This window comes from Adlercreutzia equolifaciens DSM 19450 (assembly GCF_000478885.1).
Classification (GTDB): domain Bacteria; phylum Actinomycetota; class Coriobacteriia; order Coriobacteriales; family Eggerthellaceae; genus Adlercreutzia; species Adlercreutzia equolifaciens.
Map to the genome: position 1 here is coordinate 690130 of NC_022567.1, position 115343 is coordinate 805472.

A 115343-nucleotide genomic window follows, 5' to 3' on the forward strand; every position below is an offset into this window, starting at 1 on the left:
GGAAAGGTCACTGCGGGTGCCGCTTCTCCGAGCTGCGTTCCCGCTTGCGATGCGACGGCCGGACGGGAGGTGTCGCCCCGCGATGATGGCCTCGCGAATCCCGCACGCAGCGAGTGAGAAAGGAGAGGTGCAATGAGGGAAAAGGCAAAGCGCACGTTCCAGGTGCCGCATACCTACACGATCATCTTTATCTTGATGATCATCGTGGCGGTCATGACGTGGGTTGTTCCGTCAGGAACGTTCGCGACGACGGAGATCGACGGGCGCGAGGTGACGGTGGCGGGTACCTACGAGCAGATGGACAAGACGTTCGTCGATGGCGAGACGGGCAAGCAGGTCGATCTGCGCCAGGGTCCCGGAGCGGTGCTGGAGGCGCCCATCGCGGGCATCATGGCCGCGGCCGAGGTGGTGGCCTTCGTGTTCATCGTCGGTGGCGCGTTCCAGATCATCACGGCTACCGGCGCCATCGACGCCGGCATGCGCCGGGTAGTGAGGAGGTTCAAGAGCAAGGACATTCTGGTTATCCCCATCGCCATGCTCCTGTTCGCCCTCGGCGGCTCCACCTTCGGCATGGCCGAGGAGACCCTGCCGTTCTTCGCCATATTCCTGCCCATCATGATCGCCATGGGCTTCGATTCGCTCACGGCGTTCATGATCGTGTTCATCGGCGCGAAGGCAGGCTACATCGCCTCGACGGTAAACCCCTTCAGCGTGCTCATCGCCCAGGGCGTCATCGGCATCACGGGCAACCCGCAGCTGTGGCTGCGCGCCATCATGTTCGTGGTGATCGTGGGTCTGTCCATCGGGTGGGTGGTGCTCTATGCCCGCAAGGTGCGCAAGAATCCCGAGTTGTCGCTCACCTTCCACGATGACAAGCAGAAGCGCCTCGATATGGGCGCGGTGGACGACGATGTGCCGTTCACGACCGCCCAGAAGTGGATCCTCGTGGTGTTTCTCGCGGGCATGGCCCTCATCGTGTGGGGGCTCGTGTCCCAGGGCTGGTACATGAGCGAGCTGTCGGCGGTGTTTCTGGCCATGGGCCTTCTGGCCGGCATTATCGCGCGGTTCTCGCAGCAGAAGATTGCCCAGGAGTTCGTGGTGGGCCTGAAGGACTTCGCGTTCTCGGCCATCGTCATCGGCCTGGCCCGCGGCGTGCTCGTCATTGCCGATAACGGCATGATCATCGATACCATTCTGAACGCCATGGCCATGGGGCTCGCCGATGTGGCGCCTGCGGTGTACACCACCATTCTGTACGTGGTGGAGAACCTGCTGACCATCCTGGTGCCGAGCTCTTCCAGCCTGGCGGCGCTCACCATGCCCATCTTCGGGCCCCTGACCGAGTTGGTGGGACTGAATCCCGAGGGTGCTGTCACGGCCCTGTGCCTGGCCGAGCCCATGATGACTATCATCGCGCCCACGAGTGCCATCCTTGTCGCGGGTCTGGCCGTGTGCAAGATCAGCCTAGAACAGTGGTGGAAGACCTGCTGGAAGTGGTGGCTGCTCATGAGCGCGGTCTGCATCGGCTTCACGGCGATATCGGCCATGCTGCCCGTCGCTTAGCTTATACTGAACGAGAAAGGAGAGGTCATGGCGAAAAAACCCATTCACGTGACCAGCGAGATCGGCGATTTGCAGCGCGTGGTGCTGCATCGTCCCGGGCGCGAGCTCGCGAACATGAAGGCCGCGGAGTTCGAGAAGTGCTGGATCCACGACGCCTTCTACCTGGAGTACGCCCAAAAGGAGCACGACGCCTTCGCGAACATTCTGCGCGAGGCCGGCTCCGAGGTGCTCTACATGGAGGAGCTTCTGGCCGAGGCCATGGACGCGAACCCGGTCGCTCGGGCCGCTTTCCTGGACGAATACATGGCCCAGGCTCCCATTCCCGATCCGGCGCTCGTGCCGCTCGTGCGCGAGAAGCTGGACGCCATTGAGGGCAACCGGGAGCTGGTGGCCAAGGCCCTGGCCGGCATGCGCCTGCACGAGCTCGATCTGGCGAGCGGCCCGCGTACGCTGTCGCGCTTGGAGGGCGACGGTCTCGCCCCCGACGACTTCGTGGTGTACTCCATGCCGTCGAGCTACTTCTCTCGCGACCCCATCGCCTCCATCGGTACGGGTGTGGCGCTGCACCGCATGTACTACAACCAGCGCAACCGCGAGGTGCCCTTCTACAAGACCTTCCTCACCTATCATCCCGATTTCGCGGGAACGCCGTTCTGGTACGACAACCATAGCGCGGCTCACATCGAGGGCGGAGACGTGCTCAACATCAACGAGACCACGCTGGCGGTGGGCATTTCCGAGCGCACCGAGGCGGCGGCCATCGACACGCTGGCGCACAACCTGTTCTGGGGCGAGGAGCCCTCGGCCATTGATACGGTGTACGCCATAAGGATTCCCTTCGGCTACGAGACCATGCACCTGGACACGGTGTGCACCCAGATCGACTACGACAAGTTCACGGTGTACCCGGGCATGTACGACGAGCTGCACGCCTACCGCCTGCGCAAGGGCGACAACCCCGGAGAGATCGCCGTGGACGAGCTGGACGGCTCGCTCAAGGAGATCCTGGAGATGGCCACGGGCGTCGATGAAGTCACGCTCATCGAGTGCGGCGGGGGAGACCCGGTAGAAGCGTCTCGCGAGCAATGGAACGACGGCTCCAATACGCTGGCCATCGCACCCGGCAAGGTGTGCGTCTACGAGCGTAACGTCGTGACCAACGACGTGCTCGACCGGGCGGGCATCGAGCTGTGTGTCGTGCCCTCCGAGGAGCTCTCCCGCGGCCGCGGCGGCCCGCGCTGCATGTCCATGCCCTTCGCCCGCGCCGACATCTAGGCGCCCGCTTCGGGACGGTGTGGCCCTGGCCGGCCTCTGTGCCGGTGCTGGTCGGGGCCGTGTTGCGCCCGATTCCCGCGTCGTTACCGGCCAGGCCGCTGGCCGTTTCGGCGACTGTCCCTCACTTCCCCCACTTGAGAAAAAGGTGATCCCATGCCGCTCAATCTTTCTGGAAAGCACTTCCTAACCCTGCTCGATTTCAGTCCCGAAGAGATCCGCTACCTGCTCGATCTGTCCCGCGACTTCAAGAACATGAAGCGCGCCGGTGTGCCCCACCGCTACCTCGAGGGCAAGAACATCGTGCTCCTGTTTGAGAAGACCTCCACGCGCACCCGCTGCGCCTTCGAGGTCGGCGCCATGGATCTCGGCATGGGTGTGACCTACCTCGACCCGGGCAGCTCGCAGATGGGCAAGAAGGAATCCATCGAGGACACCGCCCGCGTGCTCGGTCGCATGTACGACGGCATCGAGTACCGCGGCTTCGAGCAGTCGGTGGTGGAGGATTTGGCCGCCAATGCGGGCGTGCCGGTGTGGAACGGTCTCACGGCCCAGTTCCACCCCACCCAGGCGCTTGCCGATGTCCTCACCATGCAGGAGGAGTTCGGCCCCGACTTGCGCGGCCGCAAGCTGGCGTTCTTCGGCCAGGTGGGCAACACCGCCTCGTCGCTGCTCGTCATCTGCGCCAAGCTCGGCATCGATTTTGTGCAGGTGGGGCCCCAGGCCGACGTGCCCGGGAACCGCACCTATCGTCCGGAGCTGTGGGAGGCCTGCCAGAAGCTCGCGGCCATAAGCGGGGCGACGCTCTCGGTGACCGATGACATCGACGAGGGCATCCGCGGCGTGGATGCGGTGTACACCGACGTGTGGGTCGGCATGGGCCAGCCCGCCGATCTGTGGCGCGATCGCATTGCGCTGCTCGAGCCCTACCGCGTGACCGAGGCCGTGATGGCCAAGGCGAACCCGGATGCCATCTTCATGCACTGCCTGCCCTCGTTCCACGACACGAACACCACCATCGGCGCCGAGATCGCTGAGCAGTTCGGCGTGACCGAGATGGAGGTGGAGGACGTCGTGTTCGAGTCGGACGCCTCCCGCGTGTTCCAAGAGGCCGAGAATCGCATGCACACCATCAAGGCCGTCATGTACGCTACGCTGAGGTAGCGGTCTTTCGACGGCGAACTTTCCTGCGGTGCGGCGGCCTTAACCATGCCGCACCGTTTTCCGTGACGCCGCCCGCCGATCCCCTTGCAGTCGGCGGGCGGTCGGCGCGTCTGGTCTCATATGGGATTGGTGTCTACAAGAGGGCGGCCATGTAGATGGGGAGGTATGTTATGGGGCCTTCTTGCTCCAGGTTTCCTCTATGCAGCACTATCGCCCCTTCCAGTTTGTAGTTCTTTACGCCGAGCAACGCATCAAGCGCCGCGTGGCGCTTCGAGCTCTTGCCCGACTTGACCTCGATGGGCACAACGTATGGGACGCCGGCTGCGTCGATCATGAAATCGACCTCTCCGACCCCTCGCTTGTTGAAGTAGTAAAGCCGCTCATGGCCGTGAGCGCGCAGCTCTTGAGCGACGGCGTTTTCGAACACGGCGCCCAGGTTCATATCCTCCGAGCGAGCCAGCAGCTGCTCGACCGCTGTCGATGGGAAGGTGGCAAACAGCAGCCCAACGTCCGACTGATAGAGCTTGAAGTAGCTTCGTTCCTCGGAGAGCCCCAGAGGAAACGTCGCCTCAGTGGCTCGATGCACGGGAATCACGACGCCGGCGTCGGCAAGCCAATCGAAATCGGAGGCGATTCTGGAGAACCGCTTGCCGTCGGTGGCGCCGCTGATGATAAAGCGCTTACTTTCCTTGTTCAGCTGCGACGGCACAGCATCGAATATGGTCTTGATCTGGCGGGCGCGCACGCGATCCTTCACGTAGCGCGTAATGTCGGCACGATATGTGTCGAGAATACCCCGCTGCCGGGCGCGCATGAGCTGGGTATCGTGAGTGTCTGCGAATACCTGCACGGCCTCGGGCATGCCCCCGATGAGGACGTAGCGCAGCCAAAGGTCGAGGAACATCTCATGCAAGAAGTCCGGCACGGGCTCTCTTGCGGCAAAGCACCCTTTTACGGCATCCCAGAGCGTTGGGTCGGTTCCCTGGGACCAGCAGAACTCTTCGAAGTCGAGCGGGAACATTTCCTCGATGTCGATGGTCCCGACGGGCAGGGATCGGAAGTCGTAGGCCTCGACGCCGAGCATCGAGCCAGAGTAGATGACGTCGAAACGGTCGTCCTCGGCCAGATAGCGCATCCAGGTAATGGCGTCAGCGCACCGTTGGACCTCGTCGAAGAACAGCAGAGTGCTCTCGGGGGCGAGAGGCCGTTCGGCAAGCGCGGTGATGCGCATGATGAGATCGCTGAGGTTCTGGGCTTCGCTGATGACCTCGACCGCTCTCGGCTGCTCGACGAAGTCGATCTTCACCATGGCTTCATAGCGTTCGCGCCCGAACGCCTCGATGCTGCTTGTTTTACCCGTCTGGCGAGCGCCAGTGATGAGAAGGCCTTGATTGGTCTTTGTCGCCTTCCAAGACTCGATCCGTTTTTCGATTTTCCGCTTGAGCATATATGCCTTTCTTGTCGATATACAGGTAGTTTACGACTTAGGTGGCAAAAATGCAAAGTTGAAAAGTTTCGAAATGTCAAAAATGCAAAGTTAGAAAGCCGCGAAATGGCAAAAATGCAGAGTTCTGAAGCCGCAATGGGTGCAGCTGTCTCCAGTTTTTACAAAGAAAAAGTCCCCGTGCTGCGCAACGGGGACTTTGAGGTATGTGAGAGAGGCTGCTAATTCTTCAGCGAGTTCAAAGGTGCGGGCATGCGGCCGCCGCGGTGGGCGAAGACGGTGCCGGCGTAGGGGTTCACGGGCATGACCGGGGCGTAGCCGAGAAGGCCGCCGAAGTCCAGCTGATCGCCCACTTGGCAGCCGATGGCGGGGATGAGGCGCACGGCGGTGGTCTTGTTGTTGATCATGCCGATGGCGCACTCGTCGGCGATGATGCCGAAGATGGCCTCCTGGGTGGTGTCGCCCGGCACGGCGATCATGTCGAGCCCCACGGAGCATACGCAGGTCATGGCCTCCAGCTTCTCGATGGAAAGCGCCCCGTCCTCGGCCGCGCGGATCATGCCGGCGTCCTCGGAGACGGGAATGAAGGCGCCGGACAGGCCACCCACGGACGACGACGCCATGACGCCGCCCTTCTTCACGGCGTCGTTCAGCATGGCGAGCGCCGCCGTGGTGCCGGGGCCGCCGCACTGGCCCACGCCGATGGCTTCCAGGATCTCGGCCACAGAGTCGCCCTCGGCCGGGGTGGGGGCCAGCGACAAATCCAGGATGCCCTGCTGCACGCCGAGGCGGCGCGAGGCCTCCCGGGCCATGAGCTCGCCGGCGCGAGTGATCTTGAAGGCGGTGGCCTTGATGGCCTCGGCCACGGTGGTGATATCGGCCTCCTTGGGCAGGTCGGCGAGCACCGCACGTACCACACCGGGGCCCGACACGCCCACGTTCACCACTTCGTCGGCCTCGCCGGAGCCATGGAAGGCGCCGGCCATGAAGGGGTTGTCCTCCACGGCGTTGCAGAACACGACGAGTTTGCCGGCACCGATGCACTGCTTATCGGCGGTGAGCTCGGCGGCGCGCTTGATGATGCCGGCCATCTTGAAGGCGGCGTCCATGTTGATGCCGGCCCGCGTGCTGCCCACGTTCACCGAGGCGCAGACGCGGTCGGTGGCGGCGAGCGCCGTGGGGATGGAGTCCATGAGCTTGTGGTCGGCCCGGGTGGCGCCTTTGTGCACGAGCGCCGAGAAGCCGCCGACGAAGTCGACGCCCACCTCCTTGCCGGCGCGGTCCATGGCCACGGCCACGGGCGTGAGGTCGTCGGCGGTCACCGCGGCGCAGATCTCCGCGATGGGCGTGACCGAGATGCGCTTGTTCACGATGGGGATGCCGAACTCGCGCTCGAGCTGCTCGGCGGTGGGCACGAGCTTCTCGGCGGCCGAGGTCATGCGGTCGTAAACCTTCGAGGCCAGCTTGTCCACGTCGGCATCGACGCAGCCGCGCAGGTTGATGCCCAACGTGATAGTGCGGATGTCCAAGTTCTGCTTGGACACCATGGCCAAGGTCTCGGCAACTTCGGCAGGGGTGATCTGCATGGCGGCTCCTCGCTCGCGACGGTCGGCAGGGCGCGGGTTCGCGCTCCGGTAATTGTTCCGGCTCAGTCTACCAAATCATGGTCGCCCCCGCCGCTGTATGGGTGCGGACGGGCCAGATTGTCTGTGACCATTCGCAATGTCAGGTTCGAGGGGACTGGCATCGGCTTTTTGCCGCCAGGGCATCCCTGTTACACCGATTCGCACCAAGGGCAACCTATAAGTGCGCAATAGTTGCTGGTGCTCTGCCGCCTCCGTGCTAGGATGAATTCATCAAGGTGATTCTGAGAAGGCGAAAGGCGAGAAAGCGAGGCGAAAATGGTGGTCATGGGGTTAGGGCTTCCCGAAGTTGTTATGGTGCTGGCGGTAATCGCCATCAAGGTGATTCCCTATATCCTTTTCGCCGTTCTGGTTGCGCTGGTTGTGAGATACCTGAACGCACGACCTCGGCGAGATCGCGAAAAGAAGACCGCGCATTCTTTGGGCGAGGTACTGGCGGAGGAGCGCCGACGCTGTGGCATGACGCAGGAGTTCGTGGCCCACGAACTCGGCGTGAGCCGCCAGGCGGTTTCGAAATGGGAGAAGGGAACGAGCGATCCGTCCACCCACAACCTCATCGCCCTTGCCGAGCTGTACGGCGTCGACGCGGCCACCCTCATCAAGTCGGTCGAGCGCGACGGCAGCAGAGCGGCCAGCGCTTCCTCGGAGGGCTAGGCATCGGCGGCTAGTCGATTGCGCAGGTCGCGGTGCTGATCGCAGACGCAGAGGGCAGTCTTTGTCGCGATCGCGATAATCGTGGAGGAATTTCTGCAGATTATCGCGATCGCGATATTTTTCTTTTCTGCCTGTGCTATTATCGCGATCGCGATAATGATTGAAGGCAGGTGAGGACATGGCCATTCGGAGCGCGCGGGACTTCGGAGCAGCGATTCGCGATCGTCGCAAGCAACTTGGATACACGCAAGGAGAGCTCGCCGAGATGTGCGACGTGGGAACAATGTTCGTCTCTCAATTGGAGAACGGAAAGCCGACGGCCCAGCTGGACAAGGCGATTCGCGTGGCGAATATGGTCGGACTCAACATCGTTTTGCAAGAGAGGAGGTAGACCATGCGCATGAAGGTGTGGAGCGAAATATCGGGCGAACGCCATCTCGTCGGGACGCTGGAGACGATTCCCGGACGGGAAGAGCAGTTCTCTTATGCTGAGTCCTATCTTGAAAGCGAGGTCGCCCAGCCTCTCTCTGTGCGGCTGCCTCTTCGGGAAGAGCCCTTTCCGGTTCGCCAAACCCGAGCGTTCTTCCGCAATCTCCTTCCGGAAGGGGGCGCGCTTGCCGCTGTGGCGAAAACGCTGGAGGTGAAGAGCTCATCGTACCTCAAAGTGCTGGACGCTCTCGGCAGCGAGTGCATCGGCGCCCTTATTTTGGAAAGCGACAACGGTTCGGACGACGCCCTCTATGGCTATGATCCGCTTTCGCGGGAAGAGCTGGGCCGTGCGTTCGAGGCGGGTGCGGAGGGCGTTGCCAAGCTGCAAGAGGAAGCCAAGCTCTCATTGGCGGGTGCCCAGTCGAAGATGGGTCTGTACGTGGATCGGTCATCGGGGTCTCTTTCGCAGTATTTTCTACCGCAGGGAACTGCCGCCTCGACGCACATCGTGAAGGCGGCGAATCGGCGGTTCGAGCAGTTGAGCGAGAACGAGTACTACTGCCTGCGTCTGGCCGAGGCCGCGGGACTTTCTGTGCCCGAGTGCTACCTCGACACCATCGGAGATCAACCGCTCTTCGTCATTGAGCGTTTCGATCGCATGGTGCTTCCCGAAGATGATCGGCGAGCTGGTGGCGGAGTGCGGCGGGTTCAACGGCTTCACCAGGAGGATTTTTGCCAAGTGCTCAGCCTCCTGCCGGAGCGCAAGTACGAGAAGGGGGGCGTGCGCTATGCGAAGAAGGTGCGGGATGTGCTTTACGAGTGCTCTTCGGATCCGGTGCGCGATATCGAGGCGTTCGTGCGCCTGCTGGTGGTGAACGCCGTTCTCGGAAATTGCGACGGGCACCTCAAGAACCTCACCGTGCTTCGGGGCGTCGACTGGTCGTCGTTTGCATTGGCGCCTGTATACGACATCGTCTCGACGGTGGTGTACGGGGGCCTCGATCGCCATATGGCCATGCGCATCGGGTCGACCAGCAAGATCGATGAGGTTGGCCGGGACGATTTTCTCGCTTTGGCGAAGGAGCTAGACGTTTCGCCGCGCATGGTGAACCGGCTCATTGAGGGGGTCTGCGAAGGTGTCGGCGGGGCAGCGTCCGATGTGCTGCGCGATACGGAAGACGCTCTGGGAGCCCCCCTTTCGAAGTTGCGAGATATCGAGGTGTTCGCACGGGCGCAGATTGATCGGCTGGGCATAAAGGGCGCGTAACGAGGGCGAATCTCCTAAGACTCCTTTTCGCTCTGCTCGGCCTCCGCTTGCTCGGCTTCTGCGGCTTCGATGGCCGCTTCTTGGGCCGCGAGCTTCTCCAGTTCGGCGAGGAACTGGTCGGCTTCGGGGGCGTAGCTCAGGTGCTCGGGGCGGGGGAGCGACCCGGCGGCGAAATCGCCCAGAGGGCCGCCGAAGCAGTCGTCCCAGTAGGCCTCGCCGAGCAGGTCGGCGGGAACGTCGGGCTCCAGTTCGATGAACGAGCACACCCAGCCCGGCACCGGTGTGAGGTTGAGCAGCAGCACAAGTGCCACGAGGGCGGCGAGGGTGGCGAGGATCTGCAGGTTCTGGCGACGGCGCACCAGGGCGGCCAGGGAAGCGGCAGAGCTTACGTCGGAGGTTTCGGTGGGTTCGGGGGTGTCGTTGCTCATGGGGCGCTCCTAGCGGCGGAAAAGGGAGAAGATGAAGTATAGGACGACGATGAAGATGCCGATGGTGCCTGCGAATAGGACGAGGAAGGGGATGACGCAGGCGATGGTCAGAAGCGTCAGCGTGACCATGGTGGGATGCTCGCGCCGCGCGATGGCGATGGCGGCGAAGGAGAGGGCGGCCAGGCCGCAGTAGGCGATGCCCCAGATGAGCTGGTCCTGCAGGAAGTCCCAACCGGTCTCGCTGGCGAGATCCGCCCAAGCATCATAACCCAGCCCCGAGGCGGTGACGATGGTGACACCGGCCGCCGCGATGAGCGCCCCGCCCCAGAAAAGCCCCTTGGAAAGGATCGTGGCGGTGGCCTCGGGGTGCCGGCGCGCCCGGGTCTTCGCGATGAAGGCGCTCGTGTCGCGGGCCACCGGTATCGGGCCTTCTTCGCTGCTGGTGATCCAGCAGGCGGCCTCGCCGCCGCCCTGCGCAATGCGGGCCGCCTCCTTGCGCAGGGCCGTGGCGCGCCGGCGCGTCTGCCCGCGGGTGCGCACGCCGCGGATGGCGAAGGCGGCGCTGGCGAACTTGGGGGCGAGCACCGTGGCGGTCGCCGCCAGAAAACCGAGGAGCGCCGCTCCGGTGAAGGTGGCCGTGGGCACTGCCGAGATGTCCCAGAGCGCGTCCGGGTACACCGAGCCTTCCCCCATGCCGGTGGGGGAGACGAGCACTGTGGCCGCCGTGGCGAGTGGCTCGCCGGCGTTCACGACGCCGTTCCGCCAGCTTCCGAAGGTGAAGCGGGGCGTGACAAAGCACACCAGAAGGACGAAGGCGACCGCGAGGACGAGCCGCCCGAAGAAGGCGGGCTTGGAAAGGCCGTCCACGGGGGCGTGCTTGCCCTCGGCATCGGCCAGCGCATCTATCTGGGAGGCGGCCTCTTCCAGGGCCGCGGCGGCATCCTCGGCAAGGGCATCGCGGCGGGCACCGCACAGATGCTTGCGGGCCTCGGCCACGGCGGCCTTATCGGCAGCGGAGGCTTCCATGAGCTCGGTGATGAAGCCGCGGGGCACCGGGCGATCGAACAGCTCGGCAGTGAAGTAGCCGGCAGCGGTGGCGGGCACCACCGTCTCACTTTCGCGGACGATGCCGAAGTGGTGGATGTGCGGGCTCGCCTCGGTGTGTGCGGCCATATCGTCGGCGTGCTGAACCAGACGCGTGCGTGCCTCCACGGTTTTAGCCAGGGGCGCCGAGTTGTCCACGGTCGCGGCGCCCACGGCCCGGATGAGTCTGTCTCCGGCGCCGGTACGCCCGTGGTAGGCCTTCAGGTTCCGCTGCACCCAGAACGCCCAGCCGTCGCTTCCGTAGCGGACGGCGAAGGCGCGCATGGTCCTTTTGTCGGCCGCCGTGGCCTCGAGCACTGCCAGCACGCGGTCCACCTTCTCGCCCAGATTCGCGTCCTCGTGTTCGCGCAGCCATTGCAGCCCGGCGCGGGCCGGCCCCGGAAAGCCGGCCACGGCCACGATGCCCAGAAGGTCGCGCACTGCCTCCTCGTTGGCGATAAGGTGGTAGAAGCCAAGCGGCGTGGCGGCGGCCCGCGCGAAGAGGGCGTCCACGGCCTCGGCCCCGGGCACGACGGCTTCCCCCTTCCAGAAGACTGCGCTACGGGTCGGGTCGATGAGCGAGAGCGCGCGGGAGAGCCCCAGATCCTCGTCGCCGTCCTCGTCGTCGGGCAGCGTGTCCGGGTCGCGGTCGGTGATGTCGTTCAAGGCCACGGCCAGGTCGGTCTCGCCGAGTTTGCGGAAATAGTCCTCCAGCCCGTGGGTGTACAGGTGGCGCTTCGCCTTCTCCCAATTGCTTGCGAGCGCCGTGACCAGGGTGGCACGGCTCTCGTATACTTCGCCTTCGAACTGGTAGCCCGCCGGCCCCGCCATGGCGGCGGCGTCCAGCGGGTCGCGGTAGCGGAACGCATCCGGGTCGGCCAGCCAGCGCTGGATGTCGTCGTAGCCGAGGCGCCCTTGTGAATGGGCGTAGGTGAGCCCGTAGATAAGTTGCCCCAAGGTCTCGTGCTCGGGCGCGCGGGCCTCGAAGGGCACGGGGCGCCCTCCGGCGAGCACCGCCGACAAGTCGTCGCCGTCGATGAGCGTCTGGTGGGGGTGGCGGCCGCCGTTGTACAGCGTCCAAATGGTGTAGCCGAGCGCGTACCAGTCGTTCTCGCGCTGCACCACCGAGGAATGGGGCGAGTAGCCCGGCGTGCGGCGGTCCACCTTGGTGGCGCCGGTGTCGCGGCCGGCCTCTAGCACCGAGGAGATGCCGAAGTCGCCGAGCACCACTTCGCCTTCCAAAAGGTAGAGGTTCTTCGGCTTCACATCGCGGTGCACGATGCCCTCGTCGTGCAGAAGGTGCAGCGCGCGGGCGGCCTGCGGAATGACGGTGTCGCGCAGCTCTTCGAAGGAGGCGCCGGCGCGGGCGAAGGCATCGTCGCAAAGGGGCATGACGGCCACGTCGTAGGTGGACTCGCCGAGCCCCGGCACGCTATCGTTGATCTGGCCCGTGGCGTACATCGGCATGAGGTGCGTCTCATGGAAATGCTTCTCGCCCAGGGGATGGTCGGCCATGAGGCGGCGCAGGTAGGCGAGCACCGTCCGGCGCGCCAGTCGGTCGCGCACGGCATGGGGCTGGTAGGCGATCTTCGCGGCGAAGAGGCGGCCCTCCTCGTCGGTGGCGGCAACGACGGTGCCCTGGCCGCCCGCGCCGATGACGTCGGCGGTGTGCAGGGTGAAGGGGCGGTCGCCGTCGCCCTGGAAGGGCAGGTCGGCGCCGGAGAGGACGGGGGCCGTGGAGTCGATGTCCACCAGGGTGGGGGCGCTGTCCACGATGGTGGGCGCCACGTCTCGCCGCGGCTCTCGCGAGATGTTCGCGCTCGCGGCCATCAGCGGCTCCAGGGGTTGCGGGGCGCGGCGTCGGCCCCCTCGTCGGCCCGGCGGAACGCGACACCTTCGGTGCCGGCGACGGCCTCCACGACTTCGCCCGCTTCCACGTTCTCGTCGAAGATGAAGGTAGAAAGTGGGTTGAGGTACGCATCCTCCACCAAGTTGCCGATGCCGCGGCCACCGTTCTCGCGCACCTCGGGGGCCAGTGCGCGCTCGGCCAGAAGATCGAGCACGGCTTGGGCGGCGGCGACGCTAATGCCGCAGCGGTTCCGCACGTTCCCGTTGATCTTCCGGATCTGCGATTCCAGAATGAGGCGCGAGGCCTCCGGCGAGATGTAGTCGAACACGACGATGTTGTCGCCGATGCGGTTTAAGACCTCGGGCTTGAAGTGCGTGGCCATGGCTTGCTGGACTCGGGCGCAAATGACGTCGTAGGGCTCGTCGGGTTGCACGATGTTGCGGCGGCCGATGGTGCGTCCGTGCTCGTCGAGTAGCTCTTCGGAGATGCCGACGTTGCTCGTGAAGAAGATGAGAGTCTCGCCGAAGTACACCGTCTGGCCCTGGCCGTCGGTCATGCGGCCGTCCTCCAAGATTTGCAGGAACTTGTCCATGATGGAGGGGTGGGCCTTCTCTACCTCGTCGAACAGAAGCACCGAGAAGGGGTTGGCGCGCACGGCGTTGGTGAGCTGGCCGCCGGCCTCGTAGCCCACGTACCCCGGCGGGGCGCCGAAGAGCTTCTGGTCGGAGGCGTCGGCGGCGTACTCGGACATGTCGAAGCGCAGGTAGCTGCGCTCGTCGCCGAACAGAAGCTCGGTGACCGCCTTCACGATCTCCGTCTTGCCCGTGCCCGTGGGGCCGGCCAGGAAGAGCACGCCTTTGGGCTTGGTGCCCGAGGAATGCTGCATGCCGGAAAAGCCCAGCACCGAGCGCTTGAGTACTGAGACGATCTTGGCGATGGCGGGCTCCTGGCCCTTCACGCGGCGGCGCAGGACGGCCGCGGGGTCGTCGCGCAGCTTGTCCATCATGGCGCTCCAGCGGTTCTCGCGGATGCCGTACTTGTAGAGATCCACCAGTTCCGTGACGTTTTCCGGCGCGGTGCCGCCGCGGGCGTAGAGGCGCCGCAGCTCGTCAAGCTCCGTGAGCAGCATACGGTCGGTGGTGTCGACGAGCTTCTCGCGGGGACGGGCGAGCTCGGGCGCGGCCAGGTCGGGGAAAGCGAGGCTCAGGTAGGCCTCGCGTGCCGGCCGATCGGGGTTGGGCAGGGTGATGACGCGCACGTCCGGGTTGCCGCGCAGAAGCCAGGAGGGCAGGTCGGTGGCCTTGTTGGCGATAAGCACGAGGGTGTTCGCATGCTCGCCGTCGCTGCGGATGGCGTCCTTCGCACCGAGGAGCAGGTTCATGAACACGGCGTTCTCCTCGGGGGTGAGGTCCTCCGGCGAGGAGGCGAGCCGGCTCGCGAAGTCGAACACGCAGGCGACCGAATGGGGGCGAGCGCTTTCGGGAGCGGCGGTCTTTTCCGTATCGCCTTGGGCGCAGCGTTTCGGGTGTGGGGCCGAAGGATCTTCCGTAAGCCGCCGCGAGAGGGCGGCGCGCACGAGCAGGGAGTCGTGGACGAGGCGATTGGCGGCGAAGGGCTGCTGGCGGCTCGCCGGGTCGGCGCCGGGGTTCAAGGCGTCGGCCTCGGCGGTGAGGCGTTCCGCCTCGCGCTGGGCCGCCTGGGCGAGCGCGCGCACCTCGCCGGTGCCGAGGGGGTCGTGCACGCCCCGCAGCGGATCCACGTAGAGGAACCGGTAGGGACGTGCGCCGTCCGGTGCGGCGAACAGCTCCGGCAGGATATGGGCGAGGGGCAGGAACTGGGTCGCGCCTTCCGCTTCCCACGGGTAAAGGTCGGCCACGTTGCCCTCCAGGACGAAGAGCGGCTTGATGCCGATGAAGTTCTCCAGCTCGCGCTGCCAGGTGGGTGTGCTCACAGGACTACTCCTTCTCGTGGGTCTCGAGGGGCCGGCCGTGGATGCCGATGGATAGCGCCCGGCCGTCGAACACCGCGTTCTGCACCGAGCGCGGTTTCTGCATTTCCTCATGATACAGGGTTTCCAGGGCCGGGTTCAGCACGATGATCCGCTGGTTGGCTGAACCGCGCAGTCCGCAGACGCCGTCATTTTCCGCCTCGAGGTAGGGTCCGTCGACGAGCACGTCGATTTCCCGAGGGAGGGGCGGCAGCTCCTCGAAGAGGTAGCCGGTGTAGACGAGGATGTCGTCGAAGGCAGGGCGGATGGCCGCGAGCACCGAGGCGAGGTCGTCGGCCTGTTCCAGCGGGTCGCCGCCAGTGAAGGTGATACGGTGGGTGCCCGTGCGGGCGGCCAGTTCGTTCAGGATTGTGGCGAGGCGCGCGGGCGAGATGGCGGCGTCGGCGCGCGCCTCCCACAGCTCGGGGTTGGCGCAGCCGGGGCAGCGCTTCGTGCAGCCGCAGGTCCACACGACGACGCGTTCGCCGGGACCCAAGGTGGTGACAGGGAAGTAGAGGCGGTCGACGAGCATGGCGGCCTACCGGTCGGGCACGGCCCGCGCCGCGACGCGCGCGATCTGACGGGCGTCCAGCGGATCCTTGCAGAACGCGCAGGTGGTAATGTGGCTTTTGGGGCCTTCCACGGCATACTCGGTTCCGCATACGGGGCAGCGAACGGACCAGGCGGTTTCGGCGGGAGCGTCCTGCGCGTCCGATTCCGCCGTGGCCCCCTCTGCCACAGCCTCCTGGGTGCCCACCCGCACGCGGAACACCATGTCGGCCAGCTTCAGCGTCTCGCCGCCGAACAGCGGTTGGGGCGCGCCGCAGCGCAGATCCGACCAGATGCCCCCGCGCTCCACGGCTGACGCGTTGCGGCCCGTGTGCTCGATGGTCCAATGGCCCTCGGCGTTTGTGGCTACCACGGCGTGGACGCCGGATACCCGCGGCGAGAAGAGGTCGGGCGAGAAGTCGCCGGCGCGTCCGAGGATGCCGCCGGGGGCCGTGACGCGCACGACCTGGCCGCTCCGCACCTCCTCCAGAAGCAGAACGCCGCCTGCGCTTTCGTGCGTCAAGGCGCTTCCGCAGGCCGCGCAGTGTGTCGCATCGTCGGGGTTGGCGAAGCCGCAGGAGCACAGACGCATGCTAGCTCATCTCCCTTGCCGCGTTGCCGCTGTGCCTGCGCTTCCTCTGCCCCGTCTGATTTGTCGCGATTGCGGTTGCGGTTTCGGCCTCGACATCTGCGACGGTTCGCATCTCGCGGCAGAAGACGGCACCGGGGGCGGCTTTGTAACGCACGGCGTTGGTGATGCCGAAGGCAGCCAAGTCATCGGCTATCTCGTCGTACACGGCGCAGAAGTCGTGCTGGTCGGCGAGAAGTCGCTCGGTGCGCGTTCCGGCCGGAGCGGGTTCCATGGCCATGATCTCGCCGTCTGCCACGGCCTCGATGCCCTCGGGCAGCCCCGCCACCTGCAGCATGAGGTCTCCCGCATCCGAAACGAAGGCGTGCAGCCCCTCGGTGGCGTCTGCACGGCCGAAGAGCCGATGGGTGCCCGCCAGATCGCGCCCCATGGTGACCGAGCGGGCGATGGCGTAGCCGTGGTGTGCCATGACGGCGTCGATGCAAGCCTTCAGGTATGTGTTGCGATCGGCCTGAAGCTGGAAGGCCCGCAGCGCCTCTAGGCGCCCTGCAGCCTCTTCCAAAGTGGCAAAGGTGCCCGGCGCAGCCGCAAAGGGAATGCCTTGGGCGCCCAGGTCGGCTTCGGCGTCTTCGATGAGGGCCACAAGATCCGCCATGGCCGCGGCATTCGATTCCATGGTTGGGAGCAGAAGTGCCAGTTGCGCGGCGGCCTCAGGCCCCAGCTCGCGCGTCGTTTCCAGAAGAAGGACGCGGTCGGCCGGCAGAGTGCAAGGGGAAGCGATGAGCGCGAGTGCCCGACGGGAGACTTCTTGCGCCTGGTCGTGGGCGATTGACGCGTCGCTATCGTCTGCGATTTTGCAATGTTCGTCGGCCATGAAAGAACGAGCGGCCTTTACGGCGGCTGTTGTGGCGCTCTCCTTGGCGGCTTCGGCTAGCAAGGCGGCGAAGTCGCGGGCATCGGAGGCGGCTGTGGCTTGGGTGCGGGCCCGTCGGATGCGCTCGGCCAAGGGGCGTGCCTCGCGCTCGAACGCGTCGGCGATGGCCGCGGCCCGCGTCGTGCAGCGCTCGGCGCGGGCTGTGGATTCCGCCATGGCCGCCGCCGGCATGAAGGCGCATTCCGCCGTCAGTTGCGCGAGGGCCGCCGCGGCGAGTTGCCGCAGGGAGGCGGCGGCCTCATCGGCTTCGGCGCATCCTTCGGCCTCGTCCAAAAGCTCGTTCAAAAGCGCCGTGATGCGCCGCCGCGCCCGGGCGCGTCCGTGATCCACGTCGGATCGCAGCGCCTCGAGCTGCGCCCGGATCATCCGCTCGATTTCCAACTGACTCGTCTTCGGCCCGCTCATGGATATGCCCCTTTGCCTAAATTCTCTCTTCGGATCATTATAGAGCTACCAGGAAGGATGACGCGGCGAGATGGAGGCGGTATGAGCGAGGATGGGATCGAGACATTGACGGGCGCCGGGTACACCGCCGACGATTACGATGGGGACGCCCATGTGCCGGCGGATGCGGCGCTGCGGCGTCTTGTCGAGGGCAACCGCATCTACGTGGAGGCGCTCGACCATGAGCGCGACTTGTCGCCCGAGCGCATCGCCGACTTGTTCGAGAACGGCCAGCGTCCCTTCGCCTGCGTCATCACGTGCGCCGATTCGCGGGTGGTGCCCGAGCACATCTTCATGACCGGGTTGGGAGAGCTGTTCGTCATCCGCGTGGCGGGCAATGTCGTGGGCCCCATCGAGCTGGCGAGCGCGGTGTACGCCTGCGAGCACTTGCACACGCGGCTTCTGCTGGTGCTGGGGCACACCCACTGCGGCGCCATCAAGGCGGCTCTCGACGGGGAAGCGGGGCCGGTGGCCGCTATCACCGAGCGCATCGCTGCGGCCCTCGGCGACGTGCGCGACCCCTACGAGGCCAGCGTGGCGAATGCCCGCGCCGCCGCGGCCGAACTGTCGGCGTCTCCCGAATTGGCACGCCTCGCCGCCGAGCACGACCCGGACATCAGAGTCGCCATCTACCACACCCACTGCGGCGTCGTCGATTTTTTGTGATTGAACCTGAGCCGAAGTCCCTCAGAAAAGTATGAGATTGGGGTCTGGACATTGCACGGGAATGCATAAAACTAGAGGGTTTCCCTTTCGAGAAACCCTCGTACAAAACGATCGCTCGTTTTTCGATGCTGGCTTATCATAGCAGAAATGCGGTAGAGCTTTCCGAGGATTTGGGGTTGTGCGCATATTGTTATCGCGAAGGAGCATACTGTGTCGCGTGCTATGCGCTTGTTATGACTGTGCTTGTGTTTGCGTGTCGTTCTGCGCTGTCGGATACCAAGATTCAATGAGGCTGCCGATAAAACGAAATCCCGATTTGATCTGGTTGTTTCCGTCGTAATAGTCGATATTCTTTTTCATACGCTCGGCAAACTTTCCAAGGTCTTCTGTGCGGTGCTCTAGGACTCCGGATGAGGCTCTTTCCTTATGGAGGTAGAGCGTCGCGACAATCTGACGCAAGCGCTCATTGCTCAATTTGGAGCGGCGCTGACCGGAACCGATTGACGCAACGGAAGAAACCGCTTGAGATATGGTGTCATTGGGTCGCTTGCCGCCTGGCTTTGCTCCCATATCGTTGATGATGCAATTGTTGTGGGCGCAGGCATTGCGCAGGGAGCGAACATCTTGCAAAAGGTAGAAGTCGTTCGCCAGTGTTTTGTCCTCGAAACGCTCGCTGCAGAATTTCGTGAAGTAGTTAAAGCTGCCAAAGGAAATGACTTCCTGAAAGGCCCAGACGGGGAAACGAAAATCAGGAAAGGATGCGATAAGATCTCTGGTATAAGGGCTATTTTTGCCACGCTCGATTTCTTGCTTCAGTCGATTGGGCGTTTTGCTGCCGTTTGGGTGATCGTAACTTGCCAGGAAATCTTGGATGATCTCGTATCCGTCCTCGTGGCACTTTTCAATATGCGTGAGCAGCATGACCTTGGAGAAATGCTCGACATCCAGCGTCAATCGCAGCATCTCATAACGAAGGAGCATATCGATGACGGAAAGGTCGACGAGCATCTTGAAGTCAAGATTCGCAAATTGCCCTTTGCGCTTGCCCTCTTCGACTCTGGCAAATCCTTGGCGATAGGATCTCAAGCGGAAGAAGTTGTTGTTCTTGGCTAGATAGGAGATCGCGCCCTTTTCGCTCATGAGGTCGAATCGGACCCCTTGGCTTCGCAGGTGCTTCACTTGTTCGTCGGGTGTCAGCCAAGGCTTGCTTTTGGGGTTCGTGCCAGCTGCGATGTGGCTGCTGCCCGACTGATGCGCTCTCGACTCACTCATGGATATGCCCCTTTGCATAGATTCACATTCAAATTCATTATATAGCTATCGGTATGAGGCTTTATGCAAGACGGAAGATGGCGTAAAGGAGGGCAAAACTGCAAAGTTGGTGGGAGTGGGCTACATCGCCGACGACTATGACGGGGCCGCTCATGTGTCGGCAGCAAAGGCGTCGGCCATGAGGTTCTTGTCCATGACGGAGCTGGCGTTGTCGGCTTCTTCTCAAAATAATTATCGTAATAACTTGCGATAAAGTGATTGAGTGGATACACTTGGACGAGATGATTCGCAGAATGTAGGGGCGGCGTTGGAAGGCAGGGGAGAAGATTGTTCAGCGAGCTTGCCGTAGCCTACTTGTTTTTCGGGGGAACGGGGGCGGGCGCCTGTGTCGTTATGGGTGTATTGGAATGCGCCAATATCGGTCGCTACAGTGCAAGATCGAGCCATTGGGTCGCAAGGGAATCGCCGCCTCACCTGGTTCTTTGGTTGCGAAAGAACCTGCGAGTGCCCCACGAGCTTTTGTCCCGCGGCTGGGTTCTTTGCCTGGTGCTGTTGGCAGCGGGCGCTCTTTGCCTTATGGCCGATGCCGGTCGTCCCGAGCGAGTGCTCTCTTTATGGCTGGCTCCTCGCTTCACCGTCGTGACGGTGGGTGCATGGGCGCTTCTAGCTTCGGCTGCGTTAGCGGCTTTCTTCGCTCTTGCGTCGAATGGCGTTGGCGCGCGATTGCCGCTCTTTGTGGTGCTTGTCGCCGCCGTCGCCGCCGTGATCGCGGGAATGGTCACGGCGGTTTACACGGGGGTGCTCCTCATGCAGTTTCCCTCGGTGGTCGCCTTCGGGACATGGCTCGTTCCGGCGCTCTTCTGCCTTTCGTCGCTGTCGTGCGGTGTGGCCGTAGCCTTCGGCGTCGCATCTCTCGTTGATTCCCGCGTGCCGTTTGGCGCAGCACTGCGATGCTTAAGCCGCATGGATCGCGCAGCGATCGTCGCAGAGATAGTGGCGCTGGCTCTTTTTGCGGCGTTTTTGTTGTCTGATACCCGAACAGAGGCAGGGGGCCGCGTTCTTCTGGTGGGCGATGAGGCGATTATGTTTTGGGTGGTGCTTGTGCTGGTCGGTTTGGTCGCGCCTTTTATCCTGGAGTGTCGTTATCTTGGAGGGGATCGGCGCACGAAGGGCCTTTGGATTGCCTGCTGCCTGCTCCTTGGCGGTGTGGCCCTGAGAATCTGCGTGACGGGGCTCGCGTCCTTCGATGTTTCCCAGAGTCCCGAGATTGCAATACGTATGGCATTCGCGGCAACAGGGAGCTGAGCCGCGTTCTCACAGCGGAAGCGCCAGAATACGATCAACGGCAAGGCGATTTGCCGAGCAGGACGAAAGGAAGGATCGACTGATGACGAAAAGCGCAAGAAGTCGCAAGGTGCGCCGCGCCGAATGGGAGGCGGCGCCGGGGCCGTGGAGCGACAGCGAAGCGGAAATGCTGGCGGCAACCTCCTACGTGCCCAAGAAGTCGTCGCGCAACGGCGCTCTCGTGTTCAGCGTTGCCGTGTTCGTGGCCGCGGCTGCCGCTGTGCTCGCATGCGACCTTCTCGTTGAGGGGCGCATCTCGCTTGTGGGTATTCTTGCGGCTCTGGTGGCGGCGCTCGCGGCCTCTTCATCGTTGCATATCGCTTTGGGGTGGGAAAAGGTGGTCGTGCTGCGGCTTGGCAAGCTGAACCGCGTGGTGGGGCCCGGCTTCTACGCCACCATTCCCATTTTGGAGCACGGAACTATCCGTGTGGATCAGCGCATTATCGCCACTCCCTTCCGTGCCGAGCGCACGCTGACGGCTGATCTCGTGCCGGTGAACATCGACGCGGTGCTGTTCTGGGTGGTTTGGGATGCGGAAAAGGCCTGCGTGGAGGTGGAAGATTACTACGCGGCCATATCGTATCTCGCGCAGACCTCGTTGCGCGAGGCGGTGGGGCGCTCGACTGTGGCCGAGGTGGCATTGCGGCGGGACCAGCTCGACGAGGAGATCAAGGTCGACATCGAGAAAGAGGCATCCGGCTGGGGCGTTGATATCATCTCCGTGAAGGTTCGCGACATCGTGATTCCTGCGGAGCTGCAAAACGTCATGTCCCTGGAGGCGCAGGCCGACCGCGAGCGCAACGCTCGCATGACGGTGGCGAGCGCCGAGGCCGATCTGGCGGAGATGCTTTCTGAGGCTGCTCGCATTTACGGTGATGAGGATGCGGCGCTGAAGCTGCGCACCATGCTCATGCAGTACGAGACGGTAAAGGGATCCGGCAGCGCCGTCGTCACCGTGCCCACGGCGGTGAGCGATGGTTTTGCTGAAGGCGTCCAACGCGAGGGGCGAGGACTCTGATAGGATATAGGTACCGTTTCGCGAGAAAGAAGCACCATGGGCGTCCTTGAATCTTTCGCCATAGACCACAGCTCCGGCCTTCCGGTGTGGATACAGATTAAGAACCGCATCGCCTACCTTATTGGCTCGGGGGCCTTTGTTCCCGGTGACAGGCTTCCTACGGTGCGCGCCCTGGCGGTAGATCTGGACATCAGCTACAACACGGTGAACCGCGCCTATATGGATTTGGAGCGCGAGGGCTACATCTCCACTCGCAAGGGACGGGGCACTTTCGTAGCCGAGCGCCACGATTTGGGTGCTCATACGGCCTCTGATTCTCCCATCGAGCTGGTAATCGACGATATGATTCGCGTATGTTCGAATGCGGGCCTGGCCGATGACGACATTGTCGCCATGGTGGAGGCTCGCCTTGCCCACCGGGAGTTCATGCGCTAGGCCCTCGCTTGCGCCCAGATGCGGTGGTGGGGCGCACACAGTCGCCCGTGAAGTGGGCTGGTAAAGCTGTTTCGCTTTGAAAAAACTGTGCATTCTTGGGAAATATACCAGGTCAAAGAACACTTTTTCGCATTGTCACAAAAAGTTGCGACAATCTATTTATTGTCGCAATACATTGTGATAATATGACGCCATAAGGATTTGGCCAATTCTTACCGAAATGGAATCAGGTAGAGTAGAGCTGATTCCGAGAGAAGGGGAGTTTGCGCTTGGCAGCGCCAGGGCAACGGGCTGCAAGGGAAGCATGCTCCCAAAACATGCGAGGAGGAAAGATGACTGAGGCATTTAGTCCCGCCAACGGACTCACGCGCCGAAACTTTCTCAAGTCGACGGGCGTTGCGGCCGCTGCTGTAGCCGCGGGAGGCGCCGGGGCTTTCGCTGCCGGCGGCCTTGCCCAGGCCGAGACTTACGAGGCGGGGCAAACCGAGGGCGATGGTGAGGAAATCTTCTGCGGCATCTGCCGCGGCAACTGCTCGGGTACATGCAAGCTCAACATTCATGTGCGCGACAATAAAATCGTCAAGACGTCCAAGCGCTCTTTCAACTCTTTTCCCGACGGTAGCGTTGATCGCATCTGCCTGCGGGGCTTGAGCCATGTCTACAACGTTTACGGCCCCAACCGCATCCAGTATCCCATGCGCCGCGTAGGCGAGCGCGGGGCCGGCGAGTGGGAGCGCATTACCTGGGAAGAGGCCATTAAGGAGATCACCGACGAGTGGAAGCGCATCCAGGCAGAATACGGCGAGCAGGCCATCGCCTATACCCGCGGCTCGGGAAACCTGGGAGCCATCAGCGGCGTAGCATCGCCCATGTACAATGTCTTCTTCAACAAGATCAACGCCAGCATGATCAAGATCGCTCGCGACCAGGCCAACACTCGTGGCATCAACCGCGTCGTGGGCAACCTCGGTGATTGGGTGTTGAACGATCCCTCCGATTTCAAGAACGCTAAGACGCTGTTCGTGTGGGGCGCCAACATCACCGATGCGCAGATTCACGACTGGCATTTCGTGGCCGACGCCCAAGATGCCGGCACCAAGCTGGTGGTCATCGACCCCATCATGACCCAGCTGGCTGCTCGCGCCGATATGTGGGTTCCGGTGAAGCCCGCCACCGACGCCGCCCTCGCGCTTTCCATGATGTACGTCATGGTGGAGGAAGATGCCGTGAACAAGCCCTTCCTGCGCGATCACACCTGCGCGCCGTTCCTGGTGCGCAGCGACACCGGGAAGTTCCTGCGCATGAGCGACCTGGGCGTGGAGCCCGAGGTCATCGAGGTGGAGACGGGCGCTGTCTCGGCTGCCTCCAGCGAGAACAAGGGCGCACAGGTCGGCAAGGCGAAGACCACCACCAAGATCATCGACCATCCGGCGGTGCTCGATGCCGATGGCACGGTGAAGAGCCTCGTTGAGGCCGCCGACCCGCAGCTGAACGGCACCTACGACTTCAACGGCGTTTCCTGCAGCACCGCCTACGATCTGCTGCTGGAAGACATTATGGAGTACGCGCCCGAGAAGGCCCAGGAGATCTGCGACGTTCCTGCCGAGACCATTGTGGAACTGGCGCATCTCGCCCTCGACGGCCCGTGCACTCATCGCCTGGGTTGGGGCTCCAACTCCTACACCAACGGCGTGCACGCGGCCCACGCCAACATCACCATGGCAGCGCTCACGGGCCAGATCGGCTATCCGGGCGCAGGCACGGGTGTTGGCGACTTCAAGGCATGCTGGGGCATCAACGCGGTTGTGAAGGGCATGACGGCGGCGAAGTACCCTATGATCTCGGCGCTTGCGCTGCCGGAGATCATGCGCACCGACAAGTGGAAGGGCGAGGACTACCCCATTCGCTCGCTCTACGTGTACGCTGGCAACCCCGTTTCCAACCAGGTGAACACCAACGAGTACATCAACGACGTCGTCGGCAACATGGACCTGTATGTGGTGGCCGACTATACCTTCACCGATACGGTGAAGTATGCCGACATCGTGCTGCCCGCCTCCCATTGGTTCGAGCAGCAGGAGTTGGTGCCCATCTCTGCCACCCAATGCTTCCTCCACAGCGAGAAGGCTATCGACCCCCTGTACGAGTCCAAGAGCGACTTCGAGATCTTGAAGCTCTTGGCCGAGGGCATGGGGTATCCCGATCTCATCGACCTTACCGAGGACGAATACATGTCCCAGGTGGTGGATACCCCGGCTTTGGGCGCGCTCGGCATCACCTACGATGCCATCAAGCAGAACGAGGACATGTACTGGTATCCGGAAAAGCCCTGGATCCCCTGGAAGAACGCCGAGTTTCGCACCGAATCCGGTCGCATGGAGTTCTATGTCGAGAATCCGACCGTGCAGTTCGACGTGGGCCAGGAGTTCGACGAGGATCGCGAGCATCTGCCCCGCTACTTTAATCCCACCGAGGCCTATGAAGGCAGCCCCACCTGGGACAAGTACAAGCTCATCTTGCTGTCCGAGCGCCCGCGCTTCCGTGTGCACTCCATGTGGTCGGACAACGCCTACCTGCGCGAGCTTGACCCGGAGCCCACGATCAAGATGAACCCGGCCGATGCTGAGGCCCGTGGCATTGCCGACGGCGACTACGTCGAGGTGTACAACGATCGCGGGCATTGCGTGGCTCGGGCGGTGTACAACGACGGCATTCGCCCGGGATGCATGGTGTATCCCAAGAGTTGGCAGCAGCACCAGCACAAGGCGGGTAGCTGGTCTGAGCTTCTGACCAGCGAGTACGATCCCGTCGGTGTAAACGAGAGCTACTTCGACAACCTTGTCGAAGTGCGTGTCTGGAATGAGGAATAGCCATGGCTGAGAGCAAACTGGTTATGTTGGTGGACACCAAGCGGTGCATCGCCTGCAACTCGTGTGCCGTTGCCTGCAAGGTGGAGAACAACCTGCCCAAGGACGTGTGGTGGAACCGCGTCATGACGGTCGGCGGCCCGCATCTGGATGCCCCGAGCGGCACGTATCCCAACTTGGAGATGTATAACGTGACCGTGGCCTGCCAGCACTGCGAGAATCCCGCTTGCGTGAAAGTATGCCCCGTGGGCGCCACCTATAAGGATCCCGAGACGGGCGTGGTGCGCCAGGACTACGACAAGTGCATTGGCTGCCGCATGTGCATGAGCGCCTGCCCCTACAACGGCGTGCGCTCCTTCAACTGGGAGGAGCCGGTCTACCACCTGGACTTCGCCACGGGCGACCAGGACGTGGCACCGCATCAGAAGCATGTGGTCGAGAAGTGCACGTTCTGCTGGCATCGGCTGGCGAAGGGCCTGGCGCCGGCTTGTGTTGAAGCATGCTCGGCCCGTGCGCGCATCTTCGGCGACGCGAGCGATCCCGATTCCGCAGTATCGCAAAAGCTGAGGGAGCGCTCGTCCATGCGCCTTCTCGAGGATCGCGATACCGAACCGTCTGTCTATTTCCTCCGGTAACGAGAAGGAGTTGAGCTATGTCTGAGTATATGCAGGGCGGCGCCCTTGCCAACGACGACCTCGATTTCTCGGCGCCCCGCGAGCGGGATCGCGCCAGCGAGCGCTCGTCGGCCGCGGTGAAGAGCCCGGCGCTGAACGTGGCCATCGGCGTGAGCGCCGTGGCGGTGCTGGTTGGTCTGGCGCTGTGGTTCATGCAGCTGTCGGGCGGCATGGTGCAGACCGCCATGCGCAACCTCGATAGCTGGGGCCTCTACATCACGGGCTTCATGTTCTTCGTGGGCCTGTCGGCTGGCGGCCTCATTATCTCGTCGGTGCCCAAGGCCCTCGGAATCCGCGGCTTCGGCGGCATCTCGAAGGTCGCCGTGTTCTCCTCCATCGCCTGCACGGTGGTCGCCATCGGCCTTGTGGTGGTGGACATGGGCCAGCCCTTCCGCGTATGGGAGCTGTTCGTGTATTCCAACCTGGGCAGCCCCCTCATGTGGGACATCATCGTGCTGGGCACCTACCTCATCCTGTCGTGCGTGTACCTGTGGGCGCAGATCCAGGCCGAGCGAGGCAAGGTCAGTGCCGTGGCGCTGCGCATCGTCTCGGTGATCGCGCTTGTCACCGCCGTGCTCGTGCACTCGGTGACCGCCTGGATCTTCGGCCTGCAGCAGGGGCACGAGATGTGGCACACCGCCCTTCTGGCTCCATGGTTCGTGTCCTCCGCCCTGGTGTGCGGCACGGCGCTCGTGATGGCCATCGTCATCGGGCTGCGCCGCGCGGGCTACCTCGAGCTTGAGCAGGACAACGTGGTGCGTCTCGCCAAGCTCCTCGGCGCCTTCGTGCTGGTGGATTTGTATTTCTTCGGTTGCGACCTGCTCACCGAGGGCTTCCCGGGCGGGGCCGGAGCGGAAGTGGTGGCCCTGCTGACCCAAGGCCCCCTGGCGCCCTACTTCTGGTTCGAGATCATCGGCTGCGCCGTGTGCGCCGTCATCTGCCTGACCCCGGCCCTGCGACGCAACGGCCTTTTGGTGGCGGCATCGCTGCTGGCCATCGCGGGCATCTTCTGCAAGCGCGTGCAGCTGCTGGTGGGCGGCTTCCAGATCGCCAACCTCGATCTGCCCTTTGCGATGAACTCCATGAGCATCACTTACGCCGACGGCACGCTCGCCGATGCCTACGCGAACCTCGTCTACTGGCCTACGCCGCTGGAGTTCGGAGTGACGCTGGGCGTGGTAGCCCTCGGGTTCCTCATCTTCTTCCTGGGTCTGAAGTTCCTTCCTCTGCGACCCGCCGAGAAGTAGTTTCCGCAGATGCGGGCCGAACCATCCAATCGGTTGCGCGTCTCTCTAGCATGCGGGCCGTCTGCCGCGGGGCGGGCGGCCCTTTTCTTTCGAGGGAGGAAGGAACCCTATGAGGAAGATCATTGCGACGGTGGTGGTGTTTCTGCTGGCCGGCGCGTGCGTTGTCGGCGCGGTGGCCCTCGTGCAGCCCGATGTGCTGAGCGTGCGGCCTATCGCTGCCGATTCGCCTTGCCCGGTGGTGGGGTGCGCATCGGGTGAGTGCCACGGCTTCGACGATGTGCCCGAGCCCGACGGCGTGCACGAGATGACCTGTCCGGAGGCCTCGTGCGCATCGGTGGAATGCCATGGCTGGGAGACGCTCTCGTCTCGCTACCACCAGGCGTCGGATGCCAGCCTGAACCTGTGGATTCTCATGCCGGTGGCCCTTGTGGTGGCGCTCGTCGGCATTATGCGGAAGGTGGGACGGTCATGAGGATGCTCGTTGTGGATGTTCTGGCGCTGGCCCTGTACATCGTGGTGTCGCTGCCCGCGCTGACGGGTGTGGGACCGCACGAGTGGCTCGGGCTCGGCGTGGGGCTCGTCCTGCTCGTTCACGGCGTCCAGCACGCCGACTTCGTCACGCGCCTTCTGTCCGGCCACCGCTCCCTGCGGGTAGCAGGTCGCGTTCTGCTGGATGTGGCCCTCGTGATCGCGGTTGTGGTCGTTGTTTTGTCGGGTCTTATGGAGTCGGGTGCCGTGCTGCTGTCGTTCGGCCTGTACGCCGAGGGGTATTACTTCTGGGGGCCTTTGCACGCAACGTCCGCCAAGGTGCTTCTCGCGCTTCTTATTGTGCATGGGGCGCTCAACATCGGTCCGGTGCGGCGTTTGACACGGCATATGTGTGCGAAGGAGACCGAGTAAGCGAGCGGTTGCTATTCGGTGATCGTCTTTGATCCTGCAAAAGAGCGGCCCGGGCGAGTGCCCGGGCCGCTCGGTGTTTCTGGTGTGGGCAGCCGTCTACTCCACATCTACGACGTCGTCAGTGGTCAGGGCGTCGGCCATGAGATCCTGATACTCCGCGGGCGATGCGGCGTTGGTGGCGGCGCCCAGCGCGGTGTCGCTGGCCTGGGGCTCGGGGATCTCCGCGGAGGTGTCGCTCGGGTCGAGGCCCGCGTCCACGCGGCGCATCATATCCTGCCACTCGGCGTACTGGGTGCCCACGTAGCTGATGCCGTCTTGGTTGAGCGTGTAGCTCGGGCAGGCCGCCGAGTACATGGTGAGGCCCTTGTCCTTGAAGGTAAGGGCTAGCGACACCAGGTCGGTGACGGAGTAGTCGGTGGTCACGCAGCGGGCGAGCGATTCAACGGTGCCGGGAATCTCGGTGGGCGAGGCGGCCAGCACCTTCTCCACGATGGCCTCGATGATCATGCGCTGGGCCTGGGCGCGGGAGAAATCGCCGGCGCGGGTGGCGTGGCGCTCGCGGGCGAAGGCGAGGGCCTGGTCGCCGTCGAGGATCTGCTCGCCGGCCTCAAGGGAGATGCCGCTCGTGTCGGAATAGAAGCTCTCGGGCACGTTCACCTGAATGCCGCCGAGCTCGTTCACGACGTCCTTCAGCTCTTCGAAGTGCACCTCCACGTAGTGGGTGATGGGCACGCCGGCGAAGGTGGAGAGCGTTTTCACGGCTTCGGAGGGGCCGCCGAAGGCATAGGCGGCGTTGATCTTCTGGGTGCCGTGGCCCTCGATGTCGATCATGGTGTCGCGGGGCACCGAGATGAGGTCGACCACGCCCTTGTCGGGATCGATGCGGGCGAGCATGGTCACGTCCGATCGGCTGGCCGTCTCGCCCTTGCGGGCGTCGCTGCCGAAGATGCCCACGTAATAGGAGCCGTCGGCCTTGGCTGGGGCCAGCTGCTCGCCGAGCTCCTTGAACTCAGCGTCGTCGAGACCGCCTTGGATGGTGGCGTTGATGCCGTTCAGGTAGAGCGCGAGCGCCGTGCCGGCACCGGCGAGAACGACGACGAGGGCCGCGGCGATGCCGAGGGCGATCTTCTTGCCGCGCGACTTCTTGCGGGCCGCCTTGGCCCGGGCGAGGCTGTCGGTGGCGGCGAAGCTTTGGGAGCCGCCCGCGGCGGAAACGGGGCTCGCGGTCGGCGCGAAGCCGGTGCCCTCGAAGGAGGAGCGGGCGCGGGCGGCGCGGGGCGTGCGCGAAACGTCCGCCTGGGCACTGCGAGAACGGGCGGCCTGGGCGCTCCGGGTGCTGCGGCCGGCGCTCGTTACGGGGGCGGAGTGGGAACCGCGGCGTCCCTGCGTGGAGCCGAGGGGCGCCGAGTGGGCGCCCCGGCGCGAGGTGCCGGAGTTGAGCGGAGCGGAATGCTTGCCAGGTCTGTTTGCCATAGGGTTCGGCGCGCAGGCGCCTGCCTCCTCGATAAGCACGGTGGTACGAATGCGAAACCCCAAGATACCAGGAAAAGGGCGACCGTGGGTCGCCTTCGACAAGAAAACAGGCTTTTGGAAGGGTGGTGGAAGGGGAAGGAGGGGGTTGCCGAAAAGGGCGGCGCTCTCTATAATGCGAGCTATTGAACAGCGTGTCCATTTTTGGCCGTTCTGTCGAAATGCGCCCGCTGCATCGCAACCGAACGAAGGAGACCGTCATAGCCACGGCAACCTGCGCGCCGGCCGCTCCCTGCGAGGATCGGCGCATCGCGAAATCGAGGCGCGCCCTGCGCGGCGCCCTTGTCGAGCTCATGGAGGAGCGCGGCTACGATGCGCTCACCGTGAACGACTTATGCGAGCGGGCCGATACGTCCCGCGGCACTTTCTACAACCACTTCCGCGACAAGGACGGGCTGCTCGCCGTGCTGGAGGACGAGGTCATGGCCGACCTCGATGCCCTGCAGGAGCGCATGCAGTCCATTACCCTGGCGGACATGCTGGCCTTCCGCGCGACGGGCCGCCCGCTGCCGTTCCTCGTGGAGCTGTTCGACTACCTGCGCGAGCAGAGCGACTTTCTGCACGCGGTGCTCGGCCCCGGGGGCGATGTGCGTTTCGGGCCGCGGCTGCGCGAGGCGGTCTGCGAGAACCTGGTGCAGAACATCCTGCATGAGAAATACCGCGACAACCCTACGGTCTTCGTGGAATACTACGTCGCCTTCTACGCCGCCGCCTATTTAGGGATCATCGCCCACTGGATCGAGCGCGGCTGCCCCGAATCCTCCGAGACTATGGCGCGCATCGCCATGCGCCTTCTGTTTATCAAGCCCGGCGAGTCCATCGAGCTGTAAGTTGGGAGTAAGCCAATGAAGAAGAATGCCAAGAGCAGCAAGTACACCGAGATCATCACCGAGGCGTCCACGTCCGTGAAGGAGCCGGCGCCCGCGGCGTGCGCCTCCTGCGCGCCGCGCATCACGACGGTGGAGGAGGCTCGCGCCGATGCCGCCGAGATCGCCGCTGCCTCCCGTGCCGCCGCGGCGGCCTGCCCCTTCCACATCGGCATCGACGTGGGGTCGACCACGGTGAAGCTGGCGGTGCTCGACAACGACAACGAGATTCTGTGGGCGGTGTACCGCCGCCATCATGCCGACGTGCGCGCCACCATCGTGGAGGTGCTGCGCGAGGCGGCCGCGGCCTATCCGAACGAGACCATGACCATCGCCATCACCGGATCGGGCGGCCTGCTTCTGTCCCAGTGGCTCGATGTGGCCTTCGTGCAGGAGGTCATCGCGTCGAAGACGGCGGTGGAGACGTTCATCCCGAAGACCGACGTGGCCATCGAGCTGGGCGGCGAGGACGCGAAGATCATCTACTTCGACAACGGCATCGAGCAGCGCATGAACGGCACCTGCGCCGGCGGCACGGGCGCCTTCATCGACCAGATGGCGGCCCTTCTGGACACCGACGCCGGCGGCCTGAACGAGCTGGCGGCCGATCATGAAACCATCTACCCCATTGCGAGCCGCTGCGGCGTGTTCGCCAAGACCGACGTGCAGCCGCTTCTGAACGAGGGCGCGCGCAAGGAGGATATCGCCGCCTCCATCTTCCAGTCGGTGGTGACCCAGACCATCTCCGGCCTCGCTTGCGGCCGGCCCATCCGGGGGCACGTGGCCTTCCTCGGCGGTCCTCTGCAGTACCTGCCCGAACTGCGCAAGCGCTTCTACGAGACGCTGGAATTGACCGACGAGGCCATCATCGTGCCCGAGAACGCGCACCTGTTCGTGGCCGCCGGCTGCGCTATCGCCGGTGTGGCGGAGGGCGCGCGACCCGAGAAGCTCGCGGACGTGCTCGCGCGCCTGGAGAGTTTGGGCGACCTGCAGGGCTCGGAAGTGGTGCGCCTGGCGCCGCTCTTTGCCGACGAGGCGGAGCTGGCGGAGTTCCACGAGCGCCACGACGCCGAGCGCGTGCGCCGCGCGTCGCTTGAGGACTACCGGGGTGTGGCCTTCCTCGGCATCGATGCCGGTTCCACTACTTTTAAGGCCGCGCTCATCGGCGAGGACGGGGCGCTTTTGTGGTCCACCTACGCCTCGAACAAGGGCGACGTGCTGGGCTGCGCCAAGGCGGCCGTGGCCGAGCTGTACCAGGCGCTGCCCCGCGACCCGGAAACGGCCGAGCCGCTCGTGAAGATCGGCCACTCTACCGTGACCGGCTACGGCGAGGGACTGCTGCTGGAGGCCCTGCGAGTCGACTCCGGCGAGATTGAGACGGTGGCCCATCTGCGCGGCGCCCAGGAGATGCTGCCCGGCGTGGAGTTCATCCTGGACATCGGCGGTCAGGACATGAAGTGCTTGCGCGTGAAGGACGGCGTCATCGACCATATCATGCTGAACGAGGCCTGCTCGTCGGGCTGCGGCAGCTTCATCGAGTCCTTCGCGAGCGGTTTGAACCTGGACGTGGCCGAGTTCGCCGCCACGGCCATCTCCGCCGAGAACCCGGTGGATCTGGGCAGCCGCTGCACCGTGTTCATGAACAGCCGCGTAAAGCAGGCCCAGAAGGAGGGCGCCACCGTGGGCGACATCGCCGCGGGTCTGGCGATTTCCGTTATTAAGAACGCCCTGTTCAAGGTCATCAAGATTCGCGACCCGCACGATGTGGGCACGAAGGTCATCGTGCAGGGCGGCACTTTCTTGAACGATGCGGTGCTGCGCGCCTTCGAGCAGCTCTCCGAAGTGAACGCCATCCGCCCCGATATCGCCGGCAATATGGGCGCCTTCGGCGCGGCGCTTCTGGCCCGCGACCGCTTCGAGGAGACGCGCCGGCGCACCGAGAACGTGCCGCTGTCGCCGGATCTGGGCCCGAAGGTGCCCCTAAGCGGACTTCTGTCGCTTGAGGAAATCGAGGCGCTCGCGCCGACGCATCGCACCGTGCGCTGCAAGGGCTGCTCGAACGCCTGCCTGCTCACGGTGAACGATTTCGGCATCGATGCGGCGACGGGCAAGCACCGCCGCTTCATCACCGGCAACCGTTGCGAGAAGGGCGAGAGTTTGGGCACCGGCGCCGAGAAGTCGGCCGTGCCGAACTTGTTCGAGTACAAGGCCGAGCGCACCTTCGGCTACGAGCCCTTGGCCCCCGAAGACGCGCCTCGCGGCACCGTGGGCATCCCGCGCGCGCTCAACATGTACGAGAACTACCCGTTCTGGTTCACCTTCTTCACGAAGCTGGGCTACCGCGTGGTGCTGTCCGACCCGTCCACGAAGAAGACCTACGAGGCCGGCATCGAGTCGATGCCCTCCGAGAGCGTGTGCTATCCGGCGAAGCTCTCGCACGGCCACATCATGAACCTGCTCGCGAAGCACCCGGACTTCATCTGGATGCCCTGTTCCAAGTGGGAGCGCCAGGAGGACGAGACCGCCGGCAACCACTTCAACTGCCCCATTGTGGCGAGCTATCCCGAGGCGCTGCGCCTGAACATCGACGAGCTGCGCGAGACCGATGTGGCCTTCGTGTCGCCGTGGGTGCCCTACCACGACAAGGACAAGCTGGCCGAGCGCCTGGTGGTGGAGCTGACGGAGAACTTCGCGAAGGAGACGAACGGGTGCGGTCCCGCGCTCACGGCTGACGAGATCCGGGCGGCGGTGGAGGCGGCCTGGGCCGAGGACGAGGCGTTCAAACGCGATATCCGCACGAAGGGCGTGGAAACCCTCGCGTGGATGGAGAAGACTGGCACCCGCGGCATCGTGCTGGCCGGACGCCCCTACCATCAGGATCCCGAGATCAACCACGCCATCCCCGAGCTGCTCACGAGCTTCGGTCTGGCCGTGCTCACCGAGGACTCCGTGGCGCACTTGGGTCAGCTGGAGCGTCCCATCCGTGTTGTGGACCAGTGGATGTACCACACGCGCCTGTACGCGGCGGCCAAGGTGGTCACGCAAAGGCGCGATCTCGATCTCATTCAGTTGAATTCCTTCGGCTGCGGCCTGGACGCGCTGACCACCGACCAGGTGCAGGAGGTGCTCGAGGCGGCCGGCAAGGTGTACACGGTGCTGAAGATCGACGAGGTGTCGAACTTGGGCGCGGCCCGCATCCGCGTGCGCAGCCTGCTGGCGGCCTTGAAGGACCAGGCCGACCGCGAGGCCGAGGCGGAAGCCGACGCAGCCGCCGAGAAGAGGGGCTGCCCGGCTGCGTGCATCGACTTGGACAACCTGGACAAACTGGTGCCCGCCAGCTTCACCGAGAAGGCCGACGGCGTGGTGACCGCAGCCGAGGTTGAGCAGCGCGAGGGCGCCTCCACCGAGTTCGCGCGCCCCCGGTTCACCGAGCAGATGCGCGATGAGGGCTGGACGATTCTGGCGCCCCAGATGGCCCCGTACCATTTCGAGCTTCTGGTGCCCATCTTCAAGCGCGCCGGCTACAACGTGGCGCTGCTGCCCTCGGTGGACCACGGCGCGGTGGACGCGGGCCTGAAATACGTGAACAACGACATCTGCTACCCGTCCATCCTGGTCACGGGCCAGATCATGGAGGCGGTGCTGTCGGGCAAGTACGACACCGACAAGCTGGCCGTGCTCATCACCCAGACCGGCGGCGGCTGCCGCGCCACCAACTACATCTCGCTCATCCGCAAGGCGTTGAAGTCCGTGGGGCTCGGGCACATCCCGGTCATCGCGCTGTCGTTCAAGGACTTGGGCGAAGAGAACCCCGGCTTCAAGGTGACGCCGAAGATGCTCTATCAGGCCATCTACGCGCTGCAGTACGGCGACTTGCTCATGATGTGCCTGTACCGCACACGCCCCTACGAGGTGGAGCCGGGCAGCGCGAACCGCCTGTTCCAGTATTGGATGGACGCTTGCAAGCACCAGCTGGAGCGCGGTGTGCGTCAGTCGGAATTCCGCCGCACGGTGCGCCGCATCGTGGAGGACTTCGACGCGCTGCCCCTGGCCGGCGAGGGTACCAAGCCGCGTGTGGGCGTGGTGGGCGAGATCCTCGTGAAGTTCCATCCGACGGCCAACAACCAGATCGTGGACGTCATCGAGCGCGAGGGCTGCGAGGCCGTGGTGCCCGGGCTCATCGAGTTCTTCCTGTTCGGCATCGCCGGCGGCATCTTCCAGCAGCCCATCGGCAAGTCGAAGAAGAGCGCGCTCGGCAGCAAGATCGGCCTGGCCGCCATCAAGAAGCTGCGCAAGCCCGTGAACGACGCGCTTGAGAAGTCGAGCCGCTTCCACCCGCCGGCGGATATTTACGAGTTGGCCGACTACGCGAGCGAGATTCTGTCGCTGTGCAACTCCATGGGCGAGGGGTGGCTGCTCACCGCCGAGATGGTGGAGCTCATCCGTTCCGGCTGCCCGAACGTGGTGTGCACCCAACCCTTCGCGTGCCTGCCGAACCACGTGGTGGGTAAGGCGACCATCAAGGAGCTGCGCCGCCGCTACCCGGAGAGCAACATCGTGGCCGTGGACTACGATCCGGGTGCGAGCGAGGTGAACCAGCTCAACCGCATCAAGCTCATGATCGCCGTGGCCAAGGCGAATTTGGCCGAGAAGGAGGCCGAGGCCCGCGCCGCCCGGGCGGTCGCCCGCGACGGCGCCCCAGAGGAGCCCGAGGCCATGGCCGCCTCCGTGGAAGTGGAGACGACCGAGGTCGTGGAGTAGTGGAATCTGCCAACGCTTCGGGGAAACTCGTCATCGTGCCGACGCCCATTGGGAATTTGGGCGATATGACGCTGCGCTCGTTGGAGGCGCTGCGCGAGGCCGATGTGGTGTGTGCGGAGGACACCCGGGTGACGGGGAAGCTGCTCGCGCATTTCGGGATCGAGAAGCGGCTCGTGCGGCTGGACGAGGCGATGATCGGCTCGCGGGCTGCGGGTGTTGTGGAACGCGTGGCCGCCGGCGAGGTGGTAGCTTATTGCTCGGACGCCGGCATGCCCGGCGTGTCCGATCCGGGGCTGCGACTTGTGGCCGCGGCGCGCGAAGCCGGTGTGGCCGTGGAGGTGCTGCCCGGCGCCTCGGCGGCAGCCTGCGCCTACGTGGCCTCGGGAACGGTGTGCCCGCGCTTCTACTTCGGCGGCTTCTTCCCGCGCAAGGCGGCCGAGCAGCGCTCGGTGCTGGAAGAGCTGCGCGGCCTGGATGCAGCGCTCGTGTTCTACGAAAGCCCGAATCGGCTCGTGGCGGCACTTTCGGCCATCGCCGAGGTGCTGCCGTGGCGTGAGGTGGCGGTGTGCCGCGAGCTGACGAAGCTGCACGAGGAGGTGGCGCGGGGAACGGCGGCCGAGCTATGTGAGCGTTTCGCGGCCCGTGCCAAGGAGCCCGGTGGCGTTCGCGGCGAGATCGCGCTCGTGATAGATGCGCCGGGTGAGGCGGAGGCGGCCGCCGGCGCCGAGATTGCGACGGCATCGGCCACCGCGCGCGCTGCCGAGCTCGTGGCGGAGGGCTTGCGCACCAAAGAGGTCGCCAAGCGTCTCGCCGCCGAGTTCGGCATCCCCCGCAACGACGCCTACAACCTGGCCATGCAGGCCGCTCGCTAATCCCCGTGTCATCCTGAGCGAGCGAAGCGAGTCGAAGAATCCCATGGCAGCAACGAGAAAGCGTCCGGCAAAAACGATGCCCCCCGAGCTCGTCTTTATCGACGGTTTGGAGGTTTGGCTCACCCGCAAGGCCATCAAGAACATGCACCTGCGGGTGAAGCCGCCCGACGGGCGCATCGAGGTGTCGGCGCCCCTGCACCTGCCGCTCGCCACCATCCGGAAGTTCGTGGGGGAGAAGCGCGACTGGATAGAGCGCCAGCAGCGGGAGATCGCGCAAGCGCCGCGCGCCGAGGCCGCCGCGGCCACGCCTGCGGAAGTGGCGCAGTGGAAGGCGGTCGTCGCGGCCTGCGTACCCGCGCTCATCGAGGCCTGGGAGCCTATCATGGGCGTGAAGGCGGGCAAGATTGCCTACCGCAACATGACGAGCCGCTGGGGCAGCTGCCAGCCTTCGACGGGCCGCATTTGCATCAACGTGCGCCTGGCCCTGTACCCGCCGGAGTGCTTGGAATACGTGGTCGTCCACGAGCTGTGCCACCTGCTGGAACGCGGCCACGGCCCCCGCTTCCACGCCCTCATGGACACCTTCATGCCCGACTGGAAAGAGCGCCGCGCCAAGCTGCGGTAGGGGGATTGCCCTCTGCGTTTGGTGGAAACAGCGCTCGACGGGGAATTAGCTGGTGCCGGGCGCTCTTCGGACTAGTCCGGCTCTTCGCTTAAATCGACGATGTCGTAGGTGATTTGGTATTCGCTTTCAATGTAGTTGAAGAAGTCGCCCGGGCTCATCACGGGTACGTGAGCCTGGGCGAATCCCTTTTCGTCGCGCGTGAGCAGAAAGTCGGCCTTTACCTTCTCGGCGCACACGTCAACCAGGCAGTCTTCGAAATCAGCCCATCGCCGGCTCGTCGCTCGGTGAATGTCAGCGCTGTCGACGGAGCAGATTTCCAACCATTGGTAGCTTTCTTCGAAGGCGCTCTGCACATAATCGCTGCTATAGGTCTTATGGAGTACGTAGGACACGTCGGTGAACGATTTCGCCGAGACCCACAGTTCGACATCGCCGAATTCCTTCATCACCAGCAGTTTCTGGGCGATGTCGCCCTCGGGGGGTCGCTGTGTGTAGAGGCCTATGAGCACGTTGGTGTCAAGCAAAACGCGCATAGCGCTCATCCCTTGCGGCGTTGAGCTGACGTGAGAATGGCTCGTCTGTGGCGGACGGCCCGACGTACATGGCCTTGAGGGAGCGGCGCACCTTCTCTTTCTGCTCGTCGGTCAGCTCGCGCTTCGCGCCCCGCATCCCCTCGAGAGGATCATGGGGCTTGGGTAGCTCGTGCTCCGCGAGAACGAACTGGTAGGCGGCGTTGATAAGCTGGGTTGGTGTTGAGCCGATGTCGTGCAAAATGCCATTGCCCCGCTCTTTCAAGGCGATGGGCACACGGGCCGAGACGATAGCGTCCATAACGGCCTCCTTCCTTTCCGTCACTATAGTGTAATACTGTCGAACAAGCAAATGGCAGATTGGATAGGCGAAATCTTCGTTGAAAACCAAATAACGAACTTTTGTACTAAAAGGGCTTTTCATTGGGCTTGTATTACATTACAATGCGAACAAATATTCGGTTTTGAGAGCGAAAGGCCTGGTGAGAGCATGGGAGAGGTTGTTGGACGCAAAAAGAAGGCTGTGGTGGCAGGAGCGCTGGCGCTTACCTTGGGTGCCGGCCTGGGGCTTGGCGCGGTAGCTTGGGGGAGCGAGGGATCCGTGCCCGAAGGGGGCGTACAGTCTGGGGATGTCTGGGGGCCGCTGGTGGGCAAGAAGTTGGAAGAGAAAGCGGGGGCCTTGGCCCGTTCCCATCGCGCCGAAGTGCAGCGGGCGCTCGCGGCCTATAGGGCTTCGGAAGCGGTAGAGCGGGAAGCTGCCACGGAAGCAGGGGAGCAAACGCCGGCCGAAGCCGCCGGGGCGCAGGACGCTCATCTTTCTGCCGAGGGCCCAGGTGCCTCATCGGGCGAGGCTGCGGGTGCGTGTTCGGAAGAGGCGGATCGGGCGGACGAGCAGCGCGGCGGCCAGGAGGCGTCGAAGGGGTCCGGAAGTGCGGCGGAAGGCGGGGGATTCGCCTCTCAGCCGAGTGCACCTGGGCCTGAGCCCTCGGAAGGGGCATCGGCGGAAGGCGGCTCTGCTGCTTCCGGGGAGGTGCCATCCGACGAGGGTTCGGGCGCTGCCGACTCCATCGCCCCCGGCACGCTGGTGGTGGGCGGTACCGCCATTCCCTACCGCGATGTGCGCGGCGGCACGACGCCGAGTTCCGGAGGCGGCCTTTGGCTGGGGTCGGATGCGGTGGACGACGGCAGCTGGGGCTATTTCGTCGGGCACAATCCCGGCTCGTTCGCGCCGGTGCGCTCACTGTCCTCGGGCGATGCCGTCGTTGTGTGCGACCGGTCGGGGGCGCAGCGTGCCTATACGGTAAGGGAGGTGTTTCAAGTGGAGGAGACGGCCACGTGGAAGACCATCGCCTCGCGGGTGACCGGCTACGGCGAGTCGGTGGTGCTGCAAACCTGCGCGGGCGACGGCATGAACGTCATCGCCGTTGCGGCCTAGAGTCGAGCGACTTCCCGGCACGTGCCGGTCTGGAAAGAAAGGCTCGGAAGCTCTTGGGCCTCCGAGCCGGATCCATACTTTGTGGGAAGGCGGTGATGGCTTATTCGTCGTCCTCGTCGTCGCGGCCGTGGTCGTGCTCGGAGATGTCGCTCACGGGCTTCTCCAGGCCCTCGATGACGATGCCGTTCTTCTCGGCGTAGTCCCACAGCGCCGCATGGATGGCCTCCTCGGCCAGAAGCGAGCAGTGCACCTTCACCGGGGGCAGCCCGTCCAGGGCCTCCATGACGGCCTTGTTCGTGACCTTAAGGGCCTCCTGCACCGTCTTGCCCTTCACGAGCACGGTCGCCATAGAGCTCGTGGCGATGGCGGCGCCGCAGCCGAAGGTCTTGAACTTCGCGTCCTGAATGACATTGTTCTCGTCGATGTCGAGGTACACGCGCATGATGTCGCCGCACACCGCGTTGCCCACGGTGCCGCAGCCGCTCGCATTCTCGATCTCGCCGACGTTCTGGGGGTTGGTGAAGTGCTCCATCACTTTGTCGGAGTAGTTCATAGCCATGGGGGATTCTCTCTTTCTTTTGGTGGGGAGGATGCTGAAGGAGGTGACGGGTGGTGCTAGTTCGCGTAGGGGAAGCCGTCGGCCTTGAAGCGCTCGATGACCGATTCTGCCTTGCCCTGCTGGAAATCCTCGTACAGGGGGCTCATCATGCGCAGGTTCTGCAGCGTCGCCTTAAGCGAGTCCACGGCGAAGTCGACGTCTTCCTGGGTGGTGTCGCGGCCGAGCGTCAGGCGCAGCGATCCGTGGGCGATCTCGTGGGGAAGGCCGATGGCCAGAAGCACATGGCTCGGATCCAGCGAGCCGGAGGTGCAGGCGCTCCCGGAGGACACGCAGATGCCCCGGGCGGCCAGCTGCAACAACATGCCCTCGCCCTCGATGAACTCGAAGGAGAAATTCACGTTGTTGGCCAGGCGGCTCTCCCAGCTGCCGTTGAGCTTGGCCGAGGGGATCTCCGCGAGGATGCGCCGGATGGCATGGTCGCGCAGGGCGAGCTGGCGGTTATGCTCGGGGGCAAGCTCGTCGACCGCCAATTCGGCGGCCCGGGCGAAGCCGACGATGCCGGGCACGTTCTCGGTGGAGCCGCGGCGCCCGCGCTCCTGCTGGCCGCCATCGAGGAGGTTTTCAAGCTTCACGCCACGGCGCACGTACAAAAGTCCGACGCCCTTGGGCCCGTAAATCTTGTGGGAGGACGCCGACAGCATATCGATGCCCAGCTCGTTCACGTCGATGGGCTCGTGGCCGAAGGCCTGCACCGCGTCGGTGTGGAAGACGACGTTCGCTTCGTGGGCAGCCGCCGCCAGCTGGCGAATAGGCTCGATGGTGCCGATCTCGTTGTTGGCGAACATGATGGAGGCCAGGATGGTGTCCGGGCGCATGGCCGCCTTGAAGTCCTCAACGCTCACGAGGCCGTGCTCGTCCACGGGCAGGTAGGTCACCTCGAAGCCCTCGCGTTCCAGGGCCTGGCAGGTGTGCAGCACCGCGTGGTGCTCGATGGCGCTCGTGATGATGTGGCGCCCCTTGGCGGCGTTGGCCCGGGCGAAGCCCTTGATAGCCCAGTTGTCCGATTCGGTTCCGCCGCTCGTGAAGAAGATCTCGCGCGGGGCGGCGCCGATGAGGGCGGCCAGGCTCTCGCGGGCTGCGGCCACGGCGTCGGAGGCCTCCTGGCCCAAGGGGTAAATAGAGGAGGGATTGCCGAAATGCTCGGTGAAGTAGGGGGTCATGGCCTCCACCACTTCGGGACGGACGGGCGTCGTGGACGCATGGTCAAGGTAGATCTGCCTCATGGTGCTCCTGCTTCCGCGTCTGGGATGGGAACGCCCGGCGGGGCTCGGAACTGCTGCCGTGCGCCTCCATCTAAGTCTAGTAATTTGCTAGAGTTTAATATAAACCGCTTGCGGAGATTGTCAAGAACCTCTTATGATTGTTACCATATTCACGATGATTTCCCAGAAAGGCGACCCGGTGAAGATTTCGACGAAGACCCGCTACGGCATGCGTTTCATGATCGATCTGGCCCAAAGTCAGGGGGAGGGCCGGGTGGCCCTGAAGGATATCGCCGACCGCCAGGGCCTTTCCAAGAAGTATCTCGAGCAGGTCGTCGCGCCTCTCGCCAGCGCGGGTTTGCTCGACGTGACGCGCGGGAACCAGGGCGGCTACCGTCTTTCCCGCGATGCAAGTGCCATCACGCTGGCCGACATCGTTGCCGCCTCCGAGGACGGCTTGGAGTTGCTCGACTGCATGGGGTCGCTCTCTGCCTGCGAGCGCGCCGAGGACTGCCCGTCTCGTCGCGTGTGGGGCGGCCTTCAAGCGGCGATCGGCGATTATCTCTCCGGGCTCACCCTCGCCGACGTCGCCTCTTCCGCCGCCGCTGCCAACTTGTAATCTACCACCAGACCTCTTTCGCGTATCATGTGTAATTACTTGTGCCGCGACGAGAGAGGACGCTGTGGAAGACGAGGGGAAAAAGTACTGGCTCTCCATAGCTGCTTTCGTTCTCGTGTTCATCGCGGTCGTCGTCACGCTGTCCACCTTCATGCAGCAGACGAGCAACCGCATCGTCGCCCAGGCGAACCAGTACGTCTCCGATGCCACGGCCCAATCCTGCGTGCTGGTCTCCACCCTCATGGAGAACACGCAGAAAGACATCGAGACTATCGCCGCCCTTGCCTCGGAGTCGGCGGATGTGACCGACATCGTCACCAGCGAGGAATGGCTCATCAGCGTGGAGGAGACCTCGCCTTTCGACACCATCGACTTCGTTGATGTCGACGGCATGCAGCACTCGCCCCAGCACGAGCCGGTGAACGTGTCGGATCGCTCTTACTTCAAGCGGGCCATGGCGGGCGAACCTGGCATCGAGGCCGTATTCAACACCCGCATGACCCACGAGAACCTCGTGTACTTCTTCGCACCGGTTCGCGAGGGTGCGGACGGTCCGGTCGTGGGCTTACTTCTGGCCCACTACAGCGAGAACCGGCTCGCCGATCTTCTGTCAGGCGATTTCTTCGGCTACGCGTCCCAGGTGATGCTGTGCTTGCCTACCGGGGAGGTGGTGGCCGCCACGGATTCCTCCTATGTTGGCAGGAACCTTATCCAAGAGGCGCAGGCCGACCCCTCTGCCACCTCCGGCGCCCGCGATCTGGAGCGCGCTTTTGCCAATCACGAGACGGTCACGTACAGCTACAAGGCTGAGCGCGGCACGGGCTCGGTGTGCATCCGCGAGGTGCCGGGTCTCGGCTGGATGATGCTGGAGACGTTCCCGGCCGCCGCTACCGAACAGATGATCAACGAGGCCAATGAAGGCGGTTGGAACGCCCTGTTCGTCATCGTGGTGGTATTCGTCCTCGTCATTGCCGGCATTATCTTCTACAACAACCGCCGCCACCGCTCGCTCACCCGCTCGATGCGCGATCGGGAGGACGTGCAGCGCGGGGTGGCCAAGCTGACCGAGCGGCTGGTGCTCATGGATTTGGATGCCGATCGGTTCCGCTACATGAGCGGCCCGGTCACGCCGAGCGACCCCTACGAGTTGGAAGGCTCCTACACCGCCATGATAGAGCGCCTGCAGGGCCTGGTCGTGGGCGACGAGGCCAAGGCGGAGGTGGCCAAGCTCTACGACAAGCACACGATCATCGATCTCATGCCGCCCGGCTCCGACGAGATCCGCTTCGAGTACCAGATGAATCGCGGGGGAGACGTCAAATGGGAGGACATCAACCTCATCTGCGTGCAGCGCGACGCGGCGGGGATGCCGACGCGGCTTCTCTACACGACCCAGGACGTCACGGCGCTCAAGCAGCGCGAGAAGCAGCTCCAGCTGGCCATGGAGGACTCCTATCGCGCGGCGGTTGCCGCCAACAACGCCAAGAGCGACTTCCTCTCGCGCATGAGCCACGATATCCGCACGCCGATGAACGCCATCATCGGCATGACGGAGCTCGCGCGCATGAACGAGGGGCATCCGGAGAAAGTGGACGACTGCCTGGCGAAGATCACGCTGTCGAGCAACCATTTGCTCGCGCTGATCAACGAGGTACTCGATCTCTCCATGATCGAGAACGGGCGCCTGGTGCTGACCGTGGGAGAGGTGGATCTGCGAGCGTTGGCTCTCGAGATGGAGACGATGTTCTCGCAGCGCTGCGAAGAATCGGGCATCGCCTTCGCGATTGAATTCGAAGGGCTCGCCCATCCGCTGGTAGAGGGCGATGGGCTTCGCTTGCAGCAGGTGTTCATGAACATGCTCGGCAATGCGGTGAAGTTCACGCCGGCGGGCGGCTCGGTGTCGCTGCGGGTTGTCGAGCACGCCTCTCGCGTCGAGGGGACGAGCGACTACGAGTTCGTCTTCGCCGACACCGGCTGCGGCATGGCGCCGGAGTTTCTGGCGCACGTCTTCGAGCCCTTCGCGCGCGAGCACGACTCGCGCACCGAGTCCGTGGAGGGCACGGGGCTGGGGCTTTCCATCGCCCAGTCCGTCGTCTCGCTGATGGGCGGCACGATTGATGTGGAAAGCGAGCCGGGTCGCGGCACGGTGTTCACGGTGCGGGTGAGCATGCGCTATGTGGAAAGGAATGCGAAAGGCGCTTTTGAGGAAAGCGACGACGCCGACGCCCCGCGCGATGCTTCGCAGGGGGATGCGCCCGCGCCGAGGGGCGCCGACTTGAGCGGCGTGCGCGTGCTGCTTGTGGAGGACAACGAGCTTAACAGCGAGATCGCCGTGGCGCTGCTGGAGTCCCTCGGCGCAGCGGCCGAGACGGCGGCCAACGGCCAGGAGGCCCTCGATGCGCTGGATGCGAGCGAGCCGGGGCATTTCGACGTGGTGCTCATGGATATCCAGATGCCCGTCATGAACGGTCTGGAGGCCACGCGCCGTATCCGCGAGAGCGCGCGGGATGATTTGCGCGCATTGCCCATTGTCGTGCTCTCGGCCAATGCGTTCACCGAAGATGTTCAGGAATCGAAGCGCGCTGGAGCCGACGACCATCTCTCCAAGCCCATCAGCATAAAGGACCTGGCGGCGACATTGGGCGGAATCCTCGGACGCGCCTGATCCTTGCGGCGCTTGCGTCCCCCGCCACCTTTGCTGCCCTGGCGTTCCTCACGGCCCCGCGCCATCACGCGCCTACGGCGCAGCGCGGAGTCGAAGGATCGTGCGGCCCTTCCCTGTGTTAAGATAGCCTGCACGCAACAACCCTAAAGGGGAGCGGCGGTGTCATCGGCCGCCTGCGCCCGGAAAAGGAGTCTTACCCGCTATGCCTAAGGGAACCTTCGGCGTCACCACGCCCATCTACTACATCAACGCCGCGCCGCATCTGGGTACCGCCTACACCACGGTGGCCGCCGACACCATCGCTCGCTACGAGCGCATGAACGGCTACGACGTGTCGTTCGTCACCGGCACCGACGAGCACGGCCAGAAGATCGCCGAGACTGCCGAAAAGAACGGCATGACCCCGCAAGCCTGGTGCGACTCGCTGGCCCCGGCCTTCACCGATGCGTGGAAGACGCTGGATATCGACTACACCAACTTTGTGCGCACCACCGAGGATCGCCAGACCCGTGCCGTGCAGAAGTTCTGGCAGGGGCTCTACGACGCGGGCTGGCTGTACAAGAGCGCCTATGAGGGCTGGTACTGCGTGCACGAGGAGACCTACTACGCTGAGAGCGACTTGGAGAAGAACGAGGACGGCGAGTTCGTGTGCCCCGACTGCAAGCGCCCGGTGCGCTACGAGTCCTCGGGCGAGGAGAACTGGTTCTTCAAGCTCTCCGAGTTCCAGGACAAGCTCCTCGCCTTCTACGACGAGCACCCCGACTTCATCCGGCCTGTCAGCCGTCGCAACGAGATCGTCTCCTTCGTGAAGGGCGGCTTGCAGGATCTGTCCATCTCCCGCTCCAGCTTCGACTGGGGCATCCCCGTGCCGTGGGATGAGGGCCACGTGTTCTACGTGTGGGCCGACGCGCTCATCGCGTACCTCACGGGCATCGGCTACGGCGACCCCGAGCGCACATCCGAGTTCGATCGCCGCTGGCCCATTCAGTACCATTTCGTGGGCAAGGACATCACCCGCTTCCACTGCGTCATCTGGCCGGCCATGCTCATGGCCGCCGGCATGCCCATCACGCACACGGTGTTCGGCCACGGCTTTCTGCTCACCAAGGGCGAGAAGATGTCGAAGTCGAAGGGCAATGGTCTTATGCCGGCCGATCTGGTGCGCGTGTTCGGCGTGGACGCCTACCGCTACTACTTCATGAGCGACGTGCAGTTCGGCCACGACGGCTCCATCTCCATGGAGCGCATGGTGCAGGTGTACAACGCTGACTTGGCCAATACCTGGGGCAACCTCGTCTCTCGCGTGACGAACATGACCACGAAGTACTTCGAGGGCCGCGTGCCCGAGGCGCCCGCGGGCTCCGAGGACAACCCGCTGCGCGAGATCGCCGACAGCCTGTACGCGGAATACGACGGCTGCATGGCCGAGGTGGACTTCACCGGGGCTGCGGCGGCCGTGCAGAAGCTGGCGAGCCGCGTGAACCTGTACGTGGAGGAGAGCGCCCCCTGGACGTTGGCGAAGGATCCCGCGCGTGCCGATGAGCTGGCCGGGGTCATCTACAACTGCCTGGAGGCCATCCGCATCATCGCCCTGTACATGGCACCGTTCATGCCGAACACCTCGGCCGAGGTGTTCCGTCGCCTGAGTCTGGGAGAGATCGCCGGCGTCACCGACATCCAGGAGGCCACGGCCTGGGGCCAGCTGCCCGCCAGCGTCGCCGTGGAGGTGGGCGACCCCCTCTTCCCGCGCCTGGATGTCGACAACTTGCCTGAACTATAGTGGGAGAAAGGAAAAGACCAGCGGTAACTGGTCTTTTCTGAATCAAAACAACCCGCGCCGCCCGCCAGAGTTTACAGCTTCGGGCTTTGCTGGTGCTTCCATTGTAGCAGCCCTGTTTAGAAGATGCTAGAAGGAATCATGAGAGAGCAAGATCCTGTGTTTTACGACGCGCTGTTCCGTCAGAAGCGCAAGGGCGGGAAGTGGCGCGTGATGCCCTCGCCGGTGCTGGAAGGGCCCGTGGCCGATACCCATGCGCACTTGCAGATGCTCGCTGACCCGGCCTGCGAGCTGGCCCGCGCCGGCGCCCACGGCGTCGCCTTCGTGGAGACCATCGTCGATCCGGCCGAGGACGGCTTCGCCACCTTCGACGACCTGCCTCTTTGGCTCATGGAGGCCGCGCGCGATCTGAAGGTCATGGAAGAAGAGGACGACGGGGCGGCTGGCATTGTCGCTGCCCCGGCGGTGCCCCACGTGCGCATCGCGGCCGGCGTGCACCCGCACAACGCCAAGGACTGGACGCCGGAGCTAAAGGCCGCCCTGCTCGAGCGTTTGCGCGACCGCCGGGTGAGCGCGGTGGGGGAGATCGGGCTCGACTACCACTACGACCTGTCGCCGCGCGATGTGCAGCAAGACGTCTTTCGCGCCCAGATCCGCCTGGCCAAGGAAGCGGGGCTGCCCATCGCGCTGCATATGCGCGAGGCCCACGACGACGGCTTCGCCATCCTGGAAGAGGAGGGCTTCCCCGAGGCGGGGACTCTTCTGCACTGCTTCAACCTGGACGCTGCGGAGGTAGCGCGTTGGGTGGAGGCCGGCTGCTACATCGCCTTCGGGGGGCCGCTCACCTTCAAGAAGGCTGATGAGGTGCGCGAGGCCGCCGCACTGGTGCCGGCTGACCGCCTGCTCACCGAGACGGACTCGCCCTATATGACTCCCGAGCCTGTGCGCGGCACCGACTGCGGCCCGGCCCACACCATCTACACCGCCGATGTGCTCTGCGAGGTGCGTGGCGCCGACACCCCCGAGGCCCGCGCCGTCCTGCTCGCCCAACTCTACGAGAACGCCCAGCGCCTTCTTAACCGCAAGCCCACCTGTTGGCAGAGGATAGGCGCTTAATCGAGAGGCTTGGCTGATCCCGCTCAATAGTTCGGCGCGCCGCGCTTCAGCATCCCAAATGGGAAGATTCTGAGAGAAACTGAGAAATCTTCCCATTTGGTACTATAATACCCTTTGTCGCTGAAATAGTACGGAATGGGAAGATTATGCATTCGGATGCGCAGATAACGTTTGGCCAGGGAAAGCCTCGCAACCCACGAGGGAAAATCCGCGATGCCGAAGATTTGGGCCAGGCTATTCGGAAGCGCCGCAAGAAACTGGGCCTGACGCAGGTGCAACTCGCCGATGCCTGCCAGTGCTCTCCTCGCTTCATCGGTGAGCTGGAGCGCGGAGTGGCGGGCGGTAACATCAAGCAAGTGCTCTACGTGTGCCAGTCCATAGGACTTGATTTGTACGCCAGAGGGAGGGGAGAAGATTGAGGCTCGAAGTCTATCGCGACAGCCGGGAGGGCATGGAACTGGTTGGGGCATTTGCTTCGACCGATTTCGGAATCCGCTTCTTCTACGACGTTCGATACGTGCAGCGGGGAGAAGAAAAGGGCGAGTTTGGCATCTCGGAGAGCATGCCGCTCGATTTCGGGTACTACGAGCCCCAGGAATATGCTCCCTTTTTCCAAGGGCTTTTGCCCGAAGGCGTTGTGCTCGCCAATTTGGCCGAGCGTTACCAAGTGCCCCGCAATGATTTTCTTGCCTTCTTCGAGAAGCTCGGATGCGAGAGCATTGGCGCCCTCACGTTCGTTGCCGAGGGATCGCGATTGACCGATTTCAAGCCGTCCTATGCCCCCTTGGAAAACTCAGTGGTGGAACAGTTGCGCGAAGACGCGGAGCGGGCGGTGACGGAGATGACCGATGAGCTGAGGCTTTCTCTCTCGGGAGCGCAATCGAAGGTGGCTTGGTACTTGCCTGAAGAGGTCGATGCTCGAGATGCGGCTCTGAGCGATTGGAAGCTGCCGCTTGGGACGGCACCGTCCTCGCATATCGTAAAGGTCGCTCGAAGAGGCAGGGAGGAGCTCGCCTACAACGAATTCGTATGCATGGAGATCGCCCGGCGGTGCGGTTTTGCGACACCTGACGTTGCCCTCATCCCCGAGATTCCGGGCGCCATTGCTGTTAAGCGCTACGATCGCGTTCCACTTGGCGAGGGCGGTCTTCTGCGGTTGCACCAAGAGGATTTCTGTCAAGCGCGCGGACTTCCCCTCTATTTGAAATACGCTGATGCGCATCCCGAAGTTAGCTATGTTCAAGTCATCGCCAAGCTTGTTGATGCAGTTTCCGAGCGTCCGGCGCAAGAGAGACTCGAGATGGCGCGTCGGCTGCTGTTCCACTATCTTATCGGGAACTCGGACAACCACCTTAAGAATTACGCCTTTCTCTATAGCGAGGACTGGAAGCATCGCGCGTTGGCGCCCCTGTACGATTTGACATGCATTCCGCTGACGGGCTATTCGACAAAAATGGCCTTTGCGCTCGGCGCCCACAGGGAGCTGAGCGATATTACGGCTGACGACTTGGCGCGCACGGCTGAAGATATGCGCGTTTCGCGGAAGGCGGCGAAGGAGGAGGCGCGACTGCTTGCGGAGCGGTTCGAAGCCATTGACCCAACCAGCTTCGTCGAATTTGATACCCAGGCTATGGCAAAGCGCGTCATGGAGAACGCCGCTTCTCGGTTAGCTGTGCTTAAGTCGTTCGCAGGCTAATGCCGTTGAGAACGGCAAGTTTTTCGAGGATTGCGACATTTCAGCCGTTGCGACCGGTTCGAGGATCGCTAGCAACTCTTTTCGATCAGGTGTTTTATCTGGTGTCTCTGCATTTGCGGCTACCTAGCGGCCTTCTGAGTCTCTCGATGTCGAAAACCTGCGAAAACTTGCCAGATTTGAAGAGGGAAACATGCACGGGCTGCGGCGGTCAGGCGGAAAGCGGGATGGAAGCGACTTCATAGAGGCGACGGGGCGCGAGCGAAGCGGAGTTTGTGATGGCAGGGTCGTTCGTGGAATGTTGAGGAAGCGGAAACGGCAGCGCGCGGCCTGGCGGGCTATAATGGTGGGCAGTGATTCTTTCGGAAAGGATGCTCATGCATCGAGTGATTTTGCACGGGTCGTGCCGGGCCGATGGGCGCAGTGCCGCGCTGGCCGACGAGCTGTTTAACGCCTGTATCGATGAGTGCCCGGACGACGGGGTGTCCATCGTGTCGGTGTCGTCTACCGAGGTGGGGCCGTGCATCGGCTGCGACAAGTGCCGTGCAGCCGCCGACGAGCCCATCCACCTGTTCGAGGAGGGCGATCCGCTGCTGCCCCAGGAGACGGTGGCGGAATCCGGTGCCCTGTTTCACCACTGCGTCATCGACGACGACATGAACGAGGTGCGCAAGCACCTGGACGCGGCCGACGAGCTCATCGTGGTGTGCCCGGTGTACTTCGCCAGCGTGCCGGCCCAGATGAAGGCGCTGCTCGACCGCCTGCAACCCTACTACTTCACCGATCTGCGCACGCGGCCCAAGCGGCCCGCTGTCATTCATGTGGTGGGGGCCGGCGGCGATCCCCACGGCTTCGAGCCGCTCATCGGCACCGTGCGCTCGGCGCTGTCCGTGGCCGGGTTTGCCGTGGAGCTCGTGCTCGACTGGGTGGGGAAGATCCGCGCCGACGGCGAGATCACCGCCGATGCCGAGGAGTACCCGCTGCCCCCCGTCGGCGGCTTCGGAGCTATGGGTCTCGACTTCGACGACGACTACGAGGTCGTGGAAGTGGAAGGTACGGAAGAGATCGAGGAGATCGAAGAGGCGGAAGGCGACGAGGGAGTGGGCGAGGTTGTCGAGCCTCGTCCGAAGGATCGCGCGAAGCTGTCCGTGAGCCAGAAGGCGCCCGCTCCCAAGCAGGGCGCTCCGAAATCGGGCTCCCGCGGTCCGCGCAAGTCTTCCAGCAAGGGCGGCGGCCCGGCCTACGGGAAGAAGAACACCAAGAAGAAGGGCAACGGCCGTGGTGGCCATCGATAGCTACGCCGGCGGCGATGGGCGCCTGTCGCCGCTCTCTACGCCGAGTGCCACCCGTGCGGTGCTCGAGGCCCACGGCATCGGCACCAAGTACACGCTCGGCCAGAACTTCCTCGTGAACGACGACGTGCTGAAGAAGATCATCGCCCTGGCCGAGGTGGGGGAGAACGACCGTGTTCTAGAAGTGGGCCCCGGCATCGGCACGCTCACCATCGCGCTTCTGAAGCACGCCGCCAGCGTCATCGCCATCGAGCGCGACCCCGACCTCCCCGTCGTCCTCGCCGACACCCTGCACCCCTGGCGCGAGAAGTTCGCTCTCATAGAAAAAGACGCCCTCGACGTAACTGAGGGGGATATCGTTGCGGCGGTGGCCGAGATCGGCGCAGACACGGGGTACCCTGACCGAGCGAGTTCCGCAGCGAACGAAACAGCCCAGTGGGCTGTTTCGCAGAGCGAGGACTGTTTGAGCGAATCAGGGTACCCCGTAGCCCCGCCCCAGGAAGACTTACAACTGAGTCTTCCCAGCAAGCTGGTCGCGAACCTTCCCTACGCTGTCGCCGCCACGGTCGTGCTCGACTACTTCGAATCCTTCCCCTTCCTGGACTCCGCCACCATCATGGTGCAGAAGGAAGTGGCCGACCGCATGGCCGCCGCCGTGGGCACGAAGAACTACGGCGCCTACACCGTGAAGCTCGGGCTGTACGCCGAGCCAGTTGGCCGCTTCGCCGTGGGGCCGGGCAACTTCTTCCCGCCGCCCCGGGTGGATTCCGCTGTCATCCGACTGAACCGCCGTGTGCCGCTTATGGCCGATGGCGCGCCGGCGTCTCCGGAGGTCATCGCTGCTGCGGCCCTGATGGCCGACGCCGCCTTCACCAACCGCCGCAAGACCATCGCCAACTCCTGCAAGACCTACTTCTCCGGCCGCGGCTCGCTTTCGTTGGGCATCGCTGGCTCGTCGGCGCGCGAGGGCGCCCCGAGCATCGCGCTTCCCGACGGCGCTGCCATCGCCGAGCGCCTGTCCGCCATCTTCGATGCCGCCGCCATCGATCCGCGCCGCCGCGGCGAGACCCTGACCCAGCAAGAATTCCTCGCCCTCGGCGCCGCTCTCTTGAAAGTGGCGGCGGCTTAGCGCGGCCGCGCCAACGTCACTTCCGACCTTCTGGCGGATGTGGCCCAGGCTTTGGGAATGTGTGTGGAAGTCACGCTGGCGCCCGCGGCGGTGTACAATGGCGAGCCTGATGAAGAACGAGTGGGCCTCTAAGGCCCTGGAAATGAGCGGGCTGTGAGGCCCTGGAAGTGAGCGTGCCATGGGAAAGACGGCGGGACGGGTAAGGTTCGCGCGCATCGGCATCGCGGTGGCGGTGCTCGTGGTGCTCGCGGGCATCGGCGTGGCCCTGGCCGCGACGGTGGGCGGCTTGGCCCCGGCCGGAGGATCGAATGCCCTGGTGGTGGAAGAGCCGACGAAGCGGCCCCAAGACACGCTGGAAGCGGAGCCCGAGGCTTCGACCGACGCCGCTGCGGAAGAGACCTCGGCTGAAGAGGACGTCCCGCCCGCGCCCACCCCTTCCACGACCGGCGCGCTCAAGGTCGTCGGCGCCCAGCTCACCGATGCCGCCGGCGAGCCGGTGCAGCTGCGCGGCGTCTCCACCCACGGCCTGGCGTGGTACCCCCAGTACGTGAACCAGGAGTTTTTTACCGAACTGCGCGAGGTGTGGGGCGCCAATGTGGTGCGCCTGGCCACCTACTCGGCGGAGGAGGGCGGCTACGCCTTGGAGACGAGCGATCGCGCGGCCCTGAACGACCTGGTGGTGCGCGGCGTCCAGTACGCCCAGGCCGCCGATTTGTACGCGGTGGTCGACTGGCACACCCTGTCGGATGCGAACCCCCTCACGAACCAGTGGGCCGCCGAGGAGTTCTTCCGCTCCGTGTCCGGCGCCCTGGGGGACGCGGACAATGTCATCTACGAGATCTGCAACGAGCCCAACGGCAGCACGAGCTGGGCCGACATCAAGGCCTATGCCGAGGCGGTCATTCCCATCATCCGCGCCAACGACCCCGATGCGGTCATCGTCGTGGGGACGCCCACCTGGTCGCAGGATCTCGCCGCCGCGGCGGCCGACCCGCTGCCCGACGCCAACGTCATGTACGCGCTGCACTTCTACGCCGCCACTCACGAAGACGACCTGCGCCACGCGCTTTCCACGGCGGTGGCCGGCGGCCTGCCCGTGTTCGTGACCGAGTTCGGTATCTGCGAGGCGAGCGGCGCCGGCGAGATCGACTACGCTTCGGCGAACCTGTGGGTGCGCCTCATGAACGAGCTGGACGTGAGCTACATCTGCTGGAACCTGTCGAACAAGGACGAGACGGCGGCCCTGATCAAGCCCGGCTGCGCGAAGACCTCCGGCTTCACTCTGGACGACCTCACTGATGAGGGCCTGTGGCTCGTCGACACGCTGAAGAGCCCCGGCTTTTCCCGCGAGGAGGTGGCGCTGGCCCGGGCCGAGGTGAAGGACAACAGCGCCGGGGCCGAGATGCTCGTCTCCGCCGACGACACCCTGCAGTGGACCTTCCAAGTGGCCGACCGCTGGGAGGAGGGCGGCCGCAGCTTCTTCCGCTACGAGATGGCCGGCTCGAACTACAGCGCCGGCGTGAAGAGCTGGTCGGTGACAGTGCCCTTCAACGGCGAGGTGACCTTGGAGGACGCATGGAACTGTCAGGCTTCGGCCTCGGGCACGCGGCTTGCTATCACCAACGACGCCCACAACGGGAACGTTCCCGCCGGGGCCTTCGTGCGCGATGTGGGCTTCATCGTGAGCGGCCCGGTGGATTTGGCCGTGGTGGAGTACGAGTAGCGCGCGGCTTCCCCTCCGCTCGCCAGTTCTCCTTTTGACGGCGACAGGTGCGCGCATACAATAGTTGTCGCAGTGTCACGGCAGACGATTTAAGGGAGGTTCGGTTGTGCGCACGGTAAGACTGGCGACGGAGGCAGACGCGGCGGGCATTCTGGCCGTGTACGCGCCCTATATCCGCGATACGGCGGTCACGTTCGAAACCGAGACCCCCTCGTTGGACGCCTTCCGCTGTCGCATGGCCTCTATCATCGGCGACTATCCCTATCTGGTGGTGGAAGAGGACGGCTCCATCGTCGGGTTCGCCTACGCGCACCGGCTGGGGGAGCGCGCCGCCTATGCGTGGAACGCCGAGCTGTCCATCTACTTCGCGCCGGGCTGCACCTCCCGAGGATGGGGCAGCGTGCTGTTCTGGGCGCTCATCGACCTTCTGGCCCTGCAGGGCGTGCGCAACGCCTACAGCCTCATCACGGTGCCTAACGAGGCGAGCTTGGCTTTGCATGAGAAGCTGGGCTTTACGCTCATGGGCGTTCAGAAGGAGGCCGGCTACAAGCTCGGCGCCTGGCACGACGTGGCGTGGCTGCGCATGGCCATCGGCGACTTCTCGGCGGCCCCCGAGCCCCGCATGCCGCTTTCCTCTATGGATCCCGACCAGGTGGCCGAGGTGCTGGCTACAGCCGAGGCCGCTCTGGCGCGCCTCAATTGAGAGGGCGAGTGGCCTAGCTGCGACGCCGCAGCGGTTGGCGCGGGGAACGTGCCGGGAATTTGTGACGGTTTGGGGACGGCTCTGCCGCGACCACGGCGCCGCCGATACCCGCTATACTGGCTTTCGGAAAACGAGAGCGACTGAAGGCGGGGGAACGTTCATGGAGCAAAAGATGGAGCAGGCGCGGGCCGTGCTGGCGAGCCGTTTCGGCTATGACGCGTTCCGGCCGGGTCAAGAGGCGGTGGTCTCGGCACTGCTGGCCGGTCGCGACGTGCTGGCGGTCATGCCCACCGGCGCCGGCAAGTCGGTGTGCTACCAGGTGCCCGCCGTCGTCATGGAAGGCATGGCCCTTGTCGTGAGCCCGCTCGTGTCGCTCATGGCCGACCAGGTTCGGGCCGTGCAAGAGGCGGGCATCCGCGGGGCCTACCTGAATTCCACGCTGACGCCCGGACAGCAGGCCGAGGTGCTGCGCCGGGCGGCCGGGGGTGCCTACGACCTCATGTACGTGGCTCCCGAGCGCCTGGCCGATCCGCGCTTCGCCGAGTTCGCCCGTACGGCGCAGCTTTCCCTCGTCGCCGTGGACGAGGCCCATTGCGTGTCCCAATGGGGCCAGGACTTCCGCCCTTCGTACCTTTCCATCGGGGACTTCATCGCCAGCTTGCCCGTCCGGCCGCCTGTGGCGGCGCTCACGGCCACGGCCACCGACCTCGTGCGCCGCGACATCGCGAGGCTTTTGGGGCTGCATGATCCGGCCTGCACTGTGACGGGCTTCGACCGCCCGAACCTGCGCTTCGCCGTGGAACGGCGCGAGCCCAAGCAGAAGCTCGCGCGCCTGGACGAGTTCATCGATGAGCGACGGACCGAGTCGGGCATCGTCTACTGCGCCAAGCGGGCGACGGTGGAGGAGGTCTGCGACCACTTGCGCGAGCGGGGCATCGCGGCCACGCGTTACCATGCGGGGCTCTCGGCCGACGAGCGCGAGCGCAACCAGCGGGCCTTCGTGAACGATGAGGCCCCGGTCATGGTGGCCACCAACGCCTTCGGCATGGGCATCGACAAGTCGAACGTGAGCTACGTGGCCCATTTCAACATGCCCGGCTCCGTGGAGGCCTACTACCAGGAGGCCGGCCGTGCCGGCCGCGACGGCAGCCCGGCCGAGTGCCTGCTTCTGTGGTGCGACGGCGACATTGCCACAGGCCGTTTCTTCATCGAGCAGGAATCGACCCACGAGGGGCTCACCGCCGAGGAGGCCGAAGTGGTGCGCGCGAGCCGCCGCCGCATGCTGGAGTCCATGGTCGGCTACTGCTACACCACCAGTTGCCTGCGCGCGTACATCCTCCGCTACTTCGGGGAAGGCGCCCGGGATGAGGCTCTTCCGTTGCAGGGAGGGGCGACAAAGGTCGCCCCCTACGATGGCTATGCCGCTCGCGCCATAGATCCCCGTAGGGGCAGACCTTGGTCTGCCCTCCCGACCGAGGAAAATCCCGAGAGTTCTTCGTCAAAGCGTTGCTGCTCGAACTGCGACGGGGAATTCGAAGCGGTGGATGTGACGGCGGAGGCCCGCGCCATCATGCGTTGTGTGCAGGCCCTGCGCGGCCGCTTCGGCAAAACGACGGTGGTGGACGTGCTGCGCGGCGCCGACACCGAGAACTTGCGCCAGTGGGGCCTTGCGAACTTGCCGGTCTACGGCACCTCCGAGGCGCGGCGTGCCCTGCTCATGGAGGTCGTGGAACTTTTGGCCGCCGACGGCTACCTCGCCATCACCGAGGGGAAGTTCCCGCTCGTGGGCTTCGGCCCCCGCTACCGCGAGGCCGCCGAGCCCGATTTCGCGCTGAGCATCAAGCAGACGCCGAAGGTGCGCAAGGGGAGTGCGGCCAAGCTGCCGAAGGCCGTCCGCGTGGGCGCTGCCGATCTCACCGAGGCGGATGCCGAGCTCTTTGAGCGCCTGCGCGCCCTGCGCCTGCGCCTGGCCCAGGAGGCCGCCGTGCCGCCCTACGTCATCTTCCACGACGCCACCCTGGCCGCCATGGCCGCCGCCCGCCCCGCCACAGAAGAGGAGCTGCTGGCCCTCCCCGGCATCGGCGAGAAAAAACTCGCCACCTACGGCAAAGCCTTCCTGGAAGAGATTGCGTCTGTCCCCGAAGCAACCGAAGTTGAGTAGGCTCGGAGGGGCCGAGGGGGCCCGCGCGCAGGTTGCGCAGCGACTGGAACAGCCCAGTGGGCTGTTCCACAAAGCGAGCCATTGCTTGGGCACGGGTTCCCTCGGCCCCTCCGAGCCGGACAGCTCCTTTCTCCTTTCCTGCTTCCCACGCTTCAATTCCCCGTTACAACCTTGTTTCTAGGCGAATTGCGGGGCGAATTGCTCACATTTCGCGGTAGCATGGTCGCGACCGATTTCTGTCGTTAGGAGCACCATGACCAAGATTCAAATGACCACGCCGCTCGTGGAGATGGACGGCGACGAGATGACCCGCATCATCTGGCAGATGATCAAAGACGAGCTGATCTGTCCCTTCGTCGACTTGAAGACCGAGTACTACGACTTGGGCCTCGAGAACCGCAACGCCACCGACGATATGGTCACCTTCGAGTCCGCCGAGGCCACCAAGCGCTTGGGCGTGGCCGTGAAGTGTGCCACCATCACGCCGAACGCGGCGCGCGTGGAGGAGTACGACCTGAAGCAGATGTGGAAGAGCCCCAACGGCACCATCCGCGCGATGCTCGACGGCACGGTGTTCCGCACGCCCATTATCGTGAAGGGCATCGAGCCCTGCGTGCGCAACTGGGTGAAACCCATCACCATCGCCCGTCATGCCTATGGTGACGTGTACAAGAACGTCGAGATCCGCGTGCCCGGCCCCGGCAAGGTTGAGCTGGTGTACACGGGCGAGGACGGCACCGAGATCCGCGAGCTCGTGCACGAGTACGACGGCGCCGGCGTGGCTCAGGGCATGCACAACCTGGACGCCTCCATCGCGAGTTTCGCCATGAGCTGCTTCGAGTTCGCCCTGGACACCAAGCAGGACCTGTGGTTCGCCACCAAGGACACCATCTCCAAGAAGTACGACCACCGTTTCAAGGACATCTTCCAGGAGATCTACGACGACCAGTACGCCGCGCGCTTCGAAGAGGCCGGCATCGAGTACTTCTACACGCTCATCGACGACGCCGTGGCCCGCGTCATGAAGGCCGAGGGTGGCTTTATCTGGGCTTGCAAGAACTACGACGGCGACGTGATGAGCGACATGGTGTCGTCGGCCTTCGGATCGCTGGCCATGATGACCTCGGTGCTCGTGAGTCCTGCCGGCGTCTACGAATACGAGGCGGCCCATGGCACGGTGCAGCGCCACTACTACAAGCACCTGGAGGGCAAGGAGACGTCCACGAATTCCGTGGCCACCATCTTCGCCTGGTCCGGCGCTCTGCGCAAGCGCGGCGAGCTGGACGAGCTGCCCGAGCTGGTCGCTTTCGCCGACCGCCTGGAAGCGGCGACCTTGGCCACCATCGAGGCCGGCGAGATGACCGGCGACCTTGCCCGCATCACGACGCTGCCGAACCCGACGACCCTTTCCACCGGCGAGTTCATCCAGGCCATCGCCAAACGCCTGGCCGCCTAAACGGCTCCGCGCTGTCCCCGTTCGAAAGGCCCGACCGCATCCAGTCAGCGGTCGGGCCTTTTTCGTTCTCCCCAATTTGGAAAAGGCGCTTTTCTGGAATACGGGATTTGGAGAATGTGCTTTTTTGGCCCAGAAAATTGGAAAATGTGCCTTTTTGATTTCGCAAAACGACCTATTTGATCTGCGAAAACTTGAGAAATCCCAGCTCAGAAAGGTGAACAAAAAAGCACATTTTCCAACTTCGAGGCTCGCAAACCCTCCCGTTATGGCTGGCTGCGGTCGGGCCTTTCCTTGTCCAGCTACTTCGCGAGTGCGCGGGGGAGCGCCTCGGGGTTCACGCAGGCCTCGGGGGTGCGGCCGAGCACAACGTCGATGGCGTTTTGGGTGCAGCGGCGCCGCAGCTCGACGGCGGACTCCTCCGACCAATAGGCGGCGTGCGAGGTGAGCACGGTGTGGGGCGCGTGCATGATGGGGGCGTCCGGCGAGACCGGCTCGTGCTCGAACACGTCGATGCCAGCGCCCCAGAGCTCGCCTGCGCAAAGGGCGGCAGCCACGGCGTCGTTGTCGATGACCGCGCCACGCGAGGTGTTCACCACGATGGCGTCGTCTTTCATGAGCTTGATGTTGTCGGCGTTCAGCAAATGATGGGTTGCCGGCACGAGCGCCGTGTGGAAGCTGACCACGTCGGCGGTCTTCAGCAGCTCCTCGAGGGTTGCGTAGGGAAAGTCCTCCGGCGTGAAGTGGCCAGGGGTGCCCTTGTGGTCCCATACCACGACGTTGAACCCGAGCCCGCGCGCTTTCCGGGCCACCGCACGGCCGATGTTGCCGTAGCCCACGACGCCGAAGGTGCGCCCGTGCACCTGGCCCAGGGGACGGCGGCGATGGAAGTCCCAGATGCCGGCGCGCATGTCGGCATCGATCTCGTTGATGCGCCGCAGGCACGCGAGCGCAAGCGCGATGGCGTGATCGCTTACCACTTCCGTGCCGTAGCCGGGCACGTTGCACACGGCGCATCCGTCGGCTGTGGCCGCCGCAACATCGATGTTGTCTACCCCGGTGCCGGTCTTGCTGACCACCTTCAGCTGAGGAAGCGCCGCAAACACCTCGGCGGTGAAGCGCCCGTAGGAGGTGATGGCGCCATCGGCCCCGTGCAAATGCTCGATGATCTCGGCGGGGGTGCGGTTGCGGGCATCGTCGAAGCTCTTGAACTGGATGCCGGCCGCTTCCACCATCTTTCGTTCAAAGTCGCAGTCATCGAAATCGAAGTCCGCCATCACGATCGTTGCCATGAGATGCCTCCCGAATGCTTGCCCGCTACACCTATTGCTTGAGCGCCATTGTAGCGGTGCTTCAGGTGATTGCGTCTCCGGAGCGTGTCTCTTCACTGAATGAAAATGTCCCCAAGAATGGGCTTGGGGATCTCGCGTTCGCGAAACTTGTCAGAATCGGTGGTATGCGCTTACGCGGGAGCCCGCTAAAGGCTGTCACGTTTCCCGCGGCCGAAAAAAGTTGCGGGGGTTGACAATCGTGGTATGATATGGGGCTGTACTTGTACCGCCAACATGTGAGGAAGTTAGTCAATGGATTTGGCCAAGCAGGCAAAGATCGTCGATGGCATTCATGATACCTTGAATGATTTCGTCGGTCAACGATTGAAAGTGCGCGCCAACATGGGCCGTTCGAAGATCGTCGAAAGCGAAGGCGTGCTGACGCAGGTTCATCCGCAGCTGTTCATCATGGAGGTCGACCGCAAGCGCGGCCGCACCGCTCGCCAGTCTTACCAGTACGTCGACGTGCTCACCGGCATGGTTGAGCTGTCCCAGAACGGCGAGCCGCTGTTCGCGCCGTTCGTGGACGAGTCGATGGAGCTGGTGGATTACCCGTTGGAAGAGCGTGTGGTCTCTTAAGCGAAACGGTTGACAATCGTTTCGAAATCGGGCAAACTACTGCCTTGCGCGAAAGCGCACACCTTCGTGGGGATGTAGCTCAGCTGGGAGAGCATCACGTTCGCAACGTGGGGGTCGTGGGTTCGAATCCCATCATCTCCACCACGGAAATGACGCGGGCCTCGGGAAACCGGGGCCCGCTTTGTTTTGCCGGCATTCCATCCGTAGGGGGCGACCTTGGTCGCCCCTTGCCAGGAGCGGGGGTCGGCTGCAAATTGGGAGGGCGGCGCAAGTACCGCCCCTACGAGAGGCGAGCGGAAGGGGATGCCGATGGATGCAACAACGGGCAAGGCGCTGATGCGGGCGCAGTTCAAGGCGGTGCGCGAGGGGCTTATCCCAGGGGAGCGGCGCGCCATCGATGAGGCGATCGCGCGGAATGTGGCGGCGCTGCTGGAGTTCGCGGCGGCGGACGCGGTGTTCACCTATCTGAGCTTCGGTGCGGAAGTGGATACGCGCGGGCTCATCCAGCGCGCGTGGGAAGCGGGGAAAACCGTGTGCCTGCCGCGCGTTGTTCCGGGCACGCGCGAGATGCGCTGGTATACGGTGCAATCCCTCGACAGGCTCGTGCGCAGCTCCTTCGGCGTGGAAGAACCCCCTGACGACCCCTCTCGTGAAGTGCATCCCGCCGACTTCGCCCGTCCCGTGGCTCTTGTGCCCGGGCTTGCCTTCGACCGCGAAGGCTTCCGTCTGGGCTACGGCGGCGGCTTCTACGACACGTTCCTGCCTGCTTTCCCCGGCACCTCCATCGGTCTCATCCGCGCCTGCCAGCTGGTCGAGCGGCTCGCCGTGCGAGACGTCCATGATGCACCCGTCAACATCGTTGCGTTAGAGCAAGGCAGTGCATACGTTGCGAACCGGTAGAAAGGGCTGTTCTCGGACGTTGGTCGTAGCACGAGGCACCTTTTTGCCACAATCGTAGAAGAACTCCGACAAAAAGACGCTTCGTGCTACGGCTGATGGGTTCAAATCAGACAAAAAACCGTAGCACGACATGGGTTTTTGCCAAAACGAAGTAGCACGAGGGGACATAATGCCCAAATCGGTGGTGATGCTTGGCAAAAAGGCGTGTCGTGCTACGGGTGACGGCTGAGACCGCAGCAGCTATCGCCGCCTACCCGAACCATGCTCGTGCCAGGGCGGCGATGCCGGGGCGGATGTCCGCTTCCGCAATGGAGGAGAAGCCCACGAGCACGACGCCTCCGGTGGCGCGCGCGGGGTCGGCCCAGTATTTCTTGGTGGGGTACACCGCCACATCGGCGGCGGCTGCGGCGGCCACGAGCTCGTCCTGGCTGCGCCCGTCGCGCACGCGCACGAGCAGGTGAAGCCCCGTGCCGCATTCCAGCACGTCCACCTTCCCGCCCATGTACTCGCGCAGCGCCGCCGTGAGCGCGTCGTACTTGCGGCGGTTTCTCGTCTGCACGCGACGGAGGTGGCGATCCCACGAGCCGTCGGTCATGAAGCGCGCGAGCACCTGCTGGTTGAGCCAGGGCACCGGCGAGTACGAGCTGGCGAAGGCCTCGCGCCATCGCTTAAGAAGGGGCGTGGGCAGCACGAGGTAGTTCATCCGCAAAGCGGGCGAGAGCGATTTCGAGAACGTGCCCATGTAGATCACGCGCCCCCGGGCGTCCATGGAGGCCAGCGGTGCCAGCGAGCGCTCCCGGTAACGGAAGTCGCGGCAGTAGTCGTCCTCCAGGATGTAGGCGTCGGCGCTCTCAGCCCACGCGAGCACACGCTCGCGCACATCGGTCGGCATGATGCGGCAGGTGGGAAACTGGCTCGAGGGGGTGAGGTAGGCCAGGCGCGCCCCCGAGGACTCGAGGTCGGAGAGGAACATGCGGACATCGTCGGTCACCCGGCAGGGCTTGATGGCGAAGCGCGCCCGTTCAATGACCGAGCGCACGCCGTCGTAGCCGGGGTCTTCTATGGCCACGGTGTCCCGGGCCGCATCGAAGAGGGTCAGCAGGTTCTGGACGCTGGTCTGCGTGCCGCCCTGCACGACGATTTGCTCGGGGGTGCAATCGATGTCGCGCTGCGTGACCAGCCGCCACGCGATGGCCGCGCGCAGACTCTCCTCCCCGAACGGGTCGTTGTAGGCGTCGCAGCCGGCGGCTTCCACCGACAGCAGGATGTCGTCGGTGATGGCCCGCCAGGCGGTGGCGGGGAAGGTGCCGGGCTCCAGGTTGCCATAGGTGAAGTCGTAGCGGGCTTTCCGCCGGGAACCTCCCAGCAGCACGGCGCAGGAGGGCGCCGAGGCGTCCGGCTGCAGGTAGGCCACATTCTGCACGACGTACCCGCTGCCGGGGCGGCTTGCCACGTAGCCTTCCTGCACGAGCAGATGATAGGCCTGCTCGACGGTGTTGCGCGCGCAGCCCAAATCGGCCGCCAGCCCCCGGATGGAGGGGAGGCGCGAGCCGGTGGGATAGGTGCCGCTCTCGATGCCTTCCCGCAGCTGGGCCTCCAGCTGGCGGTAGAAGGGGGTGTCGCTGTGCTCGTCCAGATGCATGGGGCCTCCCGGTTGTGAATCGCGCTCCCTCTCCGCGTTGCCATGGTTGGGGGAGGACGGTTCTTTATTTCCTGAGTGAGAAGCTTAGCAAATGTGAAAGCCCCATGAAGGTGTCCCCCTCAGGTTTTTCAACCGTCCCCATGAAATAACGGGCAACTGTCCCTTCGCGATGGGGACGGTTGCCGTCTAGACTGTGCGCCGAAACAATCCGGTTCGAGAGAGAGTCGCGCGAGCGCCGGCGAGACCGTTGCGGAAAAGGTGCCGCAGCGCGCTGCCCGTGCGCCGGCCGCACGAACAAACAGAGGGGGTTCGGCTATGCGTTTGACGGGAATCGCCGCCTTGGCCGCCGCGGGCGTCTTCGCGGCGAGCACGGTCGCCTCCGCCGCGCCGTCGCCATTGCCGTTGCTGCGGCCGCCCGGCGCCGGCGCGCCCGAGCACTTCGCCGCGCGCTGTGTGCGCTGTGGGCGCTGTCTTGAGGCGTGCCCCTACCAGGCCATTCATGCGGCCCCTCTAAACGCGGGGCGCGAGGCTTCCACGCCCTTCGTGAACGCGCGGGCCCAGGCCTGCCGCCTGTGCGTGGAATTTCCCTGCGCGGCGGCCTGCCCCACGGGCGCGTTGGACGTGCCTGCCGAGCGCCGCGACGCCGGCATGGGCGTGGCCGTCATCAACGAGGACACCTGCCTGTCGTTTCAGGGCATGCGCTGCGAGGTGTGCTATCGCGCCTGCCCGCTCATCGACGAGGCCATCACCATCGACTACCGGCCCCGCGAGGGCGACGATATCCACGCGGTGTTCGCACCGCAGGTGGTGCCCGATGTGTGCCCGGGATGCGGCCTGTGCGAGCAGCGCTGCCCGGTGAGCGATCCTGCGCCCGCCATTGTGGTGGTGCCCGCAGGCGCCCAAGAGGAAACCTACGTGGCCCGTCGCAACGGCGCGGCCTAGCAGATACGCAAAGGCGGGGCGATGCGACGCCCTCGACCGAAAGGGAGGAACAAGATGGAACTGACTCGACGCACCTTCGTTAAGAGCACCGCCGTGGCCCTCGCCTCGGCGGCCGCCGCCGGCACTATGGCCGGCTGCTCGTCGCTCGCCGGCACCGGCGGGGATGCGGCAACCTCGGGTGGCGACTCCGTGAAGACCGTGGGCGTGTGCCGCTTCTGCGGCTGCGGCTGCGGCGTCATCGTGGAGGCCAAGGACGGCAAGGTGATCTCGGTCACGGGCGACCCGGAGAACGGCTCGAGCCGCGGCCTGAACTGCGTGAAGGGCTACTACTTGGCCGGCGCGCTGTACGGCGAGGATCGCCTGACCACCCCGCTCATCCGCGATGACAAGTCCACCAAGGGCACGCCCGACGGCCTGCGCGAGGCCACCTGGGACGAGGCGCTCGATCTGGTGGCGGGCAAGCTCCGCGACACGTGGAAGGCCGACAAGAGCCGCCTGGCGTTCTGGGGAAGCGGCCAGCAGCCCATCGTGGAGGGCTACTGCACGGCGAAGTTCTGGAAGGCGGGCCTGCTCTCCAACAACATCGACCCCAACGCGCGTCTGTGCATGGCCTCGGCCGTCGTGGGCTTCATGAACGTCTTCCAGACCGACGAGCCGGCCGGCTGCTATGCCGACATCGACGAGACCGACGTCTTCGTCACCTGGGGCGCCAACATGGCCGAGGCCCATCCCATGCTGTACTCGCGCCTGACGGCCCGCAAGCTCGCCGACGAGGCCGTGCGCCACTACGACGTGACCACCATGACCACCCGCACCTCGGCCTCGGCCGACAAGGTGCTCACCTTCCGCCCGGGCAGCGACATCGCCATCGCCAACGCCATCGCGAACTACCTCATCGTGAACGACAAGTACGACCACGACTTCGTGGCCGACCACGTGCAGTTCAAGCAGGGCACCGAGAACATCGGCAACGCCACCGACGACGGCTACGACAAGAGCGACATCGGCCAGGCCGTCGACAATGTGGAGCCCATCACTTTCGAAGCCTTCGCCGCGCGTCTGGCCCCCTACACCCTGGAGTACGCCTCCGAGCTTTCCGGCGTGCCGGCCGAGGATATCCAGGAGCTGGCCGAGGTGTTCGCCGACAAGAGCCGCAAGGTGCTCTCGCTTTGGACCATGGGCGTGAACCAGCACAACCGCGGCACCTGGATGAACCACTGCATTTACAACATCCACTTGCTCACCGGTCGCTACGCCCGTCCCGGCGACGGCGCCTTCTCGCTGACCGGCCAGCCCACGGCCTGCGGAACGGCTCGCGAGGTGGGCACCTTCTCGCACCGCCTTCCCGCCGACCTGGTGGTGAAGAACCCGGATCACCGCCGCTATACCGAGGCCATTTGGGACTTGCCCAACGGCTACCTGGACGCCATCGAGAAACCCGGTTACCACACAGTGAAGATGTTCCGCGAACTTTCCAAGGGCGGCATCGATTTCCTCTGGAGCGCCCACAACAACTGGGCCGTGTCGATGCCCAACCTCACCCGTTTCCTCGGGCGCGGCGACCTGAAGGGAATCAACGACGCCTTCATCTGCGTGTCCGAGGTGTATCCGACGCTGTCCTGCCAGTACGCCGACGTGGTGCTGCCGGCGGCCATGTGGGTCGAGCGCGAGGGCGCCTTCGGTAACGGCGAGCGCCGCACGGCCGTGTTCGAGAAGGCCGTGGACGCCCCGGGCGAGGCCAAGTGGGATCTCTGGATGCTCATGGAAGTGGCCAAGCGCGTGCTGGCCGGCGAGCAGATCGGCGGCGAGGACGCCTTCAACCACCTGTTCGGCGCCTGGTACGACGCCGAGGCCGGCGCTTTCAAGGGTACCGACCGCGAGGTGTGCTCGAGCATCTGGGAGGAGTACCGCACCTTCAGCAACCCGAGCCTGAACCCGGATGCCGAGGCCATCAACGCCGAGGCGAAGCTGAAGATGGAGGCCAAGCAGCTGGCCCCCTACGAGGAGTACATTCACAACCACGGCCTCACCTGGCCCGTGCGCGAGGTGGACGGGAAGTGGCTGCCGACGCTGTGGCGCTTCTGCGACGGCCCCCAGGAGGACGGCTTCGACCAGTACGGCGTGGAAACCTACGGTGAGCACGACAAGGCCGGCGGCGTGAGCTTCTACAAATCCGCCGACAAGAAGCCCTCGGCGGTGTTCCGCCCCTACGAGCCGCCGGCGGAGGAGCCCAGCGACGAGTATCCGTTCTGGTTCTGCACGGGTCGTCTGCTGGAGCACTGGCACACCGGATCGATGACCCGTCGCGTGCCCGAGCTCAATCGCGCGCTGCCCGAGGCGCTGCTGGACATGAACCCGGCCGACTGCGAGCGCCTCGGCGTGACCGACGGCGATCGCGTGCGCCTCACCTCGCGCTTCGGCACCTGCGACATCACGGTGTCCACGGCCGGCCGCACTCGGCCCCCCGCGGGCATGGTGTTCGCGCCGTTCTTCGCGGAGGAGACGTTGATCAACCTCGTGGTGCAGGACACCTACTGCCCGCTTTCGAAAGAGCCCGATTTCAAGAAGACCTGCGTTTCCATCGAGAAGATTTAAGGAGGGGTACCCATGCGGACCATGAAGAAGTCGAAGATGATCTGCGCCGCCGTGCTGACCGGCGTGCTGGGGGCCGCGGCGCTGGCCGGGTGCGCCCACAAGACGGCCGACACCGGTGCCACCTACAATCCCGGGGAGCCGCCGCTCATGACGGCGAGCCACGAGGGCCGCTACGAGAGCCTGGGCGCGGCCGGCTGCTTCGGCTGCCACGGCGGCAGCGACGAGGTGGAGGTGTTCCTGGCGGCCGCCACGCCGCTGCCTGCCGACCACTATGTGGGCGGGGATGTGTCCACCCACGAGATCGACGGCCCTCGCGCCGAGTGCATCACCTGCCATCCGGTGGCCCAGGAGTAGGTCATGGAAGACGAGAAGGTGGTCATCTCCTCGCTGGTGGTGGAGGCGCGGCCGGAATCGGTGGATGCGGTGGCGCGGGCCCTGGCGGCTATGGAGGGGGTGGAGATGCACGAGGTGAACGGGTACAAGATCGTCGTCACCATCGAGGCTTCCTCCACCGGCGCCTCGCACGAGATTTCGAGCCGGTTCATTCAGATTCCAGGGGTGCTGAACGTGAATCTCGTGTACGTCAACTTTGAGGATGAGACACTCGGGTAGCGACTCTCCGCCGGTCGGGACCACGGGGTATTCTGATTCGCTCAGACAGTCCTCGCTCGGCGAAACAGCCCACTGGGCTGTTTCGTTCGCTGCGGAACTCGCTCGGTCAGAACACCCCGTGTTCCCTCTACACATTGCCATTGTTGAGGAGAAAATTGTGACTCGATCCATGGGAAAGATAACGCTGGTGCGGCGGGTGGTGCAGGTTTGCATGTTGGGGCTGTTCTGCTTGCCGCCGCTGCTGGCCGGATGGGGGCTGGCGGGGCTGTTCGCGGGCGGCGACGGGGAAGTGGCGACGCCGGCCGAAGGCGTCTTCTTCGGCAGCCTGTCCTCCTCGAGCGTTGCCGGCGTGCCGTTGTTCGACCCGTTGGGCGCCTTGGAAGTGATGGCGGCGTCGCGCGGCTTGCTGGCGGCTTCGGCGCTTACGGGCGCTCTGCTTATCGTTGTGGTCTACGGGCTCGTGCGCGGGCGCGCCTTTTGCGGCTGGGTGTGCCCGGTGAACCTCATCGGCGAGGGCGTGGATGCGGCTCGTCGACGGCTCGGCATCGAAGTGCCCGAGCGCACGGTGCCGCGGCGCGCGAAGATCGGTGTGGCAGTGGCGGTGGTGCTGCTGTCGGTCCTCGTGGGCTTTCCCGTCTTCGAGCTGATCTCGCCCATCGGCGCGGTGAACAAGGGCCTCGTGTTCGGCGGCTTTGCCGGGGCGGGCACGCTTTTGGCCATCGTCATCGCCGAGCTGCTCGTCAGCCGCCGTCTGTGGTGCCGAGCGCTTTGCCCCTTGGGCGGCACCTTCCAAGTGCTCGGGCGCGCGGGCCAGGTGAACGTTGCCATCGATCACGACGCCTGCATTCACTGCGACAAGTGCACCCGGGTCTGTCTCGCCGATCCCGAGATCCTCGCACCGGTGCTGACGGGGGAGGATGCGATCGTGCGTGCCGGCGACTGCATGGCCTGCGGTGCCTGCGTTGACACGTGCCCCACTTCCGCCCTGCGCTTTCGTTTTGGGCGCCCCCGCCGTTCCCAAAAGGGTACCGAAAGCGGATCGGCGAGAAGTCGCAAAGACGTTGATGTCGCAGTGACGGTTGCAGCCGGGGGAATCGGCTCGCCGGACATCCCTTCCCGAGAAGAAATGTAAGCAAGGTGTAACCGTCCCCTTCCTCCGCTGTTGCTGTCCCCATGAATATGAGTGAAACTGTCCCTTTTCGGTGATGGGACCCACGGCGTAAGCTTGGGCTATCGTTGCGGCCGTCCAGGGCGCGGCCGCCCGTGAGACAAGCGATCAAAAGGAGGGACCATGAAACGATCGACGTTCAAGACGGCGGCCGTCGCGGCAGGTACCGTGGCGCTCGTCGCGGCGCTGGCCGCCTGTGCGCCGGCCGCCCAGGAACCGGCGGCGGCGCCGTCCGGGGGAGGAAGCGACGCCCCCGCGGCCGCGGCTCCCGCCGAGACCCCCGAGCCCGATTCCTTCGGCGTCGTGGTAGCGGAATCTTGGAAGGACATCTATCCCAACGAGTACCAGACCTATATGGCCAACGAGTCCAACAGCCCCCAGGGCAAGCAGGACTACCTGACCGAGTACCCGGAGCTGGTGACCATGTACGCCGGCTACGGCTTCGCCAAGGGCTACGACGAGGCGGCGGGGCATCCCTACAGCCTGCAGTCCGTGGCCGAGACGCCCCGCGTGAACGAGAACACGCTGGCCAACTGCATCACCTGCAAGACGCCCCAGTACACCGCTATGGTGAACTCCGAGGGCGATTCGGCCTACCAGAAGCCCTTCGCCGAGGTGCTCATGCAGATGACCGAGCCCATCAGCTGCTACAACTGCCATGAGAACGACCCGACGAAGACCACGGTCACCCAGAAGTTCTTCGTGAATTCCATGGGTTCCGATGTGGATAAGGTCTCCACCGATTCCCAGGTGTGCGGCCAGTGCCACAACGAGTACTACTTCGCCCCCGAGACCAAGGCCACCACGAATCCCTACACGGGGCTCGAGGGCATGACCGCCGAGGCCATTCTCGCCTACTACGACGAGATGGGCTTCAAGGATTGGGAGCACACCGAGACCGGCGCCCCCATGCTGAAGGCCCAGCACCCTGAATTCGAGACCATCTACGGCGGCGCGCAGTCCTCCATGGCCAAGCAGGGCTACACCTGCGCCGACTGCCACATGGCCCCCGCCAAGGCCGAGGACGGCACCGAGTACAGCTCCCACAACCTGGTGAACCCCACCGAGGATCCTGCCATCATGGAGAAGTGCGAGGGCTGCCACGCCGACCTGCCCGGGCAGATCGTCCAGTGGCAGAAGGAGACCACCGACCGCGAGCACGAGCTGGCGGCCAAGCTGGACGCCTACATCAAGACCCTGGCAGAGCAGAAGGACTCCCTGGATGAGGCCACTCTGGAGCAGGCTCGCCAGATCCACCGTCATGCACAGTTCTACTGGGACTACGTGATGGTGGAGAACTCCGAGGGCGCCCACAACCCGGGTCTGGCCCAGGAGAACCTCGACAAGTGCGAGGACGAGCTGAAGGCCGGCTACGCCCTGCTGAACATGACCTACTAAAAGGCGCGTCGCGCTCCCTCGCCCCTGCGGCGATGGGGCGCACCGCTCGACAATCGTGCCGGACCGCCCTGCCGGCATCCTCCCCGAAGGCGCGCACCCACCCGCGGTGCGCGCCTTCGCTTGCGCTCGGTCTCCTTATAGGGGGGTCGAAGAGGCGCGGGTTGGCGGCGCGAGACTCCTTCCCATTGCGAAAGTGTTGCGATTACGCTGATCTGCTGGTTTCGGTGGAATCTAAAGCGCGGTTCTGCATGGCTTGGGCGATACTGGCCGTTGGTAATTTTTCGGGCCTTCGGGGAGGCAGGTCCACACCGCTTTGGTACCTTAGAAACAGGAGGACTATGAACGCGAAGATGAAGAAGAGGATGATCGCCGTCTCCGGCGTCATCGTCATCGTGCTTATCTTGGTGCTCGCATTCGTAGGAGGCAACACCGCCGCCACGACCATGAGCATCGCGGAGGCCGCCGAGAATCCCCAGGCGGGCCAGAAGGTGCAAGTGTCGGGCAACGTGGTGCAGGATTCCTTCTCCACGAGCAATGACGTGCTCACCTTCAAGATTTACGACCCTGAGGGCGACCCCGCCACGCAGCTTGAGGTGCGCTACGACGGCGCCGCCTCGTCCACGTTCGGCAACGACGTGACCGCCATTTGCACGGGCAAGATCAACGATGCGGGCGTGCTGGAGTGCTCCGAGCTGGTGACGAAGTGCCCCTCGAAGTACGAGAACGCCGACAGCGCCCTTACGGTGGAACAGCTGCTCGGTTACGGCGAGAGCGTCTACGGCAACGTCGTGAAGGTGGCCGGCTCGGTCGGCGCCGGGTCGCTTAAGGCCGCGGGCCAGGGCGACCGCTTCATCCTCGTCGACGCGGAGACCGGCGACTCGATGCCGGTCGTCTTCGAGGGCGCGCTTTCCGACGGGATCGCCGACGGTTCCGCTGTGGTGCTCACGGGCTCCCTCGGCGCCGACGGCAAGTTCGCCGCCACCGATGTCGCACTGGAGGGCTAGCCCATGTCGATGATCGGACTTCTCGGCCTGCTCGTGGCCTTTGCCGGCTGCGTCATCTCGGTGCTGTGCCTGGGCGTGGCCCATATCCTTTACAAGAAGCGCTCCTTCGAGCGCTCCGACACCTTCGCCTGGGGCGGACGGGTGGCCGCGGTGCTCACGGCGGTGGCGCTCACGGTGTGTTGCGCCGTGCTCGTGTGGTGCTTCTTCTCGGGCGACAACACCATCCAGTACGTGCTGGACAACCGCTCCACCTCCACGGCCCCCGAGGCGTGGCTCTACAAGCTCGCCGGTCTTTGGGCGGGGCGTCAGGGCTCGCTGCTGTTCTGGGCGTGGCTCATTGCCGTGTTCAACGCGGTGCTCGTGTTCGCCACGCGCAAGAATGCGCGCCCGCTCGATAACGGTGCGCTCGCCATCTCCTCGCTCGTGCTGACGGCCTTTGTGTCGGTACTGCTGTTCTCCGAGGGCAACATGCCCTTCATCGTGACCGACTCGCGCTACTTCGGCGACGATGGCACGCTGTCGGTCATGGCCTCGGCCCGTTCCATGAACGCGCTTCTGGAGCACTGGGCCATGGCGATTCACCCGCCGACGCTGTTCATCGGCTACGCGGGCCTCACCATTCCGTTCGCTTACGCCATCTCCGCGCTCATCGTCAACGACGATTCCACGGAATGGGTGAACCGCTCGACGCCCTACCTCATGTTCTCGTGGCTTCTGCTCGGCATCGGCATCGGGCTGGGCGCCGTGTGGGCCTACGTGGTGCTCGGCTGGGGCGGCTACTGGGGCTGGGATCCGGTGGAGAACGCCAGTCTGCTCCCCTGGCTCGTGGGCGTGGCGCTCATCCACTCGTTCACAGTGTACCGCCAGCGCGGCGCTTTCAAGCGCTGGAGCGTGTTCTGCGCCTGCCTCACCTTCTGCTTCGTGGTGCTGGGCACCTTCATCACCCGTTCGGGCCTCGTGCAGTCGGTGCACGCCTTCGAGGGCGACCCGGTTTCGCTCGTCATGTTCGGCGCGCTCATCATCTGCTCGCTTCTGGCCGGCATCGTGGGCCTTATCGTGCGCCGCAAGAACTTCGGTGCGACGGATGCGGCCGATGACGACATCGAGTCGATGATGTCGAAGGAAGCGGCCTACTACGTGAACAACCTCATCATGATCGTGTTCGCCGTGCTTCTGGCCTACATGACGGTGTCCTCGGCCCTGCCGAGCTGGCTGCCCTTCGGCGGCCAGTCCCTGTCGGCCGGCACCTACAACGCCATCGCCCGGCCCTTGGGCATCGCCTATCTGGCCGTGCTCGCCATCTGCCCGCTTCTGGGCTGGCGCCGCACCGACAAGAAGGCGTTCTGGCGAAATGCCCGCGTGCCGGCGCTGTGCGCGCTCGTGCTGTTCATCGTGCTCATGATCTATTTCGCCACATACCTTCTGCCCAGCTACCAGGCCATGATCGACATGGGCGGCACCCAGGCCTCGGGCCTGCTGGAGCAGGGCAACCCCATCTACTACAACGGCCTGGCCGTGGTGGGCTTCGCCGTGGCGAGCCTTCTGTTCTTCAACGCGCTGTTCATGGCCGTCCGTTCGCTCAAGCGGGTCGATGGCGCCAAGCTGCGCCGCCGTCTGTCGCTGTTCGGCGGCTCGGTGGCCCACGGGGCCATGGCCATCATTCTGGTGGGCCTCATCGGCTCGTCCATGTACGTGACCGAGATCACGGGGTATCTGCCCTACGACGAGGAGAGCGATTCGGTTTCCGAGACCTTCGACATCCAGGACTTCCAGCTCACCTATACGGGCAACTCCATCGATGAGCTCGGCAACGGCAACGTGCGCTACGCGCTCACCTTCGACGTAACGAAGGACGGCCAGTTCGTGGGCACGGTGAATCCGGCCGTGCAGCTGGTGAGCGCCACCCAGCAGCAGAAGCTGGAGGCGAGCGTCATCGGGTTCCCGCTGGAGGACTTGTTCGTGGTGTACCGCGGCGTGAACGACGAGGGCGACTTCTCGATGGACGTGCGCGTGAACCCGCTCATCTCGTTCGTGTGGGTGGGCTTCGCCCTGCTCATGGTGGGGTGTCTGATCCCGCTGTTCGCCAAGCGCGCCGAGCGCCGTCGCGGCGGTTCGGCCGTGGGCGATGTGCCCGCTGCCGAGCTGGCGGAGGCCGAGCCGAAGGAGCGCGGGAAGGCCTCGCGCGACGCGGCGCCCCGCAAGAGCGTCGTCGAGGAGACGGCGGCTGTGGAAGTGGCGCTCGTGGAAGATGCCGAGGGCGACGCGGCGGCCGATGCGGACGCGGCGGCAGTGGCCGAGGCGTCCGGTGATACCGCAGATGCTGATGCCGACGCCGCCGACGCCGGCTCGAAGGCGGGGGAGTAGTCCCGTGGAGACGGCGCTTTCCGTCGATCATCTGACGAAATCGTTCGGCGGCCGCAAGGCCGTCGACGACGTGTCGTTCGCGCTGCCTGAGGGCGCGTTCCTGTCGGTCTTCGGCCCCAACGGGGCGGGCAAGACCACGCTTCTGCGCATGCTCGCCACGCTGTCGCGCCCCACGGACGGAACGGTGACGCTGGCGGGTATCGACGTGAAGGAGGAGCCCGAGCGCGTGCGCGAGGCCATCGGGCTCATCTCGCACAACCCGATGCTCTACCCCGACCTCACCGCCGAGGAGAACCTGCTTCTGTATGCGAAGCTCTACGGCGTGGCCGACCCCGAGCGCCGCGTGATAGAACTTCTCGATGCCGTGGGGCTCAAGCACCGCCGGCTCGATCGGGTGCGCACGTTCTCGCGCGGCATGACCCAGCGCGTCTCCATCGCCCGGGCGCTCGTGAACGACCCGTCGGTAGTGCTGCTCGACGAGCCCTACTCGGGACTCGACCCCCACGCCATGCACATTTTCGACGAGCTGATCGCCTCGGTGCGCGAGGGCCGCACGTTCGTCATGGTGAGCCACGACTTGGATAAGGGCCTGGCGCTTGCGAGCCACGTGCTCGTACTTGCCCGCGGCCGCGTGGTTCACTTCGGCGAGAAGGACCAGATGAGCCCCGACGAGTTCGCCGATTTGTACCGCACGACGGTAGGAATGGGGGTGAGCTAGATGGCTGAGGAAGAGCAGCGATTAGACGTGGGGTGCTCTGACCGAGCGCAGTTTACCCCAAGGGTACTTGCTCGCTCTGCTCGCAGCGCCGACACGCGACCAGGAATGCCCGAAGGGCATTCCCAAAGCGAGGACTGTCTGAGCGAATCGGAGTACCGCGCGGCTGATCGCGGAGGGACGCGTAGCTGCATCTGCAAGGCCCCCAGCACGTGGACGCAGTACAAAACGCTGCTCGCGAAAGACCTGAAGGCGGAGTTCCGCACCAAGGACATGATCGTGTCCATGGGCATCTACGCCTTCCTCGTCATCGTGGTGTTCGGCGTGGCGCTCTCCTTCGCCCGCCCCGGCTCGGAGTTCCTCGAGGTGTCCGGCGGCCTTCTGTGGGCGCTCGTGGTGTTCACGTCGCTTCTGGGTCTGAACCGCTCGTTTTCCAAGGAAACGGAGAACGGCTGCTTGGAAGGGCTGCTTCTGGCCCCGCTCGACCGCGGCGTGATCTTTCTGGCCAAGGCGACGTCGAATTTGGTGTTTTTGGCATTGGTGGAAGTGATCGCCGTGCCGTTGTACTGGGTGTTCTTCTCCAGCTTCGCGGCGCCGGCCGATACGGGCTGGCTGCTCGTGGTGCCGCTAGTCGTCGGCAGCATCGGCATCGCCGGCATCGGCACCATGCTCTCCACCATCACGGCGGCCACCCGCGGCAAGGACGTCATGCTGGCGCTTTTGTTCGTGCCCGTGATCTTCCCGCTTCTGTACGCCTGCGTGTCGGCCACCACGTGCGCGCTCGTGGGCGGAGACGTGTTCGCCGACGGGTTTCTCACGTCGCTGGCCCTTGGCGCTGGCTACGATGTGATCATGATTCTCGCTTCGTGGGTTCTCTACGATTTTGTCGTCAACTAAAGGAGGACTGAGTGACTGATAAGAAGTTGAAGCTGCCCGAGGCGGGGCAGTGGCCCGACAAGCTGGTGGTGCCGGCGCTCATTGCGGGCGTGGTGCTTTCCACCGTCGGGTTCCTCATGGCGTTCTTCTGCGTGGCCCCTGTCGGGGGCGCCGCGGTGAACGGCGCCGAGCTCATTGGGGACGTGATGGTGTCCCAGAAGATGCTCTTGTCCCAGAAGATCTTCTACTTCCACATGCCCGTGGCCATCACGTCGTTCATTGCGCTCGGCTTCGGGTGCTACTACGCCGTGCGGTTCCTCATGACGAAGAACCAGCGGTTCGACACCTGCTCGCGCATTTGCCTGGAGATCGCGCTTCTGTTCGTGGTACTCACCATGATCACCGGCGAGATGTGGACCCGCTTCGAGTGGGGCGTCTGGTGGAGCTGGGAGCCGCGGCTGACCACGTACCTCATCCTCATGCTCATCGTGATCGCGTACTTCGTGCTGCGAAGCTCCGTGGACGAGCCTGAGCGCCGCGCTACCTTCGCTGCGGTCGTGGCTATCATTGCCACGATTGACGTGCCCATCTGCTTCATGATCACGCGCCTCATTCCGTCGTCCATCCACCCGGTGGTACTGCGCGAGGGCGGCATGAGCCCCGAGATGGGTATGTGCGTGGGCCTGTGCGCGCTCGGCATGATGCTCGTGGGCTTCGTGCTGTACCGCACGCGTTTCAACCAGGTACGCCTCACCCAGCGCGTCGAAGCGCTCAAGGAAACCCTCGACGACGAACGATAGGAGAGAGCCATGAATCCCATTCTTGCCGATATCTATTCCACCATCCTGCCCTCCGCCCCCTACATCATCGCGGCCTACGCGCTTCTGTGGGTGGCCCTGCTCGTGTACGTGCTTATGGTGTTTCGCGGTACCAAGAAGGCGACCGCACAGCTCACGCTTCTAGAGGAGGCCGTCGCCGATCAGCAGGCGAAGGCCCGCGCGGCGAAGGACGAGTAGCGATTCGCGATCCGTGCCGCATCTGCTGCGCGCGGTCGGATTCCAAGTGGCGATTGGTCGCTGCTGTGTTCCGCAATATAGCCCGTTTAGGTGATACGCCTAGACGGGCTTTTCCGTATTATGATGGCAGAGCAAAGCTCGAAACCTTCCTCGGAGCCGCCCTTCCTCCCTCCTTCCTTCCAGCGGCAACCGAGATCTCACGCAAGGCGGTCGCTCCTCGGGCAGGCCGCCTTTTGCGTGGTGCATTTGTCGGGAGCGAGTCGTCTCTACCGCAAGAACCACTTGCAGGCAGGGACAACCTCAATGGGGCCGGCTTCGGTTTCTATGCGCTCCTCTTCCCTTAGCGTCACAATGGTGCCTTCCTTGATGCCCGTCGCTTCCATTGCGGCAACGAAGGAATCCACCTCCCGTTCGCGGGTGCGCGGGGACGCCATGGACGCCGTCACCTGGATGAGGGCGTAGGGCTCGGCGGCGAGAGCATCGCCGAGGAGGAAGTCCACCTTCTGTCCCCGGGGCCCCGGTGCAGTGTAGGAGGTGATCGATTCGGTGCGCTTGCCCGCCATGCGCCGGCGTAGTTCCAGGTAGACTGCTGTTTCGAACCGTTTGCCCACATCCTGCTGGTTGGCTCGCGAGACGGCGTAGACGATGCCCGGGTCGATGCCGTACACCTTCGGCGTCGCCGTGGTCTGAGGCTTCAGCGCGAAGGCGTGCTCTTCCACTTTCATGAGCAGGAAGGCCTGGCGCAGAAGGTCCATGATGCGATCCGCCTTCTCCCAATAGATCTTGAATCCGAGCTCCTTGAAGCTTTCGACGAGTTGGTTGACGGAGAACTCGCAGGCCGTGTTGCGCAGGCCGTACAGGGCGAATTGGTTGGCGATCCGGATGTCCTCGCGGCCCAAGCGTTCGGCCACGTCTCGGGCTACGACATCGCGCACATAGCTCTGCAAAAGCTCGATGCGATCCTCGTTGAGGCGATTCTGCACTCCAGGAAAACCGCCCTCGGTCAGATAGCGGTCGAACAGTCCCTCGAGGAAGGTCTGGGTTTGAGGCGAGAACGCCGGCCCTTTCAAACGATCGCCTTCGACGGCCTGGAAGAGGCAGAATTCCCGAAAAGAGAGCGGTAGCATCTCATGGGAATGGGAACGGCCGCGGAATTTGGTCGCGATCTCCTCCGATGACAGTTTCGAAGACGAGCCCGTAATGACGAGCGTCACCTTCTCGTGCTCGGCGAGGCGCTGGCAGACGCCCTGCCAGCGCTCCATCTCCTGCACCTCGTCGAGGAACAGATAGCACCCCTCAGTGCGCGCTTCGGGCACCTGCCGCCAGAACTCTTCGATCACGGAGGCCATCGTGTCGGGTGCGAGGGGAGAGAGCCGGTCATCGGCGAAGTCGAAGTAGAACAGGCGGTCGCGGGGGACGCCGGCCTCGAGAAGCTGGCTCATTTTCTGATAGAGGTAGAACGTCTTGCCCGACCGCCTCATGCCGGTGATGATCTCGACCAGGTTGAACCTAGCGGGCTCTGCGAGCTCGCGGATGATTTCTGAGCGGGGAATGAAACTCGGAAGGGGCTGCTCGCGCGCCTCCGCCACCAGGGCCGCAATGTTGTCCATGGCTTCCTCCAGATACCAACTTCTAAAAATTTTTGAGAAGATAGTACCATAACTTCTCAAAAGTTTTTAGAAGTTATGACTTGTTGGAGAAAGGCCACGCAACTGTTCGAGAAATTCGAACAACTGGGAAAGAGCAGCCTACTCGAGAAATTCGAATAGGCTGCCTTAAAGCCCCAGCTCCTTTTCGCCCCACTGCTTCATGGCGAGGAGGATGGGCACGAAGCTTTTGCCTTGCGGGGTGAGGGTGTATTCCACGCGCGGCGGCACCTCGCCGAAGTCGGTACGCGCAAGAAAGCCGTCAGCCACCAGTTCTCTGAGCTGCTTACCGTAGCTCGGCGCTGTACCGAGAGATCGAAGCTGGACGATGGCATGAAGCGACCGAGGTGGAGAAATACGAGGAGGTGAAGGAGCTGGTCGCCCAGCTACAGATTCCCGTGGAGTTCGCCATGCTGGGGGCGTCCAATCCGGTGATGCTGCGCGGTCGGCTGCCTGAGCGACGCGAGGAGATTCTCGCAGCCCTCGATGCCGTCATCTCCGACATCGGCGAGGAGCGCCTGCGCAGCTACCGCGTTAACTTGCGGCATTTGTAGGCAGAGGGTGTACGATTTGCGAAAAGTCGCTGAAGATGCCAGTTGATGGGCGAAATGGTAAGAGGGCGGCTCGAAAAAGGACGATTATCTTACCATTTCTGCCTTCAACTGGCATTTTTCGACTGAGGCATTGGCCATTTCTGCCCTTAACTGGCATTTGCTTCGCGAAAACGAAAAAAGAGGGGGATCCGCGCGATTGCGGATCCCCCTGTTGCGGGACACTGCAGAATGGGCTTGCGCGAGCACTTGCGTTGGTGTTGGTTTGTTCGGCCGGCTCACTCGCTTCCGTACTGGTTTGTTCGGCCAGCCGCTTAGCCGAACGCTCGCTTAGTCGCGCAGCGGGCTACTTTTCGTCCTTCTCCACGGCGACGTAGACGTAGCCGGGGGTGCCGGTCGCGGGCAGCTCGTTGTAGGCCACCATCTCGGCGATCTCGGCGGCCGTGGCGCTCGCGGGCTCGGTCTCAAGCAGGTAGGCGGTGTCGGCGCGGCGCTCCATGGCCTTCTGGAAGTCCTTGGTTCCCACGAACACTTCCTGCTTGTACGGGTTCACGCCGAGCTTCTTGGCGCGGTAGACGATGTAGGCCAGCGCGGCGATGTTGGCCACCAGCGCGACGATGGACACGCCCAGGTTCACGTCCGGGTTGTTCACCGACTGCACGGCGAAGACGGAGTCGTTCACGAACATCGGCACCATCTGGCAGAACATGCACCAGATAGAAAGCGTGAAGGCGCGGTTCTGAATCCAGCCGCCCTTGTTCCAAATGAGACCGGCGATGGTCGGCGCGAGCAGAAGGGCGATGCCGCAGTACCAGGAATGGGTGGGCAGGCAGTTGTAGGTGTAGCAGAAGTTCCACAGATCGTAGGCGATGATGAACACCCAGGTCATGTCGGGCCACAGCATGTCCTGGCGCTTCTTGGAGATATAGATGCCGAACCAGCCGGTCATGCAGGCGATGTTGAGCAGGCCCGCGATGCCGTTGAACACGTTGTGCCAACCGCCGTAGAGCGTGACGCCCTCGGTGGAAACCCACGTGGTGCCGAAGGCGCGGAAGGCGCTCTCGAAGTCGCTCACCACGGCGATGAGGATGTTGATGGCCACGATGACGAAGGGGAAGGCCTTGAACCAATGCGAGCGGCCGATCTTGCCCCAGGAGTACTTCAGCATCATGAAGCCGATGCAGCCGGCGGTGGCGGCGTACACCTTGGCGTAGTGGAACCAGCTGTTCATGTCGGTGTGGGTGGGGTTGTTCACGGCCCACTCGGCACCGGACGCCGCACCGATCTCTACGGCCAGGCAGTAGACGGTCATGGCGCCGCAGACGCCGAAGAACATGAAGATGCCGCCGGCCTTGGTGCGGCGGGCGAACTCGTTCAGCAGGATGAGCGCGATGAGCACCATCGCCAGGCCGAGCCATTGGAAGCCGGCGTTCGGGCCGTACACGTCGAATAACATGGTGATCCCTCCTTTAAGGATCGGTGCCTTCCTTGCCGCGAAGCCCGCCGCGGGTGGAGCACAAGAGGCCTCGCTGACCCACTCGCACCGGCTGCGCGCGGCATCAAATAGATGCTGGGAAGTACCATACCTGTGTAGAACTCTTCAGTCAATATCCATAATTTTGCAAGTTGGTAATAATTGACGAAATTGGTAAATGAGTCAATAAAGCATTGATAAACGGGGGAAATACTGCTAAGATTCCCAAAATAAAGTTCATTGAAGAAAGAAAAAGAAAACTTTCACGAAGAAATAATTGGAACGCACAGCCGAATGATAGGAGGGAACATGAAGCGAACAACGACGGCCATCGCCTGCAGCGCGGCCGCCCTCGCCCTGGGGCTTTCCGGTTGCGGGGCGTCCTTCGAGGGATCCGGGTCGAAGGACGCCGCCTCGGCCGAGCAGCTGGCCCTGCGCACCGACGATCCCTGGGCAGCCGAGGTTGCGGCCGATGCGGGGGCGCGGGCCCAAGGCGACTACGCCGACGGGGTGTATGTCGGGCACGGGCGCGGCATGGAGGGCGCCATCACGGTGACGCTGCTTCTGGATGACGGGCGCATCACCTGCCTGGAAACGACCCAGGAGGGGGAGAGCCAGAGCCGCGGCGGCTACGAGGCCATCCGCGACGGGCGGTACGCCGAGATGATCGAGGCGGCCCAGAGTGCCGATATCGACGCCATCGCCGGGGCCACCATTACGACCGCCGGGGTGAAGCAGGCCGTGGCCGACGCGCTCGCCCAGGCGGAGATTGCCGCCGGCGCCGAGACGGCTGGCGGCGCGGCGACGCAGAGCGGCGGAGATGCCGCCGCAGCGAGCGATGCCGACGCCACCGCTGCTCTAACTGGAAAGGAGGCCTAGCCATGGCCGAGAACACCACGGGCGCTGGCGCCCTTTCCCGCCGCGACTTCCTGACCGGCTCGGCTGTGGCCGCCGCTGGGGCTGCCATGCTGGGCCTTGCCGCCGCCGAGCCGGCCGTGGCCGCCGAGGTGCGCAGCGGCAACTGGGCCGCCGACGGCTCGGCCGCTGTGACCGCCGAGCCTTCCGCCGCCACCAACGCCACCGCCGCCGACGGCACCTACCGCGAGCACAACGCCAGCTCGTTTCCCGCCGACGACGCCACGCCCATCCCTCCCCGGGCCGTGCCTGCTCGTTGGGACTACGAGTGCGACATCTGCGTGGTGGGCGCCGGCGGCGGCGGCCTGAACGCGGCGGCCCGCGCGGTTCAGCTGGGCGCCGACGTCATCTGCGTGGAGGCCATGGGCCTTCCCGGCGGCAACGCCCAGGAGGCCGGCATGTGCGGCATCTTGGGCGGCTACTCGGGCCAGGAGGAGAAGAAGTTCGCTTTCCCGAGCTATCCCTTCGACCCCAAGGCGCTGACCGACTGGGCCATGGACGAGTACCACTACGCGGCCGATCCGAAGCTCATCTACCGGCTCGCCTGCGAGGGCGGCAAGTCGCTGGACTGGATGGCCGACTGCGGCGTGCACTGGCGTCTGGGCGAGGTGCCGGTGTACGTGGCCCCGAAGCGCTCGACGCTGGACCACCACGTGCTGAAGATGAAGGACGCCACCGACGCCATGTACAACTACGGCTACGCCCACGGCGTCGATTTCCACTTCCAAAGCCCCGCCGTGGCCCTCGTGCAGGACGACGACGGGCGCATCGTGGGCGTCGTGGTGAACGAGGACTACGAGACCGAGCGCTACATCCGCGCCGACCGTGCCGTCATCCTCACGGCGGGCGGCTTCTGCAACAACAAGGCGCTCTTGGACAAGTACATCCCCACGGCGGCCATGGGCTGCGCCTCCAGCTACTTGACGGCCGGGGAGCGCGGCGAGTGCTTCCGCATGGGGCTGGGCGTGGGCGCCGACGTGTCCGGGTTCAACAGCTCCGCCTCCTTCGACGGCGGGGTCGACTGGCAGGCCGAGGGCGGCACCTGGGCGCGGTTCCTCTACGACGGCATGACCCAGCTCTCGCGCCAGCCGTGGCTGACCATCGACCGCTGCGGCAACCGCCTGCGCTACATGGACTCCCGTGTGGCCGAGGACGGCGCCAACGCCATCTACGCCTTGGGCGATTTGGCCACCATCCAGATGACGCCGCCGGGCCACCGCTCCTACATCATCTTCGACGCGAACTACGAGGATCACCTGGCGGGATTCGCCCAGGAGCACTGCCGCAAGCTGCTGACCCCCGACCTGGAGCAGATCGAGAAGGTGCCGGAGCACTACCGCGACTGGCACCACGGCGTGCAGGACGCCATCGACGCCGACGTGCTGAAGCGCCGCGACAGCCTGGAGGAGCTCGAGCGCGATTTGGGCCTCGCCGAGGGCGTGCTCACCGAGGCCGTGGCGAAGTGGAACGACGCCTGCGAGCGCGGCGAGGACGACTTTCTGTACCCCATGCCCGCCGAGTGGCTGCACCCAATCGTGGAGCCGCCCTTCTACGGCTGCCGCATCGGCGGCAACCTGTACGGCACGAAGGCGGGGCTGCTCATCAACGACCAGATGCAGGTGGTGGGCACCGATGGCCGTGTGATCCCCGGCCTGTATGCCGGCTGGCACACCGCCGGGGGCGCTTGCGGCGAGAACAGCTACATCGGCGACCCGATTCTGGGATCGCTCATGGGGGACGTGGGGCTCGCCTTCTGCGGCGGGTATCTGTGCGGCACCTCTGCGGTGGAGAACGAGATCAACGGCGGCCAGGCGTAAGGGCGCGAGCGCGCGTACGGATAGGAGTTCGTTATGAAAGATATGAAAGCGATGGCGCGGCCGTTTCTCGCGCTGTATGCCATGGCGCTCGTGATTGCGCTGCTGGGACGCATCGGGCTTGCGGTGGCCGGGGGCACCGGCGTGCTCGCCTTCGACTACATCTCGGCCTCGGGCGTGCCAGTGCTCGATGTGATCTGCTCCATCCTCACGGGCTCGGCCTTCGTGGCCTTTCTGTTCGCGGCCGGCCTCGCGCTTTGCGTGTCGACGGCCGGCGCGGTGCTCTACGGCGCGCTGGCCTCGCGAGATGGCGCTCGCGCAGCGACGTGCGCGGAAGGCGCTGATGCAGATGCTCCTGCGGGCGCTACCGGTGCTGCGCAAACCGATGTCGCGCGAATTGCCGCAGATGCGGATGGGCATGCGGCAGTGCGCCCCCGTCCGCTGACGGCATTCCTGTGGGGCTGGGCCACGGCGCTCGTGGCGCTGGTGTGCCTAATGATTGTGGTGCTCGGCATCCTGTCGGCGGTGCAGGTGGGATCCATGTCCTCGAAGCTGCCGGGGCTGCCGATCATCGTCGTCGGCGTCATCGGGTTCGCGGCTTTCCTCGGCACGCTTCTGGGGGCGGCCTCCATGGTGGTGTGTGCCTGCGTGGCTCGCTGGCGCGCGGGGCACAGCCTGGAGATGGCTCTCGTTGTGGCCGTGGCCGCGTGCGGTGCCGTCGTCGCAGCGCTCACGGTTGGCACCTTCTCGGCCCTGAACGTGGCGAGCATCAGCCTGTCGGCGCTGGGCGGCTGGTTCGCGGCGGATGTCGTGGCAAATGTGGCCATGCTCTTCGGCGCGAAGGTCTATGCGGACAAGATGATCCTCGCCTCGTGACAAGAATTTCGAGTTGTTAGAGTTTTCGGAGGCTGGTTGATGGGCGATTCCCTCTCTTTCGATCCGCGAAGTGTCAAAACAGGGGCATTTGATACTCACCTTCTAGCAACTCGAGTCTAACAACTCGAAAAAAGCGCCTGAAAGCGCGTGCTAGATTTCCTGGAGCAGGTCGAATGCGGCCTGCTCCTTTGCTTGCCGCTGGGCGTTCAGGTCGGCCACCACCACATGGCCCACGCGCTCGATGGCGTCCCTCTGCTCGGGAGTCAGGCGCACCCACAGCTTGGTGGCAGCCAGCTCGTTCACGGTGGCGCTGATGAGAAATCCCTGGTAAACGCCCTCGTCGGTGAGGGCCACGTACACGGCCTTCTTGTCGTGAGGCGACTTCAGGCGTTTGGCCCAGCCGCGGCCCACGAGGCGATCCACGGCGCGCGCCGCGTTCACCGGCGACATCATCAGCTGCTCTGCCAGGGTTCCGACGCGTTCGGGATGATCTGTCTCGCCGAGGCGTTGGACGATGCGGCACTCGTTGAGCGACGCGCCCGTGGCATCGCGCAGGGTGCGCTCGGTTTCCGCGCGGATGAGCTCGATGGATACGAGCGAGCGCGTGGCAGGGAAACGCTGAGCGCGCCCGGCGTGCAGTGGGGGTTCGATGTGAGCTGCGGCGGCAACCGCCGCTTCCAGAATGGTGCGATACGTGGGATCTTGGGTTGGGAAGGTGGCGTACAAGCTCTCTACCAGGGACTGGTTGACGGCAGCGACGTGCTCGGCGCCGTTGTCGGTGACAGCGAGGAACCGCGTGCGGCCATCGGTCGTGCCAGCCTCGCGGGTCGCGTACCCATGGGCGACGAGGGCGTCGACGGCCTGAGTCACCACATTGGGCTTCATGCCTAAAATCTTTCCGAGCTCCCCCTGGCTTACGGGCGCCGAGGCCTGCATCAGCTTCGTTAAAATGCGGTACTGGGTGATGTTCAGGTCGCTCGCCTGCTCCAACCCGCGGCGCAGGGCCTCATGGGCCATTTCGAAGGCCACGAAGTATGTGGAGTCCAGGTTGAATTTGTTCGCGGCCTCGGCCATTGCGCCCTTTCGGCTGTCGGAAAGTTAGTTCATTGATGCAACGATTAGTCTAGCGTTCTCCGACGGTTCGAAGAGGCGACGATCTCGCTCGTTACAAAGACTTCACAGCTCGTTCTGCACACTTTTCCGAAAAAATGGTCACAAAACCGAGTTCTGAACTCTTGCTTGCGGGGGCACGAGATGCAAGGATTCAATCTCTCCAGCTTTGACCTGGTGTTTTACGGAAGCTTGCCGTTCGCACCGGGATCGACGATCGCTTGAAAAGCGCCAGTTGCATTAAAACAGGTCTTCGGAAAGTTCAAAACTCGGTTTTGTGACCAAAAATGCGAAAAGTTTTGTTGTTCAGCGGGCTGGGGTGATAGTGCCGTCGGGGGCGATGAAGAAGGCCTGCAGAATTTCGGGGTGCCGACGGGCGAGGGCGAGGCCGCGTTCGAGGCCGAGGGCGAGCAGGGTGGTAGAGAAGCCCTCCGCGTCGATGGATTTCTCGCAGATGACGGTGACGCCGGCCACGTCGGTTTCGACGGGGCGTCCCGTGCGCGGATCGAGGATATGGTGGTAGAAGGTGCCGTCGGGTGCGGTGAAGCAGCGCTCGTAGACGCCACTCGTGACGGCCGATCCCGCAACCAGGGGCACGGCGCCGATGAGCTGGGAGGGGTCGCGCGGATCGCGGATGCCCACGCGCCAAGGGTCGCCTGTGGGCTTGGTGCCGCTCACGGCCACGTTGCCGCCGAGGTTCACGATGGTGCCCGAGAGCCCGTGGGCCTCCATGGCCGCCACGAGTGCATCGGCGATCCATCCTTTGGCGATGCCGCCGGCGTCCACGGCGGCATCGGGGTCGGCCAGCTGCGCGAAGCAGGCCTTGGGTTCGGGCGCTGCCTCGAACCCGGGTACCGCCTCGGTTGCGGCATCGGCGTCGCTCTCGGCCGCTGTGGCTGCCGGCGTCTTCCACAATCTGAGCGCGTGCCAGTCGACGTGGCGCACCGCCTCGGCGAGTGCACCGTCATCGGGCACCGTGCCCTCGTGAAAATTCCACAGGCGCACCGCCGGGCCTACGGTGATGTCGAAGGCGCCCTCGCTTTCCGCGCAGTAGGAAAGCGCCCTCTCGAGCAGGTCGTAGGTCAAAGGGTCGATGGCCACGGGCTGGCCGTGCGCGCTGTTTATGCGTGCGATGTCGGAGTGGGGAAGCGTGCGGCTGAATAGGCGCTCGTAGAGGCGGCAGAGCGCCCGGGCCTCCTCGAAGGCCGCTCGGCACGCCGCCGCTTCGCCGTAGGCTTCGATGTCGATGATGGTGTTGAATGCCAGAAAGCGCACGCCCGCCGGCTTGCCCCCGGTGGCATCGCGGGCCTCCAGGTACTGCTCGTCGGGGATGGGGTCGAGAATATGTGCGCAGGTTTCGTCCATGTGTCTAGTATAGTCGACCTCGCGCGCAATGCGGGCGCGAACGGCAGATGCCCGTTTTGAGCAAAATACCCCACTTCTCGTAGCTTTGCGTTGGAAAACTACGGCACCCGCCAGATCTCAGCCAGAGTTTCGCCAGGTCGCGTTTAGCGGTCGGCGCGATAGGAGAGGACGAGACTACGAGAATTATGTCTTTTTGCTCAATCGAGTAGCTTTGGAGTGCGGCAAGGCGACGCAAGGTCCGCCATCGTGCATCTGTAGTATCATGGACGGCACGCGAACAACGAAGAGAAAGGCGCTCGATGAAGGCACTCATTCCCGCGGCGGGGCTCGGTACCCGCTTTCTGCCGGCTACCAAGGCCCAGCCCAAAGAAATGCTGCTGGTAGTGGATCGCCCGGCCATCCAGTATGTGGTGGAAGAGGGTCTGGCTTCCGGCGCTGATGAGGTCGTGATCGTCAACAGCCGCGAGAAGAAGGCCATTGAGGACCACTTCACGCCGAACCCGGAGCTGGTGGCGCTTCTGCGCGAGCGCGGCAAGGACGCCTATGCCGATGCGGTGGAATATGTCGGCAACCTGCCGGTCAGCTACGTGTATCAGGAGGAGGCGCTGGGGCTGGGACATGCCGTGCGCTGCGCGGCAGAGAAGACGGGCGACGAGCCGTTCTACGTGCTGCTCGGCGATGTGCTCGTGCCGGGCAATGAGATGCTGCCGGCTATGAAGGCGGTCTCCGACGCCCATGGCGGGGCCAGCGTCATCGCGGTCATGCCCGTGCCCGACGACCAGGTGAGCCGCTTCGGCGTCATCGCCGGGGAGGCGGTGGCCGAGAATGTGTGGAAGGTGGACTCGCTGGTGGAAAAGCCGGCGCTAGAGGATGCGCCGTCGAACCTGGCGGTGTTCGGCCGCTACCTGCTCTCGCCCCGCGTGATGGAGCTGCTGGCCGATGTGGAGCCGGGGGTGGGCGGCGAGATTCAGCTCACCGACGCGCTGGACGCGGTGCTTGCCGAGGAGGAGATGTACGCGCTTGTGGTGGATCCGGCCGACGGCTTCGACACGGGCACCGTGGAGAGCTGGCTCGAGACGAACAACGTGCTGTTCGCGCGTCGTCAGGGATAGGTGTTACCGCTGATGAGGTTTCTTCTAAAATGTGAAGAATTACTTAACGATGAGCCTATGAATCCACAAGTTCACCATGGGTGCATCATAGGGAATTCAAGGGTGGCTGTTATACTGACGTCAGCAAGTGAGACAACCCCCTCCGATCACTTGCCTGCTTTGTCTCTTTAAAGCAGAAAGCGGCTCCGCGAGAGTCGCATCCCCCCTCCTTCTGGCCCGGCGGCCCCCTCCGCCGGGCCGCTTCTTTTTTGTCGTGCATTTCGCATTGATAAAACATTTGTTCTATTATTTTGGCGGGCTCCGTGGTACCATTACGGGCTATGGATACTTTGTTTACTGCTATGGAAAATGATCGGAAGCGGGACGTGGCGCCGCTCGCGGTGCGCATGCGGCCGCGCACGCTCGACGAGGTGGTCGGGCAGACGGAGGCCGTGGGCGAGGGCAGCTGGCTGCGCGCGGCCATCGAGAACGACACGTTAAGCTCCGTCATCCTCTTCGGGCCGGCGGGCACGGGCAAGACGTCGCTTGCCCACGTCATCGCTGAATCGACCCGCGCCACCTTCGTGGAGGTGTCGGCTATCGGGGGCACGGTGTCCGACTTGCGCCGGGAAATCGACGCGGCGGAGAAGCGTCTCGTCATGGGGGGCTTGCGTACCATCCTGTTCGTCGATGAGATCCACCGCTTCAACCGCAGCCAGCAGGACGCGTTGCTGCATGCGGTGGAAGACCGGCTCGTGGTGCTCGTGGGCGCCACCACGGAAAACCCTTTTTTCGAAGTGAACTCAGCCCTCATCTCCCGCTCGCGCATCGTGGAGCTGCATTCGCTGTCCGACGACGAGATCGCCGAGCTGGTGGGTCGCGCTGTGGAAGACGCGCGGGGGCTGGCCGGCTGCTATGCTCTGGAAGAGGCCGCCACCGCGGCCATCGTCACTCTGGCCGGCGGCGACGGCCGCGGGGCGCTTACAACGTTGGAGTTGGCCGCTGGTATGGTGGCGCCGGGCACGAAGGAGGCCCCCGTTTCCATCACCGAGGCCATGGTGCGGGCCGCCACGCCCCATCGCGCGCTGCCCTACGACAAGAACAAGGACATGCACTACGACATCATCTCCGCGTTCATCAAGAGCATGCGGGGCAGCGATCCGGATGCCGCCGTGTACTGGCTCGCCCGCATGATCGACGGGGGAGAGGACCCGAAGTTCATCGCCCGGCGCATGTACATCGCTGCCTCGGAGGATATCGGGAACGCCGACCCCCAGGCCCTGCTCGTGGCCGAGGCCGCCTTCCGGGCTGCCGAGGTCATCGGCTACCCGGAGTGCCGCATCAACTTGGCCCAGGCCGCCATTTACTTGGCGCTGGCGCCGAAGTCCAACAGCGCCGAGGCCGCGATCGATGCGGCGCTGCGCGAAGTGCGCAACGGCCCGGTCCGCAAGGTGCCCGACTACCTGCGCGATCGTCATCGCCCCGGCTCGGAAAACTACGGCGAGTACAAGTACCCCCACAGCTACCCGGCCGGCTGGGTGGATCAGCGCTACCTGCCCGAGGGCCTTGAGCGCGGCTGCTTCTACCAACCCGGCGAGCGCGGCTGGGAGGCTTACCGCACCGATGCCGCCGCTCGCGACCGCCAGGGGAGTTGAGTCGCGGCTCGGCGTGTTGCGTCCGCCGCGTTGCGGGCACCGCGCAGCGAGCCAGGCATCGTGCTGGGGCGACGTTCGGTCGAGGGCGCCCCAGCACGGGTGCCGCTGGCGATGTCGCTCGCGTGTGACACGATGTCAACTTCCGTTTACGGAATGGCTACCATGCGGACGCGTTCCGTGGAGGCCCTGCGCAACTTAATTAGAATGACTCCAGTAATGGTATAGTCAGGTCTTCGGAATTATAAGGAGGCTCATCATGGATTTCGCAGGGATCGTGGACATCGCGCTGCCCGTCATCTACGTGCTCGTCGGCGCGGTGCTCGTATGGTTCGTCGTGGAATTGGCGCTCACCATCCGCTCGACGCGCTCGACCATCGACGACGCCCATAAGGAGCTCACCCCCACGCTGAAGAACGTGGAGAAGATCACCGCCCAGGTCGATCCCCTCATCGCCCATGTGGATGCCCTGGTAACTGACCAGATCGACCCGCTGCTTACCCGCGTGAACGAGATCGCCGAGGAGGCCAAGCCCGCCGTGGGCCGCGTCGATCCGCTGGTGGAGCGTCTGTCGCTCACGGTGGACGCGGCGAATTTGGAACTCATGCGCGTCGACCAGATTCTGGAAGACGTGACCCAGATCACCGATTCCGTCTCGAAGGCCGCCGGGGCCATGGATACCGTGACGAGCGCTCCGATTGATTTGGTGAACTCGCTCACGGGCAAGTTGCGCAGCAAGTTCAAGCCGCGCTACGCCTCTGACGAGTCCGTGAGCTTGGGAGCCGCTGCCGACGCTAGCGCCGCCGCGAAGGCCGGCCGCGCGCCCGAGCGCGGGGCGACTGTTGCCGACGCCGTCTCGGCCATGGGGGATGCCGCCCGCGCCGTCGTCGCCGAGGGCAAGGACCGCCGCGCCGCTGTCAAGGCCGCCAACGCGGCCAGCCAAGAACGTGCCCGCGACTTCGAAGACCAGCTCTCCGGCACCGCCGGCACCATCGCCGATGCGGCCGTGGCCAACGCCAACGCCGATACCGACACCGACGCGCCGACCGCGTCTGCGACGGCCCCTGCCGACCCCGCAGCCGCTGCCTCGCCGGCCGTCTCTCCCAACGCCGCCGCGGCTAAGGCCAAGCCGGCCCCCGTGGGGAACAGCCCCTACACCGTTCAGTAGCTTGCACCTGAGGAGATTCCCATGAGCACCGACGCGTCTCAATCGCAGGGAGGAGCCGACGCGCCCGCTTCCGTCAACAACCCGCGCAGCGCGGCCGCCGCGGCCACCGCTGCCGCCAACGCCATCTCGCGCACCAAGCAGGCCCGCGCCCGCACGCGCTTTTTCGACCTGTGGGCCGTGGTGGCGGCCATCCTGCTTCTGGCAGCGATCGTCTACCTGCTGAACATCCTGTCGGTGCCCGTGGCCATTCTCATCTGGACCGTCATCATCGTCTTCTGCCTGCGCGGCATTGTGAACGGGCTGGAGAAGCACCACGTCAACCGCGGTTTGGGTACCACGATCGCCTACATCATCATGGCGCTCGTGCTCGCCCTTATCGGCTTCCTTCTGTTCTCGCCAATGTTCGGCTTGAACGCTCAGTTCAACGACTTGGTCAGCAACCTGCCCCATTATGTTGATGCGGTCATCGCCTGGGGCAACGACCTGTACGCCCGCTATGCCCCGATGCTCGAGGACGAAACGGTGAAGAACGTCATCAGCGAGGTGCAGAAGTCGGCCGCATCCTGGGCCTCCTCCATCGCCCAGGGCAGCGCCAACGGCATCGTGGCCTTCTCCACGACGCTGGCCAACGGCCTTATGGCCTTAGGGTTTGCGCTCGTCATCGCCTTCTGGATCCTCATGGAGCTGCCGGCCATGGGCCGCGAGACGCGCCGGCTCATCGGCCCCAAGCACGCCGAGGACGCCGAGTTCTTCCACGCCACCTTCACCCGCGTCATGGGCGGCTACATCAAGGGAACGCTTCTACAGTGCGCCGTCATCGGCGTGGGCTGCGGCATTCTGTTCCAGGTCGTCGGCGTGCCCAACGCGGCCGTGCTCGGCCTCATCACCGGTGTGATGAACATCATCCCCATCATCGGCCCGTGGCTGGGAGGTGCGCTCGCGGCCATCGCGGCCGTCTTCGTGAGCCCGCTGGTGGCCCTTATCGCCCTGGCCGGGACCGTGGTCATCCAGCAGCTCGTCTACACCTTCGTCTCGCCGAAGATCATGGCGAACTCGGTGGACATCCACCCGGCCCTCACCCTTATCGCGTTGATGGTGGGCTCGGCCCTCGGCGGCGCCATGAGCGGTCTTATGGGGTCGCTCGTGGGCATGCTCGCCTCCATCCCGCTGGTGGCCGTGGCCAAGTCGGTGTTCGTCTACTACTTCGAGAAGAAGACCGGCCGGCACCTGGTGGCCGAGGACGGCGTGTTCTTCAAGGGCGTGCCGTCGGACAACGAGGAAGTGAACCCGCTGTCGGACGCCACGTCACCGGGCGTCACCACCGGCTCCATGAAGCCCATCAAGCTGGACGACGCGACGCTGTTCGGCCGCAAGTTGCCGAAGCTGCGCTCGCAGGCCCATGGGAAGGTGACGGCGCGCCATTCCCATGATGACACGTCGTCTTCCAAAAAGTAGCGCGCAAGGAGCGCTATAATCTGCTGCAACTGTTTTCGTTGACCGTAAAGGACGGATAGAACACCTATGCGTTACATGACCACCGCTGAGATTCGCGAGAAGTACCTGAACTACTTCCAGGAGAAGGGCTGCAAGCTCGTGCCCTCCTCCTCGCTCATTCCCGACGATCCGTCGCTTCTTCTGACGAGCGCCGGCATGGTGCAGTTCAAGCCCTACTTCCTGCAGCAGAAGCAGCTGGAGGCGCCCTACATCGGCACCACCTCCGTGCAGAAGTGCGTGCGCACCAACGACATCGACATCATCGGCACCACGGGCCGCCATCTGAGCTTCTTCGAGATGCTCGGCAACTTCTCCTTCGGCGAGTACTTCAAGGAAGAGATGTGCGCCTGGGCCTACGACTTCTCCGTGAACGTGCTGGGGCTGCCGCCGGAGCGTTTGTACTTCACGGTGTTCGAGGATGACGACGAGACCATCGAGATTTGGAAGAACCTGGGCGTGCCCGAGGACCACATCTCGCGCCTCGGCGAGGACGACAACTTCTGGCGCGCCGGCCCCACCGGCCCCTGCGGCCCCTGCTCGGAGATCTACTACGACCAGGGCCCCGAGTTCGGCTGCGGCAGCCCCGACTGCGCGCCGGGCTGCGACTGCGACCGGTTCCTGGAGTACTGGAACTGCGTGTTCACCCAGTACGACGGCCAGGAGGACGGCACCTTGGCGCCCCTTCCCAAGAAGAACATCGACACGGGCATGGGGCTCGAGCGCATGGCCGCCATCATGCAGGGCGTGCAGTCCAACTACGAGACCGACGTGCTGCGCAGCCTGGTGGCCGTGGGCGAGCGGCTGGCCGGCGTGACTTACGGCGAGGATGCCGAGACCGACCTGGCCCTGCGCATCATTGCCGATCACTCCCGCTCGGTCACCTTCATGATCGCCGACGGCATTCTGCCGGGCAACGAGGGACGCGGCTACGTGCTGCGCCGCCTGCTGCGCCGTGCCATCATGAAGGCCCAGCTCATCGGCATCGAGGGGCACTTCCTCAACGAGTACGTGGACGAGATCGTGCGGCTCATGGGAGATGTGTACCCCGAGATCGTGGAGAACCGCGAGCTTGAGCGCGGCCTCATCATGGCCGAGGAGGACCGCTTCGGCGCCACCCTGCGCCAGGGCCAGGCCTACCTGGAGGAGGCCCTAGGCAAGCTCGAGGGCGACGTGCTCTCCGGCGAGGAGGCCTTCACCCTGCACGACACCTACGGCTTCCCCGTGGAAGTGACCCAGGAGATCGCGGAGGGCCGCGGCGTGAAAGTGGACATGGAGGCCTTCGAGGCCGCCATGGAGGCTCAGCGCGAGCGCGCCCGCGCCGCCGGCGCGAAGGACGCCGAGGCGGCCTGGTCCACCTACGGCGGCATCTACAGTGATCTTTTGAACGAGCTCGGCCCCACGGAGTTCATCGGTTACGATGCCACCGCCGCCGAGACGCGCGTGCTGGCCGTCGTCGTCGATGGCGAGCGCGTGGGCACCCTGGCGCCGGGGCAGACCGGCGAGGTGGTGCTGGCCGCCACGCCCTTCTACGCCGAGATGGGCGGAGAAGTGGGGGACACCGGCATCATCGAGAACGGCGAGGGACGCATTTTCGTGCTGGACACGAAGGCTCCCGAGAAGGGCCTGTTCGTGCACGCGGTGCGCGCCGAGGAGACCGGGCTTGCCGAGGGCGATACCGTCGTGGCCCGCGTGGACGCGAACCGCCGCGCCGCCATCGAGCGCAACCACACCGCCACCCACATCCTGCATGCCGCGCTGCGCCGCGTGCTCGGCGACCACGTGAAGCAGGCCGGCTCCTACGTGGGGCCCGACCGCCTGCGCTTCGACTTCACCCATTTCGAGGCGTGCACGCCCGAGCAGCTGGCCGAGGTGGAGCGCGAGGCCAACGAACACATCATGAGCGCCACGCCCACCACCATTTACGAGACGTCGCTGGAAGAGGCCCGCGCCGCCGGCGTGACGGGCTTGTTCGGCGAGAAGTACGGCGAGGTCGTGCGCGTGGTGGAGGCGGGCGACCTCTCCCGCGAGCTGTGTGGCGGCTGCCATGTGAGCAACACCGCCGAGATCGGCTTTTTGAAGATCACGAGCGAGTCGTCGGTGGGCGCCAACGTGCGCCGCATCGAGGCCGTGACGAGCTGCGGCGCGCTCGCCTATGTGAACAAGGTGGAGGCCGAGCTGAAGGAGGCCGCGGCCACCTTGCGCGTGCCGCCCTTCGACGTGTCCGAGCGCGTGGCGGCCGACCAGAAGGCCCTGAAGGAGATGCGCACCAAAGCCAAGCGCGCCAAGAGCATGATCGGCGACGATATGTTCGCGACGTTGCTTTCCCAAGTGCAGCAGGCGCCGGCGGGGTATCCCGTCATCATCGCGCGCACCGAGGTGCGCGACGGCGGGCAGATGCGCAACATGTGGGATGTCGTGCGCAGCCGCATGGACGCGCCCGGCGCCATGGTGGTGGCCGGTGTGAACGACGGCAAGCCCGTACTCATGGCCGCCGGCACCGACGAGGCCGTGGCGGCGGGTTTCAACGCCGGGGCCATCATCAAGGCCATGGGCCCGGCCATCCAGGGCGGTGGCGGCGGCAAGCCCACCATGGCCCAGGCCGGCGGCAAGAACCCCGACGGCATCGACGAGGCCCTGGAGATCGCCCGCAACATGATCCTGTAGCGACGCGGAAGGGCGATTGCAAGAGGGGCGTGGCGATTTGCCTCGCCCCTCTTTTTGCGCCTTGGGGTATGCGGCTATGCGTGTTCGAGAGAATTTCGTTGAACGACGGTCATGTCGGTATAAATGTCGGTATAAATGTCGGTATAAATGTCGGTATAAATGTCGGTATAAATGTCGGTATAAATGTCGGTATAAATGTCGGTATAACCGCGTCGTCTGGGAGCATTGCCCCAATTGATTCTCACGCTGTAATCAAGCGTTAGCTATAATGAATCGATCTGCGCTGAGATTCGAAAGGGAACGGAATGAACAAGCAACAGCTTGCTGCGAAAATCTGGGAATCTGCCAACCGCATGCGGGGCAAGGTGGATGCGAGCGAGTACAAGGACTTCATTCTCGGCTTTATCTTCTACAAGTACCTCTCCGAGAAAGAGGAGCAGTTCTTCCTGGGCGAGGGCATGACGGTCGCCGATTTGGAACAGCTGGTGGAAGAGGATGAGGAGACCGTGGGCTATGCCCAGAACCGTCTCGGCTACTTCATCTCCTATCAGAACCTGTTCTCCACCTGGGTCCGGGCCGGCAACGACTTCGCCGTGTCACGGGTGTATGAAGCGCTCTCGGCCTTCAGCCGCCTCGTGAGTCCCCATTACAAGCAAGTGTTCGACGGCATCTTCATCACCCTTCAGACGGGCTTAAGCAAGCTTGGCGACAACACCGGCTCGCAGACGAAAGCCGTGCGCGACCTCATCCATCTCATTCAAACCATTCCCATGAGCACGCGTCAGGATTACGATGTGCTGGGCTACATCTACGAGGATCTAATCTCAAAATTCGCCTCCAACGCGGGCAAGAAGGCCGGCGAGTTTTACACGCCCCACGAGGTGTCGGTGCTTATGGCCGATATCGTGGCCCATCATCTACAAAGTCAGGATAACATTCGCATCTACGACCCCACGAGCGGTTCCGGTTCGCTGCTCATCACCATCGGCGACGCGGTGAAGCGCCGCATGGGAGATGAGGACGGCATCGCCTACTACGCTCAGGAGCTCAATCAGTCTACCTATAACCTTACCCGCATGAACCTCATCATGCGGGGCATCAAGCCATCGAACATCACGGTGCGCAACGGCGACACCCTGGAAGACGACTGGCCTTATTTCGACGATTCGGATCCGTCGGGTACCTACGACCCGCTTTACGTGGACGCGGTGGTTTCCAATCCTCCGTATTCGCAGCGATGGGAGCCGGAAGGCAAGGAGAACGATATTCGGTTTGCCTACGGTGTCGCCCCGCGTTCGAAGGCGGACTACGCGTTTCTGCTGCACGACCTATACCATTTGAAGCCCTCGGGCATCATGTGCATCGTCTTGCCTCACGGTGTCCTGTTCCGAGGGGGAGAGGAGGGCGCGATTCGTCGCAACCTCATCGAGAATGACAAGATCGCCGCCATCATCGGGCTGCCGGCCAACATCTTCTTCGGCACGGGCATCCCCACCATCATCATGGTGCTGCGCCAGAAGCGAGACGAGAGCGATGTGCTTATCATCGACGCTTCCAAGGACTTTGAAAAAGTTGGGAAGAACAACCAGCTGCGCTCTTCCGATATTCGTCGTATTGTCGATACCGTCACGGCGCGTCAGACGGTCGAGGGCTACTCGCGCCTCGTGAAAAAGGACGAGATCCGCGCCAACGACTACAACCTGAACATCCCGCGCTATGTGGATTCCTCCGAGCCTGCGGAATCGTGGGACCTGTATGCATCCATGTTCGGCGGCATTCCGATTCAGGAGATTGACGCCCTCGGCAAGTATTGGGAGGCGCTTCCCGGGCTTCGCGAGGAGCTGTTCGCGGCCGAAAACGCTCATTGTGTTCGTTCCAGATGCGAAGATACGACCGCTCTGGTCCGGGAAAACGAGTCGGTTAAGAGCTACATCGCGCGGTATCAGACGGCGTTTTCGGAGCTGCGCCAGCAGCTCGTCTCGACGCTTATCGGCGGCTGGGAGCATGTCGATGCGCCTAGCGCGGAGGCGTCGGTGGCCGAAGAGGTGTTCCGGCTTGTGGAGCCGTTCTCTCTGGTCGATAAGTACGACGCTTACCAGGTACTCGACGATGTATGGAATGTTGTCGCCGCTGATTTGGAAGTGCTGCAAACGGAAGGCTTCGATGCGGCGCGGAAAGTCGATCCGGAGTACGTGCTCAAAAAGAAGGGCGGTAAAGACGTCGAGGTGCAGGACGGCTGGAAGGGCCATGTTCTGCCGTTCTCCCTTGTCCAGAATGCCCTACTGAGCACAGAAGCTGCGCAGCTGCATGACTTGCAGGATGAAATGAGCCGCTTGAACGGGGAATGCGAGAGCTTAAAAGAAGAGCTGCCCCGCGAGGATGCCGAAGAGAGCGACTCCGATGAGCCGTGCGATTTGACAGAGGAGGAAATCGCAGCGAAGCAGACGGAGTTCGCGCTGCTGCAGAAGAAGCTGAAGAGCCTGAAGAAAGAGGCCAAGGTTCAGGAATCGGCACTTGAGGATAAGACCCGCGAGGCTATCGAGGCGCTGACCGACGAGCAGGTGTATGAGTTATTTGAGGCCAAGTGGGTCACGCCTCTCATGGGCGACTTGAATGCGCTCCCGCAGGCATCCATCGATCGTCTGATCAAGAAAGTGAATGCACTGGAGGAGAAATACAAGGACACCTATGCCGATGTGGCGGAGCAGATCGGCGAGGCCGAAAAGGAATTCGATGCTATGCTCGGTCAGCTCGTGGGCGACGAGTTTGATATGCTCGGCATCGCAGAACTGCGTAAGCTTCTGGGCGGTGAGTAGCGTGGATGAGCAGCGTAAGCCCGAAAAAGCCCTCGTTCCCTCCCTCCGCTTCGAGGGATTCAACGACCCTTGGGAACAGCATGAGTTTGGCGGTGATCTAGTTTCTGTCGAAACTGGAACAAATCAATTGGGTAGTGTGCAAGACGAAGGAGCGCCGCTACTGAAGATGGGCAACATTCAACGTGGCTATTTCATGCTGAGCAAGTTGGAGCATTTGCCGGATGGAGAAAAGGTTGCTCAGGGGCATTTTGCCCACTATGGCGACTTTCTCTTCAATACACGTAACACATTGGAGCTGGTTGGAAAAGGTGCCACTTGGATTGGCGAAAGCAAGAAATATGCGTTTAACAGCAATATCGCGAGATTTGAGATGAAGGGAATTGACACCTTCTTCTTCAATTATCTCTACAATACGGACGAGATGATCAAGCAAATCCACTCTAGAGCGATGGGGACAACAAGCGTTGCGGCAATATATCCACGCAGTCTGAAGTCGATCTTATATTATGCTCCGCCAATTGACGAACAGTATGCAATCGGGAAGCTTTTGCTAAAGCTCGACTCGCTCATCGCCCTTCATCAGCGTAAGCATGGGAAACTAAAGACGGTAAAACAATCACTGCTTGAGAAGATGTTTCCCAAAGAAGGCGAGGATGTACCCGAGATCCGCTTCGAAGGATTTACTGAACCTTGGGAACAGCGTAAATTTGGAGAGCTAGCGTTGCTCCGACGGGGATTAACGTACACTCCAAATGATGTTGTCGATGCGCAGCAAGGTACTCGCGTTCTGCGTTCCTCGAATATCAACGAAGACAGATTTGAGCTATCTAGTGATGACGTTTTCGTTTGCGAAGATGCTGTTAATATCGATCCAGTTCAGAATAACGACATACTGATAACTGCGGCAAATGGCTCAGGCAGGCTTGTTGGAAAACGGGCGCTGATCAAGGGTTTAACTGACAGTGCGGTTCATGGCGGATTCATGTTGCTCGCCTCGACAGAGGAACCTGATTTCCTCAATGCCGCCATGGGCGCAGAATGGTATAGACGTTTTCTTCATATGGGGGTAGCCGGCGGCAATGGGGCATTAGGGAATTTAGATTCAAAAGCGCTGCGTGACTATGATTTGCTGGTTCCGAATCAGGGCGAGCGAAAAGCCATCGGCGCCCTCTTCCAGAAGCTCGACTCGCTCATCGCCCTTCATCAGCGTGAGCTGGAAATCTTGAAGAATCTGAAAAAGGCTATGCTTGAAAAGATGTTTGTTTAATACTTACGCTGACGAAAGGAAGCAAAAAATGGATCGTGAACGGGCAATGAAAGAGGCCATCCATTCAGGAGAGATGGAGGGCGCGTACGTGTCTGCGGAATTTCGCGAGGATGCCGACGAGTACGTCGCTGGAGAGATATCCATCGAAGAGCTCATGAAGCGCACGAAGCGTCGGTGGACGAATCGCAAGGAAGTCGTTTCCCATGGCGCATGAGTTTGTCGATCCCTATCTGGATAGTGATACAGGTATACTTCGAAACTTAATTGGCGCAACGAGCTATGATGGGCTACGCAACGCCGAAGGAGAGCTTGTGGCGCTCCGCACCAATGAGTTTCTGGAGAGTCTGCCGTTGCGGCCAAAGGGATCTATGGAGGACTTTCTCTTTATCCATCGATTCCTGTTTCAGGATATATACGATTGGGCGGGTGCGCCGCGTACGGTCGAAATCCGCAAAAGTCGCGAAGGATCCGAGTACTTCCTGCCGTCGCCGAATATAGCCATGGGATTCGGCTGGGCCCAAGATGAGCTGCGGAAAGACAACATGCTCAAGGGTTTGTCGAAGGATGAATTTGCCCAGCGACTTGCCTACCATTTCGACAACTACAATTTCATTCACCCCTTTCGCGAGGGCAATGGGAGAACCCAGAGACTGTTCTGGACGCTCCTTTGCCATGATGCGGGCTACGACCTCGATTGGTGCCAGGTATCTGGTGAGGAGAACGACGAGGCGAGTCGTGCGGCTGCCGAAGATATGGACTTGTCGGGTTTGGTGGCGATGTTCTCCCGCATCGCGACGCCAGCTGATCCGAATACGCCGCTGAACAGTGATCTACTGCGGTTGAGCAAATAGGGGAGGGCGAGAGGGACTTCGATGATTTTCGATACAGAGGCGGCGTTCGAGGAAGCGGTTATCGAGAAGCTTAAGGTCTATGGCTGGGATGATGCCGGCGGCGTGCTGAAGCGTCCGACCGAGCATCAGTTGTTGGAGAACTGGGCATCCATCCTCTTCGATAACAACAAGCACCGCGACTGCCTGAATGGCGCGCCGCTGACACCCACTGAAATGCAGCAGATCGTCGAGAGGATCCGGGCGAAGCGCACACCGGTGGCCATCAACGAGCTCATCAACGGCAAAGAGATCGTCATCACGCGCGATAATGCCGATGACGGGCTGCATGTCGGTCAAGAAGTGGCCCTCAAGATATTCCATCGTGACGAGATCGCCGGCGGCCAAAGCCGCTATCAGATCGCGCAGCAGCCGATGTTCCCCTCGAAGTCGAAGCTGGGTCACGACCGCCGTGGCGACCTTATGCTGCTCATAAACGGGATGCCCCTGTTTCACATCGAGCTGAAGAAGAGCGGTGTGCCAGTATCGGAGGCCATCGGCCAGATTCGCAAATACGCCGCCGAGGGTGTATTCGAAGGGCTGTTCTCCCTGGTGCAGATATTCGTCGCCATGAACCCCGAGGAGACGAAGTACTTCGCTAATCCCGGTCCCGACGGCGTCTTTAACGAGAAGTTCCAGTTCCATTGGGCCGACTTTAACAATAACCCCATCAATCAGTGGAGCGAGGTCGTCAAGCACCTGCTGAGCATTCCCATGGCCCACCAGCTCATCGGCTACTACACCGTTGCGGATGATTCCGACGGCGTGCTCAAGGTGATGCGCAGCTACCAGTACTACGCGGCCAGCCGCATTTCCGACCGCGTGACGGTAATCGACCGCGACAAGCTGTGGGGGACGAAGGGTCTCAAGGGCGGTTTTGTTTGGCATACCACCGGCAGCGGTAAGACCATGACCAGCTTCAAGTGTGCTCAGCTTATCGCCAATTCCAAGGATGCCGATAAAGTGGTATTTCTGGTCGATCGCATCGAGCTCGGCACCCAATCATTGGAGCAGTACCGTTCTTTCGCCGATGATTCCGAGGCGGTTCAGGCCACGGAGAGCACCGATGTTCTGAAGGCGAAGCTGAAGAGTGGTGACCCCTCCGACACGCTCATCGTCACTTCCATCCAGAAGATGGGCAACATCGATGAAGACGCCATGAGTGCGCGCGATCTGGAGACGATTCGCAAGAAGCGCATCGTGTTCATTGTGGACGAGTGCCATCGCTCGACCTTCGGAAAGAACATGGAGACCATCAAGCGGGTGTTCCCCGGAGCGCTGATGTTCGGCTTCACCGGCACGCCTATCCACGAGGAGAATCGCAAGAAGCTAAGCACCACCACCGATGTGTTCGGCGATGAGCTGCACCGATACAGCATCGCCGACGGTATCCGCGACGGCAATGTGCTCGGGTTCGACACGTGTCCCGTGGCCACCTATCCCGAGTTCGACCTGCGCCAGGCCGTGGCTCTTGACGAGGCGAAGGCGAAATCGGTGGAAGAGGTTGTGGGCGACCCGCGCCGCGAGCGCGTCTACTATCAGATTATGGACGAAATGCCCATGGCGCCCTTCCTTGACGAGAGAGGCAACCGCTGTCATGGCGTTGAGAGCATGGTGCCCGAGAGCCAGTACGGCACGGCCGACCAGCACGATGTGACCGAGCACCAGCGCCAAGTGGTGGCGGACATCAAGAGGCACTGGCCCACCCTGAGCCGATTCGGCAAGTTTCATGCAATCTTCGCCACCCATTCCATCCCCGAGGCCATCGACTACTACCGGCTGTTCAAGGAGATGGCGCCCGAGCTGGTGACGACGGTGCTCGTTGACCCCTCCATCGACAACGAGCAGGAGAAGATTGACCGATCGCTCATCAAAGAGGATGCACTGAAGGAGGTTGTCGACGACTACAACAAGCGCTTCGACAGGGAATTCGCGCTGCCGACTTGGCCCGCGTTCAAGACCGATGTCTCCAACCGATTGGCGCACAAGCGGCCCTACATGGGAATCGAGAAGACACCCGAAAAGTGCGTGAACATCCTGATCGTGGTGGATCAGATGCTGACCGGTTTCGATTCGAAGTGGATCAATACGCTGTATTTGGACAAGATGCTGCGCTACGAGATGATCATCCAGGCGTTCAGCCGGACGAACCGCCTGTTCAACGAGTCGGAGAAGCCTCACGGCACCATTCGCTACTACCGGCGGCCGCATACTATGCGTAAAAATATCGAGGAGGCCATCAGCCTCTACTCCGGTGACAAGCCTTTCGGCCTGTTCGTGCCCAAGCTGCGTGAGAATCTGCTAGAGATGAATATGATCTACAACGATATAGTCGGCCTATTTGAGGACAATGGGGTGAACAACCTGTCGAGGCTACCGGATAGTGCGGAGGCGCGGGGTAAGTTCGCTGTACTGTTCCGGGCGTTCAACACGCTGCTCGAGGCGGCGAAGGTGCAGGGTTTCCAGTGGGACGAGCGGGAGTACGAATTTCCCATAAGCGATGACGTGATCGAGGAGGCGGCGGCTGCGGGCGTCTATGAGGACGAGTTCGATGCAGCCTGCGAAACGCTTTGCGAGGTGATCGCTGTTCCCTACGATGAGACGACCTACCTCACCTTGGCCCAGCGGTACAAAGAGCTCTCCGGTAGCGGTGGCCGCGAGAGGGGAGGGGCCGACATCCCCTATGACCTGAGCGGGCATCTCATGGAGATCGATACCACCAAGATTGATACTGACTACATGAACGCCAACTTCACCAAATGGCTCAAGCAGCTCGATTTGGAAGGCTCGGAGGCCGAGGCGACCGAGGCGGCTCTGGAGGCGCTGCACAAAAGCTTCGCCAGTTTGAGCCAGGAGGAGCAGAAGTACGCGAACCTGTTCATCCATGACGTTCAGAGCGGGGATGTGTACGTCGATCCGGGCAAGACGTTCCGCGACTACGTGACAGAGTACCAGCGCCACGCTAAGGATGCGCAGATCGGGCGAGCGAGCAGCTTGCTTGGCGTGGATGCGGCAATCCTGTCGGAGCTGATGATCGTCGGCGTTGAGGAAGAGGGTCTTAACGAGTTCGGTCGCTTCGACAAGCTGATCGACAGCGTGGATACGGCGCGGGCGCGAGAGTACTTCTCGACCATCGAGAGCGCTCCGATTCCCGCATTCAAGGTGCGCATGCGTGCCGACAATCTTTTGCGGCGATTCATCCTGGAAGGTGGTTTTGACCTGTAGGCGCGATTCGGCTCGCTCACGCTGATGAAGGGCGATGAGCGAGTCGAGCTTGGAGAAGAACGACGAGACGGCTCGTTGCTCTTCCAGGCCAGGCAGGAGAAACTTATACTCAAGCATTTCATCTTGTCTCAGAGTCTTGTTTCGCCCTGCTCCACTTGGCGAAGATAGCCACAAGTGATGGCGAAAAACTTCGTCAAGAATGAGTAAACCGATAAAAGGCGGATAGACAGAGTGGTCGAATTTGTACTGCGGAAATCGATGAGAGACCAGGGCCTTCTCGTCAGAAGGAGAAGTGATCGCCACGGCATGTTCCCACGCGAAGACAATATTCACGACAAGATTATCCGCCTTGACCTTCTGCATCACTGTTTCGCCAATCTGCTTGCCTGGCGCCACCCATTCTAAAAAGGTTCCACGACCATGGCTTCGGACGCCCAATCTGTAGTGGCCTTCGGAAGGGGTTGGAATAGATTCTTTGTACAAAGCCGCAAATTCCCCCAGCTTACGCTGTTCCCAATCATTAGCAGATGCTTGCTGAAATGATGTAAAAAGCTCGAGCACGAAGCGGTCGCAGGAGATTCACAATAACTTGGGAACAGCGTAAGCTAGAGGAAGTGGCGACGTTCGGCGGTGGGCACACTCCGTCCATGGCGGATCCTTGCAATTATGAGAATGGAAGCATTCCGTGGATAACGTCCCAGGACGTCAAGAGCCAGCGCCTCGACAAGACTACGACTCTCATAACAGACAAGGGGGCGGCGGAACTTAATCTATATCCAGTTGGATCTCTCGTGGTTGTTGTGCGAAGCGGAATTCTTCGGCACACGCTTCCTGTGGCTGAGCTGCAAAAACCCATGACCGTCAACCAGGATATTCGCGTCATCGTTCCAACCGAAGCATTATCTAGCCACTGGCTTTTGGGGTACCTCGAAGGAAACAGCAGAAACTTGTTGCTTAAGTTCGGAAAGGTCGGTACGACCGTCGAGAGCATCAATTTCTCGGAGATGAAAAGCATGGGACTGATGATGCCGTCGAGGGAGGAGCAGTCCCGCATTGGCTCCCTCTTCGCCAAGCTCGACTCGCTCATCGCCCTTCATCAGCGTGAGCGGTTGCCGACTAGATGAGGCTGGAGATCGAGCGCATCACGAGGTCGACGTCTTGGTTCTCGAGCTCCTGGATGATGTGCAAGTAAGTCTTCTGCGTGGTGTTCATGCTGGCGTGCCCGAGGCGCTTGGCGACGCTGGCGATGGAGACGCCGGCGAACAGGAGCAGCGATGCGTGGGTGTGGCGCAGTCCATGCACGGAGATGACGGGCACGTCGGCTCGCTTGCAATGGCGTTCTAGCACGCTGTTCGCGGTGGAGTTGTAGACCTTCCCTTCCACAAAGATCGGCGCATCGTGGGGAAGCCTTTTGGTGAGCTCGGAAAACTGAATGACCAGCTGCCAGTCGAGCTGCACCTTGCGCACGGAGGAGCGATTCTTGGTGGGAACAAAGCCTGTTCCCGTTTTGTAGTCCCAGGTCTTGTTAACCGAAACAACCTGGCGGCTGAACTCGAAGTCATCGGGCGTCAGTGCAATGGCCTCGGAGAACCGCAGCCCTGTCTTCGCAATGAGGAGGATGAGCCAGTCCCAGCTCACCTCGGGTCCCAGGTCGAGGTCGTTCAGAAGGCGGTGCAACTCGAATTGGTTGAGGTACTTCTGTTTTTTGGCACGCGGGGATTTGCCCTTGATGATGGCCTTGCGCGTTGGGTCACGTTCCACCAGACCCTCGTCGACAGCATCGAGGACAGCGCCCTTCAGCTGGTGGTGGAAGTCCATCGTCGTCTGCCGCTCGTGGCTGACGGCGTAGTCGTTCAGCAGCTTCTGATAAGTAATACGATTGAGTTCCGCGAGGGTCAGCAAGGGGATGAGCCGTTGCAGCCACGCACAGGTAAGCCGATACTTGCTGAGCGTGACGTCGCGCACGGCCCCCTCCTTGTACATGGCCACCCACTGCTGGTAATAATCGCAGAACGTGTCGTTGGGCGTGAGTTCGTTGAGCATTGCTGGGTTCCTTTCTGCGTTTTTTGGTTCGTTTGAAGGCTCACGCTGATGAAGGTTCCCTTAGCATACGGCGAAGGGACACGTTGTTTGTTGTCGACGGAGGCTGTTTCTGCATGAGATCTCGAGTTATAAGCGTCCCGGGGCGTTCTGCAAACGGCATTTGGTCGATAATGTATCGAATAACGATAGATTGTGGGAATCATTGCTTGTCGTTGACGCTTATAACTCGAGATCTCGTGCAGAAAAGCTCTTGTTCGTCGACCGACTGGGGCGCCACGGTATTGGGCAGGCTTCGCGAGGCGGCGATTGACGTTCTTGCGCTGTTCCGCTTCGGTTGATCTTCGTTTTCGGAAACTTAAAGGTGGTGCGCATTCCGTGCGGTTGGGCAGGGGGCTGGAAACGCCGTGGTAAGATGACGGGGAAACAAGAGATGCGCGGTTCGGCGGCCTTGATGCGATCCGCTGGCTGCGCGGGCGCGTTAGGGGTTGTTCCATGAATCCGCAGAGTCCGGGAACGGGCGGTCGAGGGCCGTACGACAGCTGGGGGAGACCCTACGGTGCGTCTCGGCAGCCCGGTCCGCAGCAACCCGGGCCGCAGCAACCCGGCCCCGAGTACGTCTACGAGATGCCCGAAGATTTCCAAGAGCAGCAGGGCACCTGGCAGGACAGCGCCAACGGGAATGCGCAGGGGCGTTCCCAGGGCGCGAAGCCGGCGCCGGACGCGCCGGGCGCCGGCTCCTGGTCGGTCGGACCTTCGGACAGCCCCATTCCCGGCATGTCGGCCAAGGATTTCCAGAAGATGTGCCGGTCGGTTGACAAGGCGTTCTCGCAGTTCGCCCGCATCGTCGACCAAGGGGTGAACGAGGCCGCCGAGGCGCTAGGGCAGTCGCCCGAGAAGAACCTGAAGGCCCATAAGGAGCTGCAGGAGAAGCGCAAGCGCGAGAAGAAGGCGCGCAAGGCCCAGGAAGAGGCGCAGCGCCGGGCGGCTCAGCAAGCCTACGGGCAGCAGCGTTACGGGCAACCGGGCTACGGGGCGTCCCAGGGCGCGCCGACAGGTGGCGTTCCCCAGGGTTTTCAACAGGCGGTGACCTCCGTGGCCCAGCAGGCCCAACAGTGGGCGCCGCTGGCCAAGGCAAAGAAGCGCTTCCGCTCGTCGTGGGGGCTGACGGCCTCCGGAGTCGTCATGGCGGCGGCCGGCGGGGCGGGCATGGTCTTTTTCGGCATTCCCGCCTTAGTCTCGGCGCTGGCGCCGGCGGTGGCCGGGAATCCCGAAGTGGCCGTGACGGCGATCCTCGGCATTCTGACGGCCGGTTTCGCCACGTTGCTCGGCTTCGGCGTCCGCAACCTACGGCGTGCCTCGAGGCTCAAGGCTCTCCAGCGGGCGGTGGGCCAGCGCGAGGCCGTTGGCTTCGACGACCTCGCCGCGCGCATGCAGGTGAGCCCCAAGGCCGCCCTTGCCGCCTCGCGCACGCTCATCAAGGGCGGCTACCTCCCCGAGGGGCGCATCGACGACGAGAACACCACCCTCATGGTGACCGAGAACGCCTACCACCAGTATCGTCAGTTCCAGCAGAGCCAGCGCCAGACGCTCGCCGAGCGCGAGGCGGCCGAGGCGGCCCGGGCAGCTGAGGCGGCGGCGCGGGCGGCCCACGAGCAGGATATCTCCGAGCGCCTGACGCCCGAGCAGCGCGCCTTTGTCGCCCGCGGCCGCGACTACGTGCGCCAGATGGACGAGCTGAACGCCGCCATCGACGACGCCGCGGTGAGCGAGCGCATTACGGCCATTCAGGACGTGGTGGGCCGCATTCTCGCCCGCGCCGAGGAAGAGCCGGTCGTCATCGCCGGGCTCGACCGCCTGACCGCGTACTACCTGCCCACCACGGTGAAGCTGCTCGATGCCTACGACCGGTTGGAGGAGGAACCTATTCAGGGCGAGAACATCTCCAGCTCGCGCAGCGAGATCGAGCATACGTTGGAAGTGCTGCACAGCGCTTTCGAGAAGCTCTTCGACGACACGTACCAAGACCTCTCCCTCGATGTGTCCGCCGACATCTCGGTGCTGCACGCCATGCTCGCCCAAGAGGGACTCACGGAAGGCCCCTTCGATGTGAAGCCGTAAACGATTGTGTCGCGCATGGCCGCCTCCGGCATTTCGGGCGCGCCTGCCGCGAATGCCCGAAGAGGGCCTTAGCCGCGCTCCCGCCTTCGCGCTTTCCCGCTTGACCTGACCGACTAACTCGCCTCATCTTAGAAAGGATGCCCCATGACCAACGAACTGACCGATCTCACGAACATTCCCGCCCCGACGCTCACGCTCGATCCCGTAAGCGACGGCGAGGTGGCCGAGGCCTCCATCATCGAGGTGGACCCGCCCGCCGCGCCCAGCCTCGCCGACTCGCTTTCCGCCGAAGAGCTGGCCCAGGTGGACGCCTTCGCCCAGCAGATCGACATCGCGAACTCCCAGCAGGTGCTCACCTTCGGCGCCGGCGCCCAGAAGAAGATGGCGTCGTTCTCGGAGACGGCGCTCGCGAAGGTGCGCACCCAGGATTTGGGTGAGGCGGGCGATCTTATCGCCGGGGTAGTGACCGAGCTCAAGAACTTCGACGTTGATGACGACGACAAGGGCTTCTTCGGCCTGTTCAAGAAGTCGGCGAACAAGATCACGTCGCTCAAGGCCCGCTACGACACCGCCGAGGCCAACGTCGACAAGATCGCCAAGACCCTCGAGGGCCATCAGGTGCAGCTCATGAAGGACGCGGCCACGCTCGACAAGCTCTACGAGCTGAACCTCACCTACTTCAAGGAGCTGACCATGTACCTTCTGGCCGGCCGTCAGCGCCTGGCCGAGGTGCGCGAGGGCGAGCTGGCCGAGCTGTCCGCCAGGGCTCAGGCCTCCGGCTCCACCGAGGACGCCGAGGCGGTGCAGAAACTCGCCGCTGCGTGCAACCGCTTCGAGAAGAAGCTGTCGGATCTGGATCTGTCCCGCACCGTGGCCATGCAAATGGCGCCGCAGATCCGTCTCGTGCAGAACAACGAGATGCTCATGATCGAGAAGATCCAGACGACGCTCGTGAACACCATTCCTCTGTGGAAGAGCCAGATGCTGCTGGCGCTGGGGCTCGCCAACAACGAGGCGGCGCTCAAAGCCCAGTCGGCCGTCACCGACATGACCAACGAGCTTCTGCGCAAGAACGCCGAGAAGTTGAAATCTTCCACCGTGGAGGTGGCCCGCGAGTCCGAGCGCGGCATCGTGGACATCGAGACGTTGAAGGCCACCAACGAGAACCTCATCCAGACCTTCGATGAGGTTATGAAGATCCAGGCCGAGGGCCGCGCCAAGCGCGCCGAGGCCGAGGCGGAGATGCGCCGCATGGAAGCCGAGCTGCGCCAGAAACTGCTGGAAGTCAAATAGTCGAAAGGCGAGACGCCGTAGGGATATCCCCCCGTAGGGGCTGACCTTGGTCAGCCCTCGCGAGCGGGACAATAGTGCGCGACAAAAGAAGGGTGACCAAGGTCGCCCCCTACGGATTGGGGTTGTGCGAGAAAAGGAGCCAGTATGCGCGTGATGGCGCTGGATATCGGGGAAGTGCGCGTGGGGGTGGCGGTGAGCGACCCGGGCGAGCGCGTGGCAAGTCCGGTGTGCGTGATGCCCGCCGCCGAGGTGACCGGTTGCGCCAAGCCCTTCCGCCGGCTTCTGGAAGACTGGGAGCCGGAGCTGCTCGTCTGCGGGCTGCCCCGCACGCTCGCCGGCGAGGAGGGCCCCCAGGCGGCCCGCATTCGCAAGGAGGCCGCGCGCATCAGCGACGCCTGCGGCATTCCTCACGTTTTCGCAGATGAACGGCTCAGCTCGGCCGAGGCCAAGCGGAGTTTGCGTGAAAAGGGTCTGACTGAGAAGGAGATGCGCGGCAAGGTTGATATGATAGCCGCAAGTCTGTTTTTGCAATCTTGGCTCGACGAGCGTGCCTGCGCTTGAGGTATTCGCGGGGCTAATCGCCGGGCCGTTTCGTAGAGAAAGGCCGCACCTTGGCTCTCCATGGCAAGAAGGTCACCTATTCGTCCCACTCCTCTCGCGCCGCCCGGGCGGCGCACGCCAAGGGGGATCGGGAGTTCCGCACCTACGACACGAGCGCCATCATGCCGAAGAAGTCGCCGGCGCCCTTCATTTGCTTGGGCATCGTGGCCGTCGTCGTCATTGCGGCCGTGTGCTTCTTCGCCTTCCGCGGTTGCGCCGGCTCGCAAGTGGAACTGCTCGCGCCTGGCCAGTCGGCGGAGGTGACCATCACGGAGGGGGAGACCGCCTCCTCCATCGGCGACGCGCTCGTGGCCGCGCGCCTCATCGGCAGCTCGCGGGAGTTCACCGACGAGGTCACGCGCCTGGAAGCCGCCTCGGCGCTCATTCCCGGCACCTACACCTTCCAGGGCGGCAGCACCCCCGAGGAGCTGGTGCGTGCCATCATGGCCGGCCCCGCCCAGGTGGGCGACACGCTCGCCGTGCCCGAGGACATCACCCGTGCGGAGCTGTCCGAGCTGGTGGCGAGCGTCACGGGCGGCCGCATCACCGCCGAGGCCTTCCTCGCCGCTTCCGAGAACGCGAGCGCCTATGCGGCCGACTACGCGTTTCTGGAAAGCGCCGGCGAGAACTCGCTGGAGGGCTTCCTGTTCCCCAAGACCTACGCCGTGACCGAGGACATGGATGCCGAGGCCGTCGTGCGCATGATGCTCGACCAGTTCGGCACGGAGACCGCCAGCATCTTCGGCGACTTCGCCAACAGCTACCCGGCGAGCCAGGGGCTCACGCTGTACCAGGCGGTGAACCTGGCCTCCATCGTCGCCAAGGAATCCACCGGCGACCAGGAGGTGCGCGATCATGTGGCCGGGGTGTTCTACAACCGCCTCGCCTCCGATCGGCCCTACCTGGAATCCGACGCCACCACGGCCTACGAGGTGGGCCGCGAGCCCACGGCCGAGGAGGTGCACGCCGAGACGCCCTACAGCACCTACGCGAATGCGGGCCTGCCTCCGACGCCCATCTGCTCGCCGGGCCTCGAGAGCCTCACCGCCGTGTGCGAGCCGACCCAAACCGAGGACATGTTCTTCTACTTCTATCCCGATGCCGACGGCAACATGCAGGCGGCGTTCAGCAAGACCTACGAGGAGCATCAGCAGGCCATCGCCGATAATTCCAACGCTGGTGGCGCCGACGGGTCGGGCGATGCTGCAGCCGGTGAAGGCGCGGCCGCCTAAGGGCGCCCTTTCGGTCTTCAGGTGCGACCCATGGCGCTTCTCACCCCCGATCGCTATTTCTCGCGCATCAGCGCCATCGATATCGAGCGCGATTTGCTCGGGTGCGGCCTGACTCATGTGCTGCTCGACATCGACAATACCGTGCGCGCCCGGGATACGGGATGCGTGCCGCGCGATGTGGGGATGTGGCTCGGTCGGGCGCGGGAGGCCGGGGTGAGCTTCTGTTTGCTCTCGAACAACTGGCATGCCGACGTGTACCGATTCGCCGGCGAGCTGGAGCTGCCCATCGTGGCCAAGGCCTTAAAGCCGCTGCCGCCGGCGTTTCTCGCGGCTCGGCGGAAGATCGGGGGAGCCGCCGCCGACACGGTCGTTGTTGGCGATCAGCTGGCGACCGATGTGCTGGGAGCCCATCTGACGGGCATGAAGGCCTATATGCTGCAGCCGTTGGTCGAGCAGGATCTGCCCCACACGCTGCTGCTGCGCAACGTCGAGCGGGCTATTTTGGGAGATCGCAAGCCGGAGCCGGCAATCAATATCGCGGAATGCGAGGCGAGCCGTTCCGCGGCGCGCCGCGGACAAGGAAGCGCCCCGCGCCGCTTCGGGCAGGGCGCGCAGCGCGGGGTCGAAGGGGCCTCGCGCGAAACGGGAAGGGAATCGCTGTGAGCGAGAAGCTGTATGTGCTGGGGCACCCGGTGAGCCATTCGAAATCGCCGGTCATGTACAACGCCGTCTACGAGAAGGCGGGGCTGCCCTGGCATTACGGTCTCATGGATGTGCCGACGGCGCCCGAGGCCGAGGCGTTCCTTGCGGCTCGCGACTTCCTTTCCATCAACATCACCACGCCCTATAAGCCCGAGGCTTTCGCTGCCGCCGATGTGCGGGCCGCCTCGGCCACGCTCGCTCACGGGGCCAACGTGCTCGTGAACAAGGACGGGGCCCTTATCGCCTACAACACCGACGGCCAGGGCTGCGTGGCCTATTTGGAACGGGCCGGCGTCGATTTTCGCGGCGCGTCCGTCGTCGTTTGCGGCACGGGGCCGACCTCCCTCTCCATCCTGCACGCCGTGGCCCAGGCGGGGCCGGATGAGGTGATCCTCATCGGCCGCGACAAGGCCAAGGCCCGCAACGTCATGCGCACCTACGCCGACGAGCTGGGGGCGATGGTCGGACGGGTGGTGGACATGCCCGCCTTCAAGGAAGGGCACCTGAGCTTTTCCGAGGTGTACAAGCAGGTGGGCTTCAAGTTCGGCAGCTACGCCACGTCGCGGCAGGCCATCGCGGGCGCGGACATCATCATCGACGCCACGCCGCTCGGCATGAAGGCGGGCGATCCGGCCCCCTTCGACACGGCGCTTCTGAGCGCGGACCAGACGGTGTTCGACGTGGTGTACGGCCACGGCGAGACGGCGCTGGCCCGGGCGGCCCGGGCGGCGGGGTGCCGGTTTTTCGACGGTGCCGGCATGCTCGTCGGCCAGGCCGTGGTCACGGTGGGCATCCTGCGCGACATCACCGGCGAGGCGGCCCTCGACATCCCCGAGGACGAGCTGTTCGCCCTTATGGCCCAGGCGGCCGGGTTTAATCTCGCCTAAGGCCCCTCGGGCGCGCGGGGATTTGGCGGCCGAGATGCCTTTGGCCCCATAGGCGGCGCGGCGCTGTCCTGTTATCATAGCGGCAATGGAAAACACCCTAGCTCGAAAGGTCGCGCCATAATGAACCGCACTAAGATCGCCCAGCTCTACGCCGATGCCGACGCCTTCGCCGGGAAGACCGTCACCGTCGCCGGTTGGGTCAAGTCAGTCCGCGATATGAAGAACTTCGGCTTCGTCACGTTGAACGACGGCAGCTGCTTCAAGGACTTGCAAGTGGTCATGGACCGCGCGACGCTGGAAAACTACGACGAGATTGCGCACCAGAACGTGTCGGCGGCTCTCGTGTGCGAAGGCGTGTTGAAGCTGACGCCGGACGCCCCGCAGCCCTTCGAGCTTGCCGCCGAGAGCATTCGCGTCGAGGGCGCCTCGGCTCCCGACTACCCGCTGCAGAAGAAGCGCGCCACGCCGGAGTTCCTGCGCACCCAGCAGCATCTGCGGCCGCGCACGAACCTGTTCCGCGCCGTGTTCCGCATCCGCTCGGTGGCCGCCGCCTCCATCCACCGCTTCTTCCAAGACCGCGGGTTCGTCTATGTGCACACGCCCATCATCACAGCGAGCGACTGCGAAGGGGCCGGCGAGATGTTCCGCGTGACCACCATCGACCCGGCCCAGGTACCGCTCGTGAGCGAGGAGGCTGCCGCGGCCTCGGACGGCGCGCTTGTGGCCGGCGAGGTGGATTGGAGCGCCGACTTCTTCGGCAAGCCCGCCTCGCTCACCGTGTCCGGCCAGCTGAACGCCGAGAACTTCGCCATGGCCTTCGGGGATGTGTACACGTTCGGCCCCACTTTCCGCGCGGAGAACTCCAACACGGCGCGCCATGCCGCCGAGTTCTGGATGGTGGAGCCCGAGATTGCCTTCGCCGACCTTGAGGACGATATGGAACTGGCCGAGAGCATGCTCAAGTACGTCATCCGCGACGTGATGGAGCGCTGCCCCGACGAGCTGGCCATGTTGAACAAGTTCGTCGACAAGGGGCTTCTCGAGCGCCTGGACCATGTGGCCTCCTCCGACTTTGCGCGCGTCACCTACACCGAGGCCATCGATATCCTGCTCGCGGCGCAAGCGGCCGGACGCGCCTTCGAGTATCCCGTTGAATGGGGCATCGACTTGCAGACCGAGCACGAGCGGTTCCTCACCGAGGAGCACTTCGGTCGCCCGACGTTCGTGATCGACTATCCCGTCGGCATCAAGGCCTTCTACATGCGCCTGAACGACGACGGGCGCACCGTGGCCGCCATGGACTGCCTCGTGCCGGGCATCGGGGAAATCGTGGGCGGCTCCCAGCGCGAGGAGCGCCTGGAAGTGCTCGAGCGGCGCATCGCCGAGCTGGACATGGACGCCGAGCAGTACCGGGCGTATCTGGACTTGCGCCGTTTCGGCACCTGCCAGCACGCGGGCTTCGGGCTCGGGTTCGAGCGCTTGGTGATGTACCTCACGGGCGTGAGCAATATCCGCGACGTCATCCCGCACCCGCGCACGGTGGGCAACGCCGAGTTCTAAGAGGGCTCAGGGGCCGCTTCCGCCCGCACTTTACCGTCCCGAAACGGTCGGGTGCCTCTGCGTGCGCTACAATGGGTGCCGATCTGTCTCGGGCGCCCTCTGTCGGCGCGCCCTGCGAGAAAGCTGCGTCTATGGAATACATCACTGCCGGAGAAAGTCACGGGCCGAATCTTACGGCCATCGTGACGGGCGTGCCGGCCGGCCTGCCCGTGTCCGTCGATCACATCAACTCCGATCTGGCCCGCCGCCAGGCCGGCTACGGGCGCGGCGGCCGCATGGCCATCGAGAAGGATACGGTGCGCGTCACGAGCGGCATCCGCTTCGGTCGCACCATCGGCAGTCCCATTGCGCTTGAGGTGGCCAACCGCGATTGGGAGAACTGGACGGAGCGTATGGCCGCCTTCGGCGAGGCGCCGCGCGACTTGGTGCGCGAGGTGACGCCCCGGCCGGGGCATGCCGACTTGGTGGGCGCCTTGCGCACGAACACCGATGACTGCCGCAACATCCTGGAGCGCGCGAGCGCCCGGGAGACGGCGGCCCGGGTGGCCGCGGCCGGCGTGGCGCGCGAGTTTCTGGCGGCGCTCGGCGTGGAAGTGATGTCGTACGTGGTGTCGGTGGGAGATGCGGCCATGCCCGAGGAGACGATGGCCGACGTCGCCGAGCACAAGCCGCTCGACATCGAGCTTTCGGAGATGCGCTGCCCGGACGCGAAGGCGACCATCGCCATGAAGAAGGTCATCGACCGCGCGAAGTCCGACGGCGAGAGCTTGGGCGGCACCTTCCGCATCGTAGTCTGCGGGCTTGCGCCGGGGCTCGGCACCTACGCCACGGGCGCCGATCGGCTCACCTCGCGGCTGGGCGCGGCGCTCTTTTCCATCCCCGCCATCAAGGGCGTGGAATTCGGCCTCGGTTTTCAGGCAGCCGCGCGTCCTGGGTCGCAGGTGCACGACCCCATCGTGCTCGCCGACGGCGAGTTCCGCCGCACGTCGAACAACGCCGGCGGCTTAGAGGGCGGCATGACCACGGGAATGCCGCTCGTGATCACGGCGGCCATGAAGCCCATCCCGACGCTCATGACGCCGCTGGAAACGGTGAACCTGGACACGCTCTGCGTGGAGGAGGCGTCGAAGGAGCGCTCGGACGTGTGCGCGGTGCCGGCGGCGGCCGTGGTGGCCGAGGGCGAGGTGGCCTTCGCGCTGGCGAACGCCTACTTGGAGGCCTTCGGCGACACCTGCATGGCCGACATCAAGGCGAACATCAAGGCCTACAAGGCGCGGCTGCGCACCATGGGGCGCTAAGATGGCAGAACGCATGGAGCTGACCCGCCCGGTCTTTTTCGTCGGGTTCATGGGCGCCGGCAAGACGTCGGTGGCCCGGCGCCTCGCCCGCACGTGCGGCGTGGCCTCGGTGGACATGGATACCTACATCGAGCGCCGCGAGGGCAAGAAGGTGAAGGAGATCTTCGCCGAGGGCGGCGAGGAGGGCTTCCGCGCCATCGAGACGGACGTGCTGCGCGAGCTGGGCGCCAAGCCCGACCCTTTGCTCATCTCCTGCGGCGGCGGCGTGGTGGTCACGCCGGCCAACCACGACGTCTTCCGCGAGGCCGGCTTCGTGGTGTATCTGGAAGTGACCGCCGACGAGGCCGCCAGCCGCATCAGCGATACGTCCACCCGGCCTTTGTTCCAGAACCTGGAAGCGGCCCGGGCCCGCTGCGAGGAGCGCCTGCCGCTGTACGAGGCGGTGGCCGATGTGCGCGTGAGCACCGCCGGCAAATCGGTGCCGGCCATCGCGCGGGAAGTGCAGCGCATTTTGGAAAAGGAGGGAATCCTGTGCCCGCAACAAAGATAGTGGTCAACATCCCCGGCGAGACGCCCTACGACGTGCGCATCGGCGCTACGGTGCTCGCCGGCCTCGGCGAGTCGGTGCGGCGGCTCGATGGCGTGGGAGACGCGCCGCACCTGCTCGTCCTCACCGATTCCAACGTGGGGCCGCTGTATCTGGAAGAGGCCAAGTCGTCGCTGAAGGCGGCGGGCTTCCGCGTGAGCGATATCGTCGTGCCCGCGGGGGAGGACTCGAAGTCGCTCGCGGTGGCCGGGGAGATCTGGTCGGCCATGGCATCGCTCGGGCTCACGCGCGACTGCGCCGTGGTGGCCCTCGGCGGCGGCGTCGTGGGCGACTTGGCTGGGTTCGTCGCCTCTACCTACATGCGGGGCATCCCGTTTGTGCAGGTGCCCACTTCGCTTCTGGCCATGGTGGATTCCTCGGTCGGCGGCAAGACCGGCGTGAACCTTCCCGAGGGGAAGAACCTCGTGGGCACGTTCAAGCAGCCGGCCTACGTGTGCGCCTCCACGGCGGTGCTCGCCACGCTGGACGCGCGCGAGTGGGCCTGCGGCTGCGCCGAGATCGCCAAGGCGTCGGTGATCGATTCCGACGAGTTCTTCTTCTGGATGATGGATCATGCCAGCGCCCTGGAGGCGCGCGATCCGGTGGTGGTCACCGAGGCCATCGCGCGGTCGGTGGTGTTCAAGGCCAACATTGTGGCCGAGGACAAGACGGAGAGCCGTGGGGTGCGCGAGTGCCTGAACTACGGGCACACTCTGGGACATGCGGTGGAGGCGCTCGCGGGCTATGGGACGTTCTCCCATGGGGCCGCCGTGGCCGAGGGCATGCGCTTCGCGGCGCGCCTCGGCGTGGATGTGGTGGGCACGTCGGCCGAGCTGGTGGATGCCCAGGACGAGCTTCTGGACGGGCTCGGGCTGCCGGCGCTTGGCTGGTCGGCGCCGGCCGATGAGATGCTGGCCGCCATGAAGCGCGACAAGAAGACCCGCGCCGGCGAGGTGCGCTTCGTGCTGCCCCGCGACATCGGCGACTGGGAACTGGTGGCGGTGCCTGACGATGTGATTTTGGAGCATCTGCGACGGTGGGAGGCTTCCAAGAACTCGTTACGTTGACGGTGATCGGCCGCAGAGGACTCTCCGCAGCCCGCTGCGCGCTTGATCCCCTTCCGAACGCGGCAAAAGAAACAGCGAAGATGACGCACATAAGCCGGTACCATCCCTGTATCGTTGCTGCTGAAGTGGAAGCTGTTTCTTAACGGCCGCGTTCTCCAGGGGGCGCGCAGAGGTCTGCGGAGAGCCCTCTGCGGCCGATCGAGGAAAGGTTGACGAAGGTGAAGAAGATACTGCTCATGAATGGGCCTAACTTGAATATGTTGGGGGTGCGTGATCCGGCTATTTATGGCACGGACACGCTTGAGGCCATCGAGGAGATGGTGCGTGCCTACGGGGCCGAGCATGGCTGCGAGGTCGACTGCTTTCAGTCGAACCACGAGGGCGCGCTCATCGATCGGCTGCATGCGGCCCATGGCAACTACGACGGTATCGTGTACAACCCCGGGGCGCACACGCACTATTCTTACGCTTTGCACGACGCTGTGGAATGTATCGACGTGCCGGTGGTGGAGATTCACATCTCGGACATTAGCAAGCGCGAGGAGTTCCGCCGCCACTCGGTGATCGCGCCGGCCTGCGTCGCCCAGGTGAAGGGCCTCGGCAAAGAGGGCTACCTGCGCGCGCTGGATATTCTGCTGGAAGGGGAGTAACCTGCTGGTCCGGCCGTTACCGAGGCGGGACTACCCGTGCTCAAGCAATGGCTCGCTTGGTGGAACAGCCCACTGGGCTGTTCCAGTCGCTGCGCAACCTGCGCGCGGGCAGCCCCGCCTCGGCAACGGCCTGCTTTTACATCGTTGAGGAAGGACGATAATGACGGTATTCGACGAGCTGAACGATCCGAAGGCCTGCGAGCGACATCTGGCTCGCTTGCGCGAGACGTTTCCCGAGCTGGGTGTGGGGGCGTTTCTCGTGCGCGACACGTCGAACATCCAGTGGCTCACCGCCTTCGATGACGTCTTCGACGAGGAGATGGCTCATGCTCTGTATGTCTGCCCCGATCACGCGTGGCTGCATACCGACTCGCGCTATGTGACGGCCTGCGAGAACGCCGCACGGCTCAAGCCTTTGGAAGTGAGCGCCGAGCGCGAGACCCACGCGCAGTTTGCCGTCAAGCGGTGGGGAGGCCGGCCCTCCGGGGCCGCCGATGCGCTTTTGGGCATCGAGGACGGTGTCTCGCTCGCCGAGTACCGCCGTTTGCAGAAGGCGTTCGCCGAAGCCGGCGCGGGGGAGCCCTTCGCGGAGACCGACGGCGTCGTGGTGGGGCTGCGGGCGGTGAAGGACCGCTACGAGATCGCGCGGATGCGCGGCGCCCAATCGATCACCGACGCCGCCTTCGAGCACATCGTCCGCTACATGCGCCCGGGCATGATGGAGCGCCAGGTGCAGCTGGAGCTCGAGGAGTTCATGCTGCGCCATGGTGCCCAGGGCCTGGCGTTCCCCTCCATCGTGGCCACCGGGCCCAACGGCGCGAGCCCGCACGCCATCCCCGGCGCCACCATGCTGGAGGCCGGCCAGTGCGTCGTGCTCGACTTCGGCGCCCGCTCCTACGGCTACTGCTCGGACATGACGCGCACGGTGTTTCTCGGCGAGCCCGACCCGGAGATGCGGGCGGCGTGGGACGCGTTGCGGGAGGCCAACGAGTCCGTGGAAGCTATGCTTCGACCCGGCGTCACGGGCAAAGAGGCCCACGAGCGGGCCGAGGAGGTGCTGGCGGCGGCCGGCTTCGGCGGTCGCATGGGGCACGGGCTCGGTCACGGCGTGGGCATCGACATCCACGAGGAACCGGTGCTCGCTCCGCGCAACGAGCGACCTCTCGTTGCCGGCAACGTCGTCACGGTGGAACCGGGCATTTACCTGCCGGGCAAGTTCGGCATGCGCCTGGAGGACTTTGGCGTCGTGACCGATACCGGATTCGACGTGTTCACCAACTCCACCCACGACCTCGTGGTCATCTAGGGCGCCGCACCGTCCGTCCGGGCGCGGCGTTAGAAAGACACAATGCCGCTCGTCGGCGGTGAGCGGTCGAGTTTCCGCCATCTAACCTTTGCGTGGTTGTGCTTGCGTAATTTCCGCAAGCCGCGCCCTTCCCCGTGCTATAACTGAAACCGTACGGAGGTAATTTCGATACCGGAAAGGACGGTGAGGAGACGATGACGGAACGGAAGATCAATCGTGGAAGCGAGATTCGGGCCAAGGGAAAATCCATGGGGCGCGAGCGCTCGGGCGCATCTGCCGATCCGTCCGACAGACCCTCGCCGCAAGCCGGCGGCTTAAAGACTGCGTCTTCGGCCGAAGGCGTCCGAGGCA

The 115343-nt window shown here is 63.9% G+C and carries 96 protein-coding genes, 1 tRNA gene and 1 pseudogene (1 of these 98 running past the window's edge); 75 read left to right on the forward strand and 23 right to left on the reverse strand.

Annotation, left to right across the window (positions count from 1 at the left end; translation table 11 throughout):
- The first annotated feature begins 132 nt into the window (after window positions 1–132).
- The 3 genes from AEQU_RS02550 (at window position 133) to argF (ending at window position 3999) form a co-directional block, all read left to right on the forward strand.
- A complete protein-coding gene (locus tag AEQU_RS02550) occupies window positions 133–1563 on the forward strand; it encodes a YfcC family protein (RefSeq protein WP_022739358.1) in 1431 nt (476 codons plus the stop codon).
- Between the two features lie 27 nt (window positions 1564–1590).
- Window positions 1591–2838 carry an arginine deiminase gene (locus tag AEQU_RS02555; RefSeq protein ID WP_022739359.1) on the forward strand — a complete coding sequence of 416 codons (1248 nt, stop codon included), beginning with the start codon at window positions 1591–1593 and terminating at the stop codon, window positions 2836–2838.
- 153 nt (window positions 2839–2991) lie between these two features.
- Window positions 2992–3999, forward strand: coding sequence for an ornithine carbamoyltransferase (argF, locus tag AEQU_RS02560; RefSeq protein ID WP_022739360.1), 1008 nt, complete (start codon window positions 2992–2994; stop codon window positions 3997–3999).
- A gap of 133 nt (window positions 4000–4132) precedes the next feature.
- On the opposite strand, the gene AEQU_RS02565 is transcribed toward argF, so the two are convergent.
- Together AEQU_RS02565 and AEQU_RS02570 are read right to left on the reverse strand one after the other, a co-directional pair.
- The gene (locus AEQU_RS02565) at window positions 4133–5446 is read right to left on the reverse strand and encodes an ATP-binding protein (RefSeq protein WP_022739361.1); all 1314 of its coding nucleotides are present in this window, start codon (window positions 5444–5446) and stop codon (window positions 4133–4135) included.
- A gap of 218 nt (window positions 5447–5664) precedes the next feature.
- Complete coding sequence (locus AEQU_RS02570; RefSeq protein ID WP_022739362.1) at window positions 5665–7029, reverse strand: PFL family protein; 1365 nt, start codon at window positions 7027–7029, stop codon at window positions 5665–5667.
- Between the two features lie 315 nt (window positions 7030–7344).
- Between AEQU_RS02570 and AEQU_RS02575 the strand changes: the two genes are divergently transcribed.
- From AEQU_RS02575 to AEQU_RS02585, 3 genes are all read left to right on the forward strand, one after another.
- On the forward strand, window positions 7345–7740 hold the full coding sequence (locus tag AEQU_RS02575; protein WP_022739363.1) for a helix-turn-helix domain-containing protein: 396 nt from the start codon (window positions 7345–7347) through the stop codon (window positions 7738–7740).
- A 178-nt stretch (window positions 7741–7918) separates the two neighbouring features.
- On the forward strand, window positions 7919–8131 hold the full coding sequence (locus AEQU_RS02580) for a helix-turn-helix domain-containing protein (protein ID WP_041714372.1): 213 nt from the start codon (window positions 7919–7921) through the stop codon (window positions 8129–8131).
- Between the two features lie 3 nt (window positions 8132–8134).
- Entirely contained in the window at window positions 8135–9436 is a 1302-nt protein-coding gene (locus AEQU_RS02585; RefSeq protein ID WP_022739364.1) for a HipA domain-containing protein, read from the forward strand.
- A 14-nt stretch (window positions 9437–9450) separates the two neighbouring features.
- Here the strand turns inward: AEQU_RS02585 and AEQU_RS02590 are convergent, their stop codons facing one another.
- Genes AEQU_RS02590 through AEQU_RS02615 form a run of 6 tightly spaced genes read right to left on the reverse strand, consistent with a single transcriptional unit; the run spans window position 9451 to window position 17260 of the window.
- The gene (locus AEQU_RS02590; protein ID WP_022739365.1) at window positions 9451–9864 is read right to left on the reverse strand and encodes a hypothetical protein; all 414 of its coding nucleotides are present in this window, start codon (window positions 9862–9864) and stop codon (window positions 9451–9453) included.
- Between the two features lie 9 nt (window positions 9865–9873).
- Window positions 9874–12777: a protein kinase domain-containing protein gene (locus AEQU_RS02595; protein ID WP_041714375.1), complete on the reverse strand. Its 2904-nt coding sequence runs from the start codon at window positions 12775–12777 to the stop codon at window positions 9874–9876.
- Entirely contained in the window at window positions 12777–14747 is a 1971-nt protein-coding gene (locus tag AEQU_RS02600; RefSeq protein ID WP_022739367.1) for an AAA family ATPase, read from the reverse strand. Before AEQU_RS02600 ends, AEQU_RS02595 begins: the two co-directional genes overlap by 1 nt.
- Window positions 14748–14751: 4 nt before the next feature.
- Window positions 14752–15315 (reverse strand): 4Fe-4S single cluster domain-containing protein, encoded by a 564-nt coding sequence (locus AEQU_RS02605; protein WP_022739368.1) that lies wholly within the window; start codon window positions 15313–15315, stop codon window positions 14752–14754.
- 6 nt (window positions 15316–15321) lie between these two features.
- The gene (locus AEQU_RS02610; protein WP_022739369.1) at window positions 15322–15924 is read right to left on the reverse strand and encodes an FHA domain-containing protein; all 603 of its coding nucleotides are present in this window, start codon (window positions 15922–15924) and stop codon (window positions 15322–15324) included.
- Window position 15925: 1 nt separating this feature from the next.
- Window positions 15926–17260: a hypothetical protein gene (locus tag AEQU_RS02615; RefSeq protein ID WP_022739370.1), complete on the reverse strand. Its 1335-nt coding sequence runs from the start codon at window positions 17258–17260 to the stop codon at window positions 15926–15928.
- An 81-nt stretch (window positions 17261–17341) separates the two neighbouring features.
- Between AEQU_RS02615 and AEQU_RS02620 the strand changes: the two genes are divergently transcribed.
- A complete protein-coding gene (locus AEQU_RS02620; protein WP_022739371.1) occupies window positions 17342–17965 on the forward strand; it encodes a carbonic anhydrase in 624 nt (207 codons plus the stop codon).
- 231 nt (window positions 17966–18196) lie between these two features.
- Here AEQU_RS02620 and AEQU_RS02625 read toward each other — a convergent pair whose 3' ends face one another.
- The gene (locus AEQU_RS02625) at window positions 18197–19237 is read right to left on the reverse strand and encodes an Abi family protein (protein WP_041714378.1); all 1041 of its coding nucleotides are present in this window, start codon (window positions 19235–19237) and stop codon (window positions 18197–18199) included.
- 327 nt (window positions 19238–19564) lie between these two features.
- Between AEQU_RS02625 and nrfD (AEQU_RS02630) the strand changes: the two genes are divergently transcribed.
- From nrfD (AEQU_RS02630) to AEQU_RS02665, 8 genes are all read left to right on the forward strand, one after another.
- Complete coding sequence (gene nrfD / locus AEQU_RS02630; RefSeq protein WP_041714379.1) at window positions 19565–20542, forward strand: NrfD/PsrC family molybdoenzyme membrane anchor subunit; 978 nt, start codon at window positions 19565–19567, stop codon at window positions 20540–20542.
- Window positions 20543–20624: 82 nt separating this feature from the next.
- Entirely contained in the window at window positions 20625–21599 is a 975-nt protein-coding gene (locus AEQU_RS02635) for a slipin family protein (RefSeq protein WP_022739375.1), read from the forward strand.
- Between the two features lie 36 nt (window positions 21600–21635).
- Window positions 21636–22034, forward strand: coding sequence for a GntR family transcriptional regulator (locus AEQU_RS02640; protein WP_022739376.1), 399 nt, complete (start codon window positions 21636–21638; stop codon window positions 22032–22034).
- Between the two features lie 332 nt (window positions 22035–22366).
- Window positions 22367–24904, forward strand: coding sequence for a molybdopterin-containing oxidoreductase family protein (locus AEQU_RS02645; RefSeq protein ID WP_022739377.1), 2538 nt, complete (start codon window positions 22367–22369; stop codon window positions 24902–24904).
- A gap of 2 nt (window positions 24905–24906) precedes the next feature.
- Window positions 24907–25536, forward strand: coding sequence for a 4Fe-4S dicluster domain-containing protein (locus tag AEQU_RS02650; RefSeq protein ID WP_022739378.1), 630 nt, complete (start codon window positions 24907–24909; stop codon window positions 25534–25536).
- 17 nt (window positions 25537–25553) lie between these two features.
- Window positions 25554–26822 carry an NrfD/PsrC family molybdoenzyme membrane anchor subunit gene (gene nrfD / locus AEQU_RS02655; protein ID WP_022739379.1) on the forward strand — a complete coding sequence of 423 codons (1269 nt, stop codon included), beginning with the start codon at window positions 25554–25556 and terminating at the stop codon, window positions 26820–26822.
- A 109-nt stretch (window positions 26823–26931) separates the two neighbouring features.
- Entirely contained in the window at window positions 26932–27294 is a 363-nt protein-coding gene (locus AEQU_RS02660) for a hypothetical protein (protein WP_022739380.1), read from the forward strand.
- A complete protein-coding gene (locus AEQU_RS02665; protein ID WP_022739381.1) occupies window positions 27291–27722 on the forward strand; it encodes a DUF4405 domain-containing protein in 432 nt (143 codons plus the stop codon). The genes AEQU_RS02660 and AEQU_RS02665 overlap by 4 nt, the downstream gene beginning before the upstream one ends.
- A 96-nt stretch (window positions 27723–27818) precedes the next feature.
- Here AEQU_RS02665 and AEQU_RS02670 read toward each other — a convergent pair whose 3' ends face one another.
- The gene (locus AEQU_RS02670) at window positions 27819–29195 is read right to left on the reverse strand and encodes an LCP family protein (RefSeq protein ID WP_022739382.1); all 1377 of its coding nucleotides are present in this window, start codon (window positions 29193–29195) and stop codon (window positions 27819–27821) included.
- 191 nt (window positions 29196–29386) lie between these two features.
- Here AEQU_RS02670 and AEQU_RS02680 point away from each other — a divergent pair, with 191 nt between their 5' ends.
- The 4 genes from AEQU_RS02680 to AEQU_RS02695 are packed head-to-tail and all read left to right on the forward strand — an operon-like array spanning window position 29387 to window position 36376.
- Complete coding sequence (locus AEQU_RS02680) at window positions 29387–30082, forward strand: TetR/AcrR family transcriptional regulator (protein ID WP_342341756.1); 696 nt, start codon at window positions 29387–29389, stop codon at window positions 30080–30082.
- Window positions 30083–30097: 15 nt separating this feature from the next.
- Window positions 30098–34879 carry a 2-hydroxyacyl-CoA dehydratase gene (locus AEQU_RS02685; protein ID WP_022739384.1) on the forward strand — a complete coding sequence of 1594 codons (4782 nt, stop codon included), beginning with the start codon at window positions 30098–30100 and terminating at the stop codon, window positions 34877–34879.
- Window positions 34879–35751 (forward strand): 16S rRNA (cytidine(1402)-2'-O)-methyltransferase, encoded by an 873-nt coding sequence (rsmI, locus tag AEQU_RS02690; protein ID WP_022739385.1) that lies wholly within the window; start codon window positions 34879–34881, stop codon window positions 35749–35751. The genes AEQU_RS02685 and rsmI overlap by 1 nt, the downstream gene beginning before the upstream one ends.
- A gap of 43 nt (window positions 35752–35794) precedes the next feature.
- Complete coding sequence (locus AEQU_RS02695) at window positions 35795–36376, forward strand: M48 family metallopeptidase (protein WP_022739386.1); 582 nt, start codon at window positions 35795–35797, stop codon at window positions 36374–36376.
- A 71-nt stretch (window positions 36377–36447) separates the two neighbouring features.
- On the opposite strand, the gene AEQU_RS02700 is transcribed toward AEQU_RS02695, so the two are convergent.
- A complete protein-coding gene (locus tag AEQU_RS02700) occupies window positions 36448–36909 on the reverse strand; it encodes a PIN domain-containing protein (protein ID WP_022739387.1) in 462 nt (153 codons plus the stop codon).
- A complete protein-coding gene (locus AEQU_RS02705) occupies window positions 36893–37207 on the reverse strand; it encodes a hypothetical protein (protein ID WP_022739388.1) in 315 nt (104 codons plus the stop codon). The genes AEQU_RS02700 and AEQU_RS02705 overlap by 17 nt, the downstream gene beginning before the upstream one ends.
- Before the next feature lie 189 nt (window positions 37208–37396).
- On the opposite strand from AEQU_RS02705, the gene AEQU_RS11725 reads away from it, so the two are divergent.
- Window positions 37397–38341: a sortase domain-containing protein gene (locus AEQU_RS11725; protein ID WP_022739389.1), complete on the forward strand. Its 945-nt coding sequence runs from the start codon at window positions 37397–37399 to the stop codon at window positions 38339–38341.
- A gap of 100 nt (window positions 38342–38441) precedes the next feature.
- Here the strand turns inward: AEQU_RS11725 and nifU are convergent, their stop codons facing one another.
- Both nifU and nifS read right to left on the reverse strand, forming a co-directional pair.
- Window positions 38442–38900, reverse strand: a complete 459-nt coding sequence (nifU, locus tag AEQU_RS02715) for a Fe-S cluster assembly scaffold protein NifU (protein ID WP_022739390.1) — start codon at window positions 38898–38900, stop codon at window positions 38442–38444.
- 56 nt (window positions 38901–38956) lie between these two features.
- Window positions 38957–40183 carry a cysteine desulfurase NifS gene (nifS, locus tag AEQU_RS02720; RefSeq protein ID WP_022739391.1) on the reverse strand — a complete coding sequence of 409 codons (1227 nt, stop codon included), beginning with the start codon at window positions 40181–40183 and terminating at the stop codon, window positions 38957–38959.
- A 133-nt stretch (window positions 40184–40316) separates the two neighbouring features.
- Between nifS and AEQU_RS02725 the strand changes: the two genes are divergently transcribed.
- The 12 genes from AEQU_RS02725 (at window position 40317) to AEQU_RS02780 (ending at window position 56496) form a co-directional block, all read left to right on the forward strand.
- Window positions 40317–40781 (forward strand): RrF2 family transcriptional regulator, encoded by a 465-nt coding sequence (locus AEQU_RS02725; protein ID WP_022739392.1) that lies wholly within the window; start codon window positions 40317–40319, stop codon window positions 40779–40781.
- A gap of 64 nt (window positions 40782–40845) precedes the next feature.
- On the forward strand, window positions 40846–43446 hold the full coding sequence (locus AEQU_RS11730) for a hybrid sensor histidine kinase/response regulator (protein WP_022739393.1): 2601 nt from the start codon (window positions 40846–40848) through the stop codon (window positions 43444–43446).
- A gap of 202 nt (window positions 43447–43648) precedes the next feature.
- On the forward strand, window positions 43649–45226 hold the full coding sequence (gene metG, locus AEQU_RS02735) for a methionine--tRNA ligase (RefSeq protein ID WP_022739394.1): 1578 nt from the start codon (window positions 43649–43651) through the stop codon (window positions 45224–45226).
- A gap of 138 nt (window positions 45227–45364) precedes the next feature.
- Complete coding sequence (locus tag AEQU_RS02740; protein ID WP_244874834.1) at window positions 45365–46339, forward strand: TatD family hydrolase; 975 nt, start codon at window positions 45365–45367, stop codon at window positions 46337–46339.
- Between the two features lie 146 nt (window positions 46340–46485).
- The gene (locus tag AEQU_RS13110) at window positions 46486–46758 is read left to right on the forward strand and encodes a helix-turn-helix domain-containing protein (protein WP_022739396.1); all 273 of its coding nucleotides are present in this window, start codon (window positions 46486–46488) and stop codon (window positions 46756–46758) included.
- The gene (locus AEQU_RS02750) at window positions 46755–48035 is read left to right on the forward strand and encodes a HipA domain-containing protein (RefSeq protein WP_022739397.1); all 1281 of its coding nucleotides are present in this window, start codon (window positions 46755–46757) and stop codon (window positions 48033–48035) included. The genes AEQU_RS13110 and AEQU_RS02750 overlap by 4 nt, the downstream gene beginning before the upstream one ends.
- A 374-nt stretch (window positions 48036–48409) precedes the next feature.
- Window positions 48410–49327, forward strand: a complete 918-nt coding sequence (locus AEQU_RS11735; protein ID WP_022739398.1) for a flavodoxin family protein — start codon at window positions 48410–48412, stop codon at window positions 49325–49327.
- Window positions 49311–50453 (forward strand): ribosomal RNA small subunit methyltransferase A, encoded by a 1143-nt coding sequence (locus AEQU_RS02760; RefSeq protein WP_022739399.1) that lies wholly within the window; start codon window positions 49311–49313, stop codon window positions 50451–50453. Before AEQU_RS11735 ends, AEQU_RS02760 begins: the two co-directional genes overlap by 17 nt.
- Window positions 50454–50631: 178 nt before the next feature.
- Complete coding sequence (locus tag AEQU_RS11740) at window positions 50632–52176, forward strand: cellulase family glycosylhydrolase (protein WP_022739400.1); 1545 nt, start codon at window positions 50632–50634, stop codon at window positions 52174–52176.
- Window positions 52177–52282: 106 nt separating this feature from the next.
- A complete protein-coding gene (locus tag AEQU_RS02770; protein WP_022739401.1) occupies window positions 52283–52879 on the forward strand; it encodes a GNAT family N-acetyltransferase in 597 nt (198 codons plus the stop codon).
- 160 nt (window positions 52880–53039) lie between these two features.
- The gene (locus AEQU_RS02775; protein WP_022739402.1) at window positions 53040–55040 is read left to right on the forward strand and encodes a RecQ family ATP-dependent DNA helicase; all 2001 of its coding nucleotides are present in this window, start codon (window positions 53040–53042) and stop codon (window positions 55038–55040) included.
- Window positions 55041–55293: 253 nt separating this feature from the next.
- The gene (locus AEQU_RS02780; protein WP_022739403.1) at window positions 55294–56496 is read left to right on the forward strand and encodes an NADP-dependent isocitrate dehydrogenase; all 1203 of its coding nucleotides are present in this window, start codon (window positions 55294–55296) and stop codon (window positions 56494–56496) included.
- A 299-nt stretch (window positions 56497–56795) separates the two neighbouring features.
- On the opposite strand, the gene AEQU_RS02785 is transcribed toward AEQU_RS02780, so the two are convergent.
- Window positions 56796–57785, reverse strand: a complete 990-nt coding sequence (locus AEQU_RS02785; RefSeq protein WP_022739404.1) for a C-terminal binding protein — start codon at window positions 57783–57785, stop codon at window positions 56796–56798.
- A 291-nt stretch (window positions 57786–58076) separates the two neighbouring features.
- Here AEQU_RS02785 and AEQU_RS02790 point away from each other — a divergent pair, with 291 nt between their 5' ends.
- The 3 genes from AEQU_RS02790 to AEQU_RS02800 all read left to right on the forward strand — a co-directional run bounded on the left by AEQU_RS02790 (window position 58077) and on the right by AEQU_RS02800 (window position 59303).
- Entirely contained in the window at window positions 58077–58403 is a 327-nt protein-coding gene (locus AEQU_RS02790) for a Veg family protein (RefSeq protein ID WP_022739405.1), read from the forward strand.
- Window positions 58404–58471: 68 nt separating this feature from the next.
- Window positions 58472–58547: transfer RNA gene (locus AEQU_RS02795), tRNA-Ala, on the forward strand.
- A gap of 165 nt (window positions 58548–58712) precedes the next feature.
- The gene (locus tag AEQU_RS02800; protein WP_022739406.1) at window positions 58713–59303 is read left to right on the forward strand and encodes a 5-formyltetrahydrofolate cyclo-ligase; all 591 of its coding nucleotides are present in this window, start codon (window positions 58713–58715) and stop codon (window positions 59301–59303) included.
- A gap of 250 nt (window positions 59304–59553) precedes the next feature.
- On the opposite strand, the gene pdxR is transcribed toward AEQU_RS02800, so the two are convergent.
- On the reverse strand, window positions 59554–60945 hold the full coding sequence (gene pdxR / locus AEQU_RS02805; RefSeq protein WP_022739407.1) for a MocR-like pyridoxine biosynthesis transcription factor PdxR: 1392 nt from the start codon (window positions 60943–60945) through the stop codon (window positions 59554–59556).
- 315 nt (window positions 60946–61260) lie between these two features.
- On the opposite strand from pdxR, the gene AEQU_RS02810 reads away from it, so the two are divergent.
- The 12 genes from AEQU_RS02810 to AEQU_RS02865 all read left to right on the forward strand — a co-directional run bounded on the left by AEQU_RS02810 (window position 61261) and on the right by AEQU_RS02865 (window position 73635).
- Window positions 61261–61887 (forward strand): 4Fe-4S dicluster domain-containing protein, encoded by a 627-nt coding sequence (locus tag AEQU_RS02810; protein WP_022739408.1) that lies wholly within the window; start codon window positions 61261–61263, stop codon window positions 61885–61887.
- A gap of 54 nt (window positions 61888–61941) precedes the next feature.
- On the forward strand, window positions 61942–64482 hold the full coding sequence (locus tag AEQU_RS02815; RefSeq protein WP_022739409.1) for a molybdopterin-dependent oxidoreductase: 2541 nt from the start codon (window positions 61942–61944) through the stop codon (window positions 64480–64482).
- 12 nt (window positions 64483–64494) lie between these two features.
- Window positions 64495–64836, forward strand: a complete 342-nt coding sequence (locus AEQU_RS02820; RefSeq protein ID WP_022739410.1) for a hypothetical protein — start codon at window positions 64495–64497, stop codon at window positions 64834–64836.
- A gap of 3 nt (window positions 64837–64839) precedes the next feature.
- The gene (locus AEQU_RS02825) at window positions 64840–65094 is read left to right on the forward strand and encodes a chaperone NapD (RefSeq protein WP_022739411.1); all 255 of its coding nucleotides are present in this window, start codon (window positions 64840–64842) and stop codon (window positions 65092–65094) included.
- A 157-nt stretch (window positions 65095–65251) separates the two neighbouring features.
- Entirely contained in the window at window positions 65252–66226 is a 975-nt protein-coding gene (locus tag AEQU_RS02830) for a NapH/MauN family ferredoxin-type protein (RefSeq protein ID WP_022739412.1), read from the forward strand.
- Window positions 66227–66385: 159 nt separating this feature from the next.
- Complete coding sequence (locus AEQU_RS02835; RefSeq protein WP_022739413.1) at window positions 66386–67660, forward strand: ammonia-forming cytochrome c nitrite reductase subunit c552; 1275 nt, start codon at window positions 66386–66388, stop codon at window positions 67658–67660.
- A 338-nt stretch (window positions 67661–67998) separates the two neighbouring features.
- On the forward strand, window positions 67999–68664 hold the full coding sequence (locus AEQU_RS02840; RefSeq protein WP_022739414.1) for a cytochrome c maturation protein CcmE domain-containing protein: 666 nt from the start codon (window positions 67999–68001) through the stop codon (window positions 68662–68664).
- Between the two features lie 3 nt (window positions 68665–68667).
- Window positions 68668–71028: a heme lyase CcmF/NrfE family subunit gene (locus AEQU_RS02845; protein ID WP_022739415.1), complete on the forward strand. Its 2361-nt coding sequence runs from the start codon at window positions 68668–68670 to the stop codon at window positions 71026–71028.
- Window positions 70988–71746: an ABC transporter ATP-binding protein gene (locus AEQU_RS02850; protein WP_051353477.1), complete on the forward strand. Its 759-nt coding sequence runs from the start codon at window positions 70988–70990 to the stop codon at window positions 71744–71746. The genes AEQU_RS02845 and AEQU_RS02850 overlap by 41 nt, the downstream gene beginning before the upstream one ends.
- A 105-nt stretch (window positions 71747–71851) precedes the next feature.
- Window positions 71852–72640, forward strand: a complete 789-nt coding sequence (locus tag AEQU_RS02855) for a heme exporter protein CcmB (protein WP_022739417.1) — start codon at window positions 71852–71854, stop codon at window positions 72638–72640.
- A gap of 11 nt (window positions 72641–72651) precedes the next feature.
- The gene (gene ccsA / locus AEQU_RS02860; protein ID WP_022739418.1) at window positions 72652–73419 is read left to right on the forward strand and encodes a cytochrome c biogenesis protein CcsA; all 768 of its coding nucleotides are present in this window, start codon (window positions 72652–72654) and stop codon (window positions 73417–73419) included.
- Window positions 73420–73428: 9 nt separating this feature from the next.
- Entirely contained in the window at window positions 73429–73635 is a 207-nt protein-coding gene (locus AEQU_RS02865; RefSeq protein ID WP_022739419.1) for a hypothetical protein, read from the forward strand.
- Between the two features lie 266 nt (window positions 73636–73901).
- On the opposite strand, the gene AEQU_RS02870 is transcribed toward AEQU_RS02865, so the two are convergent.
- Together AEQU_RS02870 and AEQU_RS12865 are read right to left on the reverse strand one after the other, a co-directional pair.
- Window positions 73902–75245, reverse strand: a complete 1344-nt coding sequence (locus AEQU_RS02870) for an ATP-binding protein (protein ID WP_022739420.1) — start codon at window positions 75243–75245, stop codon at window positions 73902–73904.
- Between the two features lie 165 nt (window positions 75246–75410).
- Window positions 75411–75638, reverse strand: coding sequence for a winged helix-turn-helix transcriptional regulator (locus AEQU_RS12865; RefSeq protein ID WP_084280373.1), 228 nt, complete (start codon window positions 75636–75638; stop codon window positions 75411–75413).
- Between AEQU_RS12865 and AEQU_RS02875 the strand changes: the two genes are divergently transcribed.
- A complete protein-coding gene (locus tag AEQU_RS02875; RefSeq protein WP_022739421.1) occupies window positions 75629–75835 on the forward strand; it encodes a hypothetical protein in 207 nt (68 codons plus the stop codon). The genes AEQU_RS12865 and AEQU_RS02875 overlap by 10 nt on opposite strands.
- Before the next feature lie 343 nt (window positions 75836–76178).
- On the opposite strand, the gene AEQU_RS02880 is transcribed toward AEQU_RS02875, so the two are convergent.
- Window positions 76179–77288, reverse strand: coding sequence for a DUF5692 family protein (locus AEQU_RS02880; RefSeq protein ID WP_022739422.1), 1110 nt, complete (start codon window positions 77286–77288; stop codon window positions 76179–76181).
- A gap of 327 nt (window positions 77289–77615) precedes the next feature.
- Here AEQU_RS02880 and AEQU_RS02885 point away from each other — a divergent pair, with 327 nt between their 5' ends.
- The 3 genes from AEQU_RS02885 to AEQU_RS02895 are packed head-to-tail and all read left to right on the forward strand — an operon-like array spanning window position 77616 to window position 80911.
- On the forward strand, window positions 77616–78185 hold the full coding sequence (locus AEQU_RS02885; RefSeq protein WP_022739423.1) for an FMN-binding protein: 570 nt from the start codon (window positions 77616–77618) through the stop codon (window positions 78183–78185).
- Window positions 78186–78187: 2 nt separating this feature from the next.
- Complete coding sequence (locus AEQU_RS02890) at window positions 78188–80038, forward strand: FAD-dependent oxidoreductase (RefSeq protein WP_022739424.1); 1851 nt, start codon at window positions 78188–78190, stop codon at window positions 80036–80038.
- 33 nt (window positions 80039–80071) lie between these two features.
- Entirely contained in the window at window positions 80072–80911 is an 840-nt protein-coding gene (locus tag AEQU_RS02895; RefSeq protein WP_022739425.1) for a hypothetical protein, read from the forward strand.
- Window positions 80912–81061: 150 nt separating this feature from the next.
- Here AEQU_RS02895 and AEQU_RS02900 read toward each other — a convergent pair whose 3' ends face one another.
- Both AEQU_RS02900 and AEQU_RS02905 read right to left on the reverse strand, forming a co-directional pair.
- A complete protein-coding gene (locus AEQU_RS02900; RefSeq protein WP_022739426.1) occupies window positions 81062–81985 on the reverse strand; it encodes a MarR family winged helix-turn-helix transcriptional regulator in 924 nt (307 codons plus the stop codon).
- A gap of 342 nt (window positions 81986–82327) precedes the next feature.
- Window positions 82328–83386, reverse strand: a complete 1059-nt coding sequence (locus AEQU_RS02905) for an FAD:protein FMN transferase (protein ID WP_022739427.1) — start codon at window positions 83384–83386, stop codon at window positions 82328–82330.
- 299 nt (window positions 83387–83685) lie between these two features.
- Between AEQU_RS02905 and AEQU_RS02910 the strand changes: the two genes are divergently transcribed.
- From AEQU_RS02910 to AEQU_RS02955, 10 genes are all read left to right on the forward strand, one after another.
- The gene (locus AEQU_RS02910) at window positions 83686–84498 is read left to right on the forward strand and encodes a UTP--glucose-1-phosphate uridylyltransferase (protein WP_022739428.1); all 813 of its coding nucleotides are present in this window, start codon (window positions 83686–83688) and stop codon (window positions 84496–84498) included.
- 320 nt (window positions 84499–84818) lie between these two features.
- Window positions 84819–86132, forward strand: a complete 1314-nt coding sequence (locus AEQU_RS02915) for a replication-associated recombination protein A (protein ID WP_041714386.1) — start codon at window positions 84819–84821, stop codon at window positions 86130–86132.
- Between the two features lie 256 nt (window positions 86133–86388).
- Window positions 86389–87297 (forward strand): hypothetical protein, encoded by a 909-nt coding sequence (locus AEQU_RS02920; protein WP_022739430.1) that lies wholly within the window; start codon window positions 86389–86391, stop codon window positions 87295–87297.
- Between the two features lie 21 nt (window positions 87298–87318).
- Entirely contained in the window at window positions 87319–88752 is a 1434-nt protein-coding gene (locus AEQU_RS02925; RefSeq protein ID WP_022739431.1) for an AI-2E family transporter, read from the forward strand.
- A 66-nt stretch (window positions 88753–88818) separates the two neighbouring features.
- Window positions 88819–91455: an alanine--tRNA ligase gene (gene alaS / locus AEQU_RS02930; RefSeq protein WP_022739432.1), complete on the forward strand. Its 2637-nt coding sequence runs from the start codon at window positions 88819–88821 to the stop codon at window positions 91453–91455.
- Window positions 91456–91760: 305 nt separating this feature from the next.
- Window positions 91761–94271, forward strand: a complete 2511-nt coding sequence (locus AEQU_RS02935) for a type I restriction-modification system subunit M (protein WP_022739434.1) — start codon at window positions 91761–91763, stop codon at window positions 94269–94271.
- A gap of 1 nt (window position 94272) precedes the next feature.
- Window positions 94273–95538 carry a restriction endonuclease subunit S domain-containing protein gene (locus AEQU_RS11745; RefSeq protein ID WP_158318395.1) on the forward strand — a complete coding sequence of 422 codons (1266 nt, stop codon included), beginning with the start codon at window positions 94273–94275 and terminating at the stop codon, window positions 95536–95538.
- Between the two features lie 28 nt (window positions 95539–95566).
- On the forward strand, window positions 95567–95752 hold the full coding sequence (locus AEQU_RS02945; RefSeq protein ID WP_022739436.1) for an antitoxin VbhA family protein: 186 nt from the start codon (window positions 95567–95569) through the stop codon (window positions 95750–95752).
- Window positions 95742–96389 carry a Fic/DOC family protein gene (locus AEQU_RS02950; protein WP_051353375.1) on the forward strand — a complete coding sequence of 216 codons (648 nt, stop codon included), beginning with the start codon at window positions 95742–95744 and terminating at the stop codon, window positions 96387–96389. Before AEQU_RS02945 ends, AEQU_RS02950 begins: the two co-directional genes overlap by 11 nt.
- Before the next feature lie 21 nt (window positions 96390–96410).
- Window positions 96411–99650, forward strand: coding sequence for a type I restriction endonuclease subunit R, EcoR124 family (locus AEQU_RS02955; protein ID WP_022739438.1), 3240 nt, complete (start codon window positions 96411–96413; stop codon window positions 99648–99650).
- Between the two features lie 21 nt (window positions 99651–99671).
- Here AEQU_RS02955 and AEQU_RS13115 read toward each other — a convergent pair.
- A pseudogene (locus AEQU_RS13115) lies at window positions 99672–100211 on the reverse strand (restriction endonuclease subunit S); the annotation flags it as partial.
- A gap of 23 nt (window positions 100212–100234) precedes the next feature.
- On the opposite strand from AEQU_RS13115, the gene AEQU_RS02960 reads away from it, so the two are divergent.
- A complete protein-coding gene (locus tag AEQU_RS02960; RefSeq protein ID WP_084280375.1) occupies window positions 100235–100774 on the forward strand; it encodes a restriction endonuclease subunit S in 540 nt (179 codons plus the stop codon).
- Here AEQU_RS02960 and AEQU_RS02965 read toward each other — a convergent pair.
- Window positions 100767–101693, reverse strand: coding sequence for a site-specific integrase (locus AEQU_RS02965; protein ID WP_022739440.1), 927 nt, complete (start codon window positions 101691–101693; stop codon window positions 100767–100769). The two genes, AEQU_RS02960 and AEQU_RS02965, sit on opposite strands and share 8 nt — an antisense overlap.
- 492 nt (window positions 101694–102185) lie before the next feature.
- Between AEQU_RS02965 and AEQU_RS11750 the strand changes: the two genes are divergently transcribed.
- From AEQU_RS11750 to AEQU_RS11755, 13 genes are all read left to right on the forward strand, one after another.
- Window positions 102186–103811: a 5-bromo-4-chloroindolyl phosphate hydrolysis family protein gene (locus tag AEQU_RS11750; RefSeq protein WP_144079461.1), complete on the forward strand. Its 1626-nt coding sequence runs from the start codon at window positions 102186–102188 to the stop codon at window positions 103809–103811.
- A 144-nt stretch (window positions 103812–103955) separates the two neighbouring features.
- Entirely contained in the window at window positions 103956–105104 is a 1149-nt protein-coding gene (locus tag AEQU_RS02975) for a toxic anion resistance protein (RefSeq protein WP_022739442.1), read from the forward strand.
- A gap of 144 nt (window positions 105105–105248) precedes the next feature.
- Window positions 105249–105665 (forward strand): Holliday junction resolvase RuvX, encoded by a 417-nt coding sequence (gene ruvX, locus AEQU_RS02980; protein WP_022739443.1) that lies wholly within the window; start codon window positions 105249–105251, stop codon window positions 105663–105665.
- Between the two features lie 50 nt (window positions 105666–105715).
- Complete coding sequence (gene mltG / locus AEQU_RS02985; protein ID WP_022739444.1) at window positions 105716–106936, forward strand: endolytic transglycosylase MltG; 1221 nt, start codon at window positions 105716–105718, stop codon at window positions 106934–106936.
- A 30-nt stretch (window positions 106937–106966) separates the two neighbouring features.
- Window positions 106967–107599, forward strand: a complete 633-nt coding sequence (locus AEQU_RS02990; protein ID WP_022739445.1) for a YqeG family HAD IIIA-type phosphatase — start codon at window positions 106967–106969, stop codon at window positions 107597–107599.
- Entirely contained in the window at window positions 107596–108525 is a 930-nt protein-coding gene (locus AEQU_RS02995; protein WP_022739446.1) for a shikimate dehydrogenase family protein, read from the forward strand. Before AEQU_RS02990 ends, AEQU_RS02995 begins: the two co-directional genes overlap by 4 nt.
- A 120-nt stretch (window positions 108526–108645) precedes the next feature.
- Window positions 108646–110085: an asparagine--tRNA ligase gene (gene asnS / locus AEQU_RS03000; RefSeq protein ID WP_022739447.1), complete on the forward strand. Its 1440-nt coding sequence runs from the start codon at window positions 108646–108648 to the stop codon at window positions 110083–110085.
- Window positions 110086–110216: 131 nt separating this feature from the next.
- On the forward strand, window positions 110217–111383 hold the full coding sequence (aroC, locus tag AEQU_RS03005; protein ID WP_022739448.1) for a chorismate synthase: 1167 nt from the start codon (window positions 110217–110219) through the stop codon (window positions 111381–111383).
- A gap of 1 nt (window position 111384) precedes the next feature.
- Window positions 111385–111933: a shikimate kinase gene (locus AEQU_RS03010; RefSeq protein ID WP_173400363.1), complete on the forward strand. Its 549-nt coding sequence runs from the start codon at window positions 111385–111387 to the stop codon at window positions 111931–111933.
- Window positions 111915–113036 (forward strand): 3-dehydroquinate synthase, encoded by a 1122-nt coding sequence (gene aroB / locus AEQU_RS03015; RefSeq protein WP_022739450.1) that lies wholly within the window; start codon window positions 111915–111917, stop codon window positions 113034–113036. The genes AEQU_RS03010 and aroB overlap by 19 nt, the downstream gene beginning before the upstream one ends.
- 218 nt (window positions 113037–113254) lie before the next feature.
- Complete coding sequence (aroQ, locus tag AEQU_RS03020) at window positions 113255–113686, forward strand: type II 3-dehydroquinate dehydratase (RefSeq protein ID WP_041714943.1); 432 nt, start codon at window positions 113255–113257, stop codon at window positions 113684–113686.
- Between the two features lie 160 nt (window positions 113687–113846).
- Complete coding sequence (locus AEQU_RS03025) at window positions 113847–114992, forward strand: M24 family metallopeptidase (RefSeq protein WP_022739452.1); 1146 nt, start codon at window positions 113847–113849, stop codon at window positions 114990–114992.
- Window positions 114993–115186: 194 nt separating this feature from the next.
- Window positions 115187–115343, forward strand: the 5' end (the start) of a protein-coding gene (locus tag AEQU_RS11755; RefSeq protein WP_022739453.1) for a YczE/YyaS/YitT family protein. The gene runs 800 nt beyond the window's last position; the window shows 157 of its 957 coding nt (coding positions 1–157); its start codon is at window positions 115187–115189; its stop codon lies beyond the right edge, outside the window.

What these genes read in the sequence shown, in the direction of transcription:
- AEQU_RS02895 (WP_022739425.1), top strand. Translation starts at nt 80,072, where the DNA reads ATGAAAGATATGAAAGCGATGGCGCGGCCGTTTCTCGCGCTGTATGCC.
- AEQU_RS02975 (WP_022739442.1), top strand. Translation starts at nt 103,956, where the DNA reads ATGACCAACGAACTGACCGATCTCACGAACATTCCCGCCCCGACGCTC.
- AEQU_RS11735 (WP_022739398.1), top strand. Translation starts at nt 48,410, where the DNA reads ATGCATCGAGTGATTTTGCACGGGTCGTGCCGGGCCGATGGGCGCAGT.
- AEQU_RS02695 (WP_022739386.1), top strand. Translation starts at nt 35,795, where the DNA reads ATGGCAGCAACGAGAAAGCGTCCGGCAAAAACGATGCCCCCCGAGCTC.
- AEQU_RS02585 (WP_022739364.1), top strand. Translation starts at nt 8,135, where the DNA reads ATGCGCATGAAGGTGTGGAGCGAAATATCGGGCGAACGCCATCTCGTC.
- AEQU_RS02725 (WP_022739392.1), top strand. Translation starts at nt 40,317, where the DNA reads ATGATTGTTACCATATTCACGATGATTTCCCAGAAAGGCGACCCGGTG.
- AEQU_RS03010 (WP_173400363.1), top strand. Translation starts at nt 111,385, where the DNA reads ATGGCAGAACGCATGGAGCTGACCCGCCCGGTCTTTTTCGTCGGGTTC.
- AEQU_RS02610 (WP_022739369.1), bottom strand. Translation starts at nt 15,924, where the DNA reads ATGCGTCTGTGCTCCTGCGGCTTCGCCAACCCCGACGATGCGACACAC.
- AEQU_RS02815 (WP_022739409.1), top strand. Translation starts at nt 61,942, where the DNA reads ATGGAACTGACTCGACGCACCTTCGTTAAGAGCACCGCCGTGGCCCTC.
- AEQU_RS02885 (WP_022739423.1), top strand. Translation starts at nt 77,616, where the DNA reads ATGAAGCGAACAACGACGGCCATCGCCTGCAGCGCGGCCGCCCTCGCC.
- AEQU_RS02590 (WP_022739365.1), bottom strand. Translation starts at nt 9,864, where the DNA reads ATGAGCAACGACACCCCCGAACCCACCGAAACCTCCGACGTAAGCTCT.
- AEQU_RS02785 (WP_022739404.1), bottom strand. Translation starts at nt 57,785, where the DNA reads ATGGCAACGATCGTGATGGCGGACTTCGATTTCGATGACTGCGACTTT.
- AEQU_RS02820 (WP_022739410.1), top strand. Translation starts at nt 64,495, where the DNA reads ATGCGGACCATGAAGAAGTCGAAGATGATCTGCGCCGCCGTGCTGACC.
- AEQU_RS11750 (WP_144079461.1), top strand. Translation starts at nt 102,186, where the DNA reads ATGAATCCGCAGAGTCCGGGAACGGGCGGTCGAGGGCCGTACGACAGC.
- AEQU_RS02890 (WP_022739424.1), top strand. Translation starts at nt 78,188, where the DNA reads ATGGCCGAGAACACCACGGGCGCTGGCGCCCTTTCCCGCCGCGACTTC.
- AEQU_RS02800 (WP_022739406.1), top strand. Translation starts at nt 58,713, where the DNA reads ATGGATGCAACAACGGGCAAGGCGCTGATGCGGGCGCAGTTCAAGGCG.
- pdxR (WP_022739407.1), bottom strand. Translation starts at nt 60,945, where the DNA reads ATGCATCTGGACGAGCACAGCGACACCCCCTTCTACCGCCAGCTGGAG.
- AEQU_RS02605 (WP_022739368.1), bottom strand. Translation starts at nt 15,315, where the DNA reads ATGCTCGTCGACCGCCTCTACTTCCCTGTCACCACCTTGGGTCCCGGC.
- AEQU_RS02855 (WP_022739417.1), top strand. Translation starts at nt 71,852, where the DNA reads ATGCCCGAAGGGCATTCCCAAAGCGAGGACTGTCTGAGCGAATCGGAG.
- AEQU_RS02915 (WP_041714386.1), top strand. Translation starts at nt 84,819, where the DNA reads ATGGATACTTTGTTTACTGCTATGGAAAATGATCGGAAGCGGGACGTG.
- AEQU_RS02965 (WP_022739440.1), bottom strand. Translation starts at nt 101,693, where the DNA reads ATGCTCAACGAACTCACGCCCAACGACACGTTCTGCGATTATTACCAG.
- aroC (WP_022739448.1), top strand. Translation starts at nt 110,217, where the DNA reads ATGGAATACATCACTGCCGGAGAAAGTCACGGGCCGAATCTTACGGCC.
- AEQU_RS02880 (WP_022739422.1), bottom strand. Translation starts at nt 77,288, where the DNA reads ATGTTATTCGACGTGTACGGCCCGAACGCCGGCTTCCAATGGCTCGGC.
- AEQU_RS02665 (WP_022739381.1), top strand. Translation starts at nt 27,291, where the DNA reads ATGAGGATGCTCGTTGTGGATGTTCTGGCGCTGGCCCTGTACATCGTG.
- AEQU_RS13110 (WP_022739396.1), top strand. Translation starts at nt 46,486, where the DNA reads ATGCATTCGGATGCGCAGATAACGTTTGGCCAGGGAAAGCCTCGCAAC.
- AEQU_RS02660 (WP_022739380.1), top strand. Translation starts at nt 26,932, where the DNA reads ATGAGGAAGATCATTGCGACGGTGGTGGTGTTTCTGCTGGCCGGCGCG.
- AEQU_RS02950 (WP_051353375.1), top strand. Translation starts at nt 95,742, where the DNA reads ATGGCGCATGAGTTTGTCGATCCCTATCTGGATAGTGATACAGGTATA.
- AEQU_RS02840 (WP_022739414.1), top strand. Translation starts at nt 67,999, where the DNA reads ATGAACGCGAAGATGAAGAAGAGGATGATCGCCGTCTCCGGCGTCATC.
- AEQU_RS02850 (WP_051353477.1), top strand. Translation starts at nt 70,988, where the DNA reads ATGCCGACGCCGCCGACGCCGGCTCGAAGGCGGGGGAGTAGTCCCGTG.
- AEQU_RS02570 (WP_022739362.1), bottom strand. Translation starts at nt 7,029, where the DNA reads ATGCAGATCACCCCTGCCGAAGTTGCCGAGACCTTGGCCATGGTGTCC.
- AEQU_RS02595 (WP_041714375.1), bottom strand. Translation starts at nt 12,777, where the DNA reads ATGGCCGCGAGCGCGAACATCTCGCGAGAGCCGCGGCGAGACGTGGCG.
- AEQU_RS02780 (WP_022739403.1), top strand. Translation starts at nt 55,294, where the DNA reads ATGACCAAGATTCAAATGACCACGCCGCTCGTGGAGATGGACGGCGAC.
- AEQU_RS02900 (WP_022739426.1), bottom strand. Translation starts at nt 81,985, where the DNA reads ATGGCCGAGGCCGCGAACAAATTCAACCTGGACTCCACATACTTCGTG.
- alaS (WP_022739432.1), top strand. Translation starts at nt 88,819, where the DNA reads ATGCGTTACATGACCACCGCTGAGATTCGCGAGAAGTACCTGAACTAC.
- AEQU_RS02645 (WP_022739377.1), top strand. Translation starts at nt 22,367, where the DNA reads ATGACTGAGGCATTTAGTCCCGCCAACGGACTCACGCGCCGAAACTTT.
- AEQU_RS02920 (WP_022739430.1), top strand. Translation starts at nt 86,389, where the DNA reads ATGGATTTCGCAGGGATCGTGGACATCGCGCTGCCCGTCATCTACGTG.
- AEQU_RS02575 (WP_022739363.1), top strand. Translation starts at nt 7,345, where the DNA reads ATGGTGGTCATGGGGTTAGGGCTTCCCGAAGTTGTTATGGTGCTGGCG.
- AEQU_RS11740 (WP_022739400.1), top strand. Translation starts at nt 50,632, where the DNA reads ATGGGAAAGACGGCGGGACGGGTAAGGTTCGCGCGCATCGGCATCGCG.
- AEQU_RS02580 (WP_041714372.1), top strand. Translation starts at nt 7,919, where the DNA reads ATGGCCATTCGGAGCGCGCGGGACTTCGGAGCAGCGATTCGCGATCGT.
- AEQU_RS02555 (WP_022739359.1), top strand. Translation starts at nt 1,591, where the DNA reads ATGGCGAAAAAACCCATTCACGTGACCAGCGAGATCGGCGATTTGCAG.
- AEQU_RS02625 (WP_041714378.1), bottom strand. Translation starts at nt 19,237, where the DNA reads ATGAGTGAGTCGAGAGCGCATCAGTCGGGCAGCAGCCACATCGCAGCT.
- AEQU_RS02925 (WP_022739431.1), top strand. Translation starts at nt 87,319, where the DNA reads ATGAGCACCGACGCGTCTCAATCGCAGGGAGGAGCCGACGCGCCCGCT.
- AEQU_RS02990 (WP_022739445.1), top strand. Translation starts at nt 106,967, where the DNA reads ATGGCGCTTCTCACCCCCGATCGCTATTTCTCGCGCATCAGCGCCATC.
- AEQU_RS02905 (WP_022739427.1), bottom strand. Translation starts at nt 83,386, where the DNA reads ATGGACGAAACCTGCGCACATATTCTCGACCCCATCCCCGACGAGCAG.
- AEQU_RS02670 (WP_022739382.1), bottom strand. Translation starts at nt 29,195, where the DNA reads ATGGCAAACAGACCTGGCAAGCATTCCGCTCCGCTCAACTCCGGCACC.
- AEQU_RS02635 (WP_022739375.1), top strand. Translation starts at nt 20,625, where the DNA reads ATGACGAAAAGCGCAAGAAGTCGCAAGGTGCGCCGCGCCGAATGGGAG.
- argF (WP_022739360.1), top strand. Translation starts at nt 2,992, where the DNA reads ATGCCGCTCAATCTTTCTGGAAAGCACTTCCTAACCCTGCTCGATTTC.
- metG (WP_022739394.1), top strand. Translation starts at nt 43,649, where the DNA reads ATGCCTAAGGGAACCTTCGGCGTCACCACGCCCATCTACTACATCAAC.
- AEQU_RS11725 (WP_022739389.1), top strand. Translation starts at nt 37,397, where the DNA reads ATGGGAGAGGTTGTTGGACGCAAAAAGAAGGCTGTGGTGGCAGGAGCG.
- asnS (WP_022739447.1), top strand. Translation starts at nt 108,646, where the DNA reads ATGAACCGCACTAAGATCGCCCAGCTCTACGCCGATGCCGACGCCTTC.
- AEQU_RS02955 (WP_022739438.1), top strand. Translation starts at nt 96,411, where the DNA reads ATGATTTTCGATACAGAGGCGGCGTTCGAGGAAGCGGTTATCGAGAAG.
- AEQU_RS02825 (WP_022739411.1), top strand. Translation starts at nt 64,840, where the DNA reads ATGGAAGACGAGAAGGTGGTCATCTCCTCGCTGGTGGTGGAGGCGCGG.
- AEQU_RS02740 (WP_244874834.1), top strand. Translation starts at nt 45,365, where the DNA reads ATGAGAGAGCAAGATCCTGTGTTTTACGACGCGCTGTTCCGTCAGAAG.
- AEQU_RS02935 (WP_022739434.1), top strand. Translation starts at nt 91,761, where the DNA reads ATGAACAAGCAACAGCTTGCTGCGAAAATCTGGGAATCTGCCAACCGC.
- AEQU_RS02810 (WP_022739408.1), top strand. Translation starts at nt 61,261, where the DNA reads ATGCGTTTGACGGGAATCGCCGCCTTGGCCGCCGCGGGCGTCTTCGCG.
- AEQU_RS02705 (WP_022739388.1), bottom strand. Translation starts at nt 37,207, where the DNA reads ATGGACGCTATCGTCTCGGCCCGTGTGCCCATCGCCTTGAAAGAGCGG.
- AEQU_RS02865 (WP_022739419.1), top strand. Translation starts at nt 73,429, where the DNA reads ATGAATCCCATTCTTGCCGATATCTATTCCACCATCCTGCCCTCCGCC.
- AEQU_RS02565 (WP_022739361.1), bottom strand. Translation starts at nt 5,446, where the DNA reads ATGCTCAAGCGGAAAATCGAAAAACGGATCGAGTCTTGGAAGGCGACA.
- AEQU_RS02620 (WP_022739371.1), top strand. Translation starts at nt 17,342, where the DNA reads ATGAGCGAGGATGGGATCGAGACATTGACGGGCGCCGGGTACACCGCC.
- AEQU_RS02845 (WP_022739415.1), top strand. Translation starts at nt 68,668, where the DNA reads ATGTCGATGATCGGACTTCTCGGCCTGCTCGTGGCCTTTGCCGGCTGC.
- AEQU_RS02640 (WP_022739376.1), top strand. Translation starts at nt 21,636, where the DNA reads ATGGGCGTCCTTGAATCTTTCGCCATAGACCACAGCTCCGGCCTTCCG.
- AEQU_RS02910 (WP_022739428.1), top strand. Translation starts at nt 83,686, where the DNA reads ATGAAGGCACTCATTCCCGCGGCGGGGCTCGGTACCCGCTTTCTGCCG.
- AEQU_RS02775 (WP_022739402.1), top strand. Translation starts at nt 53,040, where the DNA reads ATGGAGCAAAAGATGGAGCAGGCGCGGGCCGTGCTGGCGAGCCGTTTC.
- AEQU_RS02615 (WP_022739370.1), bottom strand. Translation starts at nt 17,260, where the DNA reads ATGAGCGGGCCGAAGACGAGTCAGTTGGAAATCGAGCGGATGATCCGG.
- AEQU_RS02685 (WP_022739384.1), top strand. Translation starts at nt 30,098, where the DNA reads ATGAAGAAGAATGCCAAGAGCAGCAAGTACACCGAGATCATCACCGAG.
- AEQU_RS02945 (WP_022739436.1), top strand. Translation starts at nt 95,567, where the DNA reads ATGGATCGTGAACGGGCAATGAAAGAGGCCATCCATTCAGGAGAGATG.
- AEQU_RS02550 (WP_022739358.1), top strand. Translation starts at nt 133, where the DNA reads ATGAGGGAAAAGGCAAAGCGCACGTTCCAGGTGCCGCATACCTACACG.
- AEQU_RS03025 (WP_022739452.1), top strand. Translation starts at nt 113,847, where the DNA reads ATGACGGTATTCGACGAGCTGAACGATCCGAAGGCCTGCGAGCGACAT.
- AEQU_RS02650 (WP_022739378.1), top strand. Translation starts at nt 24,907, where the DNA reads ATGGCTGAGAGCAAACTGGTTATGTTGGTGGACACCAAGCGGTGCATC.
- AEQU_RS02790 (WP_022739405.1), top strand. Translation starts at nt 58,077, where the DNA reads ATGGATTTGGCCAAGCAGGCAAAGATCGTCGATGGCATTCATGATACC.
- nrfD (WP_022739379.1), top strand. Translation starts at nt 25,554, where the DNA reads ATGTCTGAGTATATGCAGGGCGGCGCCCTTGCCAACGACGACCTCGAT.
- nifU (WP_022739390.1), bottom strand. Translation starts at nt 38,900, where the DNA reads ATGGCTATGAACTACTCCGACAAAGTGATGGAGCACTTCACCAACCCC.
- AEQU_RS02700 (WP_022739387.1), bottom strand. Translation starts at nt 36,909, where the DNA reads ATGCGCGTTTTGCTTGACACCAACGTGCTCATAGGCCTCTACACACAG.
- nifS (WP_022739391.1), bottom strand. Translation starts at nt 40,183, where the DNA reads ATGAGGCAGATCTACCTTGACCATGCGTCCACGACGCCCGTCCGTCCC.
- AEQU_RS02835 (WP_022739413.1), top strand. Translation starts at nt 66,386, where the DNA reads ATGAAACGATCGACGTTCAAGACGGCGGCCGTCGCGGCAGGTACCGTG.
- AEQU_RS02870 (WP_022739420.1), bottom strand. Translation starts at nt 75,245, where the DNA reads ATGGACAACATTGCGGCCCTGGTGGCGGAGGCGCGCGAGCAGCCCCTT.
- ruvX (WP_022739443.1), top strand. Translation starts at nt 105,249, where the DNA reads ATGCGCGTGATGGCGCTGGATATCGGGGAAGTGCGCGTGGGGGTGGCG.